97 protein-coding genes, 1 tRNA gene and 4 pseudogenes (2 of these 102 running past the window's edge) are annotated in these 112,381 nt (G+C 72.1%); 53 read left to right on the top strand and 49 right to left on the bottom strand.

Features of this window, described 5'->3' with window-relative positions; genetic code table 11:
* The 6 genes from ACFVS9_RS19335 to ACFVS9_RS19310 form a co-directional block, all read right to left on the bottom strand.
* Positions 1-543: the 5' portion of a response regulator gene (locus tag ACFVS9_RS19335; RefSeq protein WP_383117105.1), read on the bottom strand. Its footprint begins 117 nt before the window's first position; the window shows 543 of its 660 coding nt (coding positions 1-543); the start codon lies at positions 541-543; its stop codon lies beyond the left edge, outside the window.
* Positions 540-1,694: a sensor histidine kinase gene (locus tag ACFVS9_RS19330; protein WP_383117104.1), complete on the bottom strand. Its 1,155-nt coding sequence runs from the start codon at positions 1,692-1,694 to the stop codon at positions 540-542. The genes ACFVS9_RS19335 and ACFVS9_RS19330 overlap by 4 nt, the downstream gene beginning before the upstream one ends.
* Positions 1,691-2,521, bottom strand: coding sequence for a CPBP family intramembrane glutamic endopeptidase (locus ACFVS9_RS19325; RefSeq protein WP_383117103.1), 831 nt, complete (start codon positions 2,519-2,521; stop codon positions 1,691-1,693). Before ACFVS9_RS19325 ends, ACFVS9_RS19330 begins: the two co-directional genes overlap by 4 nt.
* A gap of 827 nt (positions 2,522-3,348) precedes the next feature.
* Positions 3,349-4,104 (bottom strand): DUF4253 domain-containing protein, encoded by a 756-nt coding sequence (locus tag ACFVS9_RS19320; RefSeq protein WP_389933837.1) that lies wholly within the window; start codon positions 4,102-4,104, stop codon positions 3,349-3,351.
* Positions 4,105-4,217: 113 nt separating this feature from the next.
* Positions 4,218-4,628 carry an SRPBCC family protein gene (locus tag ACFVS9_RS19315; protein ID WP_383117101.1) on the bottom strand — a complete coding sequence of 137 codons (411 nt, stop codon included), beginning with the start codon at positions 4,626-4,628 and terminating at the stop codon, positions 4,218-4,220.
* A 70-nt stretch (positions 4,629-4,698) separates the two neighbouring features.
* The gene (locus ACFVS9_RS19310; RefSeq protein WP_389933834.1) at positions 4,699-5,058 is read right to left on the bottom strand and encodes a hypothetical protein; all 360 of its coding nucleotides are present in this window, start codon (positions 5,056-5,058) and stop codon (positions 4,699-4,701) included.
* A 239-nt stretch (positions 5,059-5,297) separates the two neighbouring features.
* Between ACFVS9_RS19310 and ACFVS9_RS19305 the strand changes: the two genes are divergently transcribed.
* On the top strand, positions 5,298-6,512 hold the full coding sequence (locus tag ACFVS9_RS19305; protein WP_383117099.1) for an esterase/lipase family protein: 1,215 nt from the start codon (positions 5,298-5,300) through the stop codon (positions 6,510-6,512).
* Between the two features lie 69 nt (positions 6,513-6,581).
* Here ACFVS9_RS19305 and ACFVS9_RS19300 read toward each other — a convergent pair whose 3' ends face one another.
* Positions 6,582-7,331 carry a DUF4232 domain-containing protein gene (locus ACFVS9_RS19300; RefSeq protein ID WP_389933831.1) on the bottom strand — a complete coding sequence of 250 codons (750 nt, stop codon included), beginning with the start codon at positions 7,329-7,331 and terminating at the stop codon, positions 6,582-6,584.
* Positions 7,332-7,726: 395 nt separating this feature from the next.
* Here ACFVS9_RS19300 and ACFVS9_RS19295 point away from each other — a divergent pair, with 395 nt between their 5' ends.
* Complete coding sequence (locus ACFVS9_RS19295) at positions 7,727-9,178, top strand: helix-turn-helix domain-containing protein (protein ID WP_389933829.1); 1,452 nt, start codon at positions 7,727-7,729, stop codon at positions 9,176-9,178.
* Between the two features lie 48 nt (positions 9,179-9,226).
* On the opposite strand, the gene argS is transcribed toward ACFVS9_RS19295, so the two are convergent.
* Positions 9,227-10,996, bottom strand: a complete 1,770-nt coding sequence (gene argS / locus ACFVS9_RS19290) for an arginine--tRNA ligase (RefSeq protein WP_383117096.1) — start codon at positions 10,994-10,996, stop codon at positions 9,227-9,229.
* 145 nt (positions 10,997-11,141) lie between these two features.
* On the opposite strand from argS, the gene lysS reads away from it, so the two are divergent.
* The gene (lysS, locus tag ACFVS9_RS19285) at positions 11,142-12,899 is read left to right on the top strand and encodes a lysine--tRNA ligase (protein WP_389933826.1); all 1,758 of its coding nucleotides are present in this window, start codon (positions 11,142-11,144) and stop codon (positions 12,897-12,899) included.
* A 72-nt stretch (positions 12,900-12,971) separates the two neighbouring features.
* Here the strand turns inward: lysS and ACFVS9_RS19280 are convergent, their stop codons facing one another.
* From ACFVS9_RS19280 to ACFVS9_RS19270, 3 genes are all read right to left on the bottom strand, one after another.
* Positions 12,972-14,453: a DUF2637 domain-containing protein gene (locus ACFVS9_RS19280; protein WP_389933822.1), complete on the bottom strand. Its 1,482-nt coding sequence runs from the start codon at positions 14,451-14,453 to the stop codon at positions 12,972-12,974.
* 181 nt (positions 14,454-14,634) lie between these two features.
* The gene (locus ACFVS9_RS19275; RefSeq protein ID WP_383114864.1) at positions 14,635-15,408 is read right to left on the bottom strand and encodes a DUF3558 domain-containing protein; all 774 of its coding nucleotides are present in this window, start codon (positions 15,406-15,408) and stop codon (positions 14,635-14,637) included.
* 167 nt (positions 15,409-15,575) lie between these two features.
* The gene (locus tag ACFVS9_RS19270; protein WP_383114863.1) at positions 15,576-16,358 is read right to left on the bottom strand and encodes a DUF3558 domain-containing protein; all 783 of its coding nucleotides are present in this window, start codon (positions 16,356-16,358) and stop codon (positions 15,576-15,578) included.
* Between the two features lie 172 nt (positions 16,359-16,530).
* On the opposite strand from ACFVS9_RS19270, the gene ACFVS9_RS19265 reads away from it, so the two are divergent.
* The gene (locus ACFVS9_RS19265) at positions 16,531-17,727 is read left to right on the top strand and encodes an RtcB family protein (protein ID WP_389933818.1); all 1,197 of its coding nucleotides are present in this window, start codon (positions 16,531-16,533) and stop codon (positions 17,725-17,727) included.
* A 70-nt stretch (positions 17,728-17,797) separates the two neighbouring features.
* Here the strand turns inward: ACFVS9_RS19265 and ACFVS9_RS19260 are convergent, their stop codons facing one another.
* Both ACFVS9_RS19260 and ACFVS9_RS19255 read right to left on the bottom strand, forming a co-directional pair.
* A complete protein-coding gene (locus ACFVS9_RS19260) occupies positions 17,798-19,423 on the bottom strand; it encodes an alpha/beta hydrolase (protein ID WP_389933815.1) in 1,626 nt (541 codons plus the stop codon).
* A 207-nt stretch (positions 19,424-19,630) separates the two neighbouring features.
* A complete protein-coding gene (locus ACFVS9_RS19255) occupies positions 19,631-20,389 on the bottom strand; it encodes an SDR family NAD(P)-dependent oxidoreductase (protein WP_389933812.1) in 759 nt (252 codons plus the stop codon).
* Between the two features lie 307 nt (positions 20,390-20,696).
* Between ACFVS9_RS19255 and ACFVS9_RS19250 the strand changes: the two genes are divergently transcribed.
* A complete protein-coding gene (locus ACFVS9_RS19250; RefSeq protein WP_389933809.1) occupies positions 20,697-21,197 on the top strand; it encodes a hypothetical protein in 501 nt (166 codons plus the stop codon).
* Between the two features lie 27 nt (positions 21,198-21,224).
* Here ACFVS9_RS19250 and ACFVS9_RS19245 read toward each other — a convergent pair whose 3' ends face one another.
* The 3 genes from ACFVS9_RS19245 to ACFVS9_RS19235 all read right to left on the bottom strand — a co-directional run bounded on the left by ACFVS9_RS19245 (position 21,225) and on the right by ACFVS9_RS19235 (position 23,379).
* A complete protein-coding gene (locus ACFVS9_RS19245) occupies positions 21,225-21,974 on the bottom strand; it encodes a Mut7-C RNAse domain-containing protein (RefSeq protein ID WP_383114858.1) in 750 nt (249 codons plus the stop codon).
* 243 nt (positions 21,975-22,217) lie between these two features.
* On the bottom strand, positions 22,218-22,517 hold the full coding sequence (locus tag ACFVS9_RS19240; RefSeq protein WP_389933806.1) for a hypothetical protein: 300 nt from the start codon (positions 22,515-22,517) through the stop codon (positions 22,218-22,220).
* A 418-nt stretch (positions 22,518-22,935) separates the two neighbouring features.
* The gene (locus ACFVS9_RS19235; protein ID WP_383114856.1) at positions 22,936-23,379 is read right to left on the bottom strand and encodes a MerR family transcriptional regulator; all 444 of its coding nucleotides are present in this window, start codon (positions 23,377-23,379) and stop codon (positions 22,936-22,938) included.
* A gap of 356 nt (positions 23,380-23,735) precedes the next feature.
* Here ACFVS9_RS19235 and ACFVS9_RS19230 point away from each other — a divergent pair, with 356 nt between their 5' ends.
* From ACFVS9_RS19230 to ACFVS9_RS19215, 4 genes are all read left to right on the top strand, one after another.
* Positions 23,736-25,238, top strand: a complete 1,503-nt coding sequence (locus ACFVS9_RS19230; RefSeq protein ID WP_389933803.1) for a SulP family inorganic anion transporter — start codon at positions 23,736-23,738, stop codon at positions 25,236-25,238.
* A gap of 304 nt (positions 25,239-25,542) precedes the next feature.
* Positions 25,543-27,228: a SpoIIE family protein phosphatase gene (locus ACFVS9_RS19225; RefSeq protein ID WP_383114854.1), complete on the top strand. Its 1,686-nt coding sequence runs from the start codon at positions 25,543-25,545 to the stop codon at positions 27,226-27,228.
* The gene (locus ACFVS9_RS19220) at positions 27,225-28,355 is read left to right on the top strand and encodes a B12-binding domain-containing protein (RefSeq protein WP_383114853.1); all 1,131 of its coding nucleotides are present in this window, start codon (positions 27,225-27,227) and stop codon (positions 28,353-28,355) included. Before ACFVS9_RS19225 ends, ACFVS9_RS19220 begins: the two co-directional genes overlap by 4 nt.
* Entirely contained in the window at positions 28,315-28,704 is a 390-nt protein-coding gene (locus ACFVS9_RS19215; protein ID WP_389933799.1) for an STAS domain-containing protein, read from the top strand. Before ACFVS9_RS19220 ends, ACFVS9_RS19215 begins: the two co-directional genes overlap by 41 nt.
* A 157-nt stretch (positions 28,705-28,861) precedes the next feature.
* Here ACFVS9_RS19215 and ACFVS9_RS19210 read toward each other — a convergent pair whose 3' ends face one another.
* The 3 genes from ACFVS9_RS19210 to ACFVS9_RS19200 form a co-directional block, all read right to left on the bottom strand.
* Positions 28,862-29,347: an ATP-binding protein gene (locus ACFVS9_RS19210; protein ID WP_389933796.1), complete on the bottom strand. Its 486-nt coding sequence runs from the start codon at positions 29,345-29,347 to the stop codon at positions 28,862-28,864.
* Between the two features lie 77 nt (positions 29,348-29,424).
* A complete protein-coding gene (locus tag ACFVS9_RS19205) occupies positions 29,425-29,778 on the bottom strand; it encodes an STAS domain-containing protein (protein WP_383114850.1) in 354 nt (117 codons plus the stop codon).
* Positions 29,779-29,873: 95 nt separating this feature from the next.
* On the bottom strand, positions 29,874-30,470 hold the full coding sequence (locus ACFVS9_RS19200; protein ID WP_383114849.1) for a hypothetical protein: 597 nt from the start codon (positions 30,468-30,470) through the stop codon (positions 29,874-29,876).
* Between the two features lie 291 nt (positions 30,471-30,761).
* On the opposite strand from ACFVS9_RS19200, the gene hemL reads away from it, so the two are divergent.
* The 7 genes from hemL (at position 30,762) to ccsB (ending at position 38,476) form a co-directional block, all read left to right on the top strand.
* Positions 30,762-32,069: a glutamate-1-semialdehyde 2,1-aminomutase gene (hemL, locus tag ACFVS9_RS19195; protein ID WP_389933792.1), complete on the top strand. Its 1,308-nt coding sequence runs from the start codon at positions 30,762-30,764 to the stop codon at positions 32,067-32,069.
* Entirely contained in the window at positions 32,066-32,755 is a 690-nt protein-coding gene (locus ACFVS9_RS19190; RefSeq protein WP_383114847.1) for a histidine phosphatase family protein, read from the top strand. The genes hemL and ACFVS9_RS19190 overlap by 4 nt, the downstream gene beginning before the upstream one ends.
* A gap of 237 nt (positions 32,756-32,992) precedes the next feature.
* Positions 32,993-34,249, top strand: coding sequence for a hypothetical protein (locus ACFVS9_RS19185; RefSeq protein WP_389933789.1), 1,257 nt, complete (start codon positions 32,993-32,995; stop codon positions 34,247-34,249).
* A 67-nt stretch (positions 34,250-34,316) separates the two neighbouring features.
* Positions 34,317-34,922, top strand: coding sequence for a TlpA family protein disulfide reductase (locus tag ACFVS9_RS19180; protein WP_389933786.1), 606 nt, complete (start codon positions 34,317-34,319; stop codon positions 34,920-34,922).
* The gene (locus ACFVS9_RS19175) at positions 34,919-35,692 is read left to right on the top strand and encodes a cytochrome c biogenesis CcdA family protein (protein ID WP_389933783.1); all 774 of its coding nucleotides are present in this window, start codon (positions 34,919-34,921) and stop codon (positions 35,690-35,692) included. The genes ACFVS9_RS19180 and ACFVS9_RS19175 overlap by 4 nt, the downstream gene beginning before the upstream one ends.
* Before the next feature lie 4 nt (positions 35,693-35,696).
* A complete protein-coding gene (locus tag ACFVS9_RS19170; RefSeq protein WP_383114843.1) occupies positions 35,697-37,397 on the top strand; it encodes a cytochrome c biogenesis protein ResB in 1,701 nt (566 codons plus the stop codon).
* On the top strand, positions 37,394-38,476 hold the full coding sequence (gene ccsB, locus ACFVS9_RS19165; RefSeq protein WP_383114842.1) for a c-type cytochrome biogenesis protein CcsB: 1,083 nt from the start codon (positions 37,394-37,396) through the stop codon (positions 38,474-38,476). The genes ACFVS9_RS19170 and ccsB overlap by 4 nt, the downstream gene beginning before the upstream one ends.
* 66 nt (positions 38,477-38,542) lie before the next feature.
* Here ccsB and ACFVS9_RS19160 read toward each other — a convergent pair whose 3' ends face one another.
* Together ACFVS9_RS19160 and ACFVS9_RS19155 are read right to left on the bottom strand one after the other, a co-directional pair.
* Positions 38,543-39,868, bottom strand: coding sequence for an aldehyde dehydrogenase family protein (locus ACFVS9_RS19160; protein ID WP_389933779.1), 1,326 nt, complete (start codon positions 39,866-39,868; stop codon positions 38,543-38,545).
* Positions 39,865-40,560 carry a type 1 glutamine amidotransferase domain-containing protein gene (locus tag ACFVS9_RS19155; RefSeq protein ID WP_383114840.1) on the bottom strand — a complete coding sequence of 232 codons (696 nt, stop codon included), beginning with the start codon at positions 40,558-40,560 and terminating at the stop codon, positions 39,865-39,867. Before ACFVS9_RS19155 ends, ACFVS9_RS19160 begins: the two co-directional genes overlap by 4 nt.
* 199 nt (positions 40,561-40,759) lie before the next feature.
* On the opposite strand from ACFVS9_RS19155, the gene ACFVS9_RS19150 reads away from it, so the two are divergent.
* Positions 40,760-41,200 carry a MarR family winged helix-turn-helix transcriptional regulator gene (locus ACFVS9_RS19150; protein ID WP_389933776.1) on the top strand — a complete coding sequence of 147 codons (441 nt, stop codon included), beginning with the start codon at positions 40,760-40,762 and terminating at the stop codon, positions 41,198-41,200.
* A gap of 110 nt (positions 41,201-41,310) precedes the next feature.
* On the opposite strand, the gene ACFVS9_RS19145 is transcribed toward ACFVS9_RS19150, so the two are convergent.
* The gene (locus tag ACFVS9_RS19145; protein ID WP_383114838.1) at positions 41,311-41,718 is read right to left on the bottom strand and encodes a PLD nuclease N-terminal domain-containing protein; all 408 of its coding nucleotides are present in this window, start codon (positions 41,716-41,718) and stop codon (positions 41,311-41,313) included.
* 88 nt (positions 41,719-41,806) lie between these two features.
* On the opposite strand from ACFVS9_RS19145, the gene ACFVS9_RS19140 reads away from it, so the two are divergent.
* Both ACFVS9_RS19140 and mqnP read left to right on the top strand, forming a co-directional pair.
* Entirely contained in the window at positions 41,807-43,264 is a 1,458-nt protein-coding gene (locus ACFVS9_RS19140) for a menaquinone biosynthesis decarboxylase (RefSeq protein WP_383114837.1), read from the top strand.
* On the top strand, positions 43,261-44,172 hold the full coding sequence (mqnP, locus tag ACFVS9_RS19135) for a menaquinone biosynthesis prenyltransferase MqnP (RefSeq protein WP_383114836.1): 912 nt from the start codon (positions 43,261-43,263) through the stop codon (positions 44,170-44,172). The genes ACFVS9_RS19140 and mqnP overlap by 4 nt, the downstream gene beginning before the upstream one ends.
* Here the strand turns inward: mqnP and ACFVS9_RS19130 are convergent.
* Positions 44,162-44,767, bottom strand: a complete 606-nt coding sequence (locus tag ACFVS9_RS19130; protein ID WP_383114835.1) for a rhomboid family intramembrane serine protease — start codon at positions 44,765-44,767, stop codon at positions 44,162-44,164. The two genes, mqnP and ACFVS9_RS19130, sit on opposite strands and share 11 nt — an antisense overlap.
* Before the next feature lie 95 nt (positions 44,768-44,862).
* Here ACFVS9_RS19130 and ACFVS9_RS19125 point away from each other — a divergent pair, with 95 nt between their 5' ends.
* Positions 44,863-45,546 (top strand): UbiX family flavin prenyltransferase, encoded by a 684-nt coding sequence (locus tag ACFVS9_RS19125; RefSeq protein WP_383114834.1) that lies wholly within the window; start codon positions 44,863-44,865, stop codon positions 45,544-45,546.
* A gap of 10 nt (positions 45,547-45,556) precedes the next feature.
* Here ACFVS9_RS19125 and ACFVS9_RS19120 read toward each other — a convergent pair whose 3' ends face one another.
* A complete protein-coding gene (locus ACFVS9_RS19120; RefSeq protein WP_383114869.1) occupies positions 45,557-45,706 on the bottom strand; it encodes a hypothetical protein in 150 nt (49 codons plus the stop codon).
* Between the two features lie 121 nt (positions 45,707-45,827).
* Between ACFVS9_RS19120 and ACFVS9_RS19115 the strand changes: the two genes are divergently transcribed.
* From ACFVS9_RS19115 to ACFVS9_RS19095, 5 genes are all read left to right on the top strand, one after another.
* Positions 45,828-46,283 (top strand): Lrp/AsnC family transcriptional regulator, encoded by a 456-nt coding sequence (locus ACFVS9_RS19115; protein ID WP_147958957.1) that lies wholly within the window; start codon positions 45,828-45,830, stop codon positions 46,281-46,283.
* A 92-nt stretch (positions 46,284-46,375) separates the two neighbouring features.
* Positions 46,376-47,539, top strand: a complete 1,164-nt coding sequence (mqnE, locus tag ACFVS9_RS19110; protein ID WP_383114867.1) for an aminofutalosine synthase MqnE — start codon at positions 46,376-46,378, stop codon at positions 47,537-47,539.
* Positions 47,540-47,688: 149 nt separating this feature from the next.
* On the top strand, positions 47,689-48,216 hold the full coding sequence (locus tag ACFVS9_RS19105; RefSeq protein WP_389933769.1) for a GNAT family N-acetyltransferase: 528 nt from the start codon (positions 47,689-47,691) through the stop codon (positions 48,214-48,216).
* Positions 48,217-48,329: 113 nt separating this feature from the next.
* Positions 48,330-48,626, top strand: a complete 297-nt coding sequence (locus ACFVS9_RS19100; RefSeq protein WP_383114832.1) for a DUF4229 domain-containing protein — start codon at positions 48,330-48,332, stop codon at positions 48,624-48,626.
* Positions 48,627-49,030: 404 nt separating this feature from the next.
* Positions 49,031-50,386, top strand: a complete 1,356-nt coding sequence (locus ACFVS9_RS19095) for a dicarboxylate/amino acid:cation symporter (RefSeq protein WP_389933766.1) — start codon at positions 49,031-49,033, stop codon at positions 50,384-50,386.
* A gap of 300 nt (positions 50,387-50,686) precedes the next feature.
* On the opposite strand, the gene ACFVS9_RS19090 is transcribed toward ACFVS9_RS19095, so the two are convergent.
* A complete protein-coding gene (locus tag ACFVS9_RS19090; protein ID WP_389933763.1) occupies positions 50,687-51,895 on the bottom strand; it encodes an alpha/beta hydrolase family protein in 1,209 nt (402 codons plus the stop codon).
* 567 nt (positions 51,896-52,462) lie between these two features.
* Between ACFVS9_RS19090 and ACFVS9_RS19085 the strand changes: the two genes are divergently transcribed.
* Positions 52,463-53,083 carry a TetR/AcrR family transcriptional regulator gene (locus ACFVS9_RS19085; RefSeq protein ID WP_383114866.1) on the top strand — a complete coding sequence of 207 codons (621 nt, stop codon included), beginning with the start codon at positions 52,463-52,465 and terminating at the stop codon, positions 53,081-53,083.
* 42 nt (positions 53,084-53,125) lie between these two features.
* Here ACFVS9_RS19085 and ACFVS9_RS19080 read toward each other — a convergent pair whose 3' ends face one another.
* Both ACFVS9_RS19080 and ACFVS9_RS19075 read right to left on the bottom strand, forming a co-directional pair.
* Positions 53,126-53,962: a MaoC family dehydratase gene (locus ACFVS9_RS19080; protein WP_389933760.1), complete on the bottom strand. Its 837-nt coding sequence runs from the start codon at positions 53,960-53,962 to the stop codon at positions 53,126-53,128.
* 3 nt (positions 53,963-53,965) lie between these two features.
* Positions 53,966-55,288: a 3-oxoacyl-ACP reductase gene (locus ACFVS9_RS19075; RefSeq protein WP_389933757.1), complete on the bottom strand. Its 1,323-nt coding sequence runs from the start codon at positions 55,286-55,288 to the stop codon at positions 53,966-53,968.
* Positions 55,289-55,362: 74 nt separating this feature from the next.
* Between ACFVS9_RS19075 and ACFVS9_RS19070 the strand changes: the two genes are divergently transcribed.
* The 4 genes from ACFVS9_RS19070 to ACFVS9_RS19055 all read left to right on the top strand — a co-directional run bounded on the left by ACFVS9_RS19070 (position 55,363) and on the right by ACFVS9_RS19055 (position 61,331).
* Complete coding sequence (locus ACFVS9_RS19070) at positions 55,363-56,640, top strand: acetyl-CoA C-acetyltransferase (protein WP_383114824.1); 1,278 nt, start codon at positions 55,363-55,365, stop codon at positions 56,638-56,640.
* Positions 56,641-56,776: 136 nt separating this feature from the next.
* Positions 56,777-58,687, top strand: a complete 1,911-nt coding sequence (locus ACFVS9_RS19065) for an AMP-dependent synthetase/ligase (protein ID WP_383114823.1) — start codon at positions 56,777-56,779, stop codon at positions 58,685-58,687.
* A gap of 177 nt (positions 58,688-58,864) precedes the next feature.
* Positions 58,865-59,710 (top strand): LLM class F420-dependent oxidoreductase, encoded by an 846-nt coding sequence (locus ACFVS9_RS19060; RefSeq protein ID WP_389933754.1) that lies wholly within the window; start codon positions 58,865-58,867, stop codon positions 59,708-59,710.
* A 136-nt stretch (positions 59,711-59,846) separates the two neighbouring features.
* A complete protein-coding gene (locus ACFVS9_RS19055; RefSeq protein ID WP_389933752.1) occupies positions 59,847-61,331 on the top strand; it encodes a peptidoglycan D,D-transpeptidase FtsI family protein in 1,485 nt (494 codons plus the stop codon).
* Between the two features lie 112 nt (positions 61,332-61,443).
* On the opposite strand, the gene ACFVS9_RS19050 is transcribed toward ACFVS9_RS19055, so the two are convergent.
* Genes ACFVS9_RS19050 through ACFVS9_RS19025 form a run of 6 tightly spaced genes read right to left on the bottom strand, consistent with a single transcriptional unit; the run spans position 61,444 to position 67,480 of the window.
* On the bottom strand, positions 61,444-62,313 hold the full coding sequence (locus ACFVS9_RS19050; RefSeq protein ID WP_383114820.1) for a phosphogluconate dehydrogenase C-terminal domain-containing protein: 870 nt from the start codon (positions 62,311-62,313) through the stop codon (positions 61,444-61,446).
* Entirely contained in the window at positions 62,313-63,110 is a 798-nt protein-coding gene (locus ACFVS9_RS19045; protein WP_383114819.1) for a sugar phosphate isomerase/epimerase family protein, read from the bottom strand. Before ACFVS9_RS19045 ends, ACFVS9_RS19050 begins: the two co-directional genes overlap by 1 nt.
* Complete coding sequence (locus tag ACFVS9_RS19040; protein ID WP_389933748.1) at positions 63,095-63,892, bottom strand: triose-phosphate isomerase family protein; 798 nt, start codon at positions 63,890-63,892, stop codon at positions 63,095-63,097. The genes ACFVS9_RS19045 and ACFVS9_RS19040 overlap by 16 nt, the downstream gene beginning before the upstream one ends.
* Entirely contained in the window at positions 63,892-64,383 is a 492-nt protein-coding gene (locus ACFVS9_RS19035; RefSeq protein ID WP_383114817.1) for a ribose-5-phosphate isomerase, read from the bottom strand. The genes ACFVS9_RS19040 and ACFVS9_RS19035 overlap by 1 nt, the downstream gene beginning before the upstream one ends.
* Positions 64,383-66,119, bottom strand: a complete 1,737-nt coding sequence (locus ACFVS9_RS19030) for a dihydroxyacetone kinase family protein (RefSeq protein ID WP_389933745.1) — start codon at positions 66,117-66,119, stop codon at positions 64,383-64,385. Before ACFVS9_RS19030 ends, ACFVS9_RS19035 begins: the two co-directional genes overlap by 1 nt.
* On the bottom strand, positions 66,119-67,480 hold the full coding sequence (locus ACFVS9_RS19025; RefSeq protein ID WP_383114815.1) for an MFS transporter: 1,362 nt from the start codon (positions 67,478-67,480) through the stop codon (positions 66,119-66,121). The genes ACFVS9_RS19030 and ACFVS9_RS19025 overlap by 1 nt, the downstream gene beginning before the upstream one ends.
* A 244-nt stretch (positions 67,481-67,724) precedes the next feature.
* Here ACFVS9_RS19025 and ACFVS9_RS19020 point away from each other — a divergent pair, with 244 nt between their 5' ends.
* On the top strand, positions 67,725-68,474 hold the full coding sequence (locus ACFVS9_RS19020) for a FadR/GntR family transcriptional regulator (RefSeq protein ID WP_383114814.1): 750 nt from the start codon (positions 67,725-67,727) through the stop codon (positions 68,472-68,474).
* 780 nt (positions 68,475-69,254) lie between these two features.
* On the opposite strand, the pseudogene ACFVS9_RS19015 reads toward ACFVS9_RS19020, so the two are convergent.
* Positions 69,255-69,884: pseudogene (locus ACFVS9_RS19015) on the bottom strand (HAD family hydrolase); the annotation flags it as partial.
* A 120-nt stretch (positions 69,885-70,004) separates the two neighbouring features.
* Between ACFVS9_RS19015 and ACFVS9_RS19010 the strand changes: the two are divergent.
* A complete protein-coding gene (locus ACFVS9_RS19010; RefSeq protein WP_383114813.1) occupies positions 70,005-72,581 on the top strand; it encodes a bifunctional FO biosynthesis protein CofGH in 2,577 nt (858 codons plus the stop codon).
* A gap of 141 nt (positions 72,582-72,722) precedes the next feature.
* On the opposite strand, the gene ACFVS9_RS19005 is transcribed toward ACFVS9_RS19010, so the two are convergent.
* Positions 72,723-73,094 carry a MerR family transcriptional regulator gene (locus ACFVS9_RS19005; RefSeq protein WP_383114812.1) on the bottom strand — a complete coding sequence of 124 codons (372 nt, stop codon included), beginning with the start codon at positions 73,092-73,094 and terminating at the stop codon, positions 72,723-72,725.
* A 58-nt stretch (positions 73,095-73,152) separates the two neighbouring features.
* On the opposite strand from ACFVS9_RS19005, the gene ACFVS9_RS19000 reads away from it, so the two are divergent.
* From ACFVS9_RS19000 to ACFVS9_RS18990, 3 genes are all read left to right on the top strand, one after another.
* Positions 73,153-74,259, top strand: coding sequence for an alkene reductase (locus ACFVS9_RS19000; protein WP_383114811.1), 1,107 nt, complete (start codon positions 73,153-73,155; stop codon positions 74,257-74,259).
* A 217-nt stretch (positions 74,260-74,476) separates the two neighbouring features.
* Positions 74,477-74,950: a carboxymuconolactone decarboxylase family protein gene (locus ACFVS9_RS18995; RefSeq protein ID WP_383114810.1), complete on the top strand. Its 474-nt coding sequence runs from the start codon at positions 74,477-74,479 to the stop codon at positions 74,948-74,950.
* A gap of 251 nt (positions 74,951-75,201) precedes the next feature.
* A complete protein-coding gene (locus ACFVS9_RS18990) occupies positions 75,202-76,317 on the top strand; it encodes an ADP-ribosylglycohydrolase family protein (protein WP_383114809.1) in 1,116 nt (371 codons plus the stop codon).
* A gap of 792 nt (positions 76,318-77,109) precedes the next feature.
* Here ACFVS9_RS18990 and ACFVS9_RS18985 read toward each other — a convergent pair.
* The 4 genes from ACFVS9_RS18985 to ACFVS9_RS18970 all read right to left on the bottom strand — a co-directional run bounded on the left by ACFVS9_RS18985 (position 77,110) and on the right by ACFVS9_RS18970 (position 81,517).
* Positions 77,110-78,678, bottom strand: a complete 1,569-nt coding sequence (locus tag ACFVS9_RS18985) for a sodium:solute symporter family protein (RefSeq protein ID WP_383114808.1) — start codon at positions 78,676-78,678, stop codon at positions 77,110-77,112.
* 547 nt (positions 78,679-79,225) lie between these two features.
* Positions 79,226-79,432 (bottom strand): DUF397 domain-containing protein, encoded by a 207-nt coding sequence (locus ACFVS9_RS18980; protein ID WP_327117566.1) that lies wholly within the window; start codon positions 79,430-79,432, stop codon positions 79,226-79,228.
* 266 nt (positions 79,433-79,698) lie between these two features.
* Positions 79,699-80,559, bottom strand: a complete 861-nt coding sequence (locus ACFVS9_RS18975; RefSeq protein WP_383114807.1) for a helix-turn-helix domain-containing protein — start codon at positions 80,557-80,559, stop codon at positions 79,699-79,701.
* Between the two features lie 238 nt (positions 80,560-80,797).
* On the bottom strand, positions 80,798-81,517 hold the full coding sequence (locus ACFVS9_RS18970; RefSeq protein WP_383113595.1) for a GPP34 family phosphoprotein: 720 nt from the start codon (positions 81,515-81,517) through the stop codon (positions 80,798-80,800).
* Between the two features lie 194 nt (positions 81,518-81,711).
* Between ACFVS9_RS18970 and ACFVS9_RS18965 the strand changes: the two genes are divergently transcribed.
* Both ACFVS9_RS18965 and ACFVS9_RS18960 read left to right on the top strand, forming a co-directional pair.
* Positions 81,712-84,567, top strand: coding sequence for a serine hydrolase (locus tag ACFVS9_RS18965; RefSeq protein WP_389933882.1), 2,856 nt, complete (start codon positions 81,712-81,714; stop codon positions 84,565-84,567).
* 199 nt (positions 84,568-84,766) lie between these two features.
* Positions 84,767-86,587 carry an MFS transporter gene (locus tag ACFVS9_RS18960; protein WP_389933735.1) on the top strand — a complete coding sequence of 607 codons (1,821 nt, stop codon included), beginning with the start codon at positions 84,767-84,769 and terminating at the stop codon, positions 86,585-86,587.
* Between the two features lie 330 nt (positions 86,588-86,917).
* On the opposite strand, the gene ACFVS9_RS18955 is transcribed toward ACFVS9_RS18960, so the two are convergent.
* The gene (locus ACFVS9_RS18955; RefSeq protein WP_389933732.1) at positions 86,918-87,667 is read right to left on the bottom strand and encodes an ATP-grasp domain-containing protein; all 750 of its coding nucleotides are present in this window, start codon (positions 87,665-87,667) and stop codon (positions 86,918-86,920) included.
* A gap of 241 nt (positions 87,668-87,908) precedes the next feature.
* Here ACFVS9_RS18955 and ACFVS9_RS18950 point away from each other — a divergent pair, with 241 nt between their 5' ends.
* Positions 87,909-88,172, top strand: a complete 264-nt coding sequence (locus ACFVS9_RS18950) for a hypothetical protein (RefSeq protein WP_389933729.1) — start codon at positions 87,909-87,911, stop codon at positions 88,170-88,172.
* A gap of 85 nt (positions 88,173-88,257) precedes the next feature.
* Here ACFVS9_RS18950 and ACFVS9_RS18945 read toward each other — a convergent pair whose 3' ends face one another.
* From ACFVS9_RS18945 to ACFVS9_RS18935, 3 genes are all read right to left on the bottom strand, one after another.
* On the bottom strand, positions 88,258-88,968 hold the full coding sequence (locus tag ACFVS9_RS18945; protein ID WP_383113598.1) for a TetR/AcrR family transcriptional regulator: 711 nt from the start codon (positions 88,966-88,968) through the stop codon (positions 88,258-88,260).
* Positions 88,969-89,040: 72 nt separating this feature from the next.
* Entirely contained in the window at positions 89,041-90,147 is a 1,107-nt protein-coding gene (locus ACFVS9_RS18940; RefSeq protein ID WP_389933725.1) for a winged helix DNA-binding domain-containing protein, read from the bottom strand.
* A gap of 268 nt (positions 90,148-90,415) precedes the next feature.
* Positions 90,416-90,838: a VOC family protein gene (locus ACFVS9_RS18935; protein WP_389933722.1), complete on the bottom strand. Its 423-nt coding sequence runs from the start codon at positions 90,836-90,838 to the stop codon at positions 90,416-90,418.
* 163 nt (positions 90,839-91,001) lie between these two features.
* Here ACFVS9_RS18935 and ACFVS9_RS18930 point away from each other — a divergent pair, with 163 nt between their 5' ends.
* A complete protein-coding gene (locus ACFVS9_RS18930) occupies positions 91,002-92,210 on the top strand; it encodes a helix-turn-helix transcriptional regulator (RefSeq protein ID WP_389933719.1) in 1,209 nt (402 codons plus the stop codon).
* A gap of 666 nt (positions 92,211-92,876) precedes the next feature.
* The gene (locus ACFVS9_RS18925) at positions 92,877-93,614 is read left to right on the top strand and encodes an SDR family NAD(P)-dependent oxidoreductase (protein WP_389933716.1); all 738 of its coding nucleotides are present in this window, start codon (positions 92,877-92,879) and stop codon (positions 93,612-93,614) included.
* Between the two features lie 183 nt (positions 93,615-93,797).
* On the opposite strand, the gene ACFVS9_RS18920 is transcribed toward ACFVS9_RS18925, so the two are convergent.
* Positions 93,798-94,715 (bottom strand): DUF6891 domain-containing protein, encoded by a 918-nt coding sequence (locus tag ACFVS9_RS18920; RefSeq protein ID WP_389933713.1) that lies wholly within the window; start codon positions 94,713-94,715, stop codon positions 93,798-93,800.
* A gap of 241 nt (positions 94,716-94,956) precedes the next feature.
* Here ACFVS9_RS18920 and ACFVS9_RS18915 point away from each other — a divergent pair, with 241 nt between their 5' ends.
* The 5 genes and pseudogenes from ACFVS9_RS18915 (at position 94,957) to ACFVS9_RS18895 (ending at position 99,964) form a co-directional block, all read left to right on the top strand.
* The gene (locus ACFVS9_RS18915; RefSeq protein WP_389933710.1) at positions 94,957-96,288 is read left to right on the top strand and encodes an MFS transporter; all 1,332 of its coding nucleotides are present in this window, start codon (positions 94,957-94,959) and stop codon (positions 96,286-96,288) included.
* Positions 96,281-97,246 carry a D-2-hydroxyacid dehydrogenase family protein gene (locus tag ACFVS9_RS18910; protein WP_389933709.1) on the top strand — a complete coding sequence of 322 codons (966 nt, stop codon included), beginning with the start codon at positions 96,281-96,283 and terminating at the stop codon, positions 97,244-97,246. Before ACFVS9_RS18915 ends, ACFVS9_RS18910 begins: the two co-directional genes overlap by 8 nt.
* A 373-nt stretch (positions 97,247-97,619) precedes the next feature.
* Entirely contained in the window at positions 97,620-98,765 is a 1,146-nt protein-coding gene (locus tag ACFVS9_RS18905; protein WP_383113606.1) for an MBL fold metallo-hydrolase, read from the top strand.
* Positions 98,766-99,058: 293 nt separating this feature from the next.
* A pseudogene (locus ACFVS9_RS18900) lies at positions 99,059-99,496 on the top strand (SDR family NAD(P)-dependent oxidoreductase); the annotation flags it as partial.
* Between the two features lie 30 nt (positions 99,497-99,526).
* Positions 99,527-99,964, top strand: a complete 438-nt coding sequence (locus ACFVS9_RS18895) for an NUDIX domain-containing protein (RefSeq protein WP_389933707.1) — start codon at positions 99,527-99,529, stop codon at positions 99,962-99,964.
* A gap of 50 nt (positions 99,965-100,014) precedes the next feature.
* Here the strand turns inward: ACFVS9_RS18895 and ACFVS9_RS18890 are convergent.
* A pseudogene (locus tag ACFVS9_RS18890) lies at positions 100,015-100,263 on the bottom strand (4a-hydroxytetrahydrobiopterin dehydratase); the annotation flags it as partial.
* Between the two features lie 438 nt (positions 100,264-100,701).
* Here ACFVS9_RS18890 and ACFVS9_RS18885 point away from each other — a divergent pair.
* Positions 100,702-100,852: pseudogene (locus ACFVS9_RS18885) on the top strand (site-specific integrase); the annotation flags it as partial.
* 71 nt (positions 100,853-100,923) lie between these two features.
* On the opposite strand, the gene ACFVS9_RS18880 reads toward ACFVS9_RS18885, so the two are convergent.
* A tRNA-Arg gene (locus ACFVS9_RS18880) sits at positions 100,924-100,996 on the bottom strand.
* Positions 100,997-101,286: 290 nt separating this feature from the next.
* Positions 101,287-101,901 carry a TetR family transcriptional regulator gene (locus tag ACFVS9_RS18875; RefSeq protein ID WP_389933705.1) on the bottom strand — a complete coding sequence of 205 codons (615 nt, stop codon included), beginning with the start codon at positions 101,899-101,901 and terminating at the stop codon, positions 101,287-101,289.
* Between the two features lie 124 nt (positions 101,902-102,025).
* Here ACFVS9_RS18875 and ACFVS9_RS18870 point away from each other — a divergent pair, with 124 nt between their 5' ends.
* The 3 genes from ACFVS9_RS18870 (at position 102,026) to ACFVS9_RS18860 (ending at position 105,744) form a co-directional block, all read left to right on the top strand.
* A complete protein-coding gene (locus ACFVS9_RS18870) occupies positions 102,026-102,964 on the top strand; it encodes a zinc-binding dehydrogenase (protein WP_389933703.1) in 939 nt (312 codons plus the stop codon).
* 435 nt (positions 102,965-103,399) lie between these two features.
* Positions 103,400-105,172, top strand: coding sequence for a class I adenylate-forming enzyme family protein (locus tag ACFVS9_RS18865; RefSeq protein ID WP_389933702.1), 1,773 nt, complete (start codon positions 103,400-103,402; stop codon positions 105,170-105,172).
* A 134-nt stretch (positions 105,173-105,306) separates the two neighbouring features.
* Positions 105,307-105,744, top strand: a complete 438-nt coding sequence (locus ACFVS9_RS18860) for a hypothetical protein (RefSeq protein ID WP_389933700.1) — start codon at positions 105,307-105,309, stop codon at positions 105,742-105,744.
* Here ACFVS9_RS18860 and ACFVS9_RS18855 read toward each other — a convergent pair.
* A complete protein-coding gene (locus tag ACFVS9_RS18855) occupies positions 105,717-106,991 on the bottom strand; it encodes a M6 family metalloprotease domain-containing protein (RefSeq protein ID WP_383113612.1) in 1,275 nt (424 codons plus the stop codon). The two genes, ACFVS9_RS18860 and ACFVS9_RS18855, sit on opposite strands and share 28 nt — an antisense overlap.
* A gap of 263 nt (positions 106,992-107,254) precedes the next feature.
* On the opposite strand from ACFVS9_RS18855, the gene ACFVS9_RS18850 reads away from it, so the two are divergent.
* Positions 107,255-107,914 (top strand): TetR/AcrR family transcriptional regulator, encoded by a 660-nt coding sequence (locus tag ACFVS9_RS18850; protein WP_383113613.1) that lies wholly within the window; start codon positions 107,255-107,257, stop codon positions 107,912-107,914.
* A 195-nt stretch (positions 107,915-108,109) separates the two neighbouring features.
* Positions 108,110-109,630 carry an MFS transporter gene (locus tag ACFVS9_RS18845; RefSeq protein WP_389933697.1) on the top strand — a complete coding sequence of 507 codons (1,521 nt, stop codon included), beginning with the start codon at positions 108,110-108,112 and terminating at the stop codon, positions 109,628-109,630.
* A 100-nt stretch (positions 109,631-109,730) separates the two neighbouring features.
* On the opposite strand, the gene ACFVS9_RS18840 is transcribed toward ACFVS9_RS18845, so the two are convergent.
* Positions 109,731-110,243 (bottom strand): MarR family winged helix-turn-helix transcriptional regulator, encoded by a 513-nt coding sequence (locus tag ACFVS9_RS18840; RefSeq protein ID WP_383113615.1) that lies wholly within the window; start codon positions 110,241-110,243, stop codon positions 109,731-109,733.
* Between the two features lie 183 nt (positions 110,244-110,426).
* Here ACFVS9_RS18840 and ACFVS9_RS18835 point away from each other — a divergent pair, with 183 nt between their 5' ends.
* Both ACFVS9_RS18835 and ACFVS9_RS18830 read left to right on the top strand, forming a co-directional pair.
* Positions 110,427-111,209 (top strand): dioxygenase, encoded by a 783-nt coding sequence (locus ACFVS9_RS18835; protein ID WP_383113616.1) that lies wholly within the window; start codon positions 110,427-110,429, stop codon positions 111,207-111,209.
* 679 nt (positions 111,210-111,888) lie between these two features.
* Positions 111,889-112,381 carry the beginning of an RNA polymerase sigma factor RpoD/SigA gene (locus ACFVS9_RS18830; RefSeq protein WP_383113617.1) on the top strand. The gene runs 509 nt beyond the window's last position, so the window shows 493 of its 1,002 coding nt (coding positions 1-493); its start codon is at positions 111,889-111,891; the stop codon falls past the right edge of the window.

The following is a 112,381-nucleotide window of genomic DNA, read 5'->3' as shown; positions in this document are numbered from 1 at the left end:
GGACGCGGCGATCTCGTTGTTGGAGAGGCCGTCCGCGATGAGGCGCAGGACCTCCAGTTCGCGCGGGGTCAGCGGGATGCCGGCGCTGTTGTCGTCGGTGGGGCGGATCCGGGCGGCGTACCGGCCCACCAGCTGGCGCGTCACCTCGGGGTCCAGGAGGGCTGCCCCCGCCGCCACGGTCCTGATGCCCTGGAGCAGCCGGTCCGGCGGGGCGTCCTTGAGGAGGAAGCCGCTGGCGCCCGCGCGCAGCGCCTCGTAGACGTACTCGTCCAGGTTGAACGTCGTCACCACGAGCACCTTGACGGGGTGCTCCACGCCGGCCCCGGCCAGCAGCCGGGTGGCCGCGATGCCGTCGAGCACCGGCATGCGGATGTCCATGACGACGACGTCCGGGCGCAGTCTCCCGGCGAGGTCGACCGCGGTCCGTCCGTCCCCGCACTCGCCGGCGACCTCCAGGTCGGGCTGGGCGTCGATGATCGTCGCGAGCCCGGTGCGGATCAGTACCTGGTCGTCGCAGATCAGGACACGGATCGGCTCGGTCACGAGGGGCTCCCGGCGGGTATGCGGACCCGGACGGTGAAGCCGCCGTCCGGCTGCCCGCCCGCGCTGAAGTCGCCGCCCAGCACGTCGACGCGCTCGCGGAGACCGGCCAGGCCCCGCCCGCTGCCGCCGGTGTGCGGGGCCCGGGTACCGGAGCCGTCCGTGCTGACCTCCACGGAGATCTCCCTTTCGCTGTGCCGCACCGTGACCGAAGTGGCGCTGCCATGAGCGTACTTGAGGGCGTTCGTCAGGGACTCCTGCACCACCCGGTAGGCGACGAGGTCGGCGCTGCCGGTCGACTCGGCGGGTGTTCCCTCCTCCGTGAACTCCACCGGCTGCCCCGCACGCCGTGTCTGTTCGACGAGGGTGAGCAGGCGGCCCGCGGCCGGGGTCCTGTCGCCGGTGCCGTGGTCGGGGTTCAGCAGGTCGAGCAGGTGCCGGAGGTCCGTGATGGCCCGTCGGCCGGTGTCCGTGACGGCCGTCAGGCTCTGGTCGAGGCGGTCGGGCGCGGCGGTCAGATAGCGTGCCGCCTCGGCCTGCACGACCATCGCCGTCACGTGGTGGGTCACGACGTCGTGGAGTTCGCGGGCGATGCGGGCACGTTCGGCGGTGCGGGTGTCCTCGGCGACGCGGCGGCGGCGCTCGGCCTCCGTCGCCCGGGTGTTGCGAAGCCACACCCCGATGCCCCAGGCGAGTGCCACGGCCAGGTAGAACGTCACGAACTCGCTCACCGGGTCTCCCGGGCCGAGCCGGTGGAGTGCGACCGCCAGCGGGACGTACGCCGCGGAGAGGACGATCGCGGTGGTCCGCCGGCGGTGTTCCACGAGGGAGGCCACGCTGATCAGCGCGATGGGCAGGGCGGTGCCCGCGAGCGTGTGGTAGCCGCGGAGCTGGTCGAGGGCGAAGCCGAGCGACACCACGGTGAAGCAGACGACCGGCCACCGCCGGCGCCCGGCGAGCGGAAGGCACTGAAGGGCGACGGCCGCGACGGCCAGGGCGTCGAAGGGGCGGTCCGGCAGGCTGCCGAGCTCCGTACCGTTGTTGCGGAACCCCGGCAGGAACGACGCGACGAAGAGCAGCAGTGCCAGGGGTGCGTACCAGAGTGCGGCGTGCGGCCGGCGCCGGAGTTCCGGGATCCGCGGGAGTCCGGTCATCGGGGGAGTGTAGTGGCGGCGGCCCTGTCGGCGCGGCGGCGGGGCACCAGGTTGCCGCGCCGGTGGGCCAGCCACAGGAACGCGGCGGTGATGAGGGCTCCGAACACCACCGAGTACAGGCTTCCTTCGGGGCCGAAGTCGCCGCCGGTGACCCAGGCCGGGCCCGACGTCACCGTGTCCAGCAGTCCCTGCGGGGTGTTGTTGCCGGAGACCTCGGTGCTGAAGATGCCGGCCGCCGCGAAGTTCCAGCCGAAGTGCAGGCCGATCGGCACCCACAGGTTGCGGGTCGCGGCGTAGGCGGCGGCGAGCATCCCGCCGGCCTCGATCGCGATGGCGACGGCGCCCCACAGGTCGGCGTTCGGGTTCAGCAGGTGCGAGGCGCCGAACAGCGCGCCGGTCAGGGCCAGGGCTATCCAGGTGCCGGTCCGTTCCTCGATGATCCGGAACAGGACGCCGCGGAACATCACTTCCTCGGTGACGGCGGCGGCGGCCATGAAGCCGATCAGCCCGGCCGCGCCGCTGGGGGAGCCGAGGCCGTTGATCTCGTAGTGCGCGTTGAAGTAGATGTTCGTGATGACGGCGCCGAACATCGCGACGCCGATCAGCAGCCCCCGGCCGAACGCGGCCCCGGCGCCGTCGAGGGCCACTTCGGTGGACGGGCGGTGCTCGGTGCGGCGCACCACCCAGCCGTAGACGATCACCGCGAGGACCGCCGTCACGAGCCCCACGAGGAGGGTGAGCCAGGGGTTGCCCTCCACCGCGGTGATGGCCTGACCGCCCGTCATGGCGACCAGTACGACGGCCAGCAGTTGCCAGATGAACCTCATGAACGCTCCTTCGGAGGATCCGCGGCCGGGGTGCCGCGGCGCCTCGAACGCTACGGATCCGCAGGTCATGAAGCGTCACCTCACGGTGGACACCCTCGTGTAGCTCGCTCGGGGGACAGACGCCGGCCGACTCGCTCCCGATGAGCGGATCCTGATGCCTGATGCCCGAGCCCGATGCGTGGAGCCCGATGCCCGGAGCCCGGAGCTCGCAGCCGAGCGCTGGGCGCGGCCGGGTCACTCGCCGGAGGGAGGCGTGAGGCGTGAGGCGGGGCGGGGCCGCCCGGGGGCCGGCGTTCCGGTTCCGGGCCGCCGCTGTGGGCACTCCGTCCGGGCCGCCGCTGTGGGCACTCCGCCCGGGCCGTCGCTGTGGGCACTCCGCCCGGGGCGCGGGGAGCCTCGCCCGTCGAACGGTTCGTGGAGCGGCCCGTCGAACGGGACGTGGGGGCCTGTGCCGCCGGACTGCACGGTCGGCTCACGGCCCCGTGACAGCCGGAGCCCGCCCCAGGGCGCGGGTGCCCCCAAGCCCGTCCCGGGGCGCGTGGGTCCGGTCCCACGGGGGCAACCGGAGGTTCATCCCGGGCGCGGGTGCCTGGAGCCGCCGACCGCCGGTTTCCTCGGCCGCCGAGCGGTTCATCCCCGGGCGCGGGTGCCCGGACCCGGCGGGCGACCGGAGGTTCATCCCGGTGCGCGGGTGTTCAGGCCCACCCGGCACCCGGAGTCCAGCCCCGGGCGAGAGTGTTCAGCCTCATCGGGTACCCGGAGTCCGGTCCCGAGCACGGGTGTTCAGCTTCACCCGGCACCCGGAACCCAGCCCCGGGCGTCAGCCTTCAGTCCCACCAGAACACCCAGGCCTCCTGGCCCAGCAGGTGCTTGTCGGCGTACTCGCGCAGTCCGTCCGGCGGCCCGCTGTCGATGGTGTCCGGGCAGAAGGCGAAGTGCTCCGCTGCCAGGGCGTACGCCTCGGCCTCCGTGGTGGGCGGGCGGCCCACGGAGACCTTCATCGTGTCGAAGCCGAGCGCGACCACCCTGATGTCGAACCGGTCCTCCCAGGAGCGCAGCACCGCGCAGAGGCGGGCCACGTCGTTCTCGTGGTTGAGCGGCCCGGACCAGCCGATCGCCGCGGGAATGTCCGCGCTGCGCCGGGCGGGTACGAGCGCGGGACGTGCCGTGTCCGCGATCATGTCGGCTATCCCGGCCGCCAGTTCGTCCGGGGTCTCGGGGGTGCTCGCGGCGGGGACGGGGGCCAGCCCCGGCCAGGGCGCGGCCTCCTCGATCTCGTCGTCGGCGTACGCCTCCCAGTTCTCGCTGAGGACGTCCTCGGCGTCGTGGTCGCCGGGGTAGGTGGTGTCACCCGGCCGCAGCTGCCAGTCCCGGGGGCCCTCGTCGCGCCGCCCGCCGTCGATCAGCACCGGGAGCAGGCCGAGCGGACGGCCCGTGGCCCGCAGTCGGGACCAGTCACCCGGCTGTGCGGGCGCGTCGGCGTACCAGAGGAGGGGCTCGTGCCACGGGCCGTCGACGGTGGTGTCCACGAGTGTCCCGGCGGGGAGGTCGAGCCGGGGCAGCTGATTCGGGAGGGTTGCCATGTGGATCAGCCTAGGTACCGCCACTGACAGCGCCCGGTCCTGCGTGACCCACCGTTCCCGAAGCCCTGTTCAGCGCGTCAGGAGCGTTCCGTGAGGAGTTCGAGTCCAGTGCGTCAGGCGCGTTCCGTGAGGCGTTTGAGGGCCGCGAGGTCCGCCGCCACCGCCTCCGCGTCCCGCCGGAACTCCTCGGCGCTCACGCCGGCCCTGCGGCGCAGTGTGAACACCACCTCGCAACCGTCCCCGTCCGCGATCACCCGCACCGGGTTGTGGACGGTCTCACCGGAGGGCAGCGTGACGTCGTGGTCCAGTACGCCGTAGTCGTTCCGGGGTGCGAACTCGACCACGACCCGGCCCATGGGGGAGTCGGCGACCCACCGGCCGTCGGTCTCCTCGATCGAGGTCCCCAGCCCGGCCGCCCACTCGGGAAGCCGGGACGGATCCGACGCGTAGGCGTAGACGGCGGAGGCGGGGCTGTCGATGCGGACGCTGAGGTGACGGGACTCGGTGCCTGACGTGGTGTTCATGGGCGCGACGCTACCGAGCGGCCGCCGTGCTGTCCTGAACGGATCGGTCACGGCACCCCGACTCCTCCGGTCAGGCGAACGAGGGCCAGTCGACGAGGCCCGTGAAGGCCACGAGTGCCGCACCGACCACGGCGGGCGCGGATACGGCCAGAACCCTCCGCCTCACGTCCTGTTCCCGGCGCCGGGGCACGGCCCAGCTCGCGGCGAGGACGATCAGGGCGAGCACGAGTCCGGTGCACAGGACGGGCCACGCGGTGTGGAACGAGTCGTCGAAGCGGTGGGCCTGAGCACCGTTGCAGGGGTCGCACGCCATGGGGGACAGGCCGCCGTAGAACAGGGCGAAGAAGGCGGCGGGCAGGGTCACGACCGTGGAGACCAGCGGCGCGACCCAGGTGTACGGGGCGCGGGGGCCGAGGAGTTCATCCGACATGTGTACGAGTCAACGCGGGTGCGCGGCACGGCACATGAGTGGTCGTACTCAGGTCCCGGCAGGTGGTGAGCCCCGCACCGGCGGGCGGCGATCTGCGCCGGGTGCGCCCCGGCGTGCCCGGACGGGGCGTACGCGCCCGCCGATGCGGTGAAAACCACGCTGTACAGGGGCATTTGCTGGATTCCGGGATGATCATGGCCCTCGATCGATCTTTGGCAGCGTCATCGAAGGGGACACCAGTGACCGACAGCAGGACCGAGAAAGCCAGGGAAGCCGCCGGGGCCATCGGGCTGGTGACCCCGGTGAGCAGGCCGGCGGCACCCCAGGCGCCCTCGGCCGACGAGGAGTGGCAGCTTCCGTACGGCAGCGCCCGGGTGTACTACGGCGAGGGCGCCCGAGGCGTGGTGCGGCCCGTCGTCCTGGCCGACGGGTTCAACGTCGGGCCGTCCGACTTCGACTGGCTCTGGGACGGGCTGGAGAACGGGCGGTTCCCGTTCATCAGCGAGCTCCGCCGCCGTGGCCGCACGCTGGTCCTGGTCGGGTTCAACGAGCGCAGCGAGTCGATCCTGCGGAACGCCGAGACGATGACCGCCGCCATCATGCGGACCATCGCGGAGCAACTGGGCGACACCCGGCTGCTCGTGGGCGGGTTCAGCATGGGCGGCATCGTCGCCCGGTACGCGCTGGCGAAGATGGAGACGCAGCGCATGGACCACCGGACCGGTGTCTACGTGTCGTTCGACAGCCCGCACCGCGGGGCCTGGGTGCCGATCGGACTCCAGGCGGCCGCGCACTACCTCGCCGCGGTCGACGACACCTACCTGCGGCAGATCAGCAGCCCGGCGTCGCAGCAGATGCTCTGGCGCTACCTGGACAGCATGGGCGGCACACCGCAGGAGAGCCCGCTGCGCACGGAGTTCAAGGAGCAGCTCCGCCGCGTCGGCGAGTGGCCCCAGATCCCGCTCAAGCTGGCCGTGGCCAGCGGGCGCGGGAACGGTGAGGGCAACGGTGTCCGGGCCGGGGACAAGGCGCTGAGCTGTTCCGGCCCCCTCTTCGACGGCACGTACTTCCTGGCCCAGGCGCAGGGGGACCCGGTGGAGGTGGCCGTGCTGAACGGGATCCTCGGCGGGCCGCACACGATCACCACCAGCGGCTTCCCCGAGCTGGACGGGGCGCCGGGCGGGACGCTCGGATCGTTCGGCATCGTCGGCGACGCCCTGGCCGCCGCCGGTGAGAACGTCGACGTCACGCACCGCTCCGTGTGCTTCGTGCCGTCCGTCAGCGCGGTCTCCGTGCGCGACCTGGACAAGCAGGAGGACCTGTACGCCACCATCGACGAGCTGTCGCCGGAGGAGTTCGACCTCGACGACTACGTGCTGTCCTCGGAGAACGAACCGCACGCGGCGATGACCGCCGAGGTCGGTGAGTGGGTCCTCGACCGGCTGCCCGACTGAGCGGCCCGCCGGGGACGCGGACGGAGCGGGCGTGACACCGGGACCACGGTGTCACGCCCGTCGGCGCGGTCAGTACATGAGGGCGTCGTCCATGCTGGTCTGCCAGTAGGTGACGGCCAGCGTGCTGTCGACGTGGACCTCCTTGCCCAGCGGCACGTCCACCATGTCCCCCTCGGATTCGCCGTCGGCGTTCTGGAAGCCGACGGACAGCTCCGCGGTGGAGTAGCCGCCCGTGCCGCTGCCGTCGGCGGACGAGGTCATGACGCCGGTGTAGGCGGACCGGCCCGGGGACACGACCACCACGGACTGCGGCACGCTGTCCTCGAAGGCCCGGGGGACGGACTGCGCCTCACCGAACTTCAGGAACGGGTAGGAGTAGGCGTAGCAGGACTTCGAGCCGGTGTTGGTCACCGTGAGCAGCATGTGGTTGACGGGGCGCTTGACGCTGGTGATCGTGAGCTTGGTGTTCGCGCCGGTGCAGGCGGGCAGGGACCCGCCGCTGCCGCCGCTGCCGCCCTTCCCGGCGTCCTGCGGCTGCTTGCCGGAGGACGCGTCCGGGGTGGAACCGGAATCCTTTTCCGCGCCCGGAACGGGACCGGAGGAGCCGGGTCCTTCGGTGGTCCTGGCGTCCGTGTCCGATGCCGGGGCGGCCGACGTGCCGTCGCCCGGCTGCGGGGCTGCGGTGCCGGTGGGGCCGTCGGGGCCCGCCGCGTTCGCCGGGCCGTCGCTCTGGCAGGCCGTCAGGGACAGGGCGGCGACCACCGCGGCGGTGCCGAGGACGGCGGTGCGGGCGGCGCGGCGGAAGTGGAGGGTGCGCATGAGTCTGTTCTCCCCGTTCGAAGGTGCTGGGTGCCCGGGGCGCCGTTTGGCTCCCTGAGGTGCGGGCGGGTGTACTGGTCGGTGACGCGTGATCCGTGGCGTCACAGGAGTGCGATGACGATCGCGACGCAGGCGATCAGGACTCCCGTGGCGACCACGTCGGTCAGGCTGAGGTCAGGTCGAGTACGCACGGCGGCTCCCGGGACGGGTGTGGGTGGGAAGGTGTGGTCGCGGGGAACGCCGCGGTGTGACCACATCCTTTCCAGGCTCTTTCGGCCGTCGCAACGGTTGCCGCGGCACCTGGGACGCTGGAACGTTCGCACGTGCTCCGACCTGCGAGGACATCGCTTCCCTGGAACGCCTTTCCGGGAAGGAACGGAAGGGAACCGGTCGGGGTGGCCACAGAGATCGAGGACTTCGCGGAGCTGCTCAGGGGGCTGAAGGAGCGGTCCGGGCTCAGCTACGGGGCGCTCGCCCGGAAGCTCCACCTGAGCACTTCGACCGTGCACCGCTACTGCAACGGCGACGCGGTTCCGCACGACTACGCGCCCGTCGAGCGCTTCGCGCGGGTGTGCCGGGCGTCCGGCGACGAGCTGATGGCGCTGCACCGGAAGTGGATCCTCGCCGACGAGGCGAAGAGGCGGGGGACGCGGAAGGAGTCGGGCGGCGCCCCCGGGACCGTCGCCCCCGGGACCGTCGCGTCCGAGCCCGCCGATCCGGCGGCGGACGCTCCCGCGCCGGCCGTCCCCGGGCGCGCCGCTCCGGAAGACGCCCAGGCCCGTGCCGAAGCGGAACCGGAACCGGAGCACGAACCGGAACCACGAAACGAGGCAGAACCGGAATCCCGGCGCGGAGCGGAGTCCGCTGTGCGGGACGTGACACCCGAGGGGGAGCGCCCCGGCACCGTGCCCGCTCCCCGTCGGCGTACCTCCAGGAGAACGCGCGTCCTGCTCACCGCCGTGGCGGTCGTGGCCCTCACCGTTCCCGCGGCCCTCGCCGTACGCGGTCTCGGCGACGACGGGCCGGCCGACGACGGGCGGACGGACGCGGCACCCAGCCGCACGGCGGTCGTCCCCAGCGGGGGTACGCGCGCGCGTCCGAGCGGCAGTACGGAACCGAGTGCGAGCGGCAGCCCGTCGGCCACGCCCGGCCGGTCCGACCCGCCCGCCGCCGGGGACCGCGCGTCCGCCACGCCCTCGCCGTCGTCGGGCGGGCCGCAGGACGGTGGCGTACCCGTGCACGCCGCCATCAGCTCGTACAACTGGGAGGCGCCCTGCGGGCAGTACTACCTGCTCGACCAGGAGCCCGACGACGTGCCGCCGCCGCCCGCACCCCAGGACACCCGGGGCTGGGCGCGGGCGCTCGACGGGGTGGACGGGGGTGCGATGAAGCTCGAACTCACCCTCCAGGGGTCGTCCGGCGAGGCGGTCGTGCTGCGCGGGCTGCACGTGCGGGTGCTGGCGCGCAACGGGGCACTCGCCCGGTCCGCGTACTCGATGGGCAACGGCTGCGGGTCCGGCATCACCCCGCAGAGCTTCGACATCGACCTGGACGACGGCCGGCCGCGGGCGAAGCCCGTCGCGGGGGAGCACGCGGGCGAGGTCGTCCCGGCGAAGGACTTCCCGTTCCGGGTGAGCTCCACCGACGTCGAGGTGTTCAACCTCGACGCGCACGTGGAGGGGCACGACGTGACCTGGTACCTGGAGCTGGAGTGGACCAGCGGCGGCCGGAGCGGGACCCTGCGCATCGACGACGGGGGCAGGCCGTTCCGTACGAGCAGCCTCACGGCCCGGCCGGAGTACTACTACCGCCCGGACACGGCCCAGTGGGTCCCGGCGGAGCACTGACGGGGGCCGGTCCCGTCCGGACCGGCCCCCGTCACCGCCGCGTGCCGGTCAGAGGCGCTCGGGCGTCCTGATGCCGAGCAGCTTCATGCCCTGGTGCAGGGTGCGGGCGGTCAGCCCGACGAGGAAGAGGCGGTTCTCGACGACCTCCGCCGGGTTGTCGTCGCTCAGCACCTGGCACTGGTCGTAGAACGTGGTGAGGTGCGAGGCGAGCTGGTAGAGGTAGGCGGCGAGCTTGTGCGGCTCGTACCCCTCGGCCACCTCGTCCAGGACCCCGCCGAACTGGTCCAGGTGCAGGCCCAGCGCGCGCTCGGCCGGGGCCAGGCCGAGCTCCGGGTGCGCGACGGGCTTCGCGTCGCCCGCCTTGCGCAGGATGGAGCGGATCCGGGCGTAGGCGTACTGGAGGTACACCGAGGTGTCGCCGTTCAGCGACACCATCTGGTCCAGGTCGAACTTGTAGTCCCGCACGGCCGAGGTCGACAGGTCGGCGTACTTCACGGCGCCGACGCCGACGTACCGGCCGTTCTCGACGATCTCCTCCTCGGAGAGGCCCACCTTCCCGGCCTTCTCGCGGACCACGGCGGTGGCCCGCTCGACGGCCTCGTCCAGCAGGTCCTCCAGCCGGACGGTGGTGCCCTCACGGGTCTTGAACGGCTTGCCGTCCTTGCCGAGGACCGTGCCGAAGGCCAGCTGGTGCGCCTTGACGTCCTCGTTCAGCCAGCCGGCCCGGCGGGCCGTCTCGAAGACCATCTTGAAGTGCAGGGACTGCCGGGCGTCCACGACGTAGAGCAGGGTGTCGGCCTTCAGGTTCCGCACCCGGTCGCGGATCGCGGAGAGGTCGGTCGCCGCGTAGCCGTAGCCGCCGTTCGTCTTCTTGACGATCAGCGGGACCGGGTTGCCGTCCGGGCCCTTCACGTCGTCGAAGAACACGCACAGCGCGCCCTCGGAGCGGACGGCGACGCCCGTCTCCTCCAGGATCCGGCAGGTCTCCTCGAGCATGTCGTTGTAGCCGGACTCGCCGACGATGTCGGGGTCGGCGATCTCCATGTCGAGCTTGTTGAAGACGGAGTAGAAGTAGATCTTCGACTCGTCCACGAAGCCCTGCCAGAGCGCCAGCGTCTCCGGGTCGCCGGCCTGGAGGGCCACCACCCGGTCACGGGAGCGCGCCTTGAACTCCTCGTCGGAGTCGAACAGGGCCCGCGAGGCCTTGTAGACGCGGTTCAGCGACGACATGGCCGCCTCGCCGTCCGCCTGGCCGCCCTCGTGCCCCAGCTCGCCCGGGTGCTCGAAGAGGTACTGGATGAGCATGCCGAACTGGGTGCCCCAGTCGCCGATGTGGTGGCGCCGGACGACGTTCTCACCGGTGAACTCGAGGATCTGGACCATCGCGTCACCGATGACCGCCGACCGCAGGTGGCCGACGTGCATCTCCTTGGCGACGTTCGGCTGGGCGTAGTCGATCACGGTCGTGCCCGCGGTGGCCCTCAGCGGGACGCCGAGCCGGTCGCCGTCGGCGGCCCGCGCGGCGAGCGTCCCGGTGATGGCCCGGTCGGTGAGCGTGATGTTCAGGAAGCCGGGGCCGGACACCTCGACGTCCTGGATCAGGTCACCGGCCGGGAGGGCCGCCGTGACCTGGGAGGCCAGCTCGCGCGGGTTGCCCTTGAGCTTCTTGGCGAGCGCGAGGATCCCGTTGGCCTGGAAGTCGGCCCGGTCGCTTCGGCGCAGCAGCGGGTCCGCGGTGCCGGCATCCGGCAGTGCTGCCGTCAGGGCGTCCGCGAGCTGCTGCTGGAGCGTGGAAGCGAGGGAGGGGACCGAAGCCATGAGACGGCTGCCGTTTCGGTAGAGGACAAGGGATCACCCCAGTATCCCACGGGGCGTAAAGCCGTTTTCGCGCTGCGGGCGGTACCTGGGAGAATGGGGGTGCCCTCCGTGGGCGTCCCCTACGAGTCCTACACGAGAGAAGGACGTGCCGACCGTGGCTTCGAGTCAGAGCAGCACCGAGACCGACTGGGTCTCCCGCTTCGCGGACGATGTCATCGCCGAATCGGAGCGACGTGCGCCTGGCAAACCGGTCGTCGTCGCGTCCGGACTGTCCCCTTCGGGCCCGATCCACCTGGGCAACCTCCGCGAGGTCATGACCCCGCACCTGGTCGCCGACGAGATCCGCCGCCGCGGGTACACCGTGCGCCACCTGATCTCCTGGGACGACTACGACCGCTACCGCAAGGTGCCGAACGGCGTCGAGGGCGTCGACGACTCCTGGCAGGCGCACATCGGCAAGCCGCTGACCTCGGTGCCCGCCCCGGCCGGGTCGGCGTACCCGAACTGGGCCGAGCACTTCAAGGCCGCGATGACCCAGGCGCTGGACGAGCTCGGTGTCGAGTACGACGGCATCAGCCAGACCGAGAAGTACCTGGCGGGCACCTACCGCGAGCAGGTCCTGCACGCGATGAGGCACCGCGGCGACATCGACGCCGTCCTGGACCGCTACCGCACCAAGAAGGACGGCGCGGCGGGAGCGAAGGGCCGGAAGCCGCAGCAGAAGAAGGCCGACGAGGCCGAGCTGGAGGCCGCCGAGGGCTCCGGCGCGGCGGACGAGGACGACGGCGGCTCCGGCGCCGCCGGGTACTTCCCGTACAAGCCCTACTGCGGCAACTGCGAGAAGGACCTCACCGTCGTCACCTCCTACGACGACGACACGACCGAGCTGAACTACACCTGCGCGGCGTGCGGCTTCGCCGAGACGGTCCGGCTCAGCGAGTTCAACCGCGGCAAGCTGGTCTGGAAGGTCGACTGGCCGATGCGCTGGGCCTACGAGGGCGTGATCTTCGAGCCCAGCGGTGTGGACCACTCCTCGCCGGGCTCCTCGTTCGTCGTCGGCGGCCAGATCGTGCGCGAGGTCTTCGGCGGCGTCCAGCCGATCGGGCCGATGTACGCCTTCGTCGGGATCTCCGGCATGGCGAAGATGTCCTCCAGCAGGGGCGGTGTGCCGACCCCGGCCGACGCGCTGAAGATCATGGAGGTGCCGCTGCTGCGCTGGCTCTACGCGCGCCGCAAGCCGAACCAGTCCTTCAAGATCGCCTTCGACCAGGAGATCCAGCGGCTCTACGACGAGTGGGACTCGCTGGTGCGCAAGGTGGCCGACGGCACGGTGCTGGCCGCCGACGCCGCCGCCTACGCCCGTGCCGTCGGCACGGCCGCCGGGGAGCTGCCCAGCACCCCGCGCCCGCTGCCGTACCGCACGCTCGCCTCCGTCGCCGACATCACCGCCGGCGCGGAGGAGCAGACGCTGCGCATCCTCAGCGAGCTCGACCCGGAGAACCCGCTGGCCTCCCTCGACGAGGCGAGGCCCCGGCTCGACCGCGCCGAGAACTGGATCAGCACCCAGGTGCCGGCCGAGGCGCGCACGATCGTCCGCGACGAGCCGGACAAGGAACTCCTCGGCTCGCTGGACGAGCAGGGCCGTGAGTCGCTGCGCCTGCTGCTGGAGGGCCTCGACTCGCACTGGTCGCTGGACGGTCTGACCACGCTGGTCTACGGAGTGCCGAAGGTGCTGGAGGGCCTGGAGCCGGACGCCAAGCCGACGCCGGAGCTGAAGGCGGCCCAGCGCTCCTTCTTCGCGCTGCTGTACCGGCTGCTCGTCGGCCGGGACACCGGGCCGCGCCTGCCCACGCTCCTCCTCGCCGTCGGCGCGGACCGGGTGCGGACGCTGCTCGGCGCGTAGGACCCCGGACATCCGGGCACGAGGACGGGCGGGCCGCTCAGCGGCCCGCCCGTCCTCGTGTACGCCCAGCCGCTACGCGATGTGGTCGGCGGCCATCTCGTTGTCGAAGCGCTGCTTGAAGCCGGGCAGCAGCTTGCGGAGCAGGGCGGCGCTGCGCGGGTGGCGGACGTTGTGGCCGTCCGAGAGGTGGATGTCGAGCACCTCGGCGCTCGGGTAGTCCTGGTGCTGGTGCGTGTACGCGGTGAACACGTCGTACGCGATCTCGCTGAACTCGATCTCGGCCTCGGCCCATTCGGCCGGGTCGGGCTCCTGCGGGGCCGCGTCCTGCCGGGCCGGTTCGGGCCGGGCCGGTTCCGGCTGAGCCGCCTCCTGCCGCACGGGCGCCCGCTGTTCCTCTTCTTCCCGGTCCGGTTCCCGCTGCTCCCCGGGACCGGCCTCCGCGCCGCGCGGGTGCGGGAGTGCGCCGATCGTGCCCACGTTGCCGAGGGGCCGGGTCCGGCCCGGCCCCGAGGGGACCATGACCTGGGCGTTCTCCGTGCCCTCCTCGTAGGCCGGGTCGTACGCGCCCTGGTACTCCCCGTCGGGCATCTTCTGGGCGAACCACGGGCTGCCCTGCGGGCCGGCCTCGTCCTGGGGGTGCTGCTGCTCGGCCGGCTGCGGCTCGTGCGGCCGGCCGGTCGTGCCGAGCCGGTCGTGCTGCTCCGGCTGTCCGGGCTGTCCGTGCGGCGTCGGCCGCGGGTCCTCGTACCCGTCGGGGACCTGCTGCCCCTGCGGCTGAGGGTGTGTCTCCGGCTGCGGCGCGTACGGGAGTTGGGGGTGCCGCGCGGTCTCCACCTCGGCGGCCGGGGCCGGCGGGAGCAGGGCCGGCTCGATCCCCGCGGCGGCGAGGCCCGCCGGGGCGGTCTCGGCGAGCGGGACGCCGTACTTGGCCAGGCGCAGCGGCATCATCGACTCGATGGGGGCCTTGCGGCGCCAGTTGCGGCCGAAGCGGGCCTGGAGCCGGGCCTGGTAGATCAGCCGGTCCTGTTCGAGCTTGATGACCTGCTCGTAACTGCGCAGCTCCCACAGCTTCATCCGGCGCCACAGCTTGAAGGTGGGGACGGGGGAGAGCAGCCAGCGGGTGAGGCGGACGCCCTCCATGTGCTTGTCGGCCGTGATGTCCGCGATCCGGCCCACCGCGTGCCGCGCGGCCTCGACGGAGACGACGAACAGGATCGGGATCACCGCGTGCATGCCGGTGCCCAGCGGATCGGGCCAGGCGGCGGCGCCGTTGAAGGCGATCGTCGCCGCGGTGAGCAGCCAGGCGGTCTGACGCAGCAACGGGAACGGGATGCGCATCCACGTCAGCAGCAGGTCCAGCGCGAGCAGGACGCAGATGCCCGCGTCGATACCGATCGGGAAGACCAGCGCGAAGTCGCCGAAGCCCTTCTCCTCCGCGAGTTCGCGCACCGCGGCGTACGAACCCGCGAAACCGATCGCTGCGATGAGCACGGCGCCGGCGACGACGACCCCGATGAGTACGCGGTGCGTGCGTGTCAGCTGCATTGCGGCCACCCGCGATCCCCTCCCGACTTCGACGAAACCGGCTCCACTTCGGCATCCGGCGCGGGCACAGCCTGGCACATGCCGGGCGGGCGCGTTGCGTGGGGAGGGGCCGAAGCCCGGTACTCGCGGGAGTACCGGGCTTCGGCGCAGGGCCTCGGAGCAGGGCGGCGCGTGCCCCGCCGGGCTCGGGTCAGGCCTTGTCGTCGGCCTTGGCCGAGGACGACGCCGACTTCTCGGCGGACGGCGAGGCCGGGGTCTTCTCCCCGTCGGCGCCGACCGCGGCGACGGCCTCCTGGGCGGCCTTCCGGGCGTTCTTCAGGATGTCGGCCGCGGCGGGGGTCTTGGCGCCCGCGAAACCGGCCCCGTTGTAGGTGACGCTGACGACGACGTTGCCGGTGCGGGCGACGACCGTCGCGTACTCGAAGTCCTCCTTGGACTTCGTGAGCCCGTACGTCACCGTGGTGGCCTGCTCGCCGAGGCCGGTGGCCGGCTCGGCCGCCACCTTGGCGGCGCCCTCGGTCGCCTGTGCCTTGGCGACCTGCTTGGTGTACTCCTCGGTGGCGCGCTTGGCGCCGCTGCCCAGGGACTGGTCCGAGGCGAAGCGGGTGAAGCCGACGTCGAGCCAGCGGTACTGCGAGCCCTTGACGCCCTTGTCGTCCAGGCCGTTCCAGGAGCAGCCGCCGCGGGCCGAGGTGTCGCTGGACGTACCCGGGGTGCCGCCCTTGTTCTTCGTCTTCGGAACCAGGGCCTCGATCGTCTTCCCGCCGATCGAGGCGCAGGCGTCGGGCAGCTCGGCGAACTTCGCGGGCTCGACGGTCGGCTCGGTCTTCTCCGTGCTCGGGGAGGACGAGGAGGCGGAGTCCTTCGCGTCGCCGGAGTCCGACGAGCAGCCGGCGACGACGAGCATCACCGGGACGGCGGCGCAGGCGAGTATGCGGGACAGTCGCGGGGCTGATCGGTGCATGGTTCCTTCACTCGGACGGCACGGCGGTCTCGGTCGTGCGGGTGGTCGGGTGGTACGTCGGTACGTCGGTCGGGGGCCACCGTACGACGGTCCGCGGCCCGGTGCCGCCGCCGGCCGGAGGCCCCGGCCGGTGCCGGTCCCCCCTGCCGGTGCCCTCCGGGGTCCGGCTAGGTGTTGAGGCTCTCGGCCAGTTTCCGCGCCAGGGCCTGCGCCTTCTCCTGCAGTTCCCTGCTGTCGGGAACCTCGGTGACCCGGGCCGGCTGCTCGGTGTACCGGACGGTCACGATGACGTTCGATGTGCGGAATACCACGCTCACGGTGCGGTGCTGCGCGGTAGAGCCCGCCCGGGTGAGCGCGTCGTCCAGGAACGCCGCGTCCCCGAGCCCGTCGAGCAGCCGCGGCCGCAGGTCCGCGTCGGCCCCGGTGCCCGTGGCGCCGGAGGACGGCGTCGCGGAGGGCGTCCCGCCGGGGGTGGCGGCCGAGGACCCCGGCGCCTTCCCGCCGGGGGTCGCACCGGACGGCGCGGGGAGGGCGGCGGCGTCCTCCTTCGTCGCGTACACGTCCCGGGCGCGGTCGTCGTCGCTGACCGCGGGGTCGTAGGACACGACGCGCTCGAAGTCGATGGAGAGGTTCCGGGAGGCGTCCGGGGCGTCCGACTTCCAGCGGCAGCCGACCTTGCGGTCGGTGTCGTAGGTGACGGCGGCCGTGCCCTCGTACACCTTCTCCTGCTGCTCCTCGGGGAGGTCGGCCGCGCCCGGCAGCAGGTCCTTGAGGGTGGAACGCGGTACGGCGCTGCACGATTCGGGCAGTGTCCGGTACTTCCCGGGAGGCGCGGCCGTGACCGTCGGGCTGCCGGGCTTGCTGTCGGCGGCGGGGTCGTCGGCGCCGGAGCCGGCGCTGCAGCCGGCGACGAGCGCCACGAGAAGCGCCACGCCGGGTACGTACGCCATGTGTCGCACGGTCCCAGGCTCCCTTCGGTACGAAAACGGGTTGCCGCTCGATGGCGGCCGATGGACACAATGTGTATCGCACGCGCCGCTGTGAATGCCGGTCGGCCGACCTTTATGCCGATCTCGGCACCGGTTTTGCGCTTTCAGACTTTTTCGGGGGAATCGAGGGGTTATGTCGTATGTAGAGGTGCCGGGTGCGAAGGTTCCCATCCGTATGTGGGCGGATCCGGCGTCGGTCGAGGACGTCGCGATGCGGCAGCTGCGGAACGTGTCCACGCTGCCCTGGATCAAGGGTCTCGCCGTCATGCCGGACGTCCACTTCGGCAAGGGGGCGACCGTCGGTTCGGTGATCGCGATGCACGGGGCGGTCTGCCCGGCCGCGGTGGGCGTGGACATCGGCTGCGGGATGTCGGCGGTGAAGACGTCGCTCACGGCCAACGACCTGCCGGGCGACCTCTCGCGGCTCCGGTCGAAGATCGAGCAGGCGATCCCGGTGGGCCGGGGGATGCACGACACCACGCTCGTCGACCCGGGGAAGCTGCACGGCTTCCCGGTCGCGGGCTGGGACGACTTCTGGTCGCGGTTCGACGGGATCGCCGAGGCGGTCAGATTCCGTCAGGAGCGCGCCACCAAGCAGATGGGGACGCTCGGGAGCGGAAACCACTTCATCGAGTTCTGCCTCGACGAGGCGGGCTCGGTGTGGCTGATGCTGCACTCCGGCTCCCGGAACATCGGCAAGGAGCTCGCAGACTTCCACATCGGGCAGGCCCAGAAGCTTCCGCACAACCAGGACCTCGTCGACCGTGACCTGGCGGTCTTCATCGCGGACACCCCGCAGATGGCGGCCTACCGCAACGACCTGTTCTGGGCCCAGGAGTACGCCAAGTACAACCGCTCGATCATGATGGGCCTCTTCCAGGACGTGGTCCGCAAGGAGTTCAGGAAGGCGCGGGTCACCTTCGAGCCGGTCATCTCCTGCCACCACAACTACGTGTCGGAGGAGCGGTACGACGGCATGGACCTGCTGGTCACGCGGAAGGGCGCGATCCGTGCGGGGTCGGGGGAGTTCGGGATCATCCCCGGCTCCATGGGGACCGGCTCGTACATCGTGAAGGGCCTCGGGAACGCGAAGTCGTTCAACTCCGCCTCGCACGGCGCCGGGCGCCGGATGAGCAGGAACGCGGCGAAGCGGAGGTTCTCGACGCAGGACCTGGAGGACCAGACGCGGGGCGTGGAGTGCCGTAAGGACTCCGGTGTCGTGGACGAGATCCCGGCGGCGTACAAGCCGATCGAGCAGGTCATCGACCAGCAGCGGGACCTCGTCGAGGTCGTCGCGAAGCTCAAGCAGGTCGTGTGCGTGAAGGGCTGAGGCCCGGCACGCCTCCCGGACGCAGAGGCCCCGGACCCGGTCGCGGGTCCGGGGCCTCGCGCGTGCGGTCTCAGGAGACGGCGCCGGCCGTCGCGCCGCCTCCGGCGGAGACGCCGCCGCTGGGCCTGGGCGCGGAGAAGGGCGGGGTGTCCTGTTCGCACGCCGTCCCGGGCGGCGGGAGGGTGCCGTCGACGAAGTACCGGCTCTCGTACGCCTGGACACACGTGCTGGGGTTGAGCAGCGCCGTGTGTCCGTACCCCACGTGGGTGAGCAGGCGGGCGCCGGCCAGTTCCCGGGCCATGGCCGGGGAGTTCGGGTAGGCGGTGGAGGGGTCGTGGGTCGTGCCGACCACCAGGACGGGGTTCGCGGTCGGCCTGTTCCAGGGGCCGGTGTAGCGGTCGGGGGAGGCGGGCCAGGTGGCGCACCCGGCGGCCGCCCAGGTCCAGAAGCGCCCGGCGTCGCCCGCACGGGCGGCGGAGGCCTCCTCCAGGGCGTGGTAGGCGCCGGGGTCGCGCGGGTCGGGGCTGTCGCCGCAGAGCACCGCCGCGGCCTGTTCCTCGCCCAGGTACGGATCCGGGTCCCGGACCGGCGGCGCGGGCGGGCCGGGTTCCGGCTCCGGCGCCCGGCCCCGCGCCAGGGCCTCCAGCCGTCCGGCGAGGTCCGCCCACCCGCTGACGAGGTAGAGGCTGTTCACCGCGTCGGCGACCGTACGGGCGTAGGTCCAGGTGCCCACGGGAGCCTTCCGGAGCCGCCCCGTCAGCCGGTCGAACTTGTCGCGGGTGGCCTGCGGCGTCCCGGCGGAGAAGGCGCAGCGGGCGGTGGTGGTGGATCCGCACAGGCCGAGGAACGCGTCCAGGGTGGCCGCCGCGCCGCGGTCCGAGCCGATGCGCAGGAACGTCGTCAGCGAGGCGGTGTCGGAGGCGTCGTTCGTCCAGGCCCGGGGCGCGATGTTGCTGTCGAGGGTCATGGCCCTGACCTTGTCCGGGAAGAGGTTGGCGTAGGTGGCGCCCAGGATCGTGCCGTAGGAGATCCCGTAGTAGCTGAGCCGCGGGTCGCCGACCGCCCGGCGGAGCTGGTCCAGGTCGCGGGCGGTGTCGGCGGTCGACACGTGGGCCAGGAGCCCGGGGTCCGTGCGCCGGCAGCGCCGCACCAGGTCCTCGTACGCGGAGGTGAGGTCCGCCCGCTGCTTCTCGCCGACCGGGAAGCCCACCGGCTTGGCCGCGCTCCACGCGGCGGCCTCCGCGGGACTCGCGAAGCAGTTCACCGCGGTGCTGCTGCCGATGCCGCGGGGGTCCCAGCTGACGATGTCGAACCGCTCGCGCACCTCGCGCGGGAAGGCCGTGTAGTTCTGCGGCATCTGGACCGTCCCCGGCCCGCCGGGGCCGCCGGGGTTGAAGAACAGGGTGCCGACGCGCTGTCCGGGGCCCGTCGCCTTCCGTCTGACGACGGCCAGCTCGATGGTGCGGCCACCCGGTTCCGCGTGGTCCAGCGGCACCTTCGCCGTCGCGCAGTCGAAGGGGCTGCCCCCGACGCAGGGGCTCCAGTCCAGCCGGGGGGCGGGTGCCGGAGGCGGGGACGTGCCGTCGGCCGCGACGGGGCCCTGGACGGCCAGGACGGTCACGCAGGTCATCACCGCGACGGCGGCGGCGTGGCGCCGCCGCCCCGCTATGGATCCGCGCAGGGGGTGTACGGGCATGCTCCGGCCTCTCTCCGATGACTGGGCGCCCGAGGCCGCCGACGGCCTGGTTCCTCGGCACGCGTCCGTGTCAACGACACAGCGGACGGGCGGCGCGCGCGAGGCGGCCGGGGCCGAATGGCGGACCGCCCGCACCCCGGGTACGCGCGCGAGCCCCGGTTCCCGCGCGGGGGATCCGGGGCTCGCGCCGGGCGTCGGCCGTCGGGCTCAGGGAGTGCGGTGGACCTTGGAGTTGGAGGCCTGGGCGCGGGGACGGACCACCAGGAGGTCGATGTTGACGTGGCTCGGGCGGGTGACGGCCCAGGTGATCGTGTCGGCCACGTCGTCGGCGGTGAGCGGGGCGTCGACGCCCGCGTAGACCTTGGCGGCCTTCTCCGTGTCGCCCCGGAAGCGGGTGGTGGCGAACTCCTCGGTCCTGACCATGCCGGGCGCCACCTCGATCACCCGCACCGGGGTGCCGACGATCTCCAGGCGCAGGGTCTCCGCCAGCACGTGCTCGCCGTGCTTGGCGGCGACGTAACCGCCACCGCCCTCGTACGTGGACAGGCCCGCCGTGGAGGAGAGGATGACGACGGTGCCGTCCCCGCTCGCGGTGAGGGCGGGCAGCAGGGCCTGGGTGACGTTCAGGGTGCCGATGACGTTGGTCTCGTACATCTGGCGCCAGTCGGCCGGGTCGCCCGTGGCGACCGGGTCGGCGCCCAGCGCACCGCCGGCGTTGTTGACCAGGACGGCCAGGGACCTGAAGGCGGTGGCGAACTCGTCGACGGCCGCGCGGTCCGTGACGTCCAGGGCGTACGCCGCCGCCTGGTGGCCCGCCTCGGTGAGCTCGGCGGCCAGCGCCTCGATGCGGTCCTTGCGGCGGGCGGTCAGCACCACGCGGTATCCGGCGGCGGCCAGCTGCCGGGCGGTCGCGGCGCCGATGCCGCTGCTCGCACCGGTGACGACGGCGATGGGGGTGGCGGCCATGCGAACTCCTCGGACAGCTGATCGGTACCGGGCCAGGATAGGCGCGCGGCCCGGCGGTCGTGACAGGCGTACGTGACCGACGCGGGGCGGTCCGGTGCCGTCCGGGCGGTGGCCGTCGGCGGGCTCCCGCCGTACGCCGCGGTGACGCGGCCGACGCCTCTGTGGGCCCGAGCGCGGCCACGAAGCCGTAGGCGGCGAGGGCGGTGGCGGCCGGTGCCGGTGGCGGCGGTGGGCCGTGCGAGTGGGGGAAGCGCGGCGAACCGGTCCTTGAATCGGGACGATTGCGGCCTGTCGGTATGTTCGGCCCATGGGAGCGATGCGTGGAGCAGTGCTGAAGGTGTCCGCCGTGACGGCGATGACGGCGGCCGTGGTGCTGGGCCCGGGGCTGTCCGCCGTGGCCGAGCCGGCGCCGCGGGCCGTCGCACCGGAGGCGGACCTGGCCCACCACGGCCGCCTCTCGCTCCACGAGGAGCGGCTCGGGATCCAGCTGCGGACCGGGAACCGGGGGCCGTCGCCCCTCGCCGACGCGACCGTGCGGCTGCGCTTCTCCGTACCGCTCGCGTCCTGGCAGCGGCTGCCGCAGGGGTGCCTGCGCGGCGACAGCCGGACGGTGCTGTGCGGGACGGGCCCGCTGCGCGTCTCCGCACAGGCGCGGCGCACCGCCCTGGGGCTGCGCTTCACGGGCCGGCCGTCCGAGGTCGTGGTGCGGGTGGACACCGCGTGGAACGGCGGCGCGAGCGACCGGAACCGGCGCAACGACACGCACGAGGTGCTGGTCCTGTCCACGGACGACGCGTACGTCTTCTGACGCGTACTCCCCCGTGCGTCCGGGCGGTCAGGCCGTCGGTGCCTGGCTCCCCGCCCCGCCGAACTCCGCTACGGCGTCCGCCACGATGGCCTCCAGCCGGGCGTGGTGGGCGCCGCGCCAGTACACCCGCCCGCAGTCGGCGCACTGCGCGAACACGTCGTAGGACGCCTGCGTGCCGTGTTCCAGGCGGGCGCTCACGGACTCCTTGTCGGCCGCCGCCAGCTCCCCGTTGCAGGCGGTGCAGCGGGTCCACGGGGCGAGCGCGGGGGCGAAGCGGCCGAGGACGTCACGGAGCTGTTCCTCGGGACGGTCGCTGTAGACGTACGCCCCCGCCCAGATCTCCCTGCGCCGCAGCAGGCCCCGGTCGCGGGAGAGCATCACGCGCCGCTGCTCCGCCGAGAGGGCCGCCAGCGCCGGGTCCCCGATGTCCTCGCTCTCGTAGGCGGCATCCACGCCGAGCAGCCGCAACCGCCGGGCGAGCGTGCCCAGATGGACGTCGAGCAGGAAGCGCAGGGGTGCGCCGGGGACCTGCTGGGGGCGTTCCACCGCCCGCACCTCGATCCGTTCGCCCGGACCGGGGACGTGGGAGGCGGGTACCGGCCGGCCGTCCACGAGGAGCTGCCCGGCCTCGGTGAGCGGGACGCCGAGGGACTCCACGACGTGCCCGAGGGTCGAGGAGCCGTCCGTGGTCACCGCCGTCGGTCCTCGGCGGCGGTCGTGGGAGACGAAGAGCCGGAGTCCGGGGGCTACTTCGAGGGTGATCTCGGGTCCGTTCACCCGGTCAGGATGCCATCGCGCGGGGTGCGGCAGCGAGGGGATTCACGCGCGCTGCGCGAAGGCCGCCGGGGAGGCGCCCGCCGTGGCCGTGGAGCGCCCTGACCAGGTGCCCTCGTTCCGGGCGGGGGCACGGCGGGGTTCGCGGGCCGGACCCCGCCGCGGGGCCGCCGGACCGGGCCGGGCGTCCGCCGCGACGCCCCCGGGCGCCGGTGTCCGGCGAGCCGTTCCCGGTGCCGCCGGAGGCTACGGCCTTCGGGCGGGTGCCGGCTGTGACGGGCCCTGGTCCGGACCGGCGCCGACGGTGGACACGTGTCCGGCCGGGTGGGGCCCGGCCGGGCCGTCGTAGAGCGTGCCGAGGGCGGCGTACGCGCCTTCGACGACGGCCTCGGCCGTGAGCAGCACGTCGCGTGAGGCGAGACGGGCGGCCCGGCGGGTGTACGGCGGCGGCGGGCGCCGGCGCTGCCGCCGGCAGTCGCGGACGGCGTACACCCCGCTCGCGATGACCACGGCCGGGACGGCCAGGGTCAGCAGCAGGTCATCCATGCGGGGGCCTCCTCGGGACTCGTGCTCGTAGCATCGGCAGACCCGGCGGTGGGGCTGGAGATCATTCTTCGGCCAATGACTGGCCGAAGGAGGCCCCTCGGAGCGCGCGGCCGGGGCCCGGGGGAACAGGTCTTCGGCGGCGCGTCCGGGCGACGGGCCCGGGGGCGTCCGGTGCTCCGGGTGCTCCGGGTGCTCCGGGTGCGGCTGATGCGGTGGGTGTGGCGGGTGCTTCGGGCGCCGGGTCTCCCGTCTCTCGGTGCGTGCCTTCCGCGCCCCGTCCTCCCTGGGCCTCCGTATGCCAGCCCTGCGTCCCCCTGAGCGCGCCGGGTCCCTGGTCCGAGGCCGCCCGGGTTTCAGGTCCGGGGCCCCGAATCCCCCGTCCGAAGACCCGAATCCCCGGTCCGAGGCTCCCGGGCGTTCACACCTCCGAGGGGCCGTCCGGTCCAGGTGTGTGTGCGGTGTCCGGGTCCAGGTGTGTGCGCAGGGTCCGGGCGAACTCCTCGGCCCGCGCCAGCTGGACCCGCAGTTTCGCGACCTGTTCGGCCGCGGCGCGCTCGTACGTCCTGACCCGCTCCAGCAGTTCGCCGCGCTCGCCCGCCGTCAGGTCCCCGCCGCCGTCGAGGCGGTCGACCGCCGACAGCAGGTCCCGCATCTCGTCCAGGGTGAAGCCGAGGGGCTTCATCCGGCGGATGACCATCAGCCGTGCCACATCGGCCTCGGTGTACAGCCGGAATCCGCCACGCGAGCGGGCCGAGGGGGTGACGAGCCCGGTCTCCTCGTAGTGCCGGATCGTGCGCAGCGACAGCTCGGTGCGCGTGGCTACCTCGCCGATCTGCATGTGCCCGCCGCTCGCCGTGCCCATGTGCCCTCCCTGCTTCCGCCGTGACCAGGGAGGACGGCGTATCCGTCTCTACCCTAACGTTAGGGTAGAGTTGCTCGGCGCCGGTCGCCCGGGCCGATGATGCCTCCGGTGCGACACGCGCACGAGGACCCGTGCGCCGGGACCCGAAGCGGTCGGGTGCCCGGTGGAGCGCGGGCGCACGTCCGATTCTCGCAACCGCCCGCCGTGGACCGGCGACCGCCGCACGTCCTCCGCCCCCGAGCCTCCGTAGCCCTCCGTCCGCCGCCGCGGACGGTCCGCGGGATGCCGTCCGGCCTCCGCGTACCCCGCACGCCCCGTCCGCCGGGGATGCCTGAGCACGACAGGTCGCGCCTCCCTTGCCCTCCTCCGTACTGTCCCCGGCCGGCCGGCTGCGGGGATTCCGCCCGTCCTGGCTGTCCCCGAAGGTCTTCCGCACCGAGGCCCTGGCCGGGCTCGTCGTGGGGCTGGCGCTGATCCCCGAGGCGATCTCGTTCTCGATCATCGCCGGGGTCGACCCGGCCGTCGGCCTGTTCGCGGCGTTCACGATGGCCGTCGTCATCTCCGTCGTCGGCGGCAGGCCCGCGATGATCTCCGCCGCGACGGGCGCGGTCGCGCTCGTCATCGCCCCGCTGAACAGGGAGCACGGGTTCGGCTACCTGATCGCGGGAGTCATCCTGGGCGGGGTCTTCCAGATCGTCCTCGGCGCGCTCGGGGTCGCCAGGCTGATGAGGTTCGTGCCCCGCGGCGTGATGGTCGGCTTCGTCAACGCGCTGGCGATCCTGGTCTTCATGGGGCAGGTCCCCGAACTGAGCGGCGTCCCCTGGCCCGTGTACCCGCTGGTCCTCGGCGGCCTGGCCCTGATGGTGCTGTTCCCGAGGGTCACCAGGGCGGTACCCGCCCCGCTCGTCTCCATCGTCATCCTGACCGCGATCACCGTCGCCGCGGGCATCGCCGTACCCACGGTCGGCGACAAGGGGGAGCTCCCCTCGTCCCTGCCCGTCCCCGGCCTGCCGGACGTGCCGTTCACCCTGGACACCCTCACCACCGTCGCGCCCTACGCGCTGGCCATGGCGCTGGTCGGCCTGATGGAGTCGCTGATGACGGCCAAGCTGGTGGACGAGATCACCGACACCCGCTCCAGCAAGACCCGCGAGTCGGTCGGCCAGGGCATCGCCAACATCGTGACCGGGTTCCTCGGTGGCATGGGCGGCTGCGCCATGATCGGCCAGACCATGATCAACGTGAAGGTCTCCGGTGCCCGCACCCGGCTGTCCACCTTCCTCGCGGGCGTCTTCCTGATGGTGCTGTGCATCGCGTTCGGGCCGCTCGTCTCCCGTATCCCGATGGCCGCACTCGTCGCGGTCATGGTCATGGTGTGCTTCGCGACCTTCGACTGGCACTCCGTCGCGCCGGGGACCCTGAGGCGGATGCCCGCCGGTGAGATCGCCGTGATGGTGATCACGGTGGTCTGCGTGGTCGCCACCGAGAACCTCGCCGTCGGCGTCGTCGTCGGCTCCGTCACCGCCATGGTCTTCTTCGCCAGGAGGGTCGCCCGCCTCGCCGACGTCACCTCCGTCACCGACCAGGACGGCGGCCGGATCGTCCACTCCGTCTCCGGGGAGCTCTTCTTCGCCTCCTCCGAGGGGCTCGCCGGACGGTTCGACCACACCGACGGTCCCCGGCGGGTCGTCATCGACCTGACGGCCGCGCGCATCTGGGACGCCTCGGCGGTCGCGACGCTGGACGCCATCACCGCGAAGTACGAACAGCGCGGGAGGAGCGTGGAGATCGTCGGGCTCGACGAGCGGAGCGCCGACCTCCACGGCTCCCTCAGCGGACGGCTGGCCGGCGGCGGCTGAGCGGCCCCGGGGCGGGCCCGTACGGGATGTGCCGAGGGGCGGCGGGGGCGTTCCGCGTCACGCCGGGGGCACGGGGCGCCTGGGTGGCCGCACGGAGCAGGGCGGACCATATCAGGCATTCCGTGCGTTTTGTGTGTCTCGCGTGAAGGTCTGATGCGGGGGTGGCGCACACGCCGTTCCGGGGCCTCCGCATGGCGGGGGGTGGGTTGCCATCCGCGTCCCCGCTGGGCAATGGTTGCCGAAAGGAAAGTACTTTTCGTCCAGTTGGAAGGTGGTGCGACCCGCCCCGCGTGGGTCCCCCCTCATGACTCCTCCGAAGGAATCCATCGCCACGAGAACGCAGCGACCGCCCACCTCCGACCTGTGGGGCCCGGCCCCCTGCCCCGTCATCGTCGTCGACAGAGCGGGGACGGTCAGCGACGTCAACCCGGCCGCCGCCTCGCTCCTCAGGGGCGCGGTGCCGGGCGCCGCACTGTCGAAGACGGTGCCGTCCTGGCTGGCACGCGCCCACGAGGAAACCGCGAACCCCGTCGGCGGCCCGGCCGGTGACGACCCGTCCCCCGCACCGCCGCGCCCCGTGTTCCGGGGGCGGATCGGCGCGCGGAGCTTCGAGGCGCACCCGGCCCCGCACGGGGACGGCGACGTGGTCTGGTGGCTGGTCGACGACACCGGCCGGTGGCTCGCCGAGGAGGAACTGGCCGCGGAGCGTCAGCGCACGGCCTTCCTGGCCGAGGCCTCGAACGTCCTGCTGGCGTCGCTGAACACCGACCGCTGCACCCGGGTCACCGCCCAACTCGCCTCGCAGTACCTCGCCGAGGCCGCCGTCGTCATCGTGCCCGCCACGGGCCGGAAGCTGCCCATGGCGTACGCGGTCGAGGGCGGGGCCGCGGTCCGCCGCACGGTGACGGCGGACCCCGCCCTGGTGCCGGGGCTCAGCGAGGCGTTGCAGGGCTTCCCGCCCGTCCCCTCGCGGTGGATCGATCCCGCCTCGCTGCCCGACTGGCTCGTCCCGGAGGGCTTCACCGGGGCCGTCGGGTCGGCCGTCGTCACCCCGCTGCCCGGCCACGGCGTCCCGGCGGGCGTCCTGGTGCTGCTGCGCGGCACGGACTGCACCGGGTTCAGCGAGAGCGAGGAGGTCTTCGCCCGGCTGTTCGCGGCGCGGGCCGGCGCCGCGCTGTCGGCCGCGCGGCTGTACTCGGAGCAGAGCGACATAACCCGGACCCTGATGCGCGATCTGCTGCCGCCCCGGCTGGACCGGGTGAACGGCGTCGAGTTCGCCGGCGGCTACCAGCCCGCCGCCGCCCGGGACCGGGTGGGCGGCGACTTCTACGACGTACACCCCGGCAGCACGCCCGGCGACGCGTCCCTGGCCGTCCTCGGGGACGTGTGCGGGAAGGGCCTCGACGCGGCGGTGCTCACCGGCAAGATCCGCAACACGCTCCAGGCGCTCACGCCGATGGCCGGCGACCACGCCGGGATGCTGCGGCTGCTCAACGGGGCGCTCCTCAACTCGCACCACACCCGCTTCGCGACCCTGGTGCTGGCCTCGGTCCGGCGCGAGGAGAACCGGGTGCGCCTGCGCCTCACGTCGGCCGGCCACCCCGCGCCGCTGGTCATCCGCAACGACGGCCGGGTCGAGGAGATCGACACCCGGGGGACCCTGGTCGGGGCGCTGCCGCACATCGAGGCCCGCACCGTGGAGACCGACCTGCACCCCGGCGAGACGTGCCTGCTCTACACCGACGGCATCACCGAGGCGCGAGGCGGGCCCCTGGGCGACGAACTCTTCGGTGAGGAAAGGCTGATGAGGGCCATGGGGGAGTGTGCGGGCATGCCCGGCGCGGCCGTGGTCGAGCGGGTGCAGATGCTCGCGTCCCAGTGGCTCCGCGACGGCCGGCACGACGACATGGCGCTCGTCGCGATCACCGCTCCGCCCACGACGCACCTGAGCGCGGTGAACGGCCACACTCGGGGCAGGTACACGACATGAGTGCACAGACCCTTGCCGCACCCCGGATACGCGGCCTCCAGGACCGGTTGTGGACCGCGGTGACCGACCGGGACGAACACGCCGCCGCCGCGGTGGTCCTCACCGCGCTGGAGGACGGGATCGACGCGGAGACCGCGCTGCTGGACGTCATCGCCCCCGTACAGGCGCGGGTCGGCACCGAGTGGGCGGCCAACCGGCTCAGCGTGGCGCAGGAGCACGCGGCCAGCGCCATCGCCGAGCGGGTCATCGCCGCCCTCGCCCACCACCCGGCCGTGCGCACCACGCCGTCGCTGGGCCGGGTCACGGTGGCCTGCGTGGACCAGGAGTGGCATGTGCTGCCCGCCCGCCTGCTGGCCGAGGTCCTCACCCTGCGCGGATGGCGGGTCGACTTCCTCGGGGCCCAGGTGCCCACGCCGCACCTCATCGGGCACCTGCACAGCCACGGCGCGGACGTGGTCGCCCTGTCCTCCTCGATCCCCACCCGGCTGCCCGCCGCGCACGCGGCCGTGACCGCCTGCCAGGCCGTGGGGGTGCCCGTGCTCGCGGGCGGGGCGGCGTTCGGCCCGGACGGCCGGTACGCACGGCTGCTGGGCGCCGACGCCTGGGCGCCCGACGCCCGGTCCGCCGCGCGCCGCATCGCGGACGGCATCCCCGTGCCGGTGCCGGCGGGCGGGCGGCAGCAGATCGACGACCTGCCGCACCTGGGCGACCAGGAGTACACCCTCGTCGTCCGCAGCAGGCCGCAGCTCGTGCGGGAGGTGCTCGCGCAGCTGGAGAGCCGCTTCCCCGAGGCCGCGGCCTACTCGGAGCAGCAGCGCGAGCACACGGCGCAGGACATCGCCCACATCGTCGAATACCTGGGGGTGGCCCTCTACACGGACGACGACGAGCTCTTCACCGGCTTCCTGACGTGGACCGCCGGCATCCTCGACGCCCGACGGGTCCCGGCCGCCTCGCTGCTGCCGGTCCTCGACGTCCTGGGGGCGGAGCTCAAGGACTTCCCCCGATCCACCCGGCTGCTCGGCCAGGCGCGCACCGTCCTGGACGCCCTCCTGGCACCCGTCGGCCACGACCCCGGAGCCCCGGATGAACGATCTGCCCTGTCCGCCCCTCGCACTGGAAGTTGAAGACGGTCCGGGTACCGTACGGCTGCGCCTGACCGGCGACCTGGACTATGACACCAGCGAGCAGCTCGTGGAGCGTGCCCGGGCCGGCCTCGCCGCCGGTCCCGGCCCGCGCGACCTCCTGCTGGACTGCTCAGGGCTGCGGCTGTGCGATTCGAGCGGGGTCTCCGCGCTCCTGCTGATCCACCGGGCCACGACGGCCGGCGGTGTGGCGCTGCACCTGGAGAACGCGCCCGCGTTCCTCGGGCGGATCCTGGACGTCACCGGGATCCGGGCGCTCTTCGTCCTGGACGGGGACGGTGCGCAGGCCGAGCGGGCCCAGGACGTCCCGCCGCCCGTCCCGTCCGGCTGAGGCCCGCGGCCCGGCGACGAGGCACCGCGGGCTCCGGGGACTCGGAGCTGATGCCGAGGCATCCGCGGGCCCGGAGGACTCGGAGATGACGTCGCGTCACACCGGTGCGCGGGGGCGCGCCGTGAGGACGGCACCGGGGAGAACGGGGCCGCGCCGCTCAGGTGAGGGCGACCAGCGCGACGATGTGCTTGCCGCCGGGGAGGTGCGTGACGGCCACCCGCCGTGCGAGGCGGAGCACCAGGGGCCAGCCGTAGCCGCCGATGGAGGCGGTACCCGGGTCGCGTTCGACGGTGACCGGCGCCCGCGTGCTGGCGTCGGCGACGGTGAGGAGGAGGCCGTCGTCGGTGATCTCCGCCCTGAACCCGGTCAGCCCGCCGCCGTGCCGTACGGCGTTGGTCACCAGTTCCGACGTCACCAGCAGTGCGTCGGCCACCACGACATCGGCCGGGCCCTCCCCGTCCAGCACGCAGAACTGGGATTCCAGGAGCCGGGTGACGACAGCACGCGCGGCAGCGGCGTTCCGGGGGACGCCGGGCTCGCGGTCCGTGTGCGGGCGCTCTCCCTGAGCAGCCGGGCCGGCGGCGTCGTCCGGCCCGCCGGCCGGACTCCCGCCGTCCCTCAGCACTTCTCGTTCCGCGTTCATTACCCTCTGCGCTTGCCCGTTCGGGCCCGGGCCACACTCCCCGGGGCCGGCTGATGGACGGCCCGGCCCGCGGGTGGTCAGCACCGCAGGGCCGCGTCCACCGTGTCGGCGAACGTGAAGGCGCCCAGTGTGCCCGAGACCTCGAAGAGCCTGCGCACCTCCGTCCCGAGCGGCCCGGCCAGCACCAGCCGCACTCCGGACCCGGAGTGCCGGTGCTGCGCGTTCAGCAGGGCGTGCAGCCCCGCCGAATCGGCGAACTCCAGCCGGGACAGGTCGGCCACGGTCAGCCGCCCGCCGCTCCCGGCGGCCTCCTCCAGCGCCCCGACGAGTTCGGAGGAGCCCGACCACGCGTCCAGGCTCCCCCGGACACGGATCAGAACGACACCGTCGTCCGCGGCCTCCACGACCACACGCAGTTCATCTGCCGTCATGGGTCATATGTTCCTACACCGCGCGTGAGGTGTGGAGCGGGCACCTCATGGCCGTTCCCGACCCGGAGGGACCCTGCCGGGGACGCGCTGCCGCGTCAGGGCCACACCAGGCAGTACGCCTGGTGGCCCGCGTCGTGCAGGCGGTGCGAGAAGTCCTGCCACTCGTGGAGCAGTTGGTAGACGTTGAACGCGTCGCGCGGGCCGCCGCGGTCCGGGACCGTGGACCAGATGAAGGCCGCCGCGCCGACCGACTCCTCGCCGACGTCACGCAGCGGGTCGACGACCGTCATCGGCAGCTTGACGACCGCGTAGTCGGGATGGAGCACCACCAGCTCCAGCGGCGGGACCTTGTGCAGGGGTATGCCCTGTATGCCGGTGAGGACCATCGCCGCCACCGTCTCGGGCTTGATCTTGCTGAACATGCCGCCCATGCCCAGTTCGTCGCCGCCCAGTTCCTCGGGGCGCATGGAGATGGGCACACGTGCGGCGGTGGCCCCGTCCGGGGCACCGAAGTACTTGTAGGTCACCCCCACCCGTCCACTGCTCCTGCTCCCGGAACCATCGGCACCACCCGCCTGAGCGTCCCGTACGCGCTCGGCCTCTCGTTCGGCCTTGCGTCGGTGCCGCCCTCGCCGGGCAGGCTCGGGCCCCAGGTCATCGGTCCCTTCGCCCACTCCGCCACCGCGATGCATATCTCATCCACCCGACTACTTCTTAGGAGACACAGCCCCGCCGCGCAACCCGATCATCGTCAGTGACCTCCCCCACGTTCGTGCGGTGAAACACCTGTCCGCAAGACCGTCGACGCCTCTGACACCATGGCATGTGTGAGCTTTCCCTATGACGCCCCAGTTTTGCAGACGCGAGGAGACTGACGCCCTTTCGTTGTACGAGCCTCATACGGGGAGAGCGCGCTCCCCGCTCACCGGCGGCCGGAGTACCGGTCACGGCCCCCCGAATCCGAATCGCAGATCAGGACCAAAGTGGCGTATTCATACGAAGCCCCAGTTTCACAGACGCTTTTCGACCGCGCGTCCCTCGTGACGCCCGGCGGCGTGAACTCCCCCGTGCGTGCCTTCCGGGCCGTGGGCGGTACGCCCCGGTTCATGGTGTCCGGTACGGGTCCGTACCTGACCGACGCCGACGGCCGTGAGTACGTCGACCTCGTGTGTTCGTGGGGGCCGATGATCCTCGGCCACGCGCACCCCGAGGTCACCGCGGCCGTCCAGGACGCGGTGGCCCGGGGTACCTCGTTCGGTACACCGGGGGAGGGCGAGGTCGCGCTCGCCGAGGAGATCGTGGCCCGGATCGAGCCCGTGGAGCAGGTGCGGCTGGTGTCGTCCGGCACCGAGGCGACCATGTCCGCGATCCGGCTCGCCCGCGGGTTCACCGGGCGCGCCAAGGTCGTGAAGTTCGCCGGGTGCTACCACGGGCACGTGGACGCGCTGCTGGCCGCCGCCGGGTCCGGGGTCGCCACCTTCGGCCTCCCCGACACGCCCGGGGTGACCGGGGCGCAGGCGGGCGACACGATCGTGCTCCCGTACAACGACCTGGACGCCGTGCGTGCCGCGTTCGCCGCGCAGCCGGGCGAGATCGCCTGTGTGATCACCGAGGCGTCGCCGGGCAACATGGGCGTCGTACCGCCGCTGGACGGCTTCAACGCCGGGCTGAAGGAGATCTGCGCGGCCAACGGCGCGCTGTACATCTCCGACGAGGTGATGACCGGATTCCGTACGTCGAAGGCGGGCTGGTACGGCGTCGACGGGGTGCGGCCCGACCTGATGACCTTCGGCAAGGTCATGGGCGGCGGCTTCCCCGCCGCGGCCTTCGGCGGGCGCGCGGACGTGATGGCGCACCTGGCCCCCGCCGGCCCCGTCTACCAGGCGGGCACCCTCTCCGGCAACCCGGTGGCCACCGCCGCGGGCCTCGCCCAGCTGCGGCTGCTCGACGACGCGGCGTACGCCACGGTCGACGCCGTCTCCGCTGAGCTGCGGTCCCTGGTGGGGGAGGCGTTCACCAAGGCGGGTGTCGCGCACACGGTGTCGGCGGCGAGCAACATGTTCTCCGTCTTCTTCACGGATGCGCCCGTCCGCGACTACGAGGACGCGAAGAAGCAGGAAGCCTTCCGCTTCACCGCGTTCTTCCACTCGATGCTGGAGCAGGGCGTCTACCTGCCGCCCTCCGCCTTCGAGTCCTGGTTCGTCTCGACCGCGCACGACGCGCGGGCCGTCGAGCGGGTCGCCGCGGCGCTGCCCGCCGCCGCCCGCGCCGCATCGGAGGCCACGGCATGAGCGCGTACGACGAGAAGGACATCACCGTCGTCCACCTGATGCGCCACGGTGAGGTGCACAACCCGGACGGCGTGCTCTACGGGCGCCGTCCCGGTTACCGCCTGTCCGAGCTGGGCCGCCGGATGGCGGACCGGGTCGCGGAGCACCTGGAGAAGCGCGACATCACCCATGTCGTGGCCTCCCCCCTGGAGCGCGCGCAGGAGACGGCCGCGCCCATCGCGACGTCGCACAGCGTGGACCTGGCCACCGACGAGCGGCTCATCGAGGCCGCCAACGTCTTCGAGGGCAAGACCTTCGGGGTCGGCGACGGGGCGCTGCGCAAGCCCGAGAACTGGAAGCACCTCACCAACCCCTTCAAGCCGTCGTGGGGCGAGCCGTACGTCGAGCAGGTCGTCCGGATGATGGGCGCGCTGGACGCGGCGCGCGACGCGGCGCGCGGGCACGAGGCGGTCTGCGTCAGCCACCAGCTGCCGATCTGGATCGTGCGGAGCTTCGTGGAGCGGCGCCGGCTGTGGCACGACCCGCGCAAGCGGCAGTGCACCCTGGCCTCGCTGACGAGCTTCACCTACCAGGGGGACAAGATCGTGTCCGTCGGGTACACGGAGCCCGCCCGGGACCTGGTGCCGGCGCATCTGCTGGCGGGCGCGAAGCCGGTCAAGGGGAAGTCCAAGGCGTTCGGGGCGTAGCGGTCCCGGCCGGTCCGGTCCGGTCGTCGCCCGGCGCGGCAGCACGGCCGCCGCCGTGCCGACGCGCGTCGGGAGCCGCGCGCCGTGCCGGTCCTGTGTGCCGTGTGCAGCACCTGTAAGAGTGTGTTCACGTAACAACTTTTGTGATTATCGGCGGAACCACCGTGTTGGTTTCCTCATCTAAGCCATCGCCAGTTTGTATGGCATTGAGGTAATACGACCGCAGATGGGGACGCTATGCGTGAAATCAACCGAAGGGGCCTGCTCGGGGCCGGACTCGGAGCCGCAGCCGCACTCACGATGACCGGCTGCGGCTCCCTCGGGTCATCGGACGGTGGCGGGCCGGAGACCGAGAAGGGCACCAAGGGCGGCAAGGGCACGAACGGCAACGGTGCCGGCCCACCCGAGAAACACGTCAGACTGATCGGTGACGGTTCCACGGCGGACACCGGAAAGCAGCCGAATCAGCCCGCCGCACCGGTTCCGCTGGAGCCGGGCCAGACCCCGCCGCAGTTCGTGATCTTTTCCTGGGACGGCGCCGGCGAGGTCGGCAACGGGCTCTTCCCGCGCTTTCTCGAACTCGCCCAGGAACACGACGCGGCGATGACCTTCTTCCTCTCCGGGCTCTACGTGCTGCCCGAGTCGAAGAAGTCCCTCTACCGGCCCCCCAACAACCCCCGGGGCGCCTCCGACATCGGCTATCTGAACGACGACCACGTCAAGCAGACCCTGAAGTACGTCCGCCAGGCCTGGCTCGACGGGCACGAGATCGGCACGCATTTCAACGGCCACTTCTGCGGCGGATCCGGATCGGTCGGCGACTGGACGCCCGCGCAATGGCAGAGCGAAATCGATCAGGCGGTCTCGTTCGTCACCGAATGGCGGACGAACACCGGCTGGCAGGATCTCGACCCGCTGCCGTTCGACTACCGGAAGGAACTGGTCGGGGGACGCACGCCCTGTCTGCTCGGCCAGGACAATCTCCTCCCGACCGCGAAGCAGCTGGGCTGGCGTTACGACGCGAGCTCGCCCGGCGGCACCCAGATGTGGCCCGACAAGCGCCAGGGAGTATGGGACCTCCCGCTCCAGGGAATTCCGTTCCCCGGCCACAGCTTCGAAGTCCTCTCCATGGACTACAACATCCTCGCCAACCAGTCGAAGAATTCCACCAACGGCATGCCCTCGCGCTATCCCGGATGGCGCACCCAGGCCACCGAGGCGTACATCGCCGGATTCGACCGCGCCTACGGGACGAACCGCGCGCCCTTCTACATCGGGAACCACTTCGAGGAGTGGAACGGCGGCATCTACATGGACGCCGTCGAGGACGCGCTCAAACACATCGCGGGCAAGCCCGATGTGCGGCTCGTCTCCTTCCGGCAGTTCGTCGACTGGCTCGACGTGCAGGACCCCGCGGTGCTCGCGAAGCTCCGTACGCTCCAGGTGGGACAGGCTCCCGAGGGTGGCTGGAACACCTTCTTTAAACAGGCCTGACAAGGGGCTTTACGGGCACCGAGGGGGGTGCCCAAGATCCCCGGAACTGCCATGCGAAACTTTTCACATGAGCCCTGGCCGCGCACTCCGACGTCGCCCCTCCCTGCTCGCCGCCATCGCTGCGGCCGGTGCACTGACCCTGTCCGCGTGCAGTGGTGGCGGCGGTCAGGCGGGCGGCGGTGGCAACACGAACTTCGTCACGGGCAGTGGCGGGATCTCCACCGTCGCCAAGGGCGAACGGACCGAGGCCCCGAACATCGAGGGTACGGCCCTGGACGGCTCGTCCCTCGACATCGCGGACTACAAGGGCAAGGTCGTCGTCCTGAACTTCTGGGGCTCCTGGTGCGGCCCCTGCCGCGCGGAGGCCAAGCACTTCGCGAAGGTCTCCGAGGAGATGAAGGACCAGGGCGTCCAGTTCGTCGGCGTCAACACCCGTGACCCCCAGAAGTCCCTCGCGGTCGCCTTTGAGGAGGACTTCGGGGTCACCTACCCGAGCCTCTACGACCCGACCGGGAAGCTGCTCCTGCGCTTCCCGAAGGGCACGCTCAACCCGCAGGCCATCCCCTCGACGGTGGTCGTCGACCGGCAGGGCAAGCTCGCCGCCCGCACGCTCGCCGCACTCGACGCGGAGAAGCTGCGGAAGATGATCGACCCGCTGGTCGCCGAGAAGTGAGCTCCGCACTCCAGCTGGCGGTGACCACCGGCGCGAACGAGACGGTGATCAGCGGGGCCCTGATAGTGGCCCTGCCCATCGCCCTGCTCGGCGGGCTCGTCTCCTTCTTCTCGCCGTGCGTCCTGCCCCTGGTGCCCGGCTACCTCAGCTACGTCACCGGGGTCAGCGGCGCCGACCTCGCCGAGAGCCGGCGGGGCAGGACCGTCGCGGGCGCCTCGCTCTTCGTCCTCGGCTTCACCGTCGTCTTCGTGTCCGGCGGCGCGCTCTTCGGCTTCTTCGGCCAGACGCTCCAGGAGTACAGCGGGACGCTCTCCAGGATCCTCGGCGCGCTGATGATCCTGATGGGCGTCTTCTTCATGGGCCTCCTGCCCTGGATCACGCAGCGCGAGTTCCGCATCCACAGGCGTCCGGTGACCGGGCTGGCGGGAGCGCCGCTGCTCGGCGCCCTCTTCGGGATCGGCTGGACGCCCTGTCTCGGCCCGACGCTCGCCTCCGTCAACGCGCTCGCCTTCGACCAGGCGACCGCCGGACGCGGGGCGATCCTGTCCGTGGCGTACTGCCTCGGGCTCGGCGTCCCGTTCGTCCTGGCCGCGGTCGCCTTCCGCCGGGCGCTCGGCGCGTTCGGCTGGGTCAAGCGCCACTACGCGTGGGTCATGCGGATCGGCGGCGGCATGATGATCGCGACCGGCATCCTCCTGCTGACGGGCGTGTGGGACATGCTCATCCAGGAGATGCAGGTCTGGTCCAACGGCTTCACTGTGGGGATCTGAGTCCATGAGCAACACGAACACCACGGACGAGCGCGACCTCGGCCAGGCCGGGGAACAGCTCTCCACCGCCCCGCGGGAGGAACCCGCCGCCTCCGTCCCGGCGATGGGCGTCATCGGATGGGCCCGCTGGTTCTGGCGCCAGCTCACCTCGATGCGGGTCGCGCTGATCCTGCTCTTCCTGCTGTCGCTCGGCGCCATCCCCGGCTCGCTGATCCCGCAGAACAGCGTGGACGAGCTGAAGGTGCGGACCTTCAAGGAGGCCCACACCACGGTCAGCCCGGTCTACGAGAAACTGCAGTTCTTCGACGTCTACAGCTCGGTGTGGTTCTCCGCGATCTACATCCTGCTGTTCGTCTCGCTGATCGGCTGCATCGTCCCGCGCACCGGGCAGTTCGTCGGCCAGCTCCGCGGCCGTCCGCCGGGCGCCCCGAAGAAGCTGACCCGGCTGCCCGCGTACACCACCTGGCGCACCGACGCCGGACCCGAGGAGGTCCGTGAGGCCTCGCTCGCCGTCCTGCGCAAGCGGCGCTTCCGCTCGCACGTCGTCGGTGACGCGGTGTCCGCGGAGAAGGGCTACCTGCGCGAGACCGGCAACCTGCTGTTCCACGTCGCGCTGATCGTCATGCTCGTCGCGTTCGCCGGCGGCCAGCTCTTCAAGTCCGAGGGCGGCAAGCTCATCGTCGAGGGCGACGGGTTCGCCAACACGATCACGCAGTACGACGACTTCAAGTCCGGCTCGCTCTTCGACAACGACGACCTCACGCCCTTCAGCTTCGACCTCCACGACTTCGTCGGCACGTACGAGCGCGGCGGCCCCCAGCGCGGTACGCCCCGGACCTACGAGGCCCGGGTGACGTATGCCGAGGGCGCCGACGGGAAGCCGAAGAAGAAGGTCATCGAGGTCAACAAGCCGCTCGTCGTCGACGGCACGAAGGTCTACCTCAACGCGCACGGCTACGCCCCGGTCATCTCGGTCAAGGACGGCAGGGGCAAGGAGGTCTACCGGAGCGCGGTGCCGCTGCTGCCCATCGACAACAACGTCACCTCGACCGGCGCGATCAAGGTGATGGACGGCTACAAGGACAAGAACGGCGAGAAGTCCCAGCTGGGCTTCCAGGCGTTCTTCGTGCCGACCTTCGCCGGTGACGGCCAGGGCACGATGTTCTCGCAGTACCCCGGCCTCGACTACCCGGTGCTCGCGCTCAACGGCTACTACGGCAGCCTGGGCGTGGACTCCGGCCTGCCGCAGAACGTCTACCAGCTCGACACGTCCAAGATGAAGGAATTCAAGGACAGCAACGGGGACAAGCTGAAGAAGCGGCTGCGCCCCGGCGAGACCATGAAGCTCCCCGACGGCGCGGGTTCGATCACCTTCGAGAGCGTCGAGGAGTGGGCCAGCTTCCAGATCACGCGCCAGCCCGCCAGCGGCTGGGCCCTCACCGGAGCCGTCGCCGCCATCGCCGGACTCGCGGGTTCGCTCTTCATCCAGCGCCGCAGGGTGTGGGTGCGGGCCGTGCGCGGCGCGGACGGCGTCACCGTCGTCGAGATGGCGGGCCTGGGCCGCAGCGAGTCCGCGAAGCTTCCCGAGGAGCTGGCCGACCTCGCGGCCGCCGTCCACACCGTGGCGCCCACCGCACCCGACCCCGCGCCCGAGACCGAGCCCGGACAACCTGCCGAAGAACCTGCCGAAGGGGCTGAGAAGTGAATCTCGCCGCCGCAACCAACGAGAATCTGGCGAACATCAGCAACACGCTGATCTACTCGTCGATGGCCGTCTACACCCTGGCCTTCTTCGCGCACATCGCGGAGTGGGTGTTCGGCAGCCGCAGCAAGGTCGGCCGCACGGCCGCCGCGCTGAAGAAGGACTCGGCCACCGCCGGTCCGGCGGTCAGGGCACAGGCGGCGCAGGGCGGCGGCACTGCCGTGCTGGAGCGTCCCACGGTCGTGACCCGTTCCGCCGCCGGGACCCGCGACGTCCCGGACGGCCCCGGTGCCGCGGGCGGCACCTTCAAGGGCGACCTGTGGGGGCGGATCGCGGTCTCCCTGACCGTCGTCGCCTTCGCCGTCCAGGCGGGCGGGGTCGTCGCGCGCGCCCTGTCGGTGCAGCGTGCCCCCTGGGGCAACATGTACGAGTTCTCGATCACCTTCTCCACCGTGGCGGTCGGCGCCTACCTGACGCTGCTGGCGCTGAAGAAGAACGTGCGCTGGATCGGCCTGCTGCTGGTCACCACCGTCCTGCTGGACCTCGGCATCGCGACCACCACGCTCTACACCGACAGCGACCAGCTGGTCCCGGCGCTGCACTCCTACTGGCTGTGGATCCACGTCTCCACCGCCATCATCTGCGGGGCCGTCTTCTACCTCGGCGCGGTCGGCACCGTGCTCTACCTCTTCCGCGACAGCTACGAGAACAAGCTCGCCAACGGCGGGACGCCCGGGAAGTTCGCGGCCTCCGTCCTGGAGCGGCTCCCCGCCGCGAAGACCCTGGACACCTTCTCGTACCGCATCAACGCGGCCGTCTTCCCGCTGTGGACCTTCACGATCATCGCGGGCGCGATCTGGGCGGGCGACGCCTGGGGCCGCTACTGGGGCTGGGACCCCAAGGAGGTCTGGTCCTTCATCACGTGGGTGGCGTACGCCGCCTACCTGCACGCCCGCGCGACGGCCGGCTGGAAGGGCCGCAAGGCCGCCTACCTGGCGCTGGTCGCCTTCGGCTGCTGGCTCTTCAACTACTACGGCGTGAACATCTTCGTCACCGGCAAGCACTCCTACGCCGGGGTCTGACCGGCACACCCGCGTACGACGGGAGGGCGCGACCACCGCGGTCGCGCCCTCCCGTCGTATCCGCGGTCAGCCCAGCGGGGTGTCCAGGACCGCCTTGCGGTGGCTGAACGTCTCCAGGGAGTACCGGCCGTGGTAGCTGCCCATGCCGCTCTCCCCGACCCCGCCGAACGGCAGGTCCGAGACGGTCAGATGGGCGAGGGGCAGGCCCAGGCCCACGCCGCCCGACGAGGTCTCGGACAGCAGCCTCCGGCGTACGGAGGGGTCCTGGGTGAACGCGTACAGGGCCAGCGGCTTGTCGCGGTCGTTGATGAAGCCGATCGCCTCGTCGAGCCCGTCCACGGTGACGATCGGCAGGACCGGGCCGAAGATCTCCTCGCTCATCACGGGCGAGTCCGGGGCGACATCGGCCAGTACGGTCGGGGCGATGTACTTCCCGTCCCGGTCGTGGGTGCCGCCGGTCACCGTGCGGCCGGAGTCCAGGAGGGCCACGAGGCGGTCGAAGTGGCGCTCGTTCACGATCCGGCCGTACTCCGGGCTGGTGGACGCGTCCTCGCCGAACAGGCCCTCGACCGCCGCCGCGAGCGCGTCCGCCAGGGCGGGCGCGGTCTCCGGGTCGGTCAGGACGTAGTCGGGGGCGACGCAGGTCTGGCCGGCGTTGAGGAACTTCCCCGAGGCCAGCCGGGCGGCGACCGTCTTCAGGTCCGTCTCCCGGTCCACGAACACGGGCGACTTCCCGCCCAGTTCGAGCGTCACCGGCGTGAGGTGCTTCGCCGCCGCCGTCATCACGATCCGGCCGACGGTGCCGTTGCCGGTGTAGAAGACGTGGTCGAAGCGCTCGGCGAGCAGGGCGGTGGTCTCCGGTACCGCGCCCTCCACGACGGCGACGGCGTCCGTGTCCAGGTACAGCGGCACCAGCCGGGCCACGGCGGCGGAGGTCGCGGGCGCCAGCTCGCTGGGCTTGGCGACGACCGCGTTGCCCGCGGCGAGCGCGCCCACGACGGGCGCGAGCAGGAGCTGCACGGGGTAGTTCCACGGAGCGATGACCAGGACCACTCCGAGCGGGTCCTGCACGGTGTGGGCGGTGGCCCCCGCGAGGACCGCGGGCACCGGGGCGGGCTCGGGCTCCAGCCAGCCCTCCAGGCGCTCCAGGGTGTGGTCGATCTCGCGGACGGTGAAGTCGATCTCGGTCCGGTAGGCCTCCTTGCGGCTCTTGCCCAGGTCGGCGTGGAGCGCCTCGGCCAGTTCGTCACCGCGCTCGGTGAGCAGGGCGCGCAGCCGCGTCAGCTGGGCGGTGCGCCAGGAGAGGTCCCTGGTGCGGCCGGTACGGAAGGTGGCGCGCAGCCGGGCGACGGTGTCGGCCGGGGCTTCCCGCCCGGTCCCGGCGGCGCTCACAGGGCCGCCAGGATCTCGCGGGCCAGCTGCTCGGAGGAGGCGGGGTTCTGGCCGGTGTGCAGGTTGCGGTCGTGCACGGTGTGCACCGACCACGGGTCGGCGGCGGAGTAGTCGGCGCCGAGCTCGACGAGACGGCTCTCCAGGAGCCAGGGCGCCTTGGCGGCGAAGCCGGCCTGGGTCTCCTCGGCGTTGCTGAACCCGGTCACGCGGTAGCCGGCGAAGGGCCAGCTGCCGTCCTCGCGCCGGGCGGGCAGCAGGGCGGCGGGCGCGTGGCACAGGACGGCGATCTGCGTGCCGGAGTCCAGGGCCGAGGTGAGCAGCCGGCCGGACACCTCGCTGACGGCCAGGTCCTCCATCGGGCCGTGGCCGCCCGGGTAGAACACGATGTCGTAGGAGGTCGGGACGATGTCCTCCAGCCGGGCCGGGATGCGCAGCGTCTCGTCGATCGAGGCGAGGTACGAGGCCACGGCGTCGGCCTTGTCCTGGCCGCCGTTGGCCTCGGCGGCGAGGCTGGCGGCGTCCACCGTGGGGGCGACGCCGCCGGGGGTGGCGACGGTGATGTCGAAGCCGGCCTGGGTGAACACGCGGTGCGGTGCCGCGAGTTCCTCGGCCCAGAAGCCGGTGGGGTGGGTGGTGCCGTCGTTGAGGGTCCAGTGGTCGGCACCGGTGAGGACGAAGAGTACGGAGGGCATGGGGGGTGCTCCCTACGAGACGCGAGGCGTGAGGCACGTGGGACGTGAGACACGCGAGCCGTGGAACATGAAGCTTGATATGCTCAAGCAATACCGTTCATGTAACGGGTCAAAGTTGAGCATGTCAAATGAATGCGGGTGCGTGGCGGAGAGAGCCAGGGCCTCCGGACCACGCGTACCGACCGAAGGATGACCGACCATGACGACGGAACCCGCACCCCGCGCCGTCCCTACTCCGGACGAACTGCTGGAACCCCTCGCAGTCGTCGTCCGCGGCCATCACGACGACCTCACGGCCGTCGCGGGACGCCACGGCCTCAGCACCTCGCAGGCCCGCGCGCTGATCGCCCTCAACGAACCCATGCCCATGAGCGCGCTGGCCAGTCATCTGGTGTGCGACGCCTCCAACGCCACCGGCCTCATCGGCCGCATGGAGGCGCGCGGCCTGGTGACCCGCACTCCCGCGCCCGGCGACCGCCGCTCCAAGGTGGCCTCCCGCACGGCGGAGGGGACCGAGCTGGCGCACCGCATCCGCGCCGAGATGCGCGTGGTGCACGGCGCCCTGGAAGCACTCAGTCCCGAGGAGCGCACGGCCCTGCTGCCCCTGCTCGACCGGCTGGGGCGCCTGCTCTCCCCGTGAGTCCGGGCCCGCGGGGCCGTCACGTGTGAGGCCCCGTTCAGCGGGCCCCGTCCGTGAGGATGCCCCGTTCTCGGGGCCCACGGACGGGGGACCGGCTCATGAGGGCCGGCTCACGAGGCCGCCGGCGGGGCCGGGTCCTCGGGGCCCGCGCCGCTCTCCCGGCGCTTGATCTCCTCCTCGCGGCGGCGCAGGTCGGCCTCCCAGTCCTTGAGGAGCGACTCGTCCTTCTTGTTCTCGTCCTTCAGCGACTTGAGGAAGTCGGGGTTGTCGTCGGGTGCCACCCAGGTGGTGCGCTGCCTGCGGTGCCACTCCGAGGGGGTGCGGCCGCCCTCGGGCACCTCGCGCACCTTGCCCGCGGCGAGCCAGACGATCGGGCCGACGATCCAGAACAGCAGGATGATGAAGACCCAGGCCACCTTCGGCAGGTGCTTCGCCTCGTCCTCCGGGGTGTTCAGGCAGTCGATGAACGCGAAGATCGTCAACGCCAGCGGCAGAAGGTAGAGCAGGGCTCTGAGCATCGTGAAGGGTCCCCCGAGATGGGATGGGGAGGCGCTGTCCTGCCCCCGGTGACGGGCCCAGGGTAGCGGGTGGCCGATACTGGACGTTATGGCTTACGACGATCTTCGCTCCCTGCTCCGGGCTCTGGAGCGCGAGGGCGATCTCAAGCGCATCAAGGCCGAGGTCGACCCGTATCTGGAGGTCGGCGAGATCGTCGACCGGGTGAACAAGGCGGGCGGCCCCGCGCTGCTCTTCGAGAACGTCAAGGGGGCGTCCATGCCCCTGGCCATGAACGTCTTCGGGACCGACCGGCGGCTGCTCAAGGCCCTCGGACTGAAGTCCTACGCCGAGATCGGCGACAGGATCGGCGGCCTCCTCAAGCCGGAGCTGCCGCAGGGGTTCGTCGGGATCCGCGAGGCGTTCGGCAAGCTCGGCTCGGTGACCCACCTGCCGCCGAAGAAGGTGAAGTCCGACAGCGCCCCCGTCCAGGAGGTCGTCCTGACCGGCGACGACGTGGACCTCGACCAGCTGCCCGCGCTCTTCACCTGGCCCGGGGACGGGGGCTCCTTCTTCAACCTGGGCCTCACCCACACCAAGGACCCGGAGACCGGGATCCGCAACCTCGGGCTCTACCGGCTCCAGCGCCACGACAAGCGCACCATCGGGATGCACTGGCAGATCCACAAGGACAGCCGCAACCACTACCAGGTCGCCGCCAGGCGCGGGGAGAAGCTGCCCGTCGCCATCGCGTTCGGTGCCCCGCCCGCCGTCACGTACGCCTCCACCGCCCCGCTGCCCGGGGACATCGACGAGTACCTCTTCGCCGGCTTCGTCCAGGGCAAGCGGATCGAGATGGTCGACTGCAAGACCGTCCCCCTCCAGGTCCCGGCGCAGGCGGAGGTCGTCATCGAGGGCTGGCTGGAGCCGGGCGAGATGCTGCCCGAGGGCCCGTTCGGCGACCACACCGGCTTCTACACCCCGCAGGAGCCCTTCCCCGCGCTGACCATCGACTGCGTGACGATGCGCAAGCGCCCGCTGCTCCAGTCGATCGTCGTGGGCCGCCCGCCCACCGAGGACGGGCCGCTGGGCAGGGCGACCGAACGGTTCTTCCTGCCGCTGCTCAAGATCATCGTCCCGGACATCGTGGACTACCACCTGCCCGAGGCGGGCGGCTTCCACAACTGCGCGATCGTCTCGATCGACAAGAAGTACCCGAAGCACGCGCAGAAGGTCATGAGCGCCATCTGGGGCGCGCACATGATGTCGCTGACCAAGCTGATCGTGGTCGTGGACTCCGACTGCGACGTCCACGACCTGCACGAGGTCGCCTGGCGGGCGCTCGGCAACACCGACTACGCCCGGGACCTCACGGTCACCGAAGGCCCGGTCGACCACCTCGACCACGCCTCCTACCAGCAGTTCTGGGGCGGCAAGGCGGGCATCGACGCGACGCGCAAGCTGCCCGAGGAGGGGTACACGCGGGACGGGGGCTGGCCGGAGATGGTCGAGTCCGACCCGGAGACGGCGGCGAAGGTCGACCGCCGGTGGAAGGAGTACGGCCTGTGACCGCCTCTGCCTCGGCAGCCGCTGTCCCGCAGCCGCGCGGCAAGTCCCGCGCTTTCCTGCGGCTGGTGATGATCGAGCACTCGGTGTTCGCGCTGCCCTTCGCCTACATCGCCTCGCTGACCGCGATGTTCCAGCTGGACGCGAACATCCACTGGGGCAAGCTGCTCCTCGTCACCGTCGCCATGGTCGGGCTGCGTACGTTCGCCATGGCCGCCAACCGGATCATCGACCGGGAGATCGACGCCCGTAATCCGCGTACCGAGGGCCGTGAGCTCGTGACCGGCGCGGTCACGGTGAGGTCCGCGTGGACCGGGGCGATCGTCGCCCTGGCCGTCTTCCTCGGCGCGGCCGCCCTGCTGAACCCCCTGTGCCTGGTGCTGGCGCCGGTCGCCGTCGTGCCGATGATCGTCTACCCGTACGGCAAGCGGTTCACGAACTTCCCGCACGCGATCCTGGGGCTCGCCCAGGCCATCGGGCCGATCGGCGCCTGGCTCGCGGTGACCGGGAGCTGGTCGTGGGACGCGGTGATCCTGGGACTGGCCGTCGGCATCTGGATCGGCGGTTTCGACCTGATCTTCGCCTGCCAGGACGTGCGGGCCGACCGGGCCCACGGGGTGCTCTCCTTCCCCGCCCGCTTCGGCATCCCCGCCGCGCTGTGGGGCGCGCGGGTCTGCCACGCGGTGACGACCGGACTGCTGGTGTGGTTCGGACTGGCGACGGACGCGGAGATCTTCTACTGGATCGGCATGGTGATCGTCGCCGTGGCCTTCGTGTACGAGCACCGGGTGGTGCGGCCGCACGACCTGTCCCGGCTGAACCGTGCCTTCTTCTCGGTCAACGGCTTCATCGGGATCGCGCTCTTCGCCTGTGCGCTGCTCGACCTGCTGGTGCGCGGCCTCACACCGTGACGTAGCCCTGGGGCTCCTGGGGGCGGCGGGGGCGGCGCAGGACGAACGCCGCCACCACCCCGCCCACGAGGCCGAACAGGTGACCCTGCCAGCTGATGCCGGAGTCGGTCGGCAGGACGCCCCAGAGCAGCGAGCCGTAGACCGCGGCGATGACCACGCCGACCACGATGTCCAGCGGGCGGCGGTCCACGAAGCCGCGGACCAGCAGATAGCCGAAGAGGCCGAAGACGACTCCGGAGGCGCCGAGCGTCACGGTGTTCGGCGGCGCGGTGAGCCACACGCCGAGGCCGGACGTCACGATCACGACGAGGACGACGGCGGCGAACCTGCGTATCCCGCCGAGTGCGGCGATGAAGCCCAGGACCAGCAGCGGGACGGTGTTGGACGCCACGTGCTCCCAGCCGCTGTGCAGGAACGCGGACGGCACGATGTCGGCCAGCTCCGCGGGCTCGCGGGGGCTGACGCCGTAGGTGTCCAGGGAGTGGCCCGTCGCCGTGTCGATGCCCTCCAGGAGCCACAGCAGGGCGATCCAGGCGAGCATGACCCCGCCGGCCGTGACGGCCCGTGCGGTGGCGCTGGTCCGACTGCCGGTCATGGGCACCCCCTGTTCGTGGCTGTTCCCTCATTCGTCGCAACGTCCGGAGCCCCTGGCTCGGTTCCTGGAGGGGGGCGCCGGATAGGCTCGGCGGTGTGACAGCCGGGACTTCAGAGAGTCAGCAGCAGCGCAGGCCTTGGATTGTCGGGGTATCGGGCGCATCGGGCACACCCTTCGCGGCTTCGGTGCTGCGCGGGCTGCTGGCCGCCGGGGAGAGCGTCGACCTCGTGGTCAGCCGCGCCTCGCGACTGACCCTCCTGGACGAGACGGGGATCGCGTTCCGTGACGCCCACTGGCGGGAGGACCTGCGTACCTGGCTGGCGCGGGGTGCGGACGGCAGGCCGGACACGTTCCGGCCCGACGTCGACGGCGTACGCCACTGGGCCGCGGGTGACCTGGCCGCCGGGCCGTCCTCGGGGTCGTATCCGGCGAAGGGGATGCTGATCGTCCCGGCCTCCACGGCGTGTGTGGCCGGGGTGGCGCTCGGGCTCTCGAAGGACCTGTTGCAGCGGGCCGCGAGCGTGACGCTCAAGGAGCGGCGGAAGCTGGTCGTCGCCGTGCGGGAGACCCCGCTCAGCGGTTCGACGCTCCGGCAGATGGTGGCGCTCGACGAGGCGGGCGCCGTCGTGCTGCCCGCCTCCCCGGGGTTCTACGCGGGGGCGACGCACATCCAGGACCTGGTGGACTTCGTCGCCGGGCGGGTGCTGGACGCGGCGGGGGTGCCGCACCGGCTCTACCGCCGGTGGGAAGGGGAGCTCGGTGGCGCCTCCCGGGGCTGAACCGGTGGGGTCAGCGCTTCTTCCCCTTCACACGCGGGCCGCGGGTGCGGTCGACCCGGTGGGCGGCGGCGGGCTGGTGGGCACGCGAGCGGTTGGCCAGGTCCTGCAGCTCGCGCATCCGGGCGTAGGCCATCTCGATCGAGTACACGGTGACGTTCACTCCTGAAGATTCGAAAGCGTTTCTTGGATGATGAGAAAGATTTACAGGGTCTGACCCTGTTGCGCCTTAGATTCTACACGTAGACTCGCGGTACTGCTGAACAATGGAAGGTTTCAGTCATATGGACGCGGTGGACAGGCAGCTCATCCAGGCCCTCAGAGAGAACGGCAGGGCCTCGTACGCCGAGCTGGGACGGCTCGTCGGGCTCTCCGGGCCCAGCGTCACCGACCGCATCAACCGGCTGGAAACCGCCGGGGTCATCACCGGCTACCGCGCGACCGTCGACTCCGCGTCGCTGGGGCTCGGCGTCACCGCGCTCATCGGCATCTCGCTCTCCGACGCCGCCGACCACGAGGACGTGGCGCACCGGCTGAAGGACCTCGCCGAGATCGAGGACTGCTGGTTCATCGCGGGCGACGACTCGTTCATGCTCAAGGTCCGGGTCGGCGACGTGGACGGCCTGGAGAGGACGATCCGCAGGCTCAGCGGCACCAAGGGGGTCTCCCGGACCCGTACCACGGTCGTGCTGTCCACCAAGTGGGAGAACCGGGTCGGGGAGCTCCCCGAGGAGGTGTGAGGCGGAGAGGCGGTGGGGGTCCCCGCGCCTCGGAGGCGGGGGAGTACCGTGGGCTGCCGGAACGGCTGGACAGAGACATGGGAGGCGCCCTAGTGGACGCGGGACTCAAGCGCGAGCTGGAGGAGAAGGTCCGGGCCGGCGAGCGGCTGACCCGCGAGGACGGGATCGCGCTCTACGGGTCCGACGACCTCGCATGGCTCGGCGGGCTGGCCCACGAGGTGCGCACGAGGAAGAACGGCGACGTCGTCCACTTCAACGTCAACCGCCACCTCAACATGACCAACGTGTGCACCGCGTCCTGCGCGTACTGCTCGTTCCAGCGCAAGCCGGGCGAGAAGGACGCGTACACGATGCGCATCGAGGAGGCCGTCCGGCTCGCGAAGGCGATGCAGGGCGAGAACCTCACCGAGCTGCACATCGTCAACGGGCTGCACCCGACCCTGCCGTGGCGCTACTACCCGCGCTCGCTCAGCGCGCTCAAGGAAGCCCTGCCGGAGGTCGCGCTCAAGGCGTTCACCGCGACGGAGATCCACCACTTCGAGACCATCTCGGGGCTCTCGGCCTCCGAGATCCTCGACGAGCTGATCGAGGCCGGTCTGGAGTCGCTGACCGGCGGCGGCGCGGAGATCTTCGACTGGGAGGTCCGCCAGCACATCGTCGACCACAACACCCACTGGGAGGACTGGTCGCGCATCCACCGCCTCGCGCACGAGAAGGGTCTCAAGACCCCGGCGACGATGCTGTACGGGCACATCGAGGAGCCCCGTCACCGCGTCGACCACGTGCTGCGGCTGCGGGAGATGCAGGACGAGACCGGCGGCTTCCAGGTCTTCATCCCGCTGCGCTACCAGCACGACTTCGTCGACATGAAGGACGGCAAGGTCCGCAACACCCTCCAGGCGCGGACGTCGATGGCGACCGGGGCCGAGGCGCTGAAGACCTTCGCGGTCTCGCGGCTGCTCTTCGACAACGTCCCGCACGTCAAGGTCTTCTGGGTGATGCACGGCGTGCAGACGGCGCAGCTCGCGCTCCAGCACGGCGCGGACGACATGGACGGCTCGGTCGTCGAGTACAAGATCACGCACGACGCCGACGACTACGGCACCCCGAACAAGCTCGGCCGTGAGGACCTGCTCGACCTCATCCGGGACGCGGGCTTCCGGCCCGTGGAGCGCAACACCCGGTACGAGATCCTGCGCGAGTACCCGGGGCCGGACGCCGGCCGGCGCGAGACCCCGCAGCCCATGCGCGTCTGAGGTCCGCACCCGCCCGACGCCCCGCCCCGCCGCGGGTGGTGCGGGCGTCCCGCTGTACGGAAGTCCCGGCCTGCCGTCCCCCGGCCGGGGCTTTCTCGCGTGCTGGACGCGGGTTGAAGAGCGAACCTCGTAATAGTTAACCTCGCCATATGGCGCTTACATTCGAAGTGGATCCCGCGTTCGACCGGACCCTGCGGGACGGCATCACCGCGCTCTGGGCCGACGTCAGCAACGCCGGCGGGGCCGTCGGCTTCGTGCCGCCCGTCACGCACCACGAGGTCAGGCCGGAGCTGGTCAAGCACCTCGCCGCGATGGCCGAGGGCCGCACCCACCTGGTCGTCGGGCGGGACGAGGACGGCGCGGTGGCCGCCACCGCCTTCCTGACACGCAACACCCACCGGCTCATGCGGCACTGGATCGGCGCATACACGGTGATGGTCCACCCCCGCCACCAGGGCAAGGGCTACGGGCGCGCCCTGATGGCGGCCACCGCCGACGCCGCCCTGGCGCTCGACGGCATCGACGCCATCCGCCTCACCTGCCGCGGCGGTACGGGGGCCGACCGCTTCTACACCGCCTGCGGGTACAAGGAGGTCGGCCGGGTCCCGAACGCCATCCGGGTCGCCGAGGACGACTACCGCGACGACGTCATCATGCTGCTCCCGCTGTTCCGGTAGGGGTGCCAGGGGGAACCCAGCGAACTGATCGAATTCGGGTCATGCTTCACTGGTCGGGCAGGATCCCAGACTGAACGACCGCATGAACGTCGGACGTAGAGAGAAGGCCAGCCGTGTCCGCTGCCAAGCCGAGCGCAACGATCCGGTACACCGCCATGCGCCTGCTGATTTTCGTCGGCTGCTTCTTCGTCGCCGGCCTGGCCGTCCACTTCGGCCTGCTGCCCTCGGGTGTCGGCGGCTCCAACGTCGTCTGGGTCATCCTCCTCGGCCTGCTGCTGTCGGCCCCCCTGAGCTTCATCCTGCTGCGCAAGCAGCGCGACGAGATGTCCGAGCAGATCATCTCGTCGGTCGACCGGACGAAGGCGCGGCTCGACGCGAACCGCACCCGCGAGGACAGCGTCGCCCAGTAGGCGCCGCGTAAGGGCCGCGTAAGGTTCCTCACACCGCGCCCCCGTACAGACGAAGCCCCGGACCGGAGCAGCCGCTCCCGTACCGGGGTTTCCGCGTGTCCGGGCTTCCGCGCGAAGAAGTTGATCAAGAAGCGGACCTTTGAGGTTCTCAAAGTTGCAGTGTTAACGTATTCGACATGAACACAGCTGTGCGCACCCACCACGCCCTGGGCGTCCCGCTCGTGGTGCGCCTGCATGTCGATCTCTGCCGCTGTATGTCCGCGGTCTGTTGCCGCAACGTCTGAACCGGCATCATGCAGCGGCGCCGCCCTTGACGCGGGCGCCGCACCCCCGTCCCCCTGTTCGACCGCACGACCGTACGTCTGTCCTCGTACGTCCCGATGCGTCACATCTGGAGTGTGTCCGTGTCCGCGAATTCCGCGCCCCCCGCCGAGACCGAAGCCGGTAAGCCGTCCGGTTCCGGCTTCCGGCTGCCCAGCGTCCCGTTCTGGATCCAGATAGTCGCCGGTCTGGTCCTCGGCGTCCTGCTCGGCTGGATCACCCGCAGCTACGAGATCGGGTGGCTCTACACCACCCTCGACCAGGTCGGCCACATCTTCGTCCAGCTGCTGAAGCTGGCCGTCGCGCCGCTCGTCTTCTTCGCGATCCTGGTGTCGATCACCAACCTGCGCAAGGTCAACAACGCCGCCAGGCTGGCGACCCGCACCCTGCTCTGGTTCATGATCACCTCGCTGATCGCCGTCGCCATCGGCCTCGCGATCGGCCTGATCACCAACCCGGGCTCCGGCACCGGCCTCACCCCGAAGGACGGCGCCAAGCCCGAGCACGCGGGCTCCTGGCTCGACTTCCTCACGGGCATCATCCCCACCGACGTCATCACACCGTTCACCGAGCTGAACGTCCTGCAGATCGTCTTCATGGCCGCCGTCGCCGGCATCGCCGCACTCAAGCTCGGTGAGAAGGCCAAGCCGATCCTCACCCTCAGCGAGTCGGTCCTGGAGCTCCTCCAGAAGGCCCTGTGGTGGGTCATCCGCCTCGCCCCCATCGGTACCGTCGGCCTCATCGGCTACGCGATCGCCGACTACGGCTGGGACCTGATCGGCAAGTACGCCACGTTCACCGCGGACGTCTACATCGGCTGCGCCCTCGTGCTGTTCGGCGTCTACCCGCTGCTCCTCGCCACGGTCGCCAAGGTCAGCCCGCTCCAGTTCTTCAAGGGCGCCTGGCCCGCGATCCAGCTGGCCTTCGTCTCCCGCTCCTCGGTCGGCACGATGCCGGTCACCCAGAAGGTCACCGAGCGCCTCGGCGTCCCGAAGGAGTACGCCTCCTTCGCCGTCCCGTTCGGCGCCACGACGAAGATGGACGGCTGCGCCGCGATCTACCCGGCGCTGGCGGCGATCTTCATCGCGCAGATCTTCGACGTCCAGCTCGGCATCGGTGACTACGTCCTGATCGCGTTCGTCTCGGTCATCGGCTCGGCGGCCACCGCCGGACTCACCGGCGCCACGGTCATGCTGACCCTGACCCTGTCGACCCTGGGCCTCCCGCTGGAGGGCGTGGGCCTGCTCCTCGCCATCGACCCGATCCTGGACATGATGCGCACCGCGACGAACGTGGCGGGCCAGGCGCTGGTCCCGGTGATCGTCGCGGCCCGCGAGAAGATCCTCGACCACGACGCGTACAACTCGGCGTCGTCCTCCCCGGTCGACGAGCCCGAGCCGGCCGACGCGCAGCCGTCGGGCGTGCCCGTCGCCGCGTAGCGACACCCGCGCCCGGCGCGAGAGGCCGCCCCGCCCCCTGGTTCCTGCCGGGGGCGGGGCGGTTTCGCGTGTGCGGGGTCAGGTGCCCAGTATGTCCATGAGGTGGTTGCGGCAGTACGGCCCCGGGTCCCTCCGGGAGGACATCGAGCGGACCTGGCTGGAGTACGGGGCCCTCGGCCCGCCCGGTCACGACCGGTTCGGGCTGACCGTGACCGACCGGGGGCAGCCCGTCCGGCTGCGTGATCCGCACGCGGTGGTCGAACCCGTCCGGACCTGCGTACGGGCGGACTCCCCCGGGCGTCAGGGGTTGTTGAAGACCACCTCGGGGTTGTCCGGGGTCGCGCCGTCAAGGAGCGGACGGTGCCGGCCCTTCAGGTGCAGGTCGAGGAAGGCCGCCACGTAGTCCCGGGTCACCTCCGTCGAGCGGGCGCCGGAGAGCGGGGCCGAGGGATCCGCCGGCAGGCCCAGCCGCTCGCCGAGCTCCGGGAGGTCCGTGAACGTGAAGTGCCCGGATCCCCGGACCGTGAGCCAGCGCTTCCAGCCGTCCAGGTGTTGGTAGCCCTCGTCCCAGGAGCCGTCCGCGCCCCCGGGGCGGTGGCCCGCGTCGGTGCCGAGCATCAGGAACGGGCGACCGTCCAGGCCCGTTGCGGGTATGTCCTCGAAGAACGTGCCGTCCATGTCGACCCCCGCGCCGACGCGGGGGTCGGCGAGCATCGCCGAGGCCGCCGCGCTCCCCCCGACGGAGTGTCCCGCGGCGGCGATCCGGCGCCGGTCGATCATGCGGGAGTGCTCCCAGGCGGGGTGCGGGCCGGTCAGCCGGTCGAGCACGAACGAGAGATCGGCGGCCCGCCCGGTGGAGACGGTCCTCAGCACGTCCCGCTCGGCGTCGTCGTCCGGTGCCGCCTCGGCCACGTCGCAGGCCGCGCAGGTGAGGGTCCGACCGCCGGGGAAGGACGTCCCGCTGGACTCGTAGGCGTGATCGACGCTCGCCACCACGTAACCGCGGCTCGCCAGGTCCACCGCGAGGGAGGTCAGCGTGGCGCGGGGCGCGCCGAAGCCGGGCGAGAGCAGCACCAGCGGGAAGCGTCCCCGGGCGGGCGGAGCGTCCGTACGGGCATGGGTGGAGGCGGAGCTGACGACCCCGGCGGGCACGACGCCGCCCAGCCCCCGCTGCGCCAGGAGCAGCCGGGCCTCGTCGTCGCTCATGTAGGGGGCGGGGGCGCCGCCGCCGGGGCGGGCGGGGTGGTGGACCGACACCATCAGCTCCCGGGCCCCCGCACCCGGGACCCACGGGTCGGCCCGGCCGTGGTCGGTCAGGTGCAGGACCTCGGCGCCGACCGCGTACGGGCCGGTCGGGCGCGGCAGTTCGAGCGCGGTGGCGGCCGGGGCGGCCCCGGCCGCGGTGGGACCGGGGCCTGGCCACGCGTGGGCGGTGGCGGCGGGCAGGGCCAGCAGGACCATGGCTGCGAGGGCGGTGGCGGCCGTTCGTCTGCGGAGTCTCGGCGTCATGCGAAGGACACTAGGCGGCGGAACCGGGGCGCGGCATCGGCCCGGGGTCCGATCCAGGAGGGGCCCGGGGTCGTCCGTGAGTAGGCCCTGGGTAGACCGCAGGGCCTACGGAGGAGTGCGGGGTGCGGGTGCCGCCGCGTTCGGCGGCGCGTGGGGGAGTGCGCGGGCGGTCGGGGTGCCGTCGGTCCGGCGGCGGCCCTCGTCGTGCGGGGGTGTGCCCCGGCGCCGGAAGGGCGGCCCGCGCGGGTGTCGTGGCCCGCCCGTCGCGGGGCGGTCCCGGGCTGCGGGGCCTCGGCGGTCCTGGATGGTCCCGGCCCACGGCGGTCCTGGGCGGCGGGCGGTCCCGGGTGGTCCTGGGCGGCGGGTGGTCCCGGGTGGTCCCGGGCGGTGGGCAGTCCTGGGTGGTCTCGGGCGGCCCGGGTGGCCCGGTGCGTGGTCACCGGGCGCCGGGGCCGGGCGGCGTCCCTTCCGTACGACGGCTGACAGGGCCGCGCCGTACCCTTACCGGTGAGTGGCGCCGTGGGGGCGGGAGGGATGTCTGACGTGAGTGCGACGAAGAGCAAACGGATGCCGCGCGCGGTGCGCGAGCAGCAGATGATGGACGCCGCCGTGCGGACGTTCGCGCAGCGCGGCTACCGGGCCGCCTCGATGGACGAGATCGCGGAACTGGCCGGTGTGTCCAAGCCCTTGGTCTACCTGTACCTGAATTCCAAGGAGGAGCTCTTCACCGCGTGCATCAGGCGCGAGGCGAAAGCGCTGGTGGAGGCCGTGCAGGCGGCGGTGGAGCCGGGTATTCCGGCTGATGGCCAACTGTGGGCGGGGCTGCGGGCGTTCTTCACGCACACGGCGGAGAACCCGGACGGCTGGGCGGTCCTGCACCAGCAGGCGAGCTCGCACGGGGAGCCGTTCGTCGGCGAGGTGGGGGCGCTGCGCGAGGAGATCGTTGCGTTCGTGACGGGTCTGATCGGTGCGGCGGCGCGTGAGGCGCACCATGATCCGGCCCTTCCCGACCGGGACGTGGCAGGGCTCGCCCAGGCCCTGGTGGGGGCGGCGGAGGCGCTCGCCGGATGGGCGAACGTCACCCCCGGCGTCTCGGCCAAGGAGGCCGCCACCACCCTGATGAACTTCTCGTGGGCGGGGCTGGAGAACCTCATGCACGGGCGCGGCTGGCAGTCCCGGGGGGAGTAGGGCTTCCGGTTCGGGCCCGGTTCGCCCCCGGGGGCCCGGTGTTCAGCCGTCCCGGACCACGCTGCCGGTGAGGTGGACGCGGCCCCCGCCGCGCATCTGGAAGGCGGTGCCGTCGGTGGCGTACGTCACGGTGGAGGGCAGCGGTACGGGCGCCCTGAAGTCCGCCCGTACGGAACGGACCCGGCCGGGTTCGCCCGCGCCCGTCCCGCCCCCGCTCTCCGCGAGGCAGCGGGCGACGGTCCACATGCCGTGCGCGATGTGCCGGGGGAAGCCGAAGAGCCGGGCCGTCGCGGGGTGCAGGTGGATGGGGTTCCGGTCGCCCGAGACGGCGCCGTACCGTCGTCCGAGGTCGGCGGGCAGCCGCCACTCGGCCACGGCGGGCAGCTCCGGGGACGCGCCCGGGGGAGCGGCCGGGGCGGCCGCGGTACCGCCGGCGTGCCGCGAGAGGTAGCCGCTGCGGGACTCCCAGACGAGCTCGCCCGCGAGGCGCGCCTCGGTGACCATCGTGACCTCGGTGCCCCGCCGGTGCGGTGTCAGCCCGGCCGCGTACACCGTGACGTCGAGCGCGTCCGTCGGCTGGAGCACCCGGCTGCCGGTGATCTCGATCCAGGTGTGGACCAGGCCCAGCACCGGGAGCGGGAAGTCACGGCCCGTCATCAGCCGCATGGCGAGCGGGAAGCCCAGCACGTGCGGATAGGTGAGCGGCAGCGGGCCTGATTCGGCGAAGCCGCAGATCCTGCTGTACGCGGCGAGCGGGCCGGGGGCGATGCGCCCGGCCGGGAGCACCTCACGCGTGGCGGGCAGCGTGGCGCCGGGGCGTCCGGCCCGCTTGAACGGCGAGGTGACGGCCCCGCGGACGAGGTACAGGCTCAGGCCCATGGTTCACGCCCCCAGCAGGCTCTGGCCGCAGACCCGCACGACCTGGCCGTTGACGGCACCCGACGCGGGCTGGGCGAACCAGGCGGTGGTCTCGGCGACGTCGACGGGGAGGCCGCCCTGGGACAGGGAGTTCATCCGGCGTCCCGCCTCGCGGATGACGAGGGGCACGGCGGCCGTCATCTTCGTCTCGATGAAACCGGGAGCCACGGCGTTGACGGTGACGCCGTGCGCGGCGGCGGCGCGCGGGGCCAGGGAGCGGACGAGGCCGATGATGCCGGCCTTGCTGGCCGCGTAGTTGGTCTGGCCGTTGTTGCCGGCGATCCCGGCGATGGACGCGGTGGCGACGATCCGGCCGCCCCGGTTCACGGTGCCCGACTCCAGGAGGGCGTCCGTGGTGCGCAGGACGCTGTCCAGGTTGACGTCGATGACCGAGGCCCAGCGGTCGGCCGGCATGTTGGCGAGCCGGCGGTCCCGGGTGATGCCCGCGTTGTGCACCAGGATGTCGAGGCCGCCGGGCACGGCCGCGGCGATCAGCGCGGCGGCGTCGGGCGCGGTGATGTCCAGCGGCAGGGCGGTGGCGCCGAGGCGGGCCGCGGTGCGGGCGAGTTCCTCCTCGGCCTGCGGGACGTCCAGGCAGATCACCTGGGCGCCGTCCCTGGCCAGGACGGACGCGACGGCCGCGCCGATGCCGCGGGCCGCGCCGGTGACCAGTGCGGTGCGCCCCGTCAGCGGCGCCGCCCAGTCGGCCACCTCGCCGGGCGCGTCCGCGGTGAGTTCGACGACCTGGCCGCTGACGTAGGCGGAGCGGGGGGACAGCAGGAAGCGGAGGGTGGACTCGGCACAGGCGGCGTCCGCCCCGGGGGCGAGGCGTACCAGCTGTGCGGTGGAGCCCCGGCCGATCTCCTTGCCGAGCGAGCGGACGAACCCTTCGAGGGCCTGCTGGGCCGCCGCCTGGTGGTGGTCGTCGGGGGACGGTGCGGTGCCGAGGACGACGACGCGGCCGCCGCCGGCCAACGACCGTATGACGGGGTGGAGTCCGGCGTGCACGGCGGCGAGCCCGGCGGCCGTGGTGACGCCGGTGGCGTCGAGGACGACGGCGGCGGGGCGTCCGGCCCGGCCGGTGACCTCCAGGCCGGTCGTGGCGAGCACCGGGCCGAGCGTGCCGGAGTACGCGGACTCGCCTGCGGTGAGGTGGAGCAACGGCCCTTCGAGGGACGGGGTTTCCAGTGTCCAGCGGCGGAGCGGCGCGGGCTGCGGCAGGCCGAGCCTGCGGCTCAGGAAGCGGCCGGGAGCCGTGCCGGTGAAGTGCAGATAGCGGTCGGCCATTGTCTGGACTCCTGCTCGGTCGTAGATTTACTCCAGAGTAAGGTTACTCAAGGGTCAGGAGTTGTCGAGATGAGTTGGTCGAGTTGATTCCCCTCGCACTTCCGCAGCCGCGCCGGGTCGCGGTCATCGGTGGCAGTCGCATTCCGTTCGCCCGCTCCGACGGCCCCTACGCACGGGCGTCGAACCAGGAGATGCTGACCGCCGCGCTGGACGGGCTGGTCGAGCGTTTCGGCCTGCGGGGTCAGCGGGTCGGCGAGTTCGTCGCCGGCGCGGTCCTCAAGCACAGCCGGGACTTCAACCTGGCCCGCGAGACGGTCCTGGGGTCCGCGCTGGACCCGCGCACGCCCGCGTACGACATCCAGCAGGCGTGCGGTACCGGTCTCCAGGCCGTCATCGCCGCCGCCAACAAGATCGCGCTCGGCGCCATCGACTCGGCCGTCGCGGGCGGCGCGGACACCACGAGCGACGCACCCCTCGGGGTCAACGACCGGCTGCGCCGGATCCTGCTGGAGGCGCGCCGCGCCAGGTCCACGGGCGCCCGGATCAGGGCGCTGGCGGCCGTGCGCCCCAGCCACCTCGTCCCGGACATCCCGCGCAACTCCGAGCCCCGCACCGGACTCTCGATGGGCGAGCACGCGGCGGTCACCGCCCGGAAGTGGGGCGTGGCCCGCGAGGACCAGGACCTGCTGGCCGCCACCAGCCACCAGCGGCTCGCCGCGGCGTACGAGCGCGGCTTCCTGGACGACCTCGTCGTCCCCTACCTCGGCCTGGAACGCGACCAGAACCTGCGCCCCGGCTCCACGGTCGGCAAACTCGCCACGCTGAAGCCGGTGTTCGGCGCCGAACACCCCGACGCGACGATGACCGCGGGCAACTCGACCCCGCTCACCGACGGCGCGGCCACCGTGCTGCTGGCGAGCGAGGAGTGGGCCGAGGCGCACGGCCTGGAGCCGCTCGCCTTCCTGTCGCTGTACGAGACGGCCGCCGTGGACTACGTGAACGGCGAGGACGGGCTGCTGATGGCACCCGCGTACGCCGTGCCGCGCATGCTGGAACGGGCCGGGCTGACCATCGGGGACTTCGACCTCTTCGAGATCCACGAGGCCTTCGCCTCCCAGGTGCTCGCCACTTTGGCGGCCTGGGAGGAACAGGGGCTCGCACCCGTCGACAGGGACAAGCTCAACGTGGTCGGATCGTCCCTCGCCACCGGACACCCCTTCGCCGCGACGGGCGCCCGGATCGTGGCGACCCTGGCCAAGCTCCTCGCGGAGCGGGACGCGCCGGGCCGGGGCCTGATCTCCGTCTGCGCCGCCGGCGGCCAGGGCGTCACCGCCGTCCTGGAACGCCCCTGACCCCGCCCGGGGGGGCCGGACGCACCACCGCCCCGGCCGCTCATCCGTACGTGAACGACCCGCGCATCCAGCAGCCGCCCCGGCGCCGGACCCCAGGGACGGGCCCGGCGCCGGACCCCATGTCGAGGAGCCGCTCGTGTCCACGCCCGCCGCCACACCCGCGCCCACCGCCCCCGTCCTGGTCGAGCCGACCAAGGTCAGGGGCGCCGACGGCACCGTACGGGAGGTCTCCGTGCCTCCGCTCGCGCCGGCCGTGCGACGGGGCTCGCTCGCCGATATCCCCTTCGACAACGCCCGGGAGGCCCCGTCGGAGGCGGTCCTCAGCCGCAAGCAGGCCGACGGCAGCTGGCAGGACGTGACCGCCGCCGAATTCGCCGCGGAGGTGCGGGCCGTCGCCAAGGGCCTGATAGCGGAGGGGCTCCAGAGCGGTGACCGGGTCGCGATCATGGCCCGTACGACGTACGAGTGGACGCTGCTCGACTTCGCGTCCTGGGCGGCCGGGCTGGTCACCGTGCCGATCTACCCCACCTCGTCGGCCTTCCAGACGCGCTGGATCCTCCAGGACTCCGGGGCCGTCGCCTGCGCCGTGGAGACGAAGGAGCAGGGCCGGCTGGTCAGCCGGGAGCGCCAGCAGCTCGGGGACCTCGCCCACCTCTGGCAGTTCGACACGGGCGCGACGGGCCGCCTGAAGACGCTGGGCAAGGACATACCCGACGCGGTCCTCACCGCCCGCCGCTCCGTCCTGGAGCCGGACAGCCCCGCCACCCTCATCTACACCTCGGGCACCACGGGCCGTCCCAAGGGCTGCGTCCTGACCCACGGGAACTTCTTCGCCGAGGTCGACAACGCCATCGAGCTGCTCCACCCGGTCTTCAGGTCGGTCTCCAAGTACCCGGCGTCCACGCTCCTGTTCCTGCCCCTCTCCCACGTCTTCGGCCGGATGGTCGCGATCGGCTGCATGCGCGCGCGGGTCCGGCTCGGGCACGCGCCGTCGATCCGGACCGAGGACCTGCTGGTGGACCTGGCCGGCTTCAAGCCCTCGTTCCTGCTGGCCATCCCGTACGTCCTGGAGAAGGTCTACAACACCGGCCGGGCCACCGCCGAGAAGATGGGCCGGGTCTCGTCCTTCGACCGCGCGGCCCGGATCGCGCAGCGCTACGGCGAGGCGGTCGAGGCCGCCGAGCACGGCACGGGCCCCGGTCCCGGCATCGGTCTCCGGGCCGCCCGCGCCCTCTACGACCCGCTGGTCTACCGGCGCATCCGGGCCGCGCTCGGCGGCCACGTCCGGTACGCCATCTGCGGCGGCTCCCCGCTGGGACACCGGCTCGCCGCGTTCTACGCCGGGGCCGGGATGCAGATCTTCGAGGGCTACGGCCTGACCGAGACCACCGCGGCCGCCACGGTCACCCCGCCCCTCAAACCCCGGCTGGGCACGGTGGGCTGGCCCCTGCCGGGCACCGCCGTGCGGATCGCGGACGACGGCGAGGTCCTGCTGAGCGGGGGCCAGATCTTCCGGGGCTACTGGGACACCGAGCGCGGCGCGGCGGCGCCCTCCTCGCGGGACGGCTGGTTCCCGACGGGTGACCTGGGCGCGCTGGACGAGGACGGCTACCTCACGATCACCGGCCGCAAGAAGGACATCATCATCACCTCCGGCGGCAAGAACGTCACGCCCGCCCCCCTGGAGGACTGGCTGCGCGCCCATCCGCTGGTCAGCCAGTGCATGGTTGTGGGGGACAACCGGTCGTTCATCAGCGCCCTGATCACGCTGGAACCGGACGGCCTCGCCCACTGGCGCCGGATGCGGAAGAAGGAGGACGTCCCGCTGCGCGAGCTCGTCCACGACGACGAACTGCGCACGGCGCTCCAGCGCGCCGTCGACGAGGCCAACCGGCTCGTCTCGCGCGCCGAGTCGATCCGCAAGTTCACCGTCCTGACCAAGGACTTCACCGAGGAGGGCGGCCACCTCACGCCGTCCCTGAAGCTCAAGCGGGACGCGATCACCCGGGACTTCGCGGCGGAGATCGAGGAGCTGTACCGCAAGTAGCGCCCGGCGGCGGGGATCCCGTACGCGCTCCGGGGCGCCCGCCGGGCGGAAGGGCGGCGCCGGAGGTCCCCCGGACGCCGGGGCCGGAGCCCGCCTCCGGCCCCGGCGGAGTGGCCCCGGTGGCGGCCCGTACCGCATACCGTGGAGCCGTCACGGACGACGAGCGAGGAGCCCCGCATGCGGATCGCCACCACGATCTTCCTCACCGACCAGACGATCACGCCGGTCCGGCTCGCGCGCGAGCTGGAGCAGCGCGGGTTCGCCGGGCTGTACCTGCCCGAGCACACGCACATCCCCGTGAGCCGGGAGACCCCGTACCCGGCGGGCGGCGAGCTGCCGGCCGAGTACGGCCGCACCCTCGACCCGTTCGTCGCGCTGGGGCAGGCCGCCGCCGTCACCGAGCGGCTCGGCCTGGGCACCGGCATCACGCTGATCGCCCAGCACGACCCCATCGACCTGGCGAAGCAGGCCGCCACGCTCGACCACCTCTCCGGCGGCCGTCTCACGCTCGGCATCGGCTACGGCTGGAACGTGGAGGAGGCCGACGACCACGGCGTGCAGTGGTCGACGCGGCGCGCGCTCGGCAGCGATCGGCTGGCCCTGATGCGGGCCCTGTGGGCCGAGGAACCGACGGCGTACGAGGGCGAGTTCGGGTCGGTGCGGGCCAGCCACGCCTACCCGAAGCCGGTGCGGAAGCCGCGCGGCCCGGTGAACGGCCCGCGCACCCTGATCGGCGGGGCGGCCGGACCGAAGCTGTTCGCGCGGATCGCCCGGGAGGCGGACGGCTGGCTGCCGATCGGCGGGCGCGGCCTGTCGGAGTCCGTGCCGCGGCTCCGCGCGGCCTGGGAGGAGGCGGGACGCGACCCGGAACAGCTCCAGGTGGTGCCGTACGCCGTGCAGCCCTCGCCGGGCAAGCTGGCGCACTACGCGGACCTGGGCGTCGAGGAGGTCGTCCTCCAGCTGCCCCCGGCCGAGGAGGGTGAGGTGCTGCGCGCGCTGGACGCGTACGCGGCCCATCTGTGAGGCGTCCGCGGTCGCCCGGCGTACCGCGGTGAGCGTCCGACGCAACCGTCCGGGCTAAAATCGCATCTATCACATCCGGACACGATGGTGCGGCCCATGTGCGTGTGTGCTCGGCTGCCTGGGGAGCGGGAGCACGATGAACAGGCCCTTGCGGCACATAGCCATTTTCTGCGGGCTGTTGATGCTTGCCCTGCTGATACGGACGAACTGGCTCCAGTACGCCAAGAGCGAGGAGCTCGCCACCCACGAGCACAACCGGCGGGTCAAGATCACCCAGTTCGCCACCCCGCGCGGCGACATCATCGTGGGCGGCAAGGCCGTGACGGGCTCGAAGCTGGTCGAGGGCACCGACTTCAAGTACCAGCGCACCTTCAAGCAGGGCGCGATGTACGCCCCCGTCACCGGCTACGCCTCGCAGGCCCAGGGCATGTCCCTCCTGGAGAAGACGTACGACGGCATCCTCAGCGGCCAGGACGAGCGCTTCGCGTTCCGGCACGCGAAGGACATCCTCACCGGTGAGGAGCGGCGGGGCGGCGACGTGGTCACCACGATCGACCCGAAGGCGCAGGAGGCGGCCTACAAGGGTCTGACCGACCTGAACGCGCGGGGCGCGGTGGTGGCCATCGAGCCGTCGACCGGCAAGGTCCTCGCCCTGGTCTCGACGCCGTCGTACGACCCCTCGGTCTTCACCGGCAACTCCTTCAAGGAGGGCGACAAGTTCCAGGCCCTCATCGACGACAAGGGCAAGCCGCTCGCCAACCGGCCGCTGCGCGAGACCTTCCCGCCCGGCTCCACCTTCAAGATCCTGACGGCCGCCGCGGCCCTGGAGCACGGCGTCGTCACGGATGTCGACGCGCCGACCGACGCGGTCTCCCCGTACCCGCTGCCGCTGTCGCAGAGCAAGATCAGCAGCGAGGCCGGTGACGCGACGTGCAACAAGGCGTCGATGAAGACGGCCATGCAGTACTCCTGCAACAACGTCTTCCTGGACGCCGCGCTCAAGGTGGGCGACAAGGGGATGCGCGAGACCGCCGAGAAGTTCGGCTTCAACGAGGACGTCTACTCCGACGCCTTCGGCGACATGCTCGCCACGAAGAGCCTCTACCCGGAGAAGCTGGACAAGCCCGGCACCGCCCTCACCGGCATGGGCCAGGGCAGCCTCACCAGCACCCCGATGCAGATGGCGATGGTCACGGCGGCCCTCGCCAACGGCGGCAAGCTGATGCAGCCCTACATCGTGGACAAGCTGCTCAGCCCGGACCTGTCGACCCTGGAGGAGCACCAGCCGCAGCTCAAGAGCGAGGCGGTCTCCGAGGACACGGCGAAGAAGGTCCAGGAGATGATGGAGTTCACCGCCAAGGAGGGCAGCGCGAAGCGCGCCCTGATCGACGGCGTGACGGTGGGCGGCAAGACGGGTACGGCCCAGCGCGGTGACGACGTGAGCAAGGAAGTCCCGTACGGCTGGTTCGTCTCGTACGGCAAGAAGTCCGACGGCCAGTCGGTGGCGGTCGCGGTGTTCATCGACCCGACCGCGATGGACATCTCCCGCTCGGACATCTCGGGTGGCGGACTGGGCGGCCCGATCGCCCGCAGCGTGATGAAGGCGACCCTGGGCAAGTAGGCCCGGCGTCTTCCGGGCCGGGGTACGCGGAAGGCCGGGCTCTCCACCGGGGGTGGAGGGCCCGGCCTTCCCGTGGGGGTGCGGCGCGGTGCGAGCCGGTGTCAGGACCGGGTCAGCGCTGGATCTCCTTGATCTTGAGCATCCGGGTGATGACCTTGTCGAGCTCGTCGTCCTTGAAGACGTTCTTCCAGTCGTCGCGGACGATCGACTCGCGCCCGTAGTCCATCGCGATCAGGCACGCGTCGGAGAACGGGTTCGAGCCCTTGAGGGTGTTGGCCAGCGCGACCTGGGTGTGGCCGAGCAGCATGGCGCGGGCCGCCTTCTCCGGGACGCCCACCGTGTGGACGGTCTCGTGGAGTGCCTCGGTCAGCAGGGCGCCGACCATGCAGGCGATCGTCTCGACGAGGGTCGGTTCCAGGACCGCGAGCTGCTTGACCGTCACCCAGTGCACCTCGACGACCGGGGCGTACATGGTGGCGATGACGGCCTCGGCGAGCTCCTGGGCGGCCGGGTCGGCGGACTCGGCGGCCGGCTCGAAGGAGGCGACGACCTCCTGGGGTGCGGCGATGCCGCCGAAGGTGTCCGCCCACTCCTCCTTCGTCGTGCGCTCCAGGAACACCGACGGGTGGCAGGGGTGCGCCACGGCGTTGTGCACGTCCGCGCGGCGGGTCAGCAGACCGGCGTACGCGGCGGCCGGGTCCAGGGTCAGCAGGATCGCGCCGGGCTTCATGACCGGGACGAGCTGCTCGGAGACCTTGCCCAGGACGACGTCCGGGACGGCGAGGATCACCACGTCGGCCTGCGCGGCGGCGTCCGCGCCGTCCGTCAGCTCGCGGCCGAGCTCGCGGACGAGCTCCTGGCCCTTGGGGGAGTTCTCGGCGAAGAGGGTGGTGAAGTCGCTCTTGACCAGGTTGTTGGAGACGCGCTGGCCCATCTTGCCTGCGGCCCCGATGACGGCGACGGTCTTGGATCCGGTGGCCATTACTTGCTCCTCAAAAGGGTGTTGATGCTGTGCCGGGTCCACTGGTCCTCCAGGCGGGCGGTTTCCTCGAAATCGCCCTGCCAGGGGAGCCAGTGCTCCACGATCTGGTTGATGCCCCGCGCGTCCGGCCCGACCGTGTCGATCATGTGGCCGTAGTCGAGGAGGCCCTCGCCGAGAAGGCAGCCGGCGAAGGTGAAGCCGACCCAGCCGTCGCGGCGGGAGAACGAGAAGTCCTTGACGTGGATGTTCACCACGTAGGGGGCGGTGGCGTCCACGACGTCCACCGGGCGCTCCAGCCGGGCGACACTGTTGCCCGGGTCGAGGACGACGCCGAGGTACGGGCTGTCCACGGCGCGTACGACGGACAGCAGGTCGTCGGTGGAGACCTGTTCGTACGTCTCCAGGCCGAGCGTCACGCCTGCCGCCGCGTAGGCGGGGACGGCCTCGCGCAGGAGGGCGGTGGCCTCCGCGACCGTCGGCCGGTGGGCGGCGGTGTTCATCATCGAGCGGACCAGGGTGACGCCCAGCCGCCGCGCGATGCGCAGGTAGGCGGCGAGGTGCTCCGCGCCCACGCCCCGGGTGCCCAGTTCCAGCGTGATGCCGTGGCCGGCCGCGGTCGCGCGCAGGGCGTCGAGCCGCTCGTCGTCGTACGTCTCGATCAGCGGGTAGTCGCAGATCTGGAAGACCTCGCCGCCCATCTCCCGGGTCTGCGCGAGCATCTCGTCGAGCGTGAGGGGCCGGGGGGCCTTGTCGGAGATGCGCCAGAAGAAGGCGTAGGTGCTCAGGCCGTAGGACACGCCGGGGCTCCTTCCAGGGTCTCGTCGAGGATGCGTTCCACCGCTGCCGGGTCGTGCGCGAAGCGGCCGAGGAACAGCCCGTCGACGCCCGTGCCCAGCTCGGTCAGCAGCCCGGGGCCCGCGCTGCCGCCGTAGATCACGCGGCTTCCGGCCAGGGACGGCTGGGTGGCGAGCCAGGCGGTGAGCGCTGCGCAGACCACACGGATGTGCTCCGGGGAGGCGGGCCTCGGCGCGCCGATGGCCCACTGCGGTTCGTACGCGAGGACGACCGGGGCCGACGGGCCGTCCTGGGACGCGGTGGCCAGGATGCGTTCGGCCTCGTCGACCGTGCGGGAGGCGGCGTCGGAGGGCGACACCTGGTCGAGTTCGCCGACGCAGAGCACCGGGGTCAGCCCGTTGCGCAGGGCAGCGGCCGTCTTGGCGGCGACCACCGTGTCGCCCTCGCCGAAGAGCCGGCGGCGCTCGGCGTGGCCGACCTCGGCGTAGCGGGCACCGATCTCGTGCAGGTGGGCGCCGCTGACCTCGCCGGTGTACGGACCGGAGTCCTCGGCCGCCAGGTCCTGCGCCCCGGTACGCACCTCCGTGCCGGCCAGGATCCCGGTGACCGGGACCAGCGCGGGGAAGGCGGGCAGCACGAACAGCTCGGCCGTCCCGCCGGTGACGGCGGGGTGCCGGGCGGCGAGGGAGGCGATGCTCCGGGCCCAGTTGAGGGTCTGGTGGTGGCCGAAGTACATCTTCAGGCTCACGCCGATCGTGACCCGGGGGTTCTGCGCGGCGGACATCAGGCTGCGGCTTCCTGGTTCCCGAGGTCGTTCCCGTTCTCGTAGTCGTCCATCAGCGCGACCTTGGCGGCGGACGCCGACGCCTCGTCGAAGCGGTACGTCAGCCACTCGGCGGCCAGCCGGCGGGCCAGTTCCAGGCCGACGACGCGCTGGCCGAAGGTGAGGACCTGGGCGTTGTTGGAGAGGACGGCGCGCTCGACGGAGAAGGAGTCGTGGGCGGTGACGGCCCGGATGCCCTTGACCTTGTTGGCGGCGATGGCGACCCCGAGGCCCGTGCCGCACACCAGCAGGGCGCGGTCGGCCTCGCCGCGGGCGACCATCTCGGCGGCGGCGATGGCGACCTTCGGGTAGGCGGTGTGCCCGTCCGCGTCGACCCCCACGTCGATGACGGTGGCGACGAGACCGCTGGCCTCCAGGTCCTTCCTGAGGGCTTCCTTGTAGGCGTGGCCGGCGTCGTCGGAGCCGACGACGATGCGGAGCTTTTCGGACATCAGTGGTTCTCCAGGGTGGGTACGAACACTCCGTGCACGGCACGGACGATCAGGGCGAGCGAGTGGGCTCCGGCGTCCGGGGTGCCGAGGCTCTTCTCGGCGTGCGGGCGGGCGCGGCCCATCCGGGGGAGAAGGTCGGCCGTGTCCCGGGCGGCGGCCGACGCGGAGTGCGCGGCCGTGTCCCAGGCGGCGGCCAGCGGCTGTCCCGCCCGGGTGGCGGCCGTGAGCGCGTAGGCGAAGGGGACGAGGACGTCGACCATCGTCTTGTCGCCGACCTCCGCCTTCCCCAGCTCCATGACGCCCGCCGACGCCTGGGCGACACCGGAGGCGACCACGGAGGCCGTGGGGCGCTCGGTGTCGCCGAGCGCGGTGCCGACGGCCCGCAGGATGACGCCCCACAGGGCGCCGGACGTGCCGCCGGCCCGGTCGGCCCAGGCGTCGGCGGCCCTGTGCAGAAGCGTTTCCGCACCGGCGCCGAGCGCCTCGGCGCGGGTCGCGGCCTCGAAGGCCCCGGTGGAGCCGCGCTGCATGCCGATCCCGTGGTCGCCGTCGCCGGCGACCGCGTCGATCCGGCCGAGCTCCTCGGCGTGGACGTCGACGGTGTCCTTGAGGACGCGCAGGGCGGCCAGGACCGTGCGGGCCGCCTCGCGGGAGGCGTCGGTGGCGGGCGGCACGGTGTCCTCGGCCGTCTCGGCCGACGGGTCCGGCACGTACAGGTCAGCGGCGTCCACGGCGCCCTTGCGGTAGGCGGGCGCGTCGGCCGGGGCCGTCCACAGCGGCTCCAGCTCGTCGGTGAGCCAGCACAGGGTGAGCGAGACACCGGCCATGTCGAAGCTGGTGACCAGCTCGCCGACCTCGGGGTCCACGGTCTCGACGCCGGCCTCGGCGAGGAGTTGGGCGACCCTGCGGTAGACGACGAACAGCTCCTCGTACTTCACCGAGCCCAGGCCGTTGAGGATCACCGCGGCCCGCTGCCCCCGCGGCCGGCCGACGCCCTCGGGGAGTTCGCCGAGGACGGTGGAGACCAGGAGTTCGGCCGCCCCGTCGGCGGTCGGCACGGGCTGCTCGCCCATGCCGGGCTCGCCGTGGATGCCCAGGCCCACGGCCATGCGGCCCTCGGGCACCGTGAAGAGGGGGTGGTCGGCGCCCGGCAGGGTGCAGCCGGAGAACGCGACACCGAAGGAGCGGGTACGGGCGTTCGCCAGCTCCGCGATCCTGGTCACCTCGTCCAGCGGCAGGCCGGTCTCGGCCGCCGCCGAGGCCACCTTGAAGACGACCAGGTCACCGGCGACACCGCGGCGCTTGTGGGCCTCGTCGGCGGAGGCGCTGGACATGTCGTCCGTGACGCCGAGCGTGCGGGCGGGGATGCCCTCGGCGGTCAGGAGCGAGGCCGCCTGGCCGAAGTGCAGGACGTCGCCCGCGTAGTTCCCGTAGGCGAGGAGGACGCCGCCGCCGGTGTCGGCGGCCCGCGCGACCTGGCGCACCTGGTGGGCGGAGGGGGAGGCGAAGACGTTGCCGACCGCCGCGCCGTGGGCGAGGCCCTGGCCGACCAGCCCGGAGAAGGCCGGGTAGTGCCCGGAGCCGCCGCCGACGACCACGGCGACCTGGCCGGGGGCGGTGCGGGTGGCCCGGACCACCCCGCCGGGGACCTGGCGGACCCGGCGGGGGTGGGCGGCGACGAAGCCTTCGAGCGCTTCGTCGGCGAAGGCGGCGGGGTCGTTGGACAGGCGGGTCATCAGCGAACCTCTGCGAGAGGCCGGCCGTGGTGCGCGTCGCGGTCCTTGGACCGCTTGGCGAGCCACAGCATCAGCGCGGCGGACATGAGCATGAAGGCCCCGACGAGGAACAGCGGCAGGTAGTACGCGCCGCTGAAGTCCTTCAGCCAGCCGGTCACGTACCCGGCGGCGAAGCCGGCGACGTTGCCCGCGGTGTTGATCAGGGCGATACCGGCCGCGGCTGCCGCGCCGGTCAGGAACTGCGAGGGGACCGACCAGAAGACCGGCAGGGCGGCGAAGATCGCGCACGCGGTGACGGTGATGACGGCGATCGTGGCGGCGGGCGAGCCCATGTAGAGGGCGAGGGGGATGGAGATCCCGCCGACGACGGCCGGTCCGGCGATGTGCCAGGTGTGGACACCGTGCCTGGTGGCGTGGCGTGACCAGAAGTAGAGGACGACCGCGGCCGGGAGGTACGGGATGGCCGTGATCAGGGCCTTGTCCATCACGCTGAACGTCGTGCCGAACTGGTCCTGGAAGCCGCTGATGATCGTCGGCAGGAAGAAGGCGAGGGCGTACAGGCCGTAGATGAAGCCGAAGTAGATGAGGGCGAGCGTCCACACGCGGCTGTTGGTGAAGGCCGCCTTCAGGGCCTCCTTGCCGTGGTTGGTCCTCTCGTCCGCGCCGGTCTTGCCGGCGTTCTCCGCGGCGAGCTCCTTGGTGAGCCAGTCACGCTCCTCGGCGGTCAGCCACTTCGCGTCGGCCGGCTTGTCGATCAGGTAGAACCAGGCGATGACGCCCAGCAGGATCGCCGGGATGGACACGCCGAGGAACATCACGCGCCAGCCCTCGAGGCCGAAGAGCCCGTGCTGGTTGATGAACCAGCCGGCCAGCGGGGCGCCGATGACGGTGGTCAGGGGCTGCGCGAGGTAGAAGAGGCCGAGCACCTTCGTACGGTGCCGCGAGGGCACCCACTGGCTCAGGAAGAGGATCGCGCCGGGGAAGAAGCCGGCCTCGGCGACACCGAGCAGGAAGCGGAGCGTGTAGAGCTGCTCGCTGTTCTGCACCCAGGTGAAGAGGAGGGCGACGATGCCCCAGGACACCATGATCCTGGCCAGCCAGCGGCGGGCGCCGAACTTGTGCAGTGCCATGTTGCTGGGCACTTCGAGAATGATGTAGCCGATGAAGAAGACGCCGGAGGCGAAGCCGAACTGCGCCGCGGTGAGGGCGAGGTCCTGCCCCATGCCGTTGGGCTCGGCGAAGGAGACGGCCGTCCGGTCCAGGTAGTTCACGAAGAACATCAGGGCCACGAAGGGGACGAGCCGGACCGAGACCTTCTTGATCGCTGATCTCTCGATCGCTGAATGCGCAGTGGCGCCCATGGGAGACTCCTCGCTTGCGGACCGCTTTGTCCGGTTCTGTGTCTACTCCGGCAGGCGAAGGCAAACCGTTGAAGGTTGTGTTTCCGGCCGGTGAACAACTCCAAGCTAGCCCTGGATCCTAAATTGGTCACCAATTTACCAAAGTGACGTAGGTCGCTCCCCTGAGCCCTTCTCCTGGACCGATGAGCGCGTTATCGTCCGCCCGCTCCGGGGGCCGGCCGCTCCGTCTGATGTACTGGTCGGCGTGTCCACGCAGCCCGAAGCGCCCGATTTCACGTCACTTCTGCGCCCCGTCGTACGGGAGTCCTCGGTCAGTGAGGTGGCCAAGCGGCTCCTCGACCACCTGTCCGAGGGGAACCTGAAACCGGGTACGCGCCTGCCCGCCGAGCGCCAGCTCGCCGACGCCCTCGGCGTCGCGCGCTCCAGCGTGCGCGGGGCGCTGTCCGCGCTGGACGTGCTGGGCATCATCGAGATCAGGCCGGGCTCGGGCTCGTACGTCCGCGAGGGGACCTCGGAGTTCCTGCCGCGGGCCATCAACTGGGGCCTGATGCTCGGTCAGCGCCGTACGCAGGACCTGGTCGAGGTCCGCACCTTCATGGAGGGCATGTCGGCGCGGCTGGCCGCGGACCGGGCGTCCGAGGAGGACGTCGAGCGGCTGGAGAAGCACCTGGAGCGGATGCGGGAGGCGGGCACGGACGTCAAGGCGTTCATCGACGCCGATATCGCCTTCCACCTGGAGACGGCGAACATCGCCCGCAACACGGTGCTCAGCGACATCCTGCACTCCATCCGGGCGCTGCTCCAGGTGTGGATGGAGCGGGCGGGAGACATCGAGGGAACGGTCAGCGGGACGCTGCACGAGCACGGGGCGGTGCTCGACGCGATCCGGGCGGGGGACCCGGAGGGCGCGGACGCGGCGATGGCCGAGCACATGCGGCTGGCGAGCGACCGGCTGAGGCTGTCGCTGCGCGGGGGCGAGGACCAGGGGGAGTAGCGCTCAGGACCGCGACCGCCCGGGCGGAGCGGTCTCCTCCGGGAGGGGTGCGGTCTCTTCCGGGAGGGCCACGGACTCCACCGGGAGAGAGGTGGCCTCCTCCGGGAGGAGCGCTGCCTCGCCGGCGGGACCGGGTGCCGGGGCGGGGGGTGTGCGGCCCTCCCGGCGGTGCGTCGCCTGTACGGGGCGTGTGGGCTCCTCGGGGGTGAGCGCCGTCTCTGCGTGAGGCGTGGGCTCCTCGGCGGTGAGTGTTGTCCGTGCGGGGGGTGCGGATCCCTCAGGGGTCGGCGTCGCCTGTGCGGGGGGTGCGCAGCCCTCGGCAGTGAGCGTCGGCTGTACGTGAGGCGCGGACTCCTCGGCAGTGAGCGTCGGCTGTACGTGAGGCGCGTACCCGTCAGGGCTCGGCTCCGCCCCAGCGACAGGTGTGGCGGCCTCAAGGGGGCGCGCCGCCCGCACGGGAGGCGTGGGCGCCTCGGCGTCGGGAGCCGCCGGTGCGGGCGATGCGCAGCCCTCGGCGGTGGGCTCCGCCCATACCGGAGGGGCCGGTGCCGTGCCGGGGTCGTCCTGGGGGTGGTGCGCCTGCCCGGCCGGCGTGGGGCCTTCCGCCGGGTACGCCGCCCGCCCGAGGTCCGGGGCCGCCTCCCCCTCCGCCGCGCGGGGCGTCCCGCCGGCCGCGGAACCCTCCTCCGGCGGGGCCGTCCGCCCCGGGTCCGTGGACTCCGCCGCGGGAGCCCGGCGGGCCGGCGGTGCGGCGAACGCCCGCCGCCGCGCGGACCCGCCCAGCAGCGCGGGCAGTTCGGTCAGGGAGCTGACGCGCCAGTCCGCCGTCTCCAGGACGTCCGGGTGATCCGCCCACCAATGCCCGTACGGGCCGCGGCGGATGTGGGCCGTCCGCAGCCCGCAGGACTTCGCGGGGAAGAGGTCGTCGGCGGGGTGGTCGCCGACGTACAGGGTGGCTTCCGGCCGTGCGCCCGACACCTCCAGCACGCGGCTGAAGAACTCCCGGTCCGGTTTGGCGACCCCCCACTCCTCCGTGGTGGCGACCAGGTCGGCCGGCAGGTCCAGGGCCCGCAGCAGCGCCCCGGCCCTGGCCGTCCGGTCGCCCGCGACGACGACCCGCAGGCCCAGCGCGCGCAGTTCGGCCAGGGCGGGGCGGACGTCGGGGTAGAGGTCCCGCTCGTCCAGGTACTCGCCACGCCCGGCCGCCGCACGGGCGTGGTACGCCTCGCGCACGTCCATCCCGGGGCGCAGGATGCGCAGCGCGTCGGCGCTGTCGCGGCCCTGGGCGACGGCGGCGCCGACCAGCGCGCTGACGGTGTGCGGCGGGACCCCCAGCCAGTCGGCCCAGGCGGCCCAGTGGCGGTCGTCGCGGACGAGGGTTTCGCCGATGTCGAACACGATCGTTTCCATCACCTCCCCGAGCCTACGGGGCAAGTAGGACATAACGGCCAAGGCGCCAGTGCCGGACGGGCGGTTGTGCCGGACATGGGCCCTGGTCCGGAAGGGGTGACGCGCTCGTATGCTCGGATCATGACCGATCCTCAGCGCCCCACGACCAACGCCATGCGGCGCGCCCTCCGGCGGGCCCGCGACGGTGTAGCCCTCGACGTGGCCGAGGCCGCCGTCCTGCTCCAGGCGCGGGGTGAGGACCTCACCGACCTCGCCGCGTCCGCCGCCCGGGTCCGGGACGCGGGTCTGGAGGCGGCGGGCCGGCCCGGAGTGATCACGTACTCCCGCAAGGTCTTCATCCCGCTGACCCGGCTCTGCCGTGACACCTGCCACTACTGCACCTTCGTCACCGTGCCCGGGAAGCTCCGCAGGGCGGGGCACGGGATGTTCATGTCGCCGGACGAGATCCTCGACGTCGCCCGCAAGGGCGCCGAACTGGGCTGCAAGGAAGCCCTGTTCACGCTCGGCGACCGGCCCGAGGACCGCTGGCCCGAGGCGCGGGAGTGGCTGGAGGCCGAGGGGTACGACGACACCCTGGCGTATGTGCGGGCCATGGCGATCAGGGTGCTGGAGGAGACGGGCCTGCTGCCGCACCTGAACCCCGGTGTGATGACGTGGACGGACCTCCAGAGGCTGAAGCCCGTCGCCCCCTCCATGGGCATGATGCTGGAGACGACGGCGACCCGGCTCTGGTCGGAGAAGGGCGGCCCGCACCACGGGTCACCGGACAAGGAGCCGGCCGTCCGGCTGCGGGTGCTGGAGGACGCCGGCCGGTCCAACGTGCCGTTCACCACCGGCATCCTGATCGGGATCGGCGAGTCGTACGAGGAGCGGGCCGACTCCCTCTTCGAGCTGCGCAGAACGGCGCGCGCCTACCACGGCATCCAGGAAGTCATCGTCCAGAACTTCCGCGCCAAGCCGGACACCGCGATGCGCGGGATGCCGGACGCCGAACTGGAGGAGCTGGCCGCCGCCATCGCCGTGGCCCGCCACATCCTCGGCCCCTCCGCCCGCATCCAGGCCCCGCCGAACCTCGTCGACACCGAGTACGCCCTGATGATCGGCGCGGGCATCGACGACTGGGGCGGCGTCTCGCCCCTCACCCCGGACCATGTCAACCCCGAGCGCCCCTGGCCGCAGATCGACGAACTCGCCGCGCGCACCGCCGAGTCCGGTTTCCTGCTCCGTGAACGCCTCACCATCTACCCGGAGTTCATCCAGCGCGGTGAGCCGTGGCTCGACCCGCGCCTCCTGCCGCACGTGCGGGCGCTCGCCGATCCGGAGACGGGCCTCGCGAAGGAGGGCGCGATCCCGGCGGGCCTGCCCTGGCAGGAGCCCGACGAGGGCTTCAACGCCTCCGGCCGCACCGATCTGCACCGCACCATCGACACCGAGGGCCGCACCGGTGACCGCCGCGACGACTTCGACGAGGTGTACGGCGACTGGGAGGCCCTGCGGGAGGCCGCCGCGCCCGGCATGGTCCCCTCCAGGATCGACGCCGACGTACGCCAGGCCCTCGGCCAGGCCGCCGACGACCCCATCGGGCTCACCGACGACCAGGCCCTCGCCCTGCTCCACGCGGACGGGCCGGCGCTGGACGAGCTGTGCCGCATCGCGGACACCCTGCGCCGCGACGTGGTCGGTGACGACGTCACCTACGTCGTCACCAGGAACATCAACTTCACCAACGTCTGCTACACCGGCTGCCGCTTCTGCGCCTTCGCCCAGCGGCGTACGGACGCCGACGCCTACACCCTCTCGCTGGACCAGGTGGCCGACCGCGCGGCGCAGGCCTGGGACGTCGGCGCGGTCGAGGTCTGCATGCAGGGCGGCATCCACCCCGACCTGCCCGGCACCGCGTACTTCGACATCGCGCGGGCCGTCAAGGAGCGCGTGCCCGGCATGCACGTGCACGCCTTCTCGCCGATGGAGGTCGTCAACGGCGCGACCCGCACCGGCATGTCCATCCGCGACTGGCTGACCGCGGCGAGGGAGGCCGGGCTCGACTCGATCCCCGGCACCGCGGCGGAGATCCTCGACGACGAGGTCCGCTGGGTCCTCACGAAGGGCAAGCTGCCCACCGCGACCTGGCTCGAGGTCATCAGGACGGCGCACGAGACGGGCCTGCGCTCCTCGTCCACGATGATGTACGGCCACGTCGACCAGCCCCGCCACTGGCTCGGCCACCTCAGGACGCTGGCCCGCCTCCAGCAGGAGACCGGCGGCTTCACGGAGTTCGTCACCCTGCCCTTCATCCACACCAACGCCCCGGTCTACCTGGCGGGCATCGCCCGCCCCGGGCCCACCGACCGCGACAACCGCGCCGTCACCGCGATGGCCCGCCTCCTGCTGCACCCGCACATCACCAACATCCAGACCAGCTGGGTGAAGCTCGGGGCGGAGGGGGCCGCCGAGATGCTGCGCTCGGGCGCGAACGACCTCGGCGGGACGCTGATGGAGGAGACCATCTCCCGTATGGCGGGCTCCGGTTACGGCTCGTACCGCTCGGTCCAGGACCTGGTCGCCATCGCGGACCTCGCGGGCCGCCCGGCGAAGCCGCGTACGACGCTGTACGGCGAGGTCCCCGAGGAGCGCGTCAGGGCGGCGGCGGCCTCGGACGGCCATCTGCCGGAGCTGCTGCCGGTGCTGGAGGGCTGAGGGAGGGGCCCCGCGTTTCCCGCCGGGGGCGGGGGCGTGGGGGAGGGCGCACGGATCGCCGCCAGGGTGCACCGGCCGGGCCGCCGGTGCACCCCTGGCGCGACCGGGGGCGTGCGCCGGTGACGGTGCTCCCCGCCCGGATCAGCCCCCGTCCGTGGTCCCGCCCGCCGTGGCGATCACCTCGTCCAGCACCTCCCGGGAGCGGCGCAGCTCGTCGATCTTCCGGTCGATGCGGTCACGCTCCACGGTGAGGTCGCCCACCAGGCGTGGGGTGGCCGTCTCGGAGGGGCCGCCGTCCGCGTCCCGCACACAGGGCAGCAGCTCGGCGATCTTCGAGCTGCACAGCCCGGCCGCGTAGAACTCCTGGATCCTGATCACCCGGTCGACCGCGCCCTCCGGGTAGTCGCGGTGGCCGCCGGGGGTGCGGGCGGCCGTCAGGATCCCCTGGGTCTCGTAGTAGCGCAGGGAGCGCTCGCTCACGCCCGTACGCCGGGCCAGCTCGCCGATCCGCATGGATGCCTCGCCTCCTGGACTTGAACCTGACACCGGTGTCAATTCTTACCGTGCCTGCATGACGAACGCAGCCCCTTCCTCCCGGAAGCTCTTCGAGACCGTCGCCCTCGGGCCCCTCACCCTGCCCAACCGCCTCGTGATGGCCCCACTGACCCGGAACCGGGCCACCCCCGAGGGCGTGCCGACCCCGCTCATGGCCACCTACTACGCCCAGCGCGCCACGGCGGGGCTGATCATCGCCGAGGCGTCCACACCGAACGCCGTGGGGCAGACCTACCCGAACATCACGGCGATCCACAGCCCGGCCCACGTCGCCGGATGGCGCCGGGTCACCGACGCGGTCCGGGCGGAGGGAGGGCGGATGTTCCTCCAGATCCAGCACGGTGGGCGTGCCGGCCACCCCGACACCAGCGGGCTGACGCCCGTCGCCCCTTCGCCGATCGCGTTGCCCGAGACGATCCACACCCCGGCCGGGCGGGTGCCCTCGGTCGTGCCCCGGGAGATGACCGCCGAGGACATCGCGTCCACCGTGGCGGACTTCGCCTCCGCGGCCCGCAACGCGATCGAGGCGGGCTTCGAGGGGGTCGAGGTGCACAGCGCCAACGGCCACCTGCTCCACCAGTTCCTCGCCCGGGGGACCAACCGGCGGACCGACGCCTACGGCGGGTCCCCGGAACACCGCGTCCGCTTCGTCGTGGAGGTGACCGAGGCCGTGGCGGCGGCGATCGGCCCCGAGCGGGTCGGTCTGCGCGTCTCGCCGTGGAGCACGGTCAACGGTGTCGAGGAGGGCGACACCGAGGAGATCTACCCGGCGCTCCTCGGCGCCCTGGCGGACACCGGCCTGGCCTATCTGCACGTGGGGTACGCCGACCCGGAGGACCCCGTCTTCCAGCGGATCCGCAAGGACTGGCCCGGGACGCTCATCGCCAACCCCGTCCTGCCGAAGGACCGCATCCCGGAGGACGGCGGGCTCGCCCACGGTGAGCGGCTGCTCACCGCCGGAGCCGACGTGATCGCGCTCGGCCGCCCCTTCCTGGCCAACCCCGACCTGATCCGCCGGATGCGCACGGGCGCCCCGGTGAACCAGGTCCGGGACGCGTACATGATGTACGTCGGCGGGGAGACGGGCTACACGGACTACCCCGTCCTGCCCGACGAGGCATGAGCCCGCCGGGGGCGGGGGCGGTACCGGCCGACCGGGTGGTGCGCCTCGCCCCGACGCGGACGGGTCAGTCGTTCCGGGACGCGCCGCAGGCCGCGGCGTGCGGCGGACGGACGGCGTCCGCAGGAGAGGCGGCCCATGCGCGGGCATGTCACATCCGGTGCGGGCCGCTCCGTCGTAAGGGTGTGACCAGCCCGGCAGCAACGCATAGGAGCGCATCATGGAACCGCGTCTGAACCTCTTCGGCAGCCCTCGCGCGGCCGCCTTCCTGAAACACGTCAATGCGGCCGGAAAGGCGGTCACCGACTCGGCCGTACCCGCCGCCACGCAGGAACTCGTGAAGATCCGCGCGAGTCAGATCAACGGCTGCGGATTCTGCCTCGACATGCACACCAAGGAAGCGGCGGAGGCCGGGGAGAGCGCGACGCGCCTGAACCTGGTCGCGGCCTGGCGGGAGGCCACCGTCTTCACCGAGGCCGAGCGCGCCGCCCTGGAGCTGACGGAGCAGGGGACGCGCGTCGCCGACGCGGCGGGCGGGGTGACGGACGAGGCCTGGGCCGACGCCGCCAAGCACTACGACGAGGATCAGCTCGTCGCCCTGGTGGCCCTCATCGCCGTCATCAACGCCTACAACCGGCTGAACGTCATCACCCGGCAGCCGGCCGGCAACTACCGTCCGGGACAGTTGGGCTGACACTGCGTCACCGTCGGGACCGCTGGAGCGGTCCCGGCGGAGCGCGGGGCGGCCAGGCGTCCTCGGCGGTCAGGAGCGGGGAATTAACTCCGGGATACATGCGGGGAAATGGTCCCGGAAAACGTGAGGAATGACGTTCAAAAGTGCTCCGCCGCGCTAGTGGGTACATATTGTTCCGGCCATGAACCCGCAGTTCCCTTTCGATTACAGTGCTTGCGCAGTCGCACGTAGGCCGAAGGAAAGGGGGCTCGGTGAGCAAAGGGACCACAGCCGTCTGGGGCCGTGCCCAGCAGCAGGACTTCCGCGGCCGCGTCCGGGGATCCCTGCTCGGCGGGGCCATCGGGGACGCGCTCGGAGCGGGCGTCTCCGGACTCACCCTGGAGGCCATCCGCGCCGCCCACGGCGTGGACGGGGTGGCCGACTTCGTTCCCGCGCACGGCAGACGGGGCGCGGTCACCGCCGTCACCCAGCTCACCCTCTTCACCGTCGACGGGCTGATCCGGGCGCAGGTCCGCCGTGACACCGGCGCGTGGCACCCGCCCACCGACGTGCACCGCGCCCATCTGCGCTGGGCCGCCACCCAGAGCGCCTGGGGACCCGACGAACGCCGCAAGGACAACGGCTGGCTCGCCCGGGAGGAGTGGCTCTACACCCGCCGTGCCCCCACCCGGGAGTGCCTGACCGGCTTCGGCGACACCACGATGGGCACGCTGGCTGTGCCCAAGAACCCCGCGGCCCGGGACTCGGCCGCGCTCACCCGCTCGGCACCCTTCGGGCTGCTCGTCGGCTGGGAGCCCCAGCTCGTCCTCCAGCTCGCGGTCGAGTGCGCCGCGCACACCCACGGCCATGCCACCGCCCAGCTCGCGGCCGGAGCCCTCGCCGTCATGGTCCACGGCCTGGCCCGGGGAGAGACCCTGGACGGTTCGGTCCAGGGCACCCTCGCCCTGCTCACCGGACGCCCAGGTGCCGAGCAGGTCACCGACGCGCTCCGGCAGGCCCTCGGCTCCGTACGCCAGGGGATCCCCGGGCCCGCACTCATCGAGGCGCTCGGCGACACCGACTCGGCGGAGGAGGTGCTCGCCGTCGCCCTGTACTGCGCCCTGGTCGGCGAGGACATACGCCACGGGCTGCGGCTCGCCGTGAACCACTCGGGGCCGTCCGCGGCCACCGGGGCCGTCTGCGGGGCTCTTCTCGGAGCCCTGCACGGCGAGACGGCACTCCCGCCGGCCTGGCTGGCCGAGCTGGAGGGGCGCTCGACCCTCCTCGAACTCTCCGACGACTTCGCGATGGAGATGACTCAGGGGCCCGCCCTGCACAGCCCGACCGCGGTGGCCCCGGGCTGGCTGGCCCGCTACCCCCGGGACTGAGCGGGAGCGGAGAGCGGCGAGGGGCCCGAGAGGAGCTTGAGGGGGCCGGGAGGGGCCGCCACGTCGGTGGCAGCGGCCGACGGGAGCCTCCGGTGCGACGGGGACGGGCGGCACGGCCGGGCCGGTGGCCGGGCTGGGACGGGCTGGCGCCGTGCCCGCCCGCCCGCTCGCCGGTTCACCGGACCTGGCAGTCGACCTGAGGCGGCCCGTTGACGGACCGGACCGTCGGCCTGAGGTGGCCCGTTGACGGACCGGACCGTCGGCCTGAGGTGGCTGGTCCGCCAGGCCTAACTGCCGACCTGGGGCGGCTCGTTCGCCGGCCCCAGTTGACCTGCGGCGGCCGGTTCCCCGGTCCCAGCTGTTGACCTGAGGCATCCGGTTGGCCGAGCCGACCGCCGACCTGAGGCGGCCGGTTCCCCGGTCCCAGCTGTCGACTTGAGGCCTCCCGTTGGCCGGGCCCGACCGTCGACCCGAGGCGCCCCGTTCGCCGGTCACAGCTATCGACCTGAGGCAGCCCGTTCACCGGCCCGCGACCACTTACCGGCCTTCGGCCGTCCACCGGCCGCTCCCCGCCCACAGCCGCTCCAGTCCACCGGCCGCCCCCGTCCACCGTCCGCCGCCGCTCCAGTCCACCGGCCGCCGCCCACGCGCCGACCGCCCTGTTCACCGGCCGTCACTCGCGCGCCACCGCCCACCGCCTCCCGTCCACCGTCCGCGCCCGCTACCCGCGCCCGCCACCCGGGGCGTCCGTCGGCCCCGCGCGCCGGACCGTCAGTCCCGCGCGCCGGACCGTCAGTCCTTCACGCCCTCATGGACCTCCGTGCTCTCCGGCCCCGGCCTCTGCGGGGGGACCGCAGCCGCCGTGCCTCCGCCGTCCGTGTTGATCATCTCGATCAGGGCGTCGCGCTCCGGGGTGTCCTCGGGCTTGATGAACCCGATGGCGATGTAGAGCACGAGGGAGATCGCCAGCGGCAGGGCCACCTGGTACTGGAGGGCGACATCCGTCTTCACCGAGCCGTCGAAGTTGTAGTTGGTGAAGTAGAAGGCGAGCAGTCCCGCCGCCCAGCTGGTGAGCGCGGCCGTCGGGCCGGACCTGCGGAACCTGCGCAGCAGGCCGAGCATGAACGGGATCGCGATCGGGCCCATCAGACCGGCCACCCACTTGATCACGACCGAGATGATGTCCTTGAACGTCGGCGAGTTGATCTGCGTCGCCAACGCCATCGACAGCCCGAGGAAGGCGAGCGTGGAGAGCCGCGCGGCCAGCAGGCCGCTGCGGTTGCTCCAGGTGCGGGCCGCCTTGGAGAAGACGGGTGCGATGTCCCGGGTGAACACCGCCGAGATGGCGTTCGCGTCGGAGGAGCACATGGCCATCGTGTGCGAGAAGAACCCGACGACGACCAGCCCCAGCAGCCCGTGCGGCAGCAGCTGCTCGGTCATGAGGGCGTAACTGTCCGAGGCGTCGGGCTTCTTGGCCTCGACGAGCAGCGGCGCGACCCACATCGGGAAGAAGAGCACGGTCGGCCACACCAGCCACAGCACCGCCGAGAGCCGGGCCGAACGGGTCGCGGAGCGCGGGGAGTCCGTGGCCATGTAGCGCTGGGCCTGGTTCCACATGCCGCCGTTGTACTCGAAGGTCTTGATGAAGAGGTACGCGAGGAGGAAGGTCACCGTGTACGGTCCGGCCGTCGGGCTGGTGTGGCCCTCGGGCAGCTTGTCCCAGACCGTCCACAGTGAGCTGAAGCCGCCCAGCTTGCTCATGGCGATGACCAGCATGGCCAGGCCGGCGAAGAGCTGGATGACGAACTGCCCCAGTTCCGTGAGCGCGTCCGCCCACAGCCCGCCGACCGTGCAGTACACGGCGGTGATCGCGCCCGTGATGAAGATGCCCTGGGTCAGGGTGATACCGGTGAAGACGGAGAGCAGCGTGGCGATGGCCGCCCATTTGGCGCCGACGTCCACGATCTTCAGCAGCAGGCCGGACCAGGCCAGGGCCTGCTGGGTCTGGATGTTGTAGCGGTTCTTCAGGTATTCGAGCGGCGAGGCGACGTGCAGCCGCGAACGCAGCCGGTTGAGGCGGGGGGCGAAGAGCTTCGCGCCGATCCCGATCCCGATCGCGATCGGCAGTGACCAGGTCACGAAGGACGTGACGCCGTACTGGTAGGCGATACCCGCGTAGCCGGTGAACATCACCGCGCTGTAGCCGGACATGTGGTGCGAGATGCCCGACAGCCACCACGGCATCTTGCCGCCGGCCGTGAAGAAGTCGCTGACGTTGTCCACGCGCTTGTGCGACCAGAGTCCGATCGCGACCATCACACCGAAGTATCCGATGAGCACGGCCCAGTCGAGACTGTTCATGTGCCCCCTCCAGGGGTCCGCCTTGTGAACGGGTACGCACTTCGCCGGTACGGCCGTTTCAGCGGGGTCCCCGTGCGGGAACAGGGACTTGGGGGATTGAACCGCCTGTCCGGGGCCACGGTCAAGGTCCCCTCGGTCAGGGATGTGAACGCAGATCAGCAAGGCGAACGATTTTACTCGGACTTGACCTTGCAGGGCGTTGTCGTGAACGCGACCACGGTCCCACGATGAGCGGGCACTTCGTCAGGCTGTGCGGAGACCGGCGCACGCCAGGAACGCCCGAGAACGCAGAACGGCCGCACGGGATGCGGGTCCCGTGCGGCCGGAGAAGGGGGAGAGCTGCACGACGTGACGCGCGAACCGGCCGCACGGAGCGTGCTGCCGGTGTCGAGCGCTGGTCGTGAGGTGTGCGTACGCCCATCGGGCGGTGCTGGATCCGGTGGCGGGCCGAACCCTCTCGGCCAGGACGGCGAACCGGACGAGAGGGCTGCCGGCGGTGGTGCGCGGCGACCGGACGCGGCGAGGCGCCCGAAGGGTGGCGTACGCGTCAGGCGTTGATGGAGCCCGACGCCACGTCACGCACGAAGGTGTTCCACGCTCCGGACACGAAGGAGAGCGAGGGGCCTTCGGGCGCCTTCGAGTCACGCACGGCGATGGCCCGCGTGACGGGCGACTTCACTTCGACGCACGCTCCGTTGCCGCCGGAGTACGACGACTTCGTCCAGTTTTCCGTAGCACCCTGAAGAATGGCCATGTTCACTCCGGTTCAGAGAGTTGATGTAATTGGCACCAACTTCGTTCCTGTTGGCGTGATCGACGCTACTCGCCAACATCGCCCGGTGGTGGGGCCGTTCACTCGACCGGATGGCATATTCCATGCGGGTCTTCCGCTGCAAGGTAGGGGCGGTGTATCTTTCCGCCCCCACCTCGCTTACATCACGGTATTTCCCGCACGTCGGACTTTGTCGGACTGTCCTGTTCCGGCGGGTGCCCGGACGTCGCCGTCCTTGCCCGAGGGTCTCAGCGGGCGGTGTACTCCTTGACGATGTCACCGATGAACTGGCGGGTCTGGTCCACGTTCAGGGCCTGTGCCCGCAGGTGCTCGTACATGACGCTGTAGCGCTGCACGTCGTTCGCCTTCTCCAGATAGAGGTCGCTCGTGACCCCTTCGATGTAGACGACGCTGGAGTCGGCGGCGTCGGGGAACTCCAGGATCGCGTACTGGCCGTTGATGCCGGGGTGCGCGCCCATTTCGAAGGGCAGCACCTGCACGGTCACATGGGGCAGCTGGGACTGCTCGATGAGGTGCTCCAACTGGTCGATCATGACCTGCTTGCCGCCCACCAGCCGGCGCAGGGCGGACTCGTCGATGACGGCCCACAGGCGGAGCGGGTGCTCGGGCGCGTTGACACGGTCCTGGCGGCGGGCCCGGACGTTCACCCGCTTCTCGATGTCGGACGGCGGGGCCTCGGGCAGGGCGCCGTTGATCAGCGCCTCCGCGTAACTCCTGGTCTGGAGCAGCCCCGGCACGACCTGGGGTTCGTACACCCGGAGGGACTCGGCGTCGGTCTCCAGGCCGATGTAGACGCTGTACGGGATGTCGCCGAAGGCGTGCCACCAGCCCTGCTGGCGGGAGTCCTTCGCCATCTGCATCAGCGAGTCGACGACGCGGTGGTCCTCGACCTCGTAGACCCCGCACAGGTCGCGGACGTCGCGCTGGCTGATGGAGCGCCGGCCGTTCTCCAGGCGGCTGATCTTCGACTGCGAGACGAGCAGCCGCTCGGCCACCTCCTCCGCCGTCATGCCCTTGATCTCACGGAGGCGGCGCAATTCCTGGCCCAACCGGCGTCGCCTGACGGTGGGATTGACGTTGGTCGGCACGGGAACGGCACCTCCGGCTATACAGCTCTTGTAGCTGTGCGTGTCTGCTGCTCAGCAGATTGCCACCCGGGCCACCGGCCGCGCTGGGAAATCGTCACACACCATCACGGCACGCAAGAGCGCGGGGCAGCCGGTGGATCCGGCTGCCCCGCGCCTGGTGCGGCTCCCGAACCGGGTCTTGGGGACGTCGGTGCGGCGGTATTCGGTGCTCCGCGTAAGTGTCCGCGCGGTCGTGCTGTCAGTGGACGGAGGTGTGCGCCATGCTGCCGCCGCGCGCTTGTGCTTGCGGCTGCAACGGCACGCCTGCCGCCTGCTGATTACGGCGTGGCTGGACGGCCACACCGTTCTGGACGTCCATCACGGCATGCGCCACGAGTCCGCCCATCGGGTCGTGTCTGATCAGGTCCCGGAGCCGGGAGCGCGACGAGCGCCCCTCGTTCCCGGGGTACAGGTGCTTGCCGAGTCCGACCGCGTGGGCCAGTGCGGCGAGCGCCGCGGTCCGCGGGTCCGGCGGTACGCCGGTGCGGATCGCGCTGTCCAGCCGGGCCTTGATGTCCCGGCTGATCGCCGTGTCCGTCGCCTGGTAGCGAGTCGTCGGCAGCACTCCGCACATCTGGCCCGCCACGGCATGAACCATGCCGCACCGCTCCAGATGAGCGAGGTAGATCTGGCGAAGTCCCAACCGGGGCCCGCCGATCCAGTGGACCGCCCGAACCGGACTGCCACGACGGCGCAGCAGTTCCAGTGCGGAGTCCAGAGTCGGATCTCCTGTCGGCCGTGGCATCACCACGGCGATACGATCCCCATCAGGGGCTATCCGTCCTGCCAGAGCCAGCTCCACTAGCTGTGCCCCGGCCAGGCCGAGGTCGAGCGACTGCGGCTGCGCTGTGGTACCCGTGGTCGGGTCCAGAGCGAGCAGCAGAAGCTCCTCCGGAATTGTTCTGCGGCTCCTGCCCATCCATGCCTCCCCGCGTGGATGTCTGACAGGGTGACCCCTCTCACATTGGTCTGTCGAGGGTGCCTGGGTGCTTTGTGAGGGAACCGTTAGGTATGTCGTTCTCGTCTAGCGGCTCGGCCAGGGGTTCACACAGGACACTGGTGAATGGTTCGGACAGTGCGGGCGTGACCCCGCGGCTCATCAAGGAGGTATCGGTGGCGGGCGAGTCCCCCGGCATGTCGGAACAGCGGAAGTCGTCGGGGACGGCAGAGGAACGTGATCCGCGTCTCGCCGTGTTCCGTGAAGCGGACGCTCCGGCGGACGGGAACACGGTGGACGGGGCGACGGCCGCCGCGACGGACAAGGAGACCGCGGTCTTCCGCGTGCCGCGGTCCACGGACGCCGACGCGTCCGAGGTCGCCTCCGCGTCCACGGACGGCCCTGAAGGGGCCACGGACGCCTCCACGCCCCGCGAGGGGGCTCCGGAGGCGGATGAGGCGCCCGGTGCGGCCACGGAGGCGCCTGGGGCGTCCGCAGGCACGTCCGGGCACGCTTCGGGCCGTACGGAAGCGGGTTCGGGCGCCGATGCGGGGTCCGGGGACGCGGCTGACGCCGATTCGGGCACCGGGGACGGGTCTGACGCCGCGACCGGGGCCGGCTCCGGCCGCCCCGGGGACGATGAGCGCTCCGGGGCCGGTTCCGGTCGCGATGAGGGCGATGAGCGTTCCGCGTCCGGTGCGGCGGATGCCGGGAAGGGCCGGGGCTCCGCTGCCGTGGCCGCCGAGGCGGAGCGCTCCGACGGGGAAGCCGCCGGAGACGCCGAAGAGGCCGGCGACACCGAGGCCGCTCCGGCCGCCGCGTCCGGATCCGATGCCCGGCCCGGTGCCGACGCGGACGCGGACGACGAGCCCGACGAGCGTCCCGAGGCGGCCTCCGACTCCGGCTCGGCCGCCGATTCCGCCGATTCCGCTGCGGACTCCGCCACCGATTCCGAGTCCGGTTCCGGAGCCGGTGAAGGTTCCGGGCCGACCGATGACCGGCTGCGCGAAGCCGTCGCGGCGTGGGTGACGAAGGATCCCGACGAGGAAGAAGAGGAAGAAGCCGCAGCTCAGGACGGTACGGTCGCGCGCGACGGCAAGGCGTCCGGTGACGCCGGTGACGGCGCGGACACCACGGGCGGGAAGGCTGCGGACACCGACCCCGACGCCGCTCCGGCCGACCGCGCCGCGACCCCGGCCGGCAACGGTTCGAAGGCGTCCGCCGGGACCGGAGCCACCTCCGAATCCGACTCCGACTCCGACCCGGAGGCCGACGCCTCCACCGGCCCCGACGCCTCCACCGGTTCCGACTCCGACACCGCTACCCCGGCCGGTACGGCCTCCGGCGACGCCCCCCGTGTCCCCCGGACGCGCGGGGAAGCCGCCCCGGCGAAGGGCGCCGAGCCCGCGTCGGAGGAGCGAGGAATCGATCATCCGACCGCCGTCTTCAAGGCGCCGCGTGCGGAACAGCTCGACCAGCCGACGACCGCCCTGAAGCTCCCGCCGAAGGAGAAGGAGAAGGGGGCCGCGCGGAAGCCCGCGTCCTGGGCCGCCGGGTCCACCGACGCGGCCGAGGCCCCCGCCGAGCGGACCAGCAAGTTCGTCCCGCTGCGCTCGGACGACGTACGCCCCGCGACCCTGGTCGGCCCCACGGTCACCCCGGACGTGGCGGCGGGTCCCGGTGCGCCCGGGGCACCCGGGGCCGGTTTCACCGAGGCCGAGCGGACCCGGCAGCAGCCCATGCCGCCCAGGCCGCCGCTCGACCTGCTCGCCGAGCTCACGAACACTCCGCCGCCCCGGGAGACCCCGGTCCGCACCGCGGTCCGGCGGGTCAAGATCTGGACGCCGCTGGTCCTGCTCGTCCTGGTCATCTTTGCGATCGCGCAGGCGGTGCGTCCGCTTCCCGACCCCGCGCTGACGCTCTCCGCCGCACCCACGTACACCTTCGACGGCGAGAAGCTGGACATGCCGTGGCCGGAGGAGGGCCAGGGTGCCGTGGAGGTCGAGGGCGTCGGCACCATCGGCTCGTACGGCAAGGAGAAGTCCGCCCCCGTCGCGAGTGTCGCGAAGATCATGACGGCGTACGTCATACTCCAGGGCCACCCGATCACCGGTAAGGAGAACGGGGAGCAGATCGAGGTCGACGCCAAGGCCGGCGACGAGGCGGACCGGCCCGACGAGTCGACGGCGCCCATCAAGGAGGGGCAGAAGTACACGCAGCGTCAGATGCTCCAGCTTCTGATGATCCCCTCCGGCAACAACGTGGCGCGGCTGCTGGCCCGCTGGGACGCCACCACCGAGGACGCGTTCGTCGAGAAGATGAACGCGGCCGCCAAGGACCTCGGGATGACGAACTCCATGTACACGGACCCCAGCGGTCTGGAGGCCACGACCCGGTCCACCCCCGCCGACCAGCTCAAGCTGGCCAAGGCCGTCATGCAGAACGACGTCTTCCGCGAGATCGTGAACATGCCGCAGGCGGAGATCCCGGGCATCGGCAAGATGATCTACAACAACAACAACATCCTGCTGGAACCCGGTGTCAGCGGGATCAAGACCGGCTCGTCGACCCCGGCGGGCGGCAACCTCGTCTGGACGGCCGAGACGGTCATCGACGGCACGCCCCGGCGGATCATCGGCGCCGTCATGGGCGCCGACGTCGACGGGACGCTGGACGCCAAGCTGCAGCGCGCGCTCCGGAGCAGCCTGAAGCTGATCCAGGCCGCACAGGCGGGCGTCGACTCCGCCACCGTCGTCAAGAAGGGCCAGGTCGTCGGCTACGTCGACGACGGACTCGGCGGCCGTACCCCCGTGGTGGCCACCAAGGACCTGAAGGCGGTCGGCTGGGGAGGGCTCGAGGTCGGTCTCGAGCTGACCGACGGCGGCACGACACCCGCCCACGAAGCGAAGGCGGGCACGGTCGTCGGCGAGGTGACGGTCGGCACCGGCACGGGCAAGGTCTCCGCCCCCGTCGCCCTCCAGGACGACATGACCGAGCCGGGCTTCGGCGACAAGCTGACCCGCATCACCTGACCGGGTGGACGGCCTCCGGTCCCGCCGACGCGGCGCCGGAGGCCGTCCCACGGCGGGGCAGCGCGGACAAATCACCTCGTGCTAGCGTCCCAGAGGCAACGGACGGGCGCCGGGACGCGTCCTTCCCTCCGAGTACGGATGAGGCCCGTGCAGTACAGGGACCGTTCGGCAGGCCCGGGCAAGGACGGGGAGAGCCGCAGTGACCACCGCTGAGCCGACACGGGCGGAAGCCGATCCGCCCGCCCGAAGCGTCGTCGTCCGGATCCCGGCCCAGCCCGGCGGAGGCACGAGCCCCGGCGCATCGCTGCGGAGCCGTCTCGCGCGCCACCCGGTCCTGCTGACGACCGTGGTCGCGGCGGCCGTGCACCTCCTGTGGTTCCTCTTCTTCGCGAACAGCGGCGGCGACATCGCCGCCCAGGACGCCTGGGCCGAGTTCGTCGGCCGCCACCCCGGCACCGCGTACAACCTCGCCTGGTACGGGGGCATGCACCCCGTCTCGTACAGCGTCGTGTCGCCCTACCTGATGTCGGTGCTCGGCGTCCGCACGACGATGATGGTCGCGGGCACGGTGTCCTCGGCGCTCACCGCCCTGATCCTGGTGCGGGTGCCCGCCGTCCGTAACCCCCTGGCGTGTGCGCTCGCCGGGGTTTTCGCCTACCTGTGCAACGCCCTGTCCGGCCGGGTGACGTTCGGCCTCGGCATGATGTTCGCGCTCGGCGCCGTGGCCGCCGTCTTCTGCTGGCCGTACCGCTGGCGCCGCAAGCGCTGGGCCAAGGCCGTCGTCGCGGCGCCGCTGGCCGGCCTCGCGACGGCGGGGAGCCCGGTCGCCGGGCTCTTCCTCGGCGTGGTCGCCGCCGCGCTCTTCCTGAACAAACGGCGCCCCGGGGCGTACGCGCTGGGCCTGGCGCCCGTCGCGGTCGTGGTCCTGTCCGCGTGGCTCTTCCCGTTCTCGGGCACCCAGCCGATGTCGGTCGGCACCCTCTCGCTGCCCTTCCTGTACGCGGTGTTCGTCTGCTTCCTGGTGCCCCGCGACTGGCACACCGTACGGACGGCCGCGGCGGTCTACGGCGCCGGGACACTGCTGACCTACGTGGTCGACTCGCAGATCGGGTCGAACGTGTCGCGGATGGCGATGCTGTTCGCCGGGGTCGTCCTGCTGGCCGCACTCCCGTACACGGTGCCGAGGACCCGGCGCTGGTACGCGCTGGTCCTCGTCTTCGCGGGGCTGAACTTCTGGATCGCCTACAAGAGCGTGGACGACATCGTCCGTACCGCTCCCACCGCGTCCTGGACCCGCGAGCTGGCCCCGCTGGTCAACCAGCTCCAGAAGGCCGGGGCGGAACGGGGCCGGGTCGAGGTGGTCCCGGCCAGCAGTCACCGGGAGGCCTCGGCACTCGCGCCGTACGTGAACCTGGCCCGTGGCTGGAACCGGCAGGCCGACATGAAGCGCAACGCGCTCTTCTACGACGACACCCTCGACGCCGTGAAGTACCGCGAGTGGCTGGACCGCTGGGCCGTGCACTACGTGGTGCTGCCGACCGGGAAGCCCGACACCGGGGGCGTACAGGAGGCGGAGCTCGTCGAGAACGGGCAGCCCTACCTGAAGGCGGTCTGGAGCGACGCCAACTGGAAGCTGTTCCGGGTCCTGGACCCGGTGCCGCTCGCCGACCCGCCCGCGACGGTGGAGCGGGCCGGCGACGACGAGCTGACGATCCGCGTGCAGTCGGCGGGCCGCGTCCTGATCCGGATCCCGTACTCCCGGTGGCTCGCCCTCGTGGACGACGAGGGCAGGAGCGTGGAGCGGCCGCAGGAGACGGAGATGTCCAAGAAGCGCTCGGCGCGGGACGAGGAGGCCCCGAAGGCCTTCACCAACCCCCACGGCTGCCTGCTGAAGGTGGAGGAGGACGGGGACGGCGACGAGTGGACCGAGCTGCTCGCCCCCAGGCCGGGCGTCTACCGCCTGGCCGCGCCGTACCAGCTGCAACCGGGAACGCCGTGCCCGGAGGAACTGCGCCCGTAGCGGGCACGGGCCCCTCAGGTACGACCCGGGGCCCCACCCGGCCGTCACCGCCGGGGCCCCACCCGGCCGTCAGCGGGATCCTGCCCGGCTGTCCCGCCGGGGATCCTGCCCGGCCGTCACCGGGACCTTGCCCGGCCGTCACCGGGGTCCTTGCCCGGCCGTCACCGGGGCGCCCGAAGGAGCAGGGGCGGCCGCGGGCGGATCACCCGGAGAACCGCCCGCCGCCCGGTCGCCCCGGGGGAGCGGGGGCGGGGCCACCGGGGGCCGAGAGGTGCGGACGGGGACGGGCCTTGGGTCACCGGGTGGCCGTCAGGCGCGGACGGTCCCGGGTCACCGGACGAAGGCGCTGTCCCGTTCCGCCAGCCGCGCGAGAGGACCGGCGGCCCTGAGCACCACGTCCAGGGCGCGGTCCGGGTCGGAGGCGTAACAGCCGCTGGCCCAGGCGGCGTTGGCCTCGATGACCGCCCACTGCCCCGCGTCGGTCATTCCGACGTCGACGACGATCGCGGAAGGCAGGGTGTGCCCGGCGGCGGCGAGCAGCTCCGCACCGAACGCCCGCGCCGAGGCGGTCGGCGGAGCCGGGTCGAACCGTCCCGACGTGGCGTACCGGCTGCCGGTGTGCACCTGCCCGTCGAGCAGGTACAGCCGGTACTCCGTCTCGAACGCCACGACGTCGCTCACCAGCACCACCGTCCCCGGATCGACCGCGTCCGGCCCGGGAAGCCGGGACCCGTCCGTGTAGACCAGCGCCGGAATGCTCTTGTCGTTGGGGGACTTGACGAAGACCGGACGGCGCAGCGCGTACGCCTCACGGATGGGCAGGGCGCGGATCTCGCGCCGTACGAACGCGGCGGGCAGCCGGGCGAGCCAGTCGGCGGGAGCTTCGAGCGGCGCGATGCCCAGCGCGGGGGCCACGGAGTCGGCGTAGGAGGGGCCGGCGTGCAGATACGCGTCCCCGTCGTGCAGCTCCCCGGGCACCTCCCGGTCCGGCAGCTGCACGGTGCGCAGGCCCCGCCGCCGCGCGGTGTCGCGGAGGGTCCGGGCGGAGACGGTGAGACGCGGCGGGAGTACGAGGGGCATGGGCACGGATCCTGCCGCAGCGGGGGCCGCGCGGCCCACCGGATTTCGTTCGACAGCCTGTGCCGGGTTCCGCATCCATGGGGCGGATACGGATACGGATGCGGTTGCGGGTGTGGCCGCGGATCCCAGAGGCAGGGCGCTGCGACGGGGAGCGTGGGGACGGGAAACAGCGGGACGGACCACGGGGCCGCCGGCCGGGGGGGCGGGCTCGGGAGCACCTGGCGGCGGGGGAGGGGCAGCGATGTCGCCCTCGTACGGCGCCTGCTCGCAGCGCAGTTCCCCGGCTGGGCGGTTGTATCTCCCGCGTACCGGGCCGAGACGGATCTTCCGTACGCGGACGGGGGCGGACGCGGCGGAATGGGCGAGGGCCCGGGGACGGGCGCTGTCGGTCGCCCTCATGGGGGCGTCGTACTACCGGGCGTCGAACCCGGTGAGGACGGCGACCGCACGGCATGTGATCGGCGAGGTCCTGGAGGAGACCGTGCGGGGCGACCGCGCGGGGTGACATCCGCCGCCCCGGCCGCCGGTCGGCTTCCGGTCCCGGGCCGTCTCCTCCGGTCCCGGGCTGCCCCCTCAGTCGTCCGTGCGCGTCAGTCGTCCGTGCGCGCTTCCCGGGGTTCCCGGGGTTCCTGGAGCCCCGGTGTTTCCCGGCTGCCCCGGGCGGGGCGTGCGCGGTCTCCGGCGAGGCCGCCCATCACGTCGTACATCTGCTGCGGGGCGGGCGGAGCGACCGTGAGCGGTCCGTGCGCGGCCTCGGCGCGCAGCCCGTCGAGCAGGAAGGCGACGGACCGGCGCCAGACGTCGGGCGCGGGGCCCGAGGACGCGCGGGCGAGCAGGGCGTTGGTACCGAAGGTGAGCATGAGGTCCTCGACGGTGAAGTCGGGGCGCAGGGTGCCGTCGTGCCGGGCTCGGTCGATGATCCGTGTGCCCGCGTCCTGCGCACGGTGGCAGACGGCCATCAGGAGCTCGGCACGCGGGTAGCGCCCGCCGACCACGTCGGCGACGGCGGGGTCGGCCGCCTGGAGTTCGCAGACCTTCTCGACGTAGTACACGAACCCCTCCCACGCGTCCTCGAAGGACAGGGCGCGCCCGGCGACTTCGTCGAGCCGGCCCGACGCGAGGTCGGACACCACTTCGTCGATGAGCGCCTCTCGGGTGCCGAAGAGGTTGTAGAGGGTGCCGTGGCTGACTCCGGCCCGGCGGGCGATCTCCTTCAGGGGCACCTCCAGGCCGCGCTCCTGGAAGAGCTCGGCGGCGGCTGCCCGCAGTTTCTCCGCGTTCCGTCGCGCGTCGGCCCGCATCCGATCGATCCTCCTGGTCCTGGCATTGCGGCCTCCATGGTCGCACTCCCGCCGCCCCACGCCGTGCCACGCTCAGCCGGGGTCGGCTGTGATCCGTACGGCGTCGACGCCCTGGTCCAGGAAGGTGGCCAGGGCATGGGCCTCTTCGCTGACCGACTTCCGTTCCCGGGCGGAGAGCGGTCGCAGGGGGGTGACCTGGAGCCGCTGGTCGTGCGTGGTCCACGTGGCGGCGACGCGTCCGTCGACCAGCACGGCGCGCAGACCCGCGACGGACAGGCCGAGGTGCGCGTCGTCGATGACGCGGCTGCGGTCGTCGTATCCGAGGATCGCGTTGTCGAACGCCGGGAGGAACCGTACGGGGGCGGGGGTGTCCGGGGACGGGCGCGGCGCGTCGGGCAGATCGAGGAGCACGCGCCCCCGTTCGTCGCGGAAGGTGACCAGTTCGTCCCGCATGGCCCTGACCGCGGCGGGGAGGCCGGTCAGGCCGCTCCAGGCGCGGATGTCGGCGGTGGCGGCGGGGCCGTAGGCGGCGAGGTAGCGGCGTACCAGTCGCTGTCCGACCGGGTCGTCGGCGCTGCCGGTCCCGTCGGGCAGGGGGTCGGTCTCCCGTCCGAGCCAGATGGCCAGGGGCAGGTTCCGTACGCCGGCCTTCGTCTGCCAGAGGCCGCGTGGAGGCATCTGGACCATGGGGATGAGGGCGGCGACGAGGAGTTCGCCCAGGACGCGGCGCGGCGGGCCGGGCCAGCGGTCCCGGACCGCGTCGACCAGTTCGGCCATGGTGCGGGGCCGGTGGTCGGCCATGACGGCCCACCCGGCCGCGGCGAGTTCGTCGAGGCCGATGCCGGTGAGCTCGCGCCGGTAGGTCGTCGTCACCCGCCGGCGCAGCATGCTGTCGTGACGGGCCCGCCAGGCGAGCGCGTCCCCGGCGGTGACCAGGTGGACGGTGCGGCGCATCAGGTGCGTGCGTACGACGTGCCGCCCGGTCAGCGCATGGTCGAGAAGGCCGGGCGTGAAGGCGCGCGTCCGCGACCACAGACCGGTGAAGGGCTCCTGCGGTTCCTGGGCCTGAAGGCCGCACAGGTGGGCCACCGCGTCCTCGACCGGGACGTCGGCCCGGTCGAGCAGGTACTGGCGGGCCAGAGTGGCGCGGTTGAGGGCACGTGGGCCGAGTACGGTCATGGGCCCAGACTGCCGCCCGCCGGTCCCGCCGCCGGTACGCCCTGGCTGTCGCATGTGCACGGTGTCCCGCTCTTCTTCTTCTCGTCCGGTGGGTTGGTGGGCCGGTGGGCCCGTGGCCTGGTTGTCCGTTGGGCCGGGGCCGCTGGGCCGCCGGGCCGTCGTCGCGTCGTGGGCGGCGTGACGGCCGGGGTTGCGTACGGCGTGCCGCGTCGTCCGTCGCGTGCGGCGCGGCGGCCCGGTCGGCCCGGTGTCCTTCGACGGGTGCGGATCAGCCGTTGTACGGGGCCGCCACGTCCAGGACCCAGGTCACGCCGAAGCGGTCGGTGAGCATCCCGTACAGCGGCGCCCACTGCGACGGCGCCAGCGGCTGCACCACCGTCGAGCCCTCCGCGAGCTTCTGCCACAGGGCGCCGATCTCGTCCGTGTCGTCACCGCGTACGGAGACGAAGAACGGGCTGTTCCCCTGGTCCCAGGGCAGCCGGGAGGGAACGTCGTAGGCCATGACGTGGAAGCCGTTGTCGCCCACCACCTCTCCCCACACCAACTGGTCCGCCTCGCTCTCGTCCCGTACGTCTCCCGCGTCCTTGTACGTGACGGCGGTGAGGCGACCGCCGAAGACGGACCGGTAGTGGTCCAGAGCCGCCCGTGCCTCGCCCCGGAAGTTGAGGTGGGTGGTGGTCGTGACGGACATGCCTTCTCCTTGTTCGCTGTTCGCTGTCGGCGGGGCCGCGGGGCCGCGCGGCAACGGGTGCCTGGCGGCCGGGGCGGGACCGTGGCCTCCCCGGCGGGTGGTGAGGCCACCGTTCCACGGGTAGCGGACAGGTTGTGTCCTGTACTGCGGACAGAATGACGAGATGCAGAAGACGTCCTCGCGGCTGCTCGCCCTGCTCTCGCTCCTCCAGACGCACCGTGACTGGTCCGGTGACGGGCTGGCCGAACGGCTCGGCATCACCCCGCGCACGGTCCGCCGTGACATCGACCGCCTTCGTGAACTGGGTTACCCGGTGGTCGCCTTCAAGGGGCCTTCCGGTGGCTACCGCCTGGAAGCCGGCTCGCAGCTCCCCCCGCTGTTGTTCGACGACGACCAGGCCGTCGCCCTGGCCCTCGCCCTACAGTCGGCGTCGACCAGCGGCACGATCGGCGACGACGCGGCACGGGCACTCGCCACCGTCCGCCAGGTCATGCCGCCCCGGCTGCGCCGGCGTATCGACATGGCGCAGGTCACGGCCGTACGGCCACCGGGAACGGGCGACGACTCCCCGACGGGCACGCGGGTTCTGATGGAGCTGAGCCGCGTCATCCGTGACCGCGAGGAACTGCGCTTCGACTACGGGCGGGGGGCTCAGGGGGGCGGGTTCGCGGAAACCTCGGAAACCCCTGGCACTCAGGGAACGTGTGGAGCCCCTGGGAGGGAGGCCGAGGGGGAAACGGCCGGACGGCGAGGCACTCACCGGCAGGGCGCCGCCGTCCCCACCGGGCCGCACTCTCCCGCTCACCGGCAGGACATCACCGTCCCCACCGGGCCGCACTCTCCCGCTCACCTGCAGGGCGCCGCCGTGCGCGACGCAACTCCCCCTGCCGGGCGGCCCCGCCGGACGCAGCCGCACCACCTCGCCACCTGGCGCGGCCACTGGTACCTGATCGCCTGGGACCTCGACCGTGACGACTGGCGCATCTTCCGCGTCGACCGCATACGCCCTCGCACCCCCAGCGGCCCGCGCTTCACCCCGCGAGAGCTGCCCGGCGCCGACGTGGCCGCGTTCGTGACCGGCCGCTTCCGGGGGACCGATGGTTCCACCGCGGACTGGCCCTGCCGTGGCGAAGTCGTCCTCGGCCTCCCCGCGCACGCGGTGGCACCCTTCGCGCAGGACGGGATCGTCGAGGAGCTCGGCCCCGAGCGCTGCCGCCTCACCCTCGGCTCCTGGTCATGGACCGGTCTCGCCACCACCCTCGGCTACTTCGACACCGACATCCATGTCATCGGTCCGCCTCAACTGACCGCCGCCTTCGCCGAACTCGCAGCCCGTTACGCCGACGCGGCGGCACCGAAGTGCGGCCCCTGACCCGCCGCGCCTCCGGCCGGCTGGCCGAAATGTGACCCGGCTCGGACGGGATCGCCGGCTCCGACCGGCGGTCAGCGTGGCTCCTCGGAGACCCGGCCCTTGCTCGCCCCGCTCCGACGGGCACCGAAGCGTGGATCGCCATCCGTTCGGCCGTGACCGTCCCGTCCTTGCTCCCGTTTCCGCCCGCAGCCGCAGCCGCAGCCGCAGCCGCAGCCGCAGCCGCAGCCGCAGCCGCAGCCGCAGCCGCAGCCGCAGCCAGGGCCACAGTCCTGGCCTCAGCCCCGTGTGCGCCTCAGCCCCGGGCCCGGCACCGCTCCCACCCCGGCACCGCCCCACCCCCGGCACCGCCCCGACCCCAGGCACCGCCCCGACCGTGACCGACGCGGACCGGAGCCGGTCCGTTCCGGCAGGCTCCGACCGGAGTCATGCGGGTTGGCGCACCGACCGGGTGCACACCGTTGGGCGGTGCACCGCCCCGCCCCCACATCGGCAGGAGTCACGCCGACCGTCGCGCACCGGTCCGAGCCACACCGCCCGGACGGCAGTGCTGTAGAAGCATCCAGCTTCAGCGAGCCTAACTTGACCGCAGGGTCAACTTAAATGCTACCGTCGCGGAATAAGTTGACCCTGCGGTCAAGTATGCCTCTACGGCAAGGAGCTGCCCCCATGTCCAAAGTGATCGCCGTCTTCGGTGCCGGTACCGGCCTGGGTGTGTCCGTCGCCCGCCGTTTCGGACGCGAGGGGTTCCGGGTGGCTCTGGTGGCCCGTCGCAAGGAGAGGCTGGACGCCTTCGTGGCGGAGCTCGCCGGTGAAGGCATCGAGGCGGTGGCGTTCCCCGCGGACCTCTCCGAGCCCGCCGGGGTGCCCGCGCTCGTCGAGGCGATCCGTGAGCGGCTCGGCCGGATCGACGTCGTGGCGTACGGGCCGATCGGCGGCGACCAGGGATTCACCCCGGCCGCCGAACTGGACGCGGCCACCTTGCAAAGCCTGGTGCCGTTGCTGCTGCTCACCCCGGTCGAGGTGGTCCGTGCCGTCCTGCCGGAGTGGACCGGACGCGGCGACGGCGCCTTCCTTCTGGCGCACGGCTATTCGGCGGCGCAGCCCATGCCCCACCTCAGCGGCCTCGGCCCGGTGATGTCCGCCACCCGTAACTACCTGTACTCCCTCAACGCCGAGTTGGCCGGAACGGGCGTCTACGCCGGGGCCCTGACCGTCGGATCCCTGATCGCCCGCAGTGAGGTCGCCGCCAAGGCCAGGGCCGCCTTCGACGCCGTCGACAACCAGCGGTACGAGGTCGTCGACCCGGACGACCTCGCCGAGCACTTCTGGGACATGTACACGAAGCGCGACCGTGTGGAGCAGTTCCACCCGGAGTCGCTGACCCCGCGGGCCGCGACCGCCTAGTACAGCGGCACCCGCACCCCCGCACCCCATGGTCGTGGCGCCCACGTGGGATCCCGGCCGCGCAGTGCCCGAACCCGAACCCGGAGCCGGGGCCAGGGTCCGGGCCGGGGCCAGGAAGTCGCTCGTCAGCAGGGATCCCGCCCAGTGCCCGAACGGCAGCGTGCCGCCGCGTGGACCGGTGCCCTAGCCGACCAATCGGCGGCGCCAGTCCAGAGGAGTGACGGAGATGGCCCGGTCGGGGTCGCCGTCCCACTCGGTGCTGAGGCCGGTTGCCGTGAGTGCGGCCACGATCTCGTCGCCGATGAGCGCGGCACTCCCGGGCGAACCGTCGGAGCTGCCGTACAGGAGCATCAGTCCGTGGCCGGTGGCGGCCGAATCCGTGCACTGGGTGTGGAAGTAGACGAAGCCCCGGGCGTCCGGTCCGCCCTCGCCGCCGATCTCGGTCCCGCCGCAGTTGCGGCAGCAGGTGAAGTTCTCGCGGGCGGTGATGCCGGCCTCCTGGAGGGCGGCGAACGCGCGGGTGAGCCGCTCGGGGTCGGTCTCGCCCTCCCAGCCGGACTGTTCCGCCACGCGCTCCAGCCACATCCGGTCGGCCAGCGCCTCGGCCTGCTCGCGCGAGACCGGCCGACGGCCATCGCCGACCAGGTACTCCTCGGCGATCTCGGCCAGTTCGGCGCGGGAGGAGTAGCCCCCGACCAGCACTTCCCGTACCCGCTTCTCCAGCACCTCGCGCTCGTCCGCTTCGAGGCCGAGCGGCGGAACATCGCGGGCGGGGCCCATGTCCAGGAGCGACCAGTCCGCACCGGCGTCCCAGTCGTCCTCCTGGCGGGCCCATCCGGTGAGGGCCGTGATCACGTCCCCTGGCCGGTCGGTCACCGTCTGGAAGTGCCGGTCGGCGGCGGCGTCGCGGTGCTCCAGGGTGTAGTCGCCGCCGCCCTCGCGCCAGACCTGGGCGAAGACGTCCGGCAGATCGGGTATCCGCTGGATCACCAGGAACCGGTCGCGCCTGTCGCCGATACGCCGGACCAGCGCGGCCAACTCCTCGGCGGACACGCGGACGTGCCGCTCCTGATTCTCCGTCCTCACCACGATCTCGAGCATGTCCCGACTCTTGCACGCCCCTCTGACAGCGGGCCGCGGGCCGCGGGCCGCATGGCGGTCGGGCGCCAGGCCGACGTGCCCGGCCGGCCGTCAGGTTGCCGGTGCGCGCCGCACGGGACGTACGTGCCCTCCTCTCCGGCGCGGTGGCCCTCACGGGTGCCGGACGTGACCCTGATCACTTGCGGATCAATTGATCCATAATCGCTTGACCGGCAGTGAAGGTCGGAGTAATTATTCCGGCATGAACGATCCAGAATTCATGGAGGGCAGTACCGCCACTCGCTCCCCGCTCAGCCGCGCGATGGTGCTGCTGCTGGCGGTGACGTGCGGCGCGGCGGTCGCGAACATCTACTACGCGCAACCGCTGCTCCCCGTCGTCTCCCAGGCGCTGGGGGTCTCCGAGAGCGCCGGAGGCCTGATCGTCACCGCCTCCCAGATCGGCTACGCGCTCTCACTCGGACTGCTGGTGCCCCTCGGCGACGTACTCGAACGGCGCCGGCTGGTGAGCGGGCTGCTGGCCCTGAGCGCCGTCGCCCTCCTTGGTGCGGCGGCCTCTCCGTCCCTGGGCACGCTGTATGCCTCGGTCGCGCTCGTCGGGGTGACCTCCGCGGTGGCGCAGATCGTGGTGCCGATGGCCGCTTCGCTCTCCGCCGACCATGAGCGCGGCGCGGTGGTGGGCACGGTCATGAGCGGTCTCCTCATCGGCATCATGCTCGCGCGGACCGTTGCCGGAGCACTGGCCGAATTCGGTGACTGGCGCCTGGTGTTCGTGTTCGCGGCCGCCGTCATGGTGGTGCTGGCCATCACTCTGCGCCTGGTACTGCGCCCCGTACCGCCGACCGCGAGCACGCCCTACCCCCGGCTGCTGGCCTCGGTGGTGACGCTGGTGCGCACCGAGTCCCTGCTGCGCAGGCGCATGGGCCTGGCCGCGGTCGGCATGGGCGGCTTCACGGTCCTGTGGACCGCCTCGTCGTTCCTGCTGGCCGGTCCCGCCTACGGCTACGGGCCTGCCGCCATCGGCCTGTTCGGCCTGGCGGGGGTCGTCGGGGCCGTCGCCGCGTCGGTGACCGGCCGGATGACGGACCGCGGCCGCGGCCGGCAGGTGACCACCGGTGGGCTGATCGTGTTCGCGGGCAGCTGGGCCGTGCTCGCCCTCGCGGGGCAGGGAGGCCCGGCCGGGCTGAGCGCGCTGGTCATCGGCATCGTGGCACTGAACTTCGCCCAGCAGGCGCTGCTGATCAGCCATCAGAGCGCCCTGTACCGCCGGGTCCCGCACGCGCGCAGCAGGGTCACCACGGCGCTCATGGTCTCCGCGTTCGCCGGCAGTACCGTCTCCTCCGCGCTGACGGCCGCGCTGTACCCGCTCGTGGGCTGGACAGGAGTGTCCGCGCTCGGCGCGCTGATCGCGCTGGCCGGTCTCGCGATCTGGTCCCTGGAACTGCTCCGCCCGAGCCCCGCGGAACCGCTCACCGGCCCGTCGGCGGACGGGGACGTCCACCCGGCCGGTGCCTCCGCCCCCACCACGGGCGTGGACGAGACCCGCGTACTCGTCGAGGAGGCCGCCCGTGCCTGAGATCCGCCGGGTGGCGATCCTGGACGACTACCAGCGCACGGCACACCGCTACGCCGCCTGGGAGTCCCTGCCCGACGGCACCCAACTCACCTTTTTCCCTTTTCACTTGGGTGGAACCGAGGAGGTGGTAGCCGCTCTGCTGCCGTACGACGTGGTCGTGGCCATGCGCGAACGCACCCCCTTTCCCGCCGAGGTGCTCGACAGGCTGCCGAACCTGCGGCTGCTGGTGACCACGGGCCCGGCCAACGCCACCGTCGACATGGCGGCTGCCGCGCGGCGAGGGATCGTGGTCTCGGGTACCCGGGGCGCTGGACTGACCTCGACGGCGGAGCTGACATGGGGGCTCCTGCACGCGCTGACCCGCTCGCTCCCCGCCGAGGAACGGACCCTGCGCGAGGGCGGGTGGCAGCAGACGGTGGGGCGTGACCTGCACGGTGCTCGGCTGGGCGTCGTCGGACTGGGTGGTGTGGGAAGCCGCGTGGCCCGGGTCGGGGTCGCCTTCGGTATGGAAGTCGTCGCCTGGAGCGCCCATCTCGATCCCGGGCACGCGAAAGCGCTGGGCGTCACCCCTGTCGGCAAACGGGAACTGCTGAGCACGTCGGACGTGGTGACGCTCCACGTCCGGCTCTCCCCGCGCACCAGAGGCCTCATCGGCAGGGACGAACTCGCCCTCATGCGCCCGGACGCCCTGCTGGTCAACACCTCGCGGGCACCCGTCGTCGACGAGGCGGCGCTACTGGCCGCACTGCACGCCGGAACGCTGGGCGGAGCCGCCCTGGACGTTCACTCGACCGAGCCGCTGCCGGCGGACTCCCCGTGGCGCGACGCCCCGCGCACCGTGCTCTCCCCGCACCTGGGCTACGTAACCGCCGGCACCTACGAGCTCTTCTACGGCGACGCGCTCGGCGACATCCTGGCCTACGCGGCCGGTGAACCGATCCGCGTACTCACGCGGTGAGGCCGCCGAGGGCATGAACTGGCCGGCGCGCCCCATGCCAGGACGGCGCGGCGCGCCCAGGCCAGGGACCGCGTCGAGGACGCGAACCGGTCGGCGTGCTCCGGCCGGGACTGTACGGCGGACGCGAACCGGTCGGCGTGCTCACGCCGGAGCAGCAACGGATACGCGAACCGGTCGGCGTGCTCACGCCGGAGCAGCAACGGATACGTGAACCGGTCGGCGTGCTCGGGCCGAGGCGGCACCGAGCGTGGCGACCCCGTCGGTGCGTACGCGCGGCGGATGACCCGGGCCCGCCAACCGGTCCGCAGACGCACGTCGTCCTGCCGACACCGAGCACCACCACTCCCGCACACGGACGAGGAAAGGCCTCACCATGACCGCCACCGATCAGACCAGCACGGAACAGGCCCTCACCGAGAGGACCGGCACGGAGCAGGGCGCCAGGGAACGGACCGGCACGGAACAGGCGGTCAGCGGACTGGCCAGGCCCGAGCAGGCCACCAGCGAGCGGACCGTAGTAGAGCAGGCCGCTACCGGGCAGAGCGCCCCGGCCCGCGCGCAGCACGCGGCCGTCGCGGTCCATCAGCGGCGTGATCACGCAGCAGCCGGCTACGAGGGGAGCCACACCGCGGGCCACCCCCGCCACGATCCCGCCGACGATTCGGGCTGCCGTTTGCCGCGCCTGTGGACGCGGACCGTGGGCGACCTCACCCTCACCTACGTGCCCGACGCCGGTGTCCACATGATCCCCACCCGGGTCTACCCCGCATCGGCCGACGAGGACTGGACGGAACACGGCACCCACATGACGGAGGCGGGCCACCTGGCCATGGGATGCGGAGCGCTGCTGGTCGAGCGTCACGGGAAGCGGCTGCTTCTCGACGCCGGCCACGGCAGCATCTCGGGCGAGGACCCGGAACACTTCCAGCACGGCTTCGAGCACGTACGGACGCTCCCCGACCACCTGGAACGCCTGGGAGTCGACCCGGCCACGCTGGAGACGGTCGCCTTCACTCACCTGCACGACGACCACACGGGCTGGGCGAGGCCGGACGCGGTGGACGACGACGCGCGCAGCCTGTTCCCCCACGCACGCTGGATCGTCGGAGAGGGAGAACTACAGGGCCTGGCCCCCGGCTCCGGCCCCCGGCTCGCAGGACAGAGCGAACGGACCACGGCCGTGGCCGACGGAACGGAGATAGCCGAGGGGATACGCGCCTGGGCTCTGCCCGGTCACACGGCGGGGCACACGGCCTGGATCCTCGACACCGGGGACGGCCGCAGGATCGTCGCCTTCGGCGACGCCATGCACTCACCGGTCCAGATCCAGCACCCGGACTGGGAGGTCGTCCTCGACCACGACAGGCCCCAGGCCGAGGCCTCGCGCCGCCGCCTCGTGGAATTCCTGTCCCAGGAAGGCGTCTACGGCTTCGGCGTGCACTTCGCCGACCAGCAACTCGGAACCGTGGACGACACCGGCCACTGGCGCCCCTGGAACGACGCCACGGACAACGGGTAGGGCCCGGAGCCTTCCTCCGCACCCTTGACCTGCTCGGGGAGAGCGATGCCGCACCGCGGACAGACGTACCCGTCCAGCTCGAACCCGGGGCTCCGCACCCAGGGTGGCGTGACGTCAGGCGAGGACCCGGTGGGACGCAGGCCATACGCATCATGAGCGGGGGAGCCGTTGGCCTCCGTGACCGAGGCCGCGGCGACCGTGACGGAGGAGGCGGACGTCTGCGGTCACCCACGTCGCTGTACTCCGTTGCCGCACCGCTAGGCCGCTGACCACGATCTCAAGAACGAGCTGCCTGGAACTACTCCCTCGACGTGAACCTCACCGCGCACTACCGCGCCTGCCACGCGGTGACCCCCGGCATGGTCGAAAGGCGCTGGGGCCGCATCGTGAACATCAGCAGCGTCAACGCCCGCGCCGGGCGGACCGACCTCGTCGCGTACAGCACCGCGAAGGCCGGGCTCCTGGGCCTCACGAGATCCCTCGCCCGTGAACTGGGCCCGTACGGAGTCTGCGTCAACACGGTCCTGCCCGGCGCCATCCAGGTCGAGGCCGAGACCGCGATCCCCGCCCGCCATCGCGCCAGCCCGGAGGACCAGATCAAGCGCCAGTGTGTTCCCCGCCGGGGGCGGCCCGAAGATGTGGCGGCGCTCGTGGCGTTCCTCGTCGGGCCCTCCGCGTCGTTCATCACTGGGCAATCAGTCCACGTCGATGGCGGCCGGCTGATGCACTGAGACCGTCAACAAGCAAGGAGACAGAGCCGAATGATCGAACGAGTCCGAGCCGTCCTCGTCACCGAGCACGACACGATGCTGGTCATCCGCCGTACCAAGCCTGGAGTCCCCGTGTACTGGGTGCTTCCCGGTGGAGGTGTCGAAGCCGAAGACGAATCCCGGGAGGCTGCCCTTCACCGGGAGATCCACGAGGAGATCGCAGGGAAGGCGGATATCGTCCGCCTCCTGCACACGATGGAGTCCGACGACGAGCGTCAGCTGTTCTACCTCACCCGCATTGCGACCTGGTCCTTCGACGACCGCACCGGCCCGGAGTTCAGTGCCCCTGGCCGGGGCGAATACGCGCTGGAGGAGGTCCCGCTGACCGTGGAGGGGATCGACAGCATCGAACTCAAGCCCGAGGAGATCGCCCATGTCCTCCGAGGTGCCCTCGGTGACGGAACTCTCCCTGGTGTCGCTCCGGTCTGAGAGACGAAACGTGGGCGGCTCGGGAGGAGGGCGGCTCTCCTGCGTCCGGATCAGGCGTCGAGGACCTCTGCACCGTGGGCTGCCGCGGTCCGATCGATGCGCGAGGCCAGGTCGAAGCCGGCATCAGTCAGCCGATGCCCGGCGCCATGGGCGGTGTTCCCGAATCGCACGTGATGCCACCGGAGATCGACATCGGCGTAGTGTCCGATCAGACGCTCCACGTCCGCGACGTGCACGATCATGACGACGCCTCCGTGGTAGCGGACCTCGAACCGGCAGGTGATCTCCTTGCCGTCGCGAACTCAGCCCGGCACCCTGCCAGGTGCGCCGTGATCTCCTCGTCGGTCAGCACGTCTCTCGGCTCTGCCTGGGTCGAAGGTGATCGGGATGGGAGCCCCCACGCCGCTCGCTCCGCTCCGGCCGGCACTCGCGAACGGCGCCCCGTCCCATGCTGGAGTCGGAGCGCCCCCGCGGAGGCATGTCTTGGAGCCGCGGGCCTGGTTCTCGTCTCATGCCCCTCGGGCCTGCCCACTGCGGACGCGCGTCGGCGGCGGCAGCGCTGGGGAAGCGCGCCCTGCGGGCCGGAGCGCAGCCGGGTGCCTTGATGAGGCAGAGAAACCTGTAACAGCTCTCGTTCATGAGGTAGAAACCGATAACAGCTCTCGGTTCTCAGACGCATGCGACAGAGCAGATGGCGTCCATTTGCCTGGCACCCAAGGTGCGGACGACTTCACCGCGGCGGGAAGGCTCCTCGAGTCGTGATGGAGGTCCCCGGACACAGCCAGATCAGCATCACCGTGCCCCCACACGCACGTTGTGCAGGACACTCAGCGCGAGGCGATCAGCCACAAGGACCGGCTGCTCAAGAGGCGGCCCGGTCGTGAGTGACCACCGCTGTTGATGTCAGCTGTAGATGTCAAAGACCCCCAGCCGTGATCGGCTGGGGGTCTTTTCGCTTGTGCCCCCGGCAGGATTCGAACCTGCGACACCCGCTTTAGGAGAGCGGTGCTCTATCCCCTGAGCTACGAAGGCGGGGATCTGTCGGGAGGTGTGTCCGGAAGCGCTGGCCGACTCGGCGGCCCTGTCCCGGGCGGGATCCCCACAGTGCTGCGGTGGCGTGGTCGACGTACGACCGTGCCACCGCCGTCAGTGTAGCGCGTAGCACCTCGGGTCCCGGCGAGTCGGTCGGGCTGCCTGTCGGGGGCCGGCCGTGAGACGTCTGTCGGGGGGTGCGGGCCGGGTGCGGGGTGCGTGGGGCGTGGTCCGGGTGGTGGAGCTGTTCGCCAGGTGTGGCCGGTGCGGATGGGCCCCGTCGTCCCCCGTCAGGCGCGGGGCGCGCCGTCGAGGAGTGCCTGGAAAGCGTCGGTTACCGGGCTCAGCGCGCGGTCCAGATCGTCGATGTCGACCGCCTCGTCCGTCGCGGCCCAGCGCCTGAGCACCGCCACGTAGGCCGCCTGTACGGCGCCGCCGATCGCGGCCGGAACGGGGTCGTCCGGGTCGAGGCCCGAGCGTTCCGCCGCGTACCGGCTCACGACCCCGGCCCATACCCGCCAGTGCGCGGCCGTCTCCGCGACGAGCGCGGCGTCCCGGTCCAGGACGCGGAAGCGGTCCAGCCAGGAGTCGGGGGCCGCCGCCTGGGACTGGTACGTCGACCGGACCACCGCCGCTCGCACGGCCGTCATGACCGGTGCGTCGTCGGCGTCGGAGAGAGCCGATCGCAGCCGCTCCACAGCGCGGTCGAACTCGCCCCACACGATCCCCGCCTTCGAACCGAAGTAGCGGAACAGTGTCGAGCGGCCGACGCCGCCGGCTGCCGTGATGGCCTGGAGTGTCGTCGCCTCGTAGCCGTCACGGAGCAGCAGCTCGAAGGCCGCCTCCTCGAGCGCTTCGCGGGTCGAGGCCGGCGGTCGCCCTCGGCGGGCACGGGGGGCAGTCATCGCCCGAGCGTAGAGGAGTATTTTTGGGACGTGGTACCAATAATGGGTCGAGTGCCACCGGTGTCGTGCCGCACGGCACCGCACCACGCCGGTCCCCCGGCCCGCAGACCCCGAGGAGCACACGATGCGCGCATGGCAGTTCACCGAAGTCGGGAAACCTCTCGTCCTGAACGAGGTGCCCGCACCGGCACCCGGCCCGGACGAACTCGTGCTGCGTGTGCGCGCCGCCGGGCTCTGCCACAGCGACGTCGGGTTCCTCGACGGCACGCTGACACCGCTGCTCCCGTTCCGCCCGATCACCCTCGGCCACGAGATCGCGGGCGTGGTCTCGGCCGTGGGATCCGGTGTGACCCGGTTCGCCGTGGGCCAGAAGGTCGTCGTGCCCGCTGCCATCGAAGGCCCGGGGACGTCGAAGAACGGCGGGTTCGCGGACGAGGTCGTCGTGCTCGAACGGCTCGTCGTCGCGCTTCCCGAGGGTGTGCCGTTCGACCAGGCGGCGGCTGCCACCGACGCGGGCCTCACCTCGTACCACGCGGTCTCGGTACAGGGGAACGTAACCGCCGGCTCCCGCGTCGGGATCATCGGCCTCGGCGGGCTCGGCTCGCTCGGCGCGCAGATGGTGCGCGCACTCGACGCCAACCTGTTCGTCGCCGAGAAGAACCAGCGCGTGCACGACTTCGCGCGCTCCCTCGGTGCCGAGCGGGTCGCCGACGACATCACCGACTTCGCCCGCGAGGGCCTCGACGTGGTCATCGACTTCGCCGGTTTCGGAACGACCACCGACGGCGCGATCCATTCCGTCCGCCGCGGCGGGCGGATCGTCCAGGTCGGTCTGGGCCGTGCGCGCGCCGAGATCGACCTCCAGGCGCTCACCCTCAACGAGGTCGAACTCGTCGGCTCGCAGGCCGGGACCAAGGAGGACTGCGCGGCGGTGCTGGACCTCCTGGCCGAGGGCAAGCTGTCTTCGCGCATCACCGAGATCGGTTTCGAGGAGATCGCCGACGGCATCGGCAGGCTCGAACGTGGCGAGGTCATCGGGCGGTTGGTCGCCACGTTCGGGTGACGGAGCGCACCGGATCCAGGAGCGGGCCCGTTCTCGATCCCGATGCTGGTCCCGGTCCCGGTCCCGGTCCCGGTCCCGGCCGTGGTCCCGGTCCCGGTCCCAGCCGTGGTCCCGGTCCTGGTTCGGTCCCGGTCCCGGCCGTGGTCGCGAAGTGGACCTGACGGCCACCCGACCGGCCGGTACGCCGCCACCCGGTCGGCCGGTACGCCGCCACCCGGCCGGCCGGTACGCCGCCGCCGGGCACGTCCTCGTGCCGCCGCCCGGCACGTCCTCGCGGCGGTGCCCGAGCGGTGTCGCGCGGCACGCCCGCCCCGGCCGGGAGCGCGGGTGGCCACGTGTCAGGTTCCCGCCGTCCGGGTCGGCCGGTGGTTGACGAGGGCAGGGTGCGGGCATAGCGTCGCCGGGTCGCTGAGCCAGTGAGTGGAGAGGCCGTTCGTGCCGCACACCGACCCCAGCAGTTCCCCTTCCGCCGCGCCCGGCGACGACCCGGCCGACCGGGCCCGCATCGAGGCGACGCTGACCGGGCCCGGTGCGCCCTTCGCCGTGGTGCGGGACGAGCACGGGGTGCTCGTGTACGCGAACGGGCCCCGCACCCTGGGCGAGTTCGTCGAAGCCACCTGGGCGTTCGGCGGGCACCCGTTCCTCGTCTCGGGTGAACGGACCCTCTCGTACGGGGAGTTCTTCGCGGCCGCCTCGGCGCTGGCCCGCCGGCTCACCGACACGTACGGGCTCCGACCCGGTGAGCGTGCCGTGCTGGCGATGCGCAACCACCCCGAGTGGCAGATCGCGTTCTGGGCGGTACAGCTGGCCGGGCTCGTCGCCGTACCGCTCAACACCTGGTGGACCGAGGAGGAGTTCGCGTACGCCCTCGACGACTGCGAGCCGAAGGTGCTGCTGGTCGACGCGGAGCAGCTGCCGAAGGTGGTGGGCCGGGGCCGGGAGGCCGGTGCGCGCTTCGTCGTCTTCCACGGTGAGGGCGGGGCCGAGCTGCCCGAGGGGGCCGAGTGGTACGCGGACCTGCCGGAGCCCGATCCGTCGGCGGCGCCGCCCGAGGTCGAGATCCGCCCCGAGGACGACGCCACGATCATCTACACCTCCGGCACCACCGGGCGGCCCAAGGGCGCCGTGGCCACCCAGCTCGCCCAGGCGGGCGCGGCCCTCAACCCGCGCTACCAGGCGGCCGCCTCGGCGCTGGGCCGTGGTGTCATCCCGGGCCAGGGTCCGGCGCCGGTCACCCTGATGACGTTCCCGTTCTTCCACGTGGCCGCGTTCACCAGCCTGTACGCGGCGATGGCGGCGGGCGGCACCCTCGTCCTGATGCCGAAGTGGGACGCCCGCGACGCCCTGCGGCTGATCCGCCGGCACGGGGTCACCCACTACGCCGGTGTTCCGGCCACCGCCCTCCAACTGCTCGCGGAGGCGGAGCGCGCGGGCGACGGCCTGGAGAGCCTGCGGGGGCTGAACACCGGTGGGGCGGCCGCCCCACCGGACCTGGTCGCGCGGCTCACGGCGCGGCACGGTGAGCGGATCGAGCCCCGCAACGGCTACGGCCTGACCGAGACCGGCGGTGGGGTGCTGGCCAACTTCGGTGCCGCCTACCGCGCGCATCCGGACTCCGTCGGCACCCCGACCCCGGTCACCGAGGTGCGGATCGCCGGCCCCGGCGGCGAGACGCTCCCCGACGGTGAGGCCGGCGAACTGTGGCTGCGCGGCCAGTCCCTGGTGCGTGGCTACTGGCGCGACGAGGCGGCCACGGCGGGGGCGTTCACCGGCGGCTGGTTCCGTACGGGCGATCTCGCCGTCGTCCGTGACGGACGGGTGGCGGTCGTCGACCGGATCACCGACATGGTGGTCCGGGGCGGCGAGAACGTGTACTGCGTGGAGGTCGAGTCCGTGCTGCACGACCACCCCGACGTCGAGGACGCGGCCGTGGTCGGCGTCCCGCATCCGGTGCTGGGGGAGGAGGTCGCGGCGGTGGTCCGGGTGGCCCCGGAGTCCGCCGTCACGGCCGACGCGCTCCGTGCGTACGCGGGCCGGAGGCTGGCCGCGTTCAAGGTCCCGGCCCATCTGCTGGTGACCCGGGAGCCGCTGCCGCGGAACGCCACGGGCAAGATCCTCAAGCGGGGCCTGCGTACCGCACTTGAGGAGTACGCACTCAGGAGCGCGAACGAGGGCGGGGGCGGGGACGGGAGCGGGGGCAGCGCGTGAGTGTGGTCCGGGCGTGGGGCCGGGAGCGGCGCGCAGGTCGTGGCCCGGAGGTGGCGCGCGGGCTGTGGCCGCGCAGGCCCGGGTCCACGGAGCGGGCTTGCGCGGCGGCCCGCGCGGGGACGACCGCCCGGCGCATGAGCGGCAGCCCGACCGGGGTCGACACCCCGGCGTACGAGCAGCGCCCCGCTTACGGCCTGCGACCGCGTGAGCAGCGCCCCGAGCGGCCACCCGGCTTCACCGGCCTGCGGCCCCATGAGTGGCGCCCCGTGTGGTCACCCGGCCTGCGACCGCGTGAGCAGCGCCCCGAGCGGCCACCCGGCCCCACCGACCTGCCACCGAGTGAGTGGCGCCCCGAGCGGCCACCCGGCTTCACCGGCCTGCGGCCCCATGAGTGGCGCCCCGAGCGGCCACCCGGCCTGCGGCCCCATGAGCAGTGCCCCGAGCGGCCACCCGGCCCCACCGGCCTGCGGCCCCGTGAGTGGCGCCCCGAGCGGTCACGCGCCCTGGTGACGGTGGAGCGGCACCCCCAGCAGTCACCCCTGCCTCACGGCCTGGTGATCCGCACCCTGTAGTTCCCGGCGTCGTCCTTGCCCAGCACCGATATGCGTACGCCGTTGGCCCGGTCGGTGAACGTCTCACCCGGCTGGAACGGGGCGTCGGAGAGTTCGGTGTGGACGTTCGGGCGCCGGGTGCAGCCGCCGCTGTCCTCCGTGCTGTCCTCGACGGAGACCGGGCCGCGTCCGGTGTCCACGTCGGAGCTCACCTTGTAGATGAGGACGCCGGGCCGGCAGACCGCCTCGTCGTTGCCCTCCGGGGTGCGCACCTCCACCGCGTAGCCGGACTGCGCGCTCACCGGGACGAAGGCCAGCTTCGGGCCGCCCGTCGTGGCCAGCGGCTCCAGGGTGTGTTCGGTGGTGCCCGGCATCGCGTCGCACCTGACCTGGTCGCCGTCGAGCCAGCCGAGCTTCCACTTGTGCCAGCCCAGGAGGTCGTTGTTGGCCCCCCAGTCCTCGGACATGATGTCCCAGTGCCCCACGGAGCCGCCGCCCTCCGTCGTGTAGAGGTCGGGCAGCCCGAAGACGTGGCCGTTCTCGTGGGGGAGGACCCGGTAGCCGGTCTCCGCGTAGGAGCCCGAACCGTCGTCCTGACGGCTGTAGACGAAGGACGTGTTGGCGAGCGGGACGCCGTCGGCGACGGGGGCGTCGTCGTTGCCGGAGAAGGTCACCGAGAGGACGGTGTCGAGGGCGGAGGGGCCGGCGTTCGGGGTGACCAGTACGTTGACCAGGTCGTACTTGGAGAAGTCGACCTTGGGGTCGGCGACGGACACCAGGTCCTTGACCATCTTGCGGTAGCCCGGTTCGTACGGTGCGCCGCGTTCTATCCCGTACTCGGAGAACGGGAGCGGCATCCGCAGCCAGTCCTTGACGGGGGCCTCGGGCAGATAGGTGAGCCGGCCGTAGGAGCTGGTGCGGAACCAGTCGGAGGTCTGCGGGAAGAACTCCGCGAGCCGTTCCGCCGCCGGTTCGGTCGCCTGCGCGTCGGGGAAGTCGATCATCAGGTTCAGTGCTCGGATCCGGCCGGTGGAGCGTGCGTAGCCGGGCGGGGTCGGCATGCCCTCCGACATCTGTACGCCCATGGCCGTGGGTATCCGGCAGGGTGCGAGGCCGGTTCCGCGCGGGGTGGCGACCGGTCCGGCGGAGGCGCGGCTGGCGACGGGGAGGGTGGAGCTGGCCGACGCCATCGTCGCGATGACCAGGGCCACCGCGCCGGCGAGCGCGAGGGGGCGATGTCCGCGTATCCGGTGGCGGGGCTGCTGCATAGGGCATCGCCTTCGGTCAGCGGCAGCCGGCCGACTCTGACTGCGCTCTGGCGATCAGCCTCTGCCGGGTCGTGGGGGACCGCTCGCTGGGTGCGCCGATGGGGGGATCTTTGCCGCGCATCCGTTTGTGACGCAGGTCACGGTGGAGCCGGGAAATAACCGGGGATCCTCTCCCCGTTTGCACCTGTGTCCTCGCGAAACGGGGATGTGGTCCCCGGTTGTGCCGGAGGGGCCGCCCCGCACCGGAGAGAAGGGCCGCAGTCGTGGAGACCGCCGTCGAGAACGCCACCCGCACCGTGCGGCGTACGCCCCGTCCGCGGGCCGACGCGCTGCGCAACCGGGAGCGGATCGTGGCGGCCGCGCGTGAGATGTTCGTCGAGTTCGGGCCCGACGTGCCGCTCGACGAGGTCGCGCGCAGGGCCGGAGTCGGCAACGCCACGCTCTACCGGAACTTCCCCGACCGTGCGGCTCTGATCCACGAGGTCGTCCTCGCCGTCACCTCCCGCACCACCGACCGGGCGGAAGAGGCCGTCGCGGCCGAGTCCGACCCGTTCGCCGCGCTCAGCCGCTTCGTGCACGCGGCGGCCGACGAACGGATCGGCGCGCTGTGCCCGATGCTGTCCGGCGGCTTCGACACCGCCCACCCCGAACTGCTCACCGAGCGCCGACGCCTCGAACAGGCCGTCGAAGGACTCGTGGAGCGTGCCATGTCCGCAGGGAGGCTGCGCACCGACATCGCCGTCGGTGACGTGCTCGTCGCCCTCTCCCAGCTCACCCGGCCGCTTCCCGGCATCGCCTGCCTGGACATCGACCGGTTCACCCACCGCCATCTGCAGCTCTTCCTGGACGGTCTGGAAACCCCGGCCCGCTCCGAGCTGCCGGGATCGGCGGCGACCTTGGAGGACCTGCGCTTCGGCTGCTGACCCGCACGCACCGGAGAACCGACCCACAGACAGATCCCGGCCCCTGCGGCCCCCATCCGCCCCGTGAAGCCGGCCCGGCCCTGACACACAGGTCCGGCCGCCGGAACCGCCTGCCCTTCCCCGGCGCGTAGGCGGGCCCGTCCGCGGCCCGTCCGCCGAATCCGCAACGTCCCGTGTCCTTAGGTGGCTACTCCCATGTCGAAAACAGCCGGAACCCTTCCGGATCCCAGTCGCTGGAAAGCACTGGCCTTCATCGCCCTCGCCCAGCTGATGGTCGTGCTCGACGCGACCATCGTGAACATCGCCCTGCCCTCGGCCCAGGCCGACCTGGGCATCTCCGACGGCAACAAGCAGTGGGTGATCACCGCCTATGCCCTCGCCTTCGGCGGGCTCCTGCTCTTCGGGGGGCGCATATCCGACCTCTGGGGCCGTAAGCGGACCTTCCTGGTGGGTCTGATCGGCTTCGCCCTGGCCTCCGCGCTCGGCGGCGCCGCCACCGGCCAGGCCATGATGTTCGGCTCGCGCGCCCTGCAGGGTGTCTTCGGAGCCCTGCTCGCCCCGGCCGCGCTCTCCCTGCTCGCGGTGATGTTCACCGACGCCAAGGAGCGCGCCAAGGCCTTCGGGATCTACGGGGCCATCGCCGGCGGCGGTGGCGCGGTCGGCCTGATCCTCGGCGGCTTCCTGACCGAGTACCTCAACTGGCGCTGGACGTTCTTCGTCAACATCCCGTTCGCCGTGATCGCCGCCGCGGGCGCGTACTTCGTCATCCGCGAGCCGGCCGGCGGCCGCAACCGCTCCCCGCTCGACATCCCCGGCGTCGTGCTGTCCACGCTGGGCCTGGTGTCCCTGGTGTACGGCTTCACCCGCGCCGAGTCGGCCGGCTGGTCGGACTCGCTGACCGTCGGCATGTTCGTCGCCGCCGCCGTGCTGCTCGCGGCCTTCGCCCTCATCGAGTCGCGGGTGAAGTCCCCGCTGCTGCCCCTGCGCGTCCTCACCGAGCGCAACCGCGGCGGGGTCTACCTCTCGCTGGGCCTCGCCATCATCGCGATGTTCGGGCTCTTCCTCTTCCTCACCTACTACCTCCAGGTGGTCAAGGGCTACACCCCGGTCAAGACCGGATTCGCGTTCCTGCCGATGATCGCGGGCATGATCACCGGTTCCACGCAGATCGGCGCCCGGCTGATGACCCGCGTCCCGCCGCGGCTGCTGATGGGACCCGGCTTCCTGGTGGCGGCCGTCGGCATGCTCCTGCTGACCCAGCTGGACATCGACACCTCCTACGCGGCCGTCATCCTGCCGGCCCAGCTGCTGCTCGGCCTGGGGATGGGTACGGCGTTCATGCCGGCCATGTCGCTGGCCACGCACGGCATCGAGCCGCGTGACGCGGGGGTGGCCTCCGCGATGGTGAACACCTCGCAGCAGGTCGGCGGCGCCATCGGTACGGCGCTGCTCAACACCATCGCCGCGGGCGCCACCACCGCCTACATCGCCGACCACGCGGCCGGAGCGAGCGACCCGAGGCTGCTCCAGCTCCAGGCCATGGTCACCGGCTTCGCCAGTGCCATCTGGTGGGCGGTCGGGATCCTGGTCGCCGCCTCCGCGATCGCGGTGACGCTGATCAACACCGGACGCCCGGGCAGCGGCGCGGCCGGCGGCCGGGGAGACCTGGCGGACGGGGCCGAGGACGAGGTCAGGATCCCGGTCGTCGCGCACTGACCGGGGCGCCGGGCGGGTGACCGGCCCGGCGCCGTCCGTCCGGCGTGACGGCTGACGCCTTCCGTACGGGCCCCGCGCCCACTGTCTGCCCTGGTTCCGCTCAGCGGAGCCAGGGCAGATCCGCGTCCGTATCCTCCGGCTGCAAGCCGGTGGCGATGACCTGCATGATCTCGCCGAGGCTCTGCACCTGCTGCGGGCTGAGCCGGGAGAACATCGCCTGGCGCACGGCCGCGACGTGTCCCGGTGCGGACCGCGCCAGCATGTCGTAGCCCTCGTCGGTGAGGACCGCGTTCTGGCCGCGCTTGTCGGAGGGGCAGTCCTCGCGGCGGACCCAGCCGTTCTTCTCCAGCCGTGCCACGGCGTGCGAGAGGCGGGAACGGGTGATCTTGGCGTCCTTGGCCAGCTCGGTCATGCGCTTACGCCGCCGGGGGGCCTGGGAGAGGTTGACCAGCAGTCCGTAGTAGGTATGCGGCATGCCCGCGTCGCGCTGCAACTGGCGGTCGAGGTGGTCCTCCATGAGCGTGGTGGCGTGGAGATAGGCGCGCCACACGCTCTGCTCTTCATCGGTGAGCCACCGGGGCCCACCGGGCGATGCCGTGGTCATGTACTCCACTGTACGACCTTTTCTTGAAAGTTGAACTAGATAGAGCTAAGGTCTCCGGTAGTTGGAACTTGAAGATTCAAGATTCGGGTCCGAAGAGCCGATCCGCCGAATCCCAGGGTGCTCGCGCAGATGCCCGTTCCCGGTGCCTGTAGAGAACACACATACCTTGATCGGCAGAGGAATGGGAGTGCCATGACAGCCGCCGCGGAACGTATGCCCGCCCTCTACCTCTCCCACGGCGCCCCGCCGCTCGCCGACGATCCGGTCTGGCCCGGACAGCTCGCGGCCTGGTCGGAAGGGCTGCCGCGGCCCAAGGCGATCCTGATGGTCTCCGCACACTGGGAGGAGGCCCCGCTCGCCCTCGGCGCCACCGAGCCCGTGCCGCTGGTCTACGACTTCTGGGGCTTCCCCGAGCACTACTACCAGGTGCGGTACGACGCCCCCGGGGCCCCGAAGCTCGCGGACGACGTCCGCAAACTGCTGCGCGGCGCCGGCACCCCGGTCCAGGACATCCCCGACCGCGGCCTCGACCACGGGGCGTACGTGCCGCTGGTCGAGATGTTCCCGGCCGCCGACATCCCCGTCCTGCAGATCTCCATGCCGACGCTCGACCCGCAGAAGCTGATGGCCATCGGACGCAGGCTCGCCCCGCTGCGCGACGAAGGCGTGCTGATCGTCGGGAGCGGCTTCTTCACCCACAACCTGGCGGCGCTGCGGCACACCGGCGGCGGCACGCCCGGCTGGTCCGCCGAGTTCGACGACTGGGGGCACCGGGCGCTCCAGGCGCAGGACGTCGACTCCCTGCTGGACTTCGAGCACGCCTCACCGGCGGGCCGGCTGGCCCACCCGCGCACGGAGCACTTCGCGCCGCTCTTCGTCACCCTCGGAGCGGCCGAGGCCGAACTCGATCAGGGGCGCAGCGTCATCGACGGCTTCTGGATGGGTCTGGCGAAGCGCTCGGTGCAGTTCGGCTGAGGCCGGGTACGGCACCGGTGGGCGGCGGCTTCCCGCACCAGGACACGTCCGGGTGGCCGCCGGGCCTGCGGCCCGCCACCTCGTACGTCCCGCGTGGCGGAAACCGGAGGTGCGGTGGGGCCTGCCGGGCGGGGCGACCGTGGCACGGGCGCGCTGGCCGGTCGGTGACGGCCTGGAACACGGCCCCTTCGGGGAACGGGCCGGCCTCACGCCCCGTCGCGTCCGGGCGCGGTGCGCGCTGATACCGGGCGCGGTGCTGTGCGCCGCTCCGGGGCCGTACCCGCTGCTGGTCGCGTGGCCGAGGACATGTGTCGCCCCCTCCCGGGTACCAGGGTCCGGAGCAACCAGAAGCCGGTGGGGGCCGTCTTCCGGGTGGGACCGCAACCAGGGGCGGCCGCTCCTGAGGGGTGAACGCGACGGTGTCGAAGGTGAGCGCGGTCTCACGGGCGTCGTGGTCGGCGATGTCCGTGAGGGCTCCGGGGCCGGCCGCCGTCACGGGTCTGACCTGCGGCTCCGTGGGTATCCGCACCAGCTGTCCTCCGGTTGGCGGCGACAGGGTACTGCATGATCCCGAAAGTGAATGGTCCCCGTGGGAATTCTGTCCGGATTCCAGTCGTTGTTTCCATCGGATGCAGGGCACCCGGGAGGGTGTCGCGACCTACTCAGTAAGGGAGCTCGCATGGCAACCCGTGCCGTCGCTCGTCGTTCGTCCGCCAGCACCGGCGGGACCAACCGGGCAAGCAGTGTTCGCGCCGTGGGCGGGGAGATCGCCGATCGCGACCTGGTCGGCATGTACCTCGACGAGATCGCCCGTACACCGCTGCTCGACGCCGCGAAGGAGGTCGAGCTCTCCCAGACGATCGAGGCGGGCGTCTACGCCCAGCAGATACTCGACGGAGTGGTGGAGAGCGAAGCCGGCGGAGCGAAGCGTGAGGAGCTGGAGGCGCTGGTCGCCGAGAGCGAGCGCGCCAAGGACGTGTTCATCCGCTCCAACCTCCGCCTCGTCGTCGCCGTGGCCAGGCGCTACCCGAGGGCGGGTCTGCCCCTGCTCGACCTGATCCAGGAAGGGAACGCGGGCCTGGTGCGCGCGGTCGAGAAGTTCGACTACGCCAAGGGCTTCAAGTTCTCGACGTACGCCACGTGGTGGATCCGGCAGGCCATCACCCGTTCCA

This window comes from Streptomyces sp. NPDC058008 (assembly GCF_042886395.1).
In the GTDB taxonomy this organism is placed as follows: domain Bacteria; phylum Actinomycetota; class Actinomycetes; order Streptomycetales; family Streptomycetaceae; genus Streptomyces.
The sequence above is the reverse complement of the archived record's forward strand: the minus strand, read 5'-3'. Positions and strand labels throughout refer to the sequence as shown.

What these genes read in the sequence shown, in the direction of transcription:
- ACFVS9_RS18895 (WP_389933707.1), top strand. Translation starts at nt 99,527, where the DNA reads ATGATCGAACGAGTCCGAGCCGTCCTCGTCACCGAGCACGACACGATG.
- ACFVS9_RS18920 (WP_389933713.1), bottom strand. Translation starts at nt 94,715, where the DNA reads ATGCTCGAGATCGTGGTGAGGACGGAGAATCAGGAGCGGCACGTCCGC.
- ACFVS9_RS19310 (WP_389933834.1), bottom strand. Translation starts at nt 5,058, where the DNA reads ATGTCGGATGAACTCCTCGGCCCCCGCGCCCCGTACACCTGGGTCGCG.
- ACFVS9_RS19050 (WP_383114820.1), bottom strand. Translation starts at nt 62,313, where the DNA reads ATGGCCACCGGATCCAAGACCGTCGCCGTCATCGGGGCCGCAGGCAAG.
- ACFVS9_RS18995 (WP_383114810.1), top strand. Translation starts at nt 74,477, where the DNA reads ATGGAACCGCGTCTGAACCTCTTCGGCAGCCCTCGCGCGGCCGCCTTC.
- ACFVS9_RS19240 (WP_389933806.1), bottom strand. Translation starts at nt 22,517, where the DNA reads ATGGATGACCTGCTGCTGACCCTGGCCGTCCCGGCCGTGGTCATCGCG.
- ACFVS9_RS19090 (WP_389933763.1), bottom strand. Translation starts at nt 51,895, where the DNA reads ATGACGCCGAGACTCCGCAGACGAACGGCCGCCACCGCCCTCGCAGCC.
- ACFVS9_RS19185 (WP_389933789.1), top strand. Translation starts at nt 32,993, where the DNA reads ATGCGTGAAATCAACCGAAGGGGCCTGCTCGGGGCCGGACTCGGAGCC.
- ACFVS9_RS19170 (WP_383114843.1), top strand. Translation starts at nt 35,697, where the DNA reads ATGAGCAACACGAACACCACGGACGAGCGCGACCTCGGCCAGGCCGGG.
- ACFVS9_RS19060 (WP_389933754.1), top strand. Translation starts at nt 58,865, where the DNA reads ATGCGGATCGCCACCACGATCTTCCTCACCGACCAGACGATCACGCCG.
- ACFVS9_RS19270 (WP_383114863.1), bottom strand. Translation starts at nt 16,358, where the DNA reads ATGGCGTACGTACCCGGCGTGGCGCTTCTCGTGGCGCTCGTCGCCGGC.
- ACFVS9_RS19225 (WP_383114854.1), top strand. Translation starts at nt 25,543, where the DNA reads ATGACTCCTCCGAAGGAATCCATCGCCACGAGAACGCAGCGACCGCCC.
- ACFVS9_RS19155 (WP_383114840.1), bottom strand. Translation starts at nt 40,560, where the DNA reads ATGCCCTCCGTACTCTTCGTCCTCACCGGTGCCGACCACTGGACCCTC.
- ACFVS9_RS19075 (WP_389933757.1), bottom strand. Translation starts at nt 55,288, where the DNA reads ATGGCCGACCGCTATCTGCACTTCACCGGCACGGCTCCCGGCCGCTTC.
- ACFVS9_RS19330 (WP_383117104.1), bottom strand. Translation starts at nt 1,694, where the DNA reads ATGACCGGACTCCCGCGGATCCCGGAACTCCGGCGCCGGCCGCACGCC.
- ACFVS9_RS19275 (WP_383114864.1), bottom strand. Translation starts at nt 15,408, where the DNA reads ATGCACCGATCAGCCCCGCGACTGTCCCGCATACTCGCCTGCGCCGCC.
- ACFVS9_RS19105 (WP_389933769.1), top strand. Translation starts at nt 47,689, where the DNA reads ATGGCGCTTACATTCGAAGTGGATCCCGCGTTCGACCGGACCCTGCGG.
- ACFVS9_RS18925 (WP_389933716.1), top strand. Translation starts at nt 92,877, where the DNA reads ATGTCCAAAGTGATCGCCGTCTTCGGTGCCGGTACCGGCCTGGGTGTG.
- ACFVS9_RS19180 (WP_389933786.1), top strand. Translation starts at nt 34,317, where the DNA reads ATGAGCCCTGGCCGCGCACTCCGACGTCGCCCCTCCCTGCTCGCCGCC.
- ACFVS9_RS19200 (WP_383114849.1), bottom strand. Translation starts at nt 30,470, where the DNA reads ATGCATCGCGGTGGCGGAGTGGGCGAAGGGACCGATGACCTGGGGCCC.
- ACFVS9_RS18905 (WP_383113606.1), top strand. Translation starts at nt 97,620, where the DNA reads ATGACCGCCACCGATCAGACCAGCACGGAACAGGCCCTCACCGAGAGG.
- ACFVS9_RS18945 (WP_383113598.1), bottom strand. Translation starts at nt 88,968, where the DNA reads ATGCGGGCCGACGCGCGACGGAACGCGGAGAAACTGCGGGCAGCCGCC.
- ACFVS9_RS18950 (WP_389933729.1), top strand. Translation starts at nt 87,909, where the DNA reads ATGTCGCCCTCGTACGGCGCCTGCTCGCAGCGCAGTTCCCCGGCTGGG.
- ACFVS9_RS18915 (WP_389933710.1), top strand. Translation starts at nt 94,957, where the DNA reads ATGAACGATCCAGAATTCATGGAGGGCAGTACCGCCACTCGCTCCCCG.
- ACFVS9_RS19035 (WP_383114817.1), bottom strand. Translation starts at nt 64,383, where the DNA reads ATGTCCGAAAAGCTCCGCATCGTCGTCGGCTCCGACGACGCCGGCCAC.
- ACFVS9_RS19235 (WP_383114856.1), bottom strand. Translation starts at nt 23,379, where the DNA reads ATGGGCACGGCGAGCGGCGGGCACATGCAGATCGGCGAGGTAGCCACG.
- ACFVS9_RS18970 (WP_383113595.1), bottom strand. Translation starts at nt 81,517, where the DNA reads ATGGGCAGGAGCCGCAGAACAATTCCGGAGGAGCTTCTGCTGCTCGCT.
- ACFVS9_RS19140 (WP_383114837.1), top strand. Translation starts at nt 41,807, where the DNA reads ATGGCTTACGACGATCTTCGCTCCCTGCTCCGGGCTCTGGAGCGCGAG.
- argS (WP_383117096.1), bottom strand. Translation starts at nt 10,996, where the DNA reads ATGGCTTCGGTCCCCTCCCTCGCTTCCACGCTCCAGCAGCAGCTCGCG.
- ACFVS9_RS19205 (WP_383114850.1), bottom strand. Translation starts at nt 29,778, where the DNA reads ATGACGGCAGATGAACTGCGTGTGGTCGTGGAGGCCGCGGACGACGGT.
- ACFVS9_RS18940 (WP_389933725.1), bottom strand. Translation starts at nt 90,147, where the DNA reads ATGACCGTACTCGGCCCACGTGCCCTCAACCGCGCCACTCTGGCCCGC.
- ACFVS9_RS19255 (WP_389933812.1), bottom strand. Translation starts at nt 20,389, where the DNA reads ATGGCCGCCACCCCCATCGCCGTCGTCACCGGTGCGAGCAGCGGCATC.
- ACFVS9_RS18985 (WP_383114808.1), bottom strand. Translation starts at nt 78,678, where the DNA reads ATGAACAGTCTCGACTGGGCCGTGCTCATCGGATACTTCGGTGTGATG.
- ACFVS9_RS19210 (WP_389933796.1), bottom strand. Translation starts at nt 29,347, where the DNA reads ATGAACGCGGAACGAGAAGTGCTGAGGGACGGCGGGAGTCCGGCCGGC.
- ACFVS9_RS19220 (WP_383114853.1), top strand. Translation starts at nt 27,225, where the DNA reads ATGAGTGCACAGACCCTTGCCGCACCCCGGATACGCGGCCTCCAGGAC.
- ACFVS9_RS19265 (WP_389933818.1), top strand. Translation starts at nt 16,531, where the DNA reads ATGTCGTATGTAGAGGTGCCGGGTGCGAAGGTTCCCATCCGTATGTGG.
- ACFVS9_RS19325 (WP_383117103.1), bottom strand. Translation starts at nt 2,521, where the DNA reads ATGAGGTTCATCTGGCAACTGCTGGCCGTCGTACTGGTCGCCATGACG.
- ACFVS9_RS19055 (WP_389933752.1), top strand. Translation starts at nt 59,847, where the DNA reads ATGAACAGGCCCTTGCGGCACATAGCCATTTTCTGCGGGCTGTTGATG.
- ACFVS9_RS19320 (WP_389933837.1), bottom strand. Translation starts at nt 4,104, where the DNA reads ATGGCAACCCTCCCGAATCAGCTGCCCCGGCTCGACCTCCCCGCCGGG.
- ACFVS9_RS18980 (WP_327117566.1), bottom strand. Translation starts at nt 79,432, where the DNA reads ATGGCCATTCTTCAGGGTGCTACGGAAAACTGGACGAAGTCGTCGTAC.
- ACFVS9_RS18875 (WP_389933705.1), bottom strand. Translation starts at nt 101,901, where the DNA reads ATGACTGCCCCCCGTGCCCGCCGAGGGCGACCGCCGGCCTCGACCCGC.
- ACFVS9_RS19315 (WP_383117101.1), bottom strand. Translation starts at nt 4,628, where the DNA reads ATGAACACCACGTCAGGCACCGAGTCCCGTCACCTCAGCGTCCGCATC.
- ACFVS9_RS19145 (WP_383114838.1), bottom strand. Translation starts at nt 41,718, where the DNA reads ATGCTCAGAGCCCTGCTCTACCTTCTGCCGCTGGCGTTGACGATCTTC.
- ACFVS9_RS19190 (WP_383114847.1), top strand. Translation starts at nt 32,066, where the DNA reads ATGAGCGCGTACGACGAGAAGGACATCACCGTCGTCCACCTGATGCGC.
- ACFVS9_RS19040 (WP_389933748.1), bottom strand. Translation starts at nt 63,892, where the DNA reads ATGTCCGCCGCGCAGAACCCCCGGGTCACGATCGGCGTGAGCCTGAAG.
- ACFVS9_RS19115 (WP_147958957.1), top strand. Translation starts at nt 45,828, where the DNA reads ATGGACGCGGTGGACAGGCAGCTCATCCAGGCCCTCAGAGAGAACGGC.
- ACFVS9_RS18930 (WP_389933719.1), top strand. Translation starts at nt 91,002, where the DNA reads ATGCAGAAGACGTCCTCGCGGCTGCTCGCCCTGCTCTCGCTCCTCCAG.
- ACFVS9_RS19085 (WP_383114866.1), top strand. Translation starts at nt 52,463, where the DNA reads ATGCCGCGCGCGGTGCGCGAGCAGCAGATGATGGACGCCGCCGTGCGG.
- ACFVS9_RS18835 (WP_383113616.1), top strand. Translation starts at nt 110,427, where the DNA reads ATGACAGCCGCCGCGGAACGTATGCCCGCCCTCTACCTCTCCCACGGC.
- ACFVS9_RS19030 (WP_389933745.1), bottom strand. Translation starts at nt 66,119, where the DNA reads ATGACCCGCCTGTCCAACGACCCCGCCGCCTTCGCCGACGAAGCGCTC.
- ACFVS9_RS19005 (WP_383114812.1), bottom strand. Translation starts at nt 73,094, where the DNA reads ATGCGGATCGGCGAGCTGGCCCGGCGTACGGGCGTGAGCGAGCGCTCC.
- ACFVS9_RS18955 (WP_389933732.1), bottom strand. Translation starts at nt 87,667, where the DNA reads ATGCCCCTCGTACTCCCGCCGCGTCTCACCGTCTCCGCCCGGACCCTC.
- ACFVS9_RS18860 (WP_389933700.1), top strand. Translation starts at nt 105,307, where the DNA reads ATGAGCGGCAGCCCGACCGGGGTCGACACCCCGGCGTACGAGCAGCGC.
- ACFVS9_RS19215 (WP_389933799.1), top strand. Translation starts at nt 28,315, where the DNA reads ATGAACGATCTGCCCTGTCCGCCCCTCGCACTGGAAGTTGAAGACGGT.
- ACFVS9_RS18845 (WP_389933697.1), top strand. Translation starts at nt 108,110, where the DNA reads ATGTCGAAAACAGCCGGAACCCTTCCGGATCCCAGTCGCTGGAAAGCA.
- ACFVS9_RS18855 (WP_383113612.1), bottom strand. Translation starts at nt 106,991, where the DNA reads ATGCAGCAGCCCCGCCACCGGATACGCGGACATCGCCCCCTCGCGCTC.
- ACFVS9_RS19000 (WP_383114811.1), top strand. Translation starts at nt 73,153, where the DNA reads ATGACGAACGCAGCCCCTTCCTCCCGGAAGCTCTTCGAGACCGTCGCC.
- ACFVS9_RS19260 (WP_389933815.1), bottom strand. Translation starts at nt 19,423, where the DNA reads ATGCCCGTACACCCCCTGCGCGGATCCATAGCGGGGCGGCGGCGCCAC.
- ACFVS9_RS19250 (WP_389933809.1), top strand. Translation starts at nt 20,697, where the DNA reads ATGGGAGCGATGCGTGGAGCAGTGCTGAAGGTGTCCGCCGTGACGGCG.
- ACFVS9_RS19130 (WP_383114835.1), bottom strand. Translation starts at nt 44,767, where the DNA reads ATGACCGGCAGTCGGACCAGCGCCACCGCACGGGCCGTCACGGCCGGC.
- ACFVS9_RS19010 (WP_383114813.1), top strand. Translation starts at nt 70,005, where the DNA reads ATGACCGATCCTCAGCGCCCCACGACCAACGCCATGCGGCGCGCCCTC.
- ACFVS9_RS19150 (WP_389933776.1), top strand. Translation starts at nt 40,760, where the DNA reads ATGACGACGGAACCCGCACCCCGCGCCGTCCCTACTCCGGACGAACTG.
- ACFVS9_RS19080 (WP_389933760.1), bottom strand. Translation starts at nt 53,962, where the DNA reads ATGGGCCTGAGCCTGTACCTCGTCCGCGGGGCCGTCACCTCGCCGTTC.
- ACFVS9_RS18935 (WP_389933722.1), bottom strand. Translation starts at nt 90,838, where the DNA reads ATGTCCGTCACGACCACCACCCACCTCAACTTCCGGGGCGAGGCACGG.
- ACFVS9_RS18870 (WP_389933703.1), top strand. Translation starts at nt 102,026, where the DNA reads ATGCGCGCATGGCAGTTCACCGAAGTCGGGAAACCTCTCGTCCTGAAC.
- ACFVS9_RS19025 (WP_383114815.1), bottom strand. Translation starts at nt 67,480, where the DNA reads ATGGGCGCCACTGCGCATTCAGCGATCGAGAGATCAGCGATCAAGAAG.
- ACFVS9_RS19300 (WP_389933831.1), bottom strand. Translation starts at nt 7,331, where the DNA reads ATGCGCACCCTCCACTTCCGCCGCGCCGCCCGCACCGCCGTCCTCGGC.